The 85834-nt window shown below is 41.1% G+C and carries 81 protein-coding genes, 1 tRNA gene and 2 pseudogenes; 61 read left to right on the forward strand and 23 right to left on the reverse strand.

Going from position 1 to position 85834, the window contains the following annotated elements; genetic code table 11:
* A pseudogene (locus tag FTV30_RS06530) lies at positions 1 to 159 on the forward strand (IS4 family transposase); the annotation flags it as partial.
* A 69-nt stretch (positions 160 to 228) separates the two neighbouring features.
* Here the strand turns inward: FTV30_RS06530 and ychF are convergent.
* A complete protein-coding gene (ychF, locus tag FTV30_RS06535) occupies positions 229 to 1320 on the reverse strand; it encodes a redox-regulated ATPase YchF (RefSeq protein WP_180001270.1) in 1092 nt (363 codons plus the stop codon).
* Between the two features lie 293 nt (positions 1321 to 1613).
* Between ychF and FTV30_RS06540 the strand changes: the two genes are divergently transcribed.
* A complete protein-coding gene (locus FTV30_RS06540) occupies positions 1614 to 2378 on the forward strand; it encodes a glutathione S-transferase family protein (RefSeq protein ID WP_074383279.1) in 765 nt (254 codons plus the stop codon).
* 61 nt (positions 2379 to 2439) lie between these two features.
* Here FTV30_RS06540 and FTV30_RS06545 read toward each other — a convergent pair whose 3' ends face one another.
* Positions 2440 to 3588: a hypothetical protein gene (locus FTV30_RS06545; protein WP_180001271.1), complete on the reverse strand. Its 1149-nt coding sequence runs from the start codon at positions 3586 to 3588 to the stop codon at positions 2440 to 2442.
* A gap of 380 nt (positions 3589 to 3968) precedes the next feature.
* Here FTV30_RS06545 and FTV30_RS06550 point away from each other — a divergent pair, with 380 nt between their 5' ends.
* A complete protein-coding gene (locus tag FTV30_RS06550; protein WP_100329904.1) occupies positions 3969 to 4439 on the forward strand; it encodes an Lrp/AsnC family transcriptional regulator in 471 nt (156 codons plus the stop codon).
* 68 nt (positions 4440 to 4507) lie between these two features.
* Here the strand turns inward: FTV30_RS06550 and FTV30_RS06555 are convergent, their stop codons facing one another.
* Together FTV30_RS06555 and FTV30_RS06560 are read right to left on the reverse strand one after the other, a co-directional pair.
* On the reverse strand, positions 4508 to 5257 hold the full coding sequence (locus tag FTV30_RS06555; RefSeq protein ID WP_005097391.1) for a YebC/PmpR family DNA-binding transcriptional regulator: 750 nt from the start codon (positions 5255 to 5257) through the stop codon (positions 4508 to 4510).
* A gap of 245 nt (positions 5258 to 5502) precedes the next feature.
* Positions 5503 to 6057 (reverse strand): 1-acyl-sn-glycerol-3-phosphate acyltransferase, encoded by a 555-nt coding sequence (locus tag FTV30_RS06560; RefSeq protein WP_005097390.1) that lies wholly within the window; start codon positions 6055 to 6057, stop codon positions 5503 to 5505.
* Between the two features lie 798 nt (positions 6058 to 6855).
* On the opposite strand from FTV30_RS06560, the gene FTV30_RS06565 reads away from it, so the two are divergent.
* Positions 6856 to 6932, forward strand: a tRNA-Ile gene (locus FTV30_RS06565).
* A gap of 209 nt (positions 6933 to 7141) precedes the next feature.
* Here FTV30_RS06565 and FTV30_RS06570 read toward each other — a convergent pair.
* Entirely contained in the window at positions 7142 to 7978 is an 837-nt protein-coding gene (locus FTV30_RS06570; protein ID WP_180001272.1) for a hypothetical protein, read from the reverse strand.
* Positions 7979 to 8110: 132 nt separating this feature from the next.
* On the opposite strand from FTV30_RS06570, the gene FTV30_RS06575 reads away from it, so the two are divergent.
* Positions 8111 to 8290, forward strand: coding sequence for a helix-turn-helix domain-containing protein (locus tag FTV30_RS06575; protein ID WP_180001298.1), 180 nt, complete (start codon positions 8111 to 8113; stop codon positions 8288 to 8290).
* A 123-nt stretch (positions 8291 to 8413) separates the two neighbouring features.
* Positions 8414 to 10474 carry a DUF3987 domain-containing protein gene (locus FTV30_RS06580; RefSeq protein WP_180001273.1) on the forward strand — a complete coding sequence of 687 codons (2061 nt, stop codon included), beginning with the start codon at positions 8414 to 8416 and terminating at the stop codon, positions 10472 to 10474.
* A 172-nt stretch (positions 10475 to 10646) separates the two neighbouring features.
* Here FTV30_RS06580 and FTV30_RS06585 read toward each other — a convergent pair whose 3' ends face one another.
* On the reverse strand, positions 10647 to 10952 hold the full coding sequence (locus FTV30_RS06585; protein ID WP_180001274.1) for a hypothetical protein: 306 nt from the start codon (positions 10950 to 10952) through the stop codon (positions 10647 to 10649).
* Positions 10953 to 11240: 288 nt separating this feature from the next.
* Here FTV30_RS06585 and FTV30_RS06590 point away from each other — a divergent pair, with 288 nt between their 5' ends.
* The 9 genes from FTV30_RS06590 (at position 11241) to FTV30_RS06630 (ending at position 25352) form a co-directional block, all read left to right on the forward strand.
* Positions 11241 to 11564 carry a helix-turn-helix domain-containing protein gene (locus FTV30_RS06590; protein WP_180001275.1) on the forward strand — a complete coding sequence of 108 codons (324 nt, stop codon included), beginning with the start codon at positions 11241 to 11243 and terminating at the stop codon, positions 11562 to 11564.
* 37 nt (positions 11565 to 11601) lie between these two features.
* Entirely contained in the window at positions 11602 to 13188 is a 1587-nt protein-coding gene (locus FTV30_RS06595; protein ID WP_180001276.1) for a class I SAM-dependent DNA methyltransferase, read from the forward strand.
* A 5-nt stretch (positions 13189 to 13193) separates the two neighbouring features.
* On the forward strand, positions 13194 to 14681 hold the full coding sequence (locus FTV30_RS06600) for a class I SAM-dependent DNA methyltransferase (RefSeq protein WP_180001277.1): 1488 nt from the start codon (positions 13194 to 13196) through the stop codon (positions 14679 to 14681).
* Positions 14678 to 15844: a restriction endonuclease subunit S gene (locus FTV30_RS06605; RefSeq protein WP_180001278.1), complete on the forward strand. Its 1167-nt coding sequence runs from the start codon at positions 14678 to 14680 to the stop codon at positions 15842 to 15844. The genes FTV30_RS06600 and FTV30_RS06605 overlap by 4 nt, the downstream gene beginning before the upstream one ends.
* Positions 15845 to 15872: 28 nt before the next feature.
* On the forward strand, positions 15873 to 18938 hold the full coding sequence (locus FTV30_RS06610; protein WP_180001279.1) for a type I restriction endonuclease subunit R: 3066 nt from the start codon (positions 15873 to 15875) through the stop codon (positions 18936 to 18938).
* Between the two features lies 1 nt (position 18939).
* Positions 18940 to 20541, forward strand: a complete 1602-nt coding sequence (locus FTV30_RS06615; protein ID WP_180001280.1) for an AAA family ATPase — start codon at positions 18940 to 18942, stop codon at positions 20539 to 20541.
* 2 nt (positions 20542 to 20543) lie between these two features.
* A complete protein-coding gene (locus tag FTV30_RS06620; RefSeq protein WP_180001281.1) occupies positions 20544 to 21461 on the forward strand; it encodes an HNH endonuclease in 918 nt (305 codons plus the stop codon).
* A gap of 220 nt (positions 21462 to 21681) precedes the next feature.
* The gene (locus FTV30_RS06625; RefSeq protein WP_180001282.1) at positions 21682 to 23409 is read left to right on the forward strand and encodes a DUF262 domain-containing protein; all 1728 of its coding nucleotides are present in this window, start codon (positions 21682 to 21684) and stop codon (positions 23407 to 23409) included.
* 20 nt (positions 23410 to 23429) lie between these two features.
* Positions 23430 to 25352: a DUF262 domain-containing protein gene (locus tag FTV30_RS06630; protein WP_180001283.1), complete on the forward strand. Its 1923-nt coding sequence runs from the start codon at positions 23430 to 23432 to the stop codon at positions 25350 to 25352.
* A 54-nt stretch (positions 25353 to 25406) separates the two neighbouring features.
* Here FTV30_RS06630 and FTV30_RS06635 read toward each other — a convergent pair whose 3' ends face one another.
* The gene (locus FTV30_RS06635) at positions 25407 to 27674 is read right to left on the reverse strand and encodes an ankyrin repeat domain-containing protein (protein WP_180001284.1); all 2268 of its coding nucleotides are present in this window, start codon (positions 27672 to 27674) and stop codon (positions 25407 to 25409) included.
* Between the two features lie 437 nt (positions 27675 to 28111).
* Complete coding sequence (locus tag FTV30_RS06640; protein ID WP_153371732.1) at positions 28112 to 29356, reverse strand: integrase arm-type DNA-binding domain-containing protein; 1245 nt, start codon at positions 29354 to 29356, stop codon at positions 28112 to 28114.
* 390 nt (positions 29357 to 29746) lie between these two features.
* Here FTV30_RS06640 and FTV30_RS06645 point away from each other — a divergent pair, with 390 nt between their 5' ends.
* Together FTV30_RS06645 and FTV30_RS06650 are read left to right on the forward strand one after the other, a co-directional pair.
* On the forward strand, positions 29747 to 29929 hold the full coding sequence (locus tag FTV30_RS06645; RefSeq protein WP_074383277.1) for an Arm DNA-binding domain-containing protein: 183 nt from the start codon (positions 29747 to 29749) through the stop codon (positions 29927 to 29929).
* A gap of 906 nt (positions 29930 to 30835) precedes the next feature.
* On the forward strand, positions 30836 to 31063 hold the full coding sequence (locus FTV30_RS06650; RefSeq protein WP_074383544.1) for a hypothetical protein: 228 nt from the start codon (positions 30836 to 30838) through the stop codon (positions 31061 to 31063).
* Positions 31064 to 31079: 16 nt separating this feature from the next.
* Here FTV30_RS06650 and bioB read toward each other — a convergent pair whose 3' ends face one another.
* The 3 genes from bioB to queG form a co-directional block, all read right to left on the reverse strand.
* Positions 31080 to 32081 carry a biotin synthase BioB gene (gene bioB, locus FTV30_RS06655; protein ID WP_074383276.1) on the reverse strand — a complete coding sequence of 334 codons (1002 nt, stop codon included), beginning with the start codon at positions 32079 to 32081 and terminating at the stop codon, positions 31080 to 31082.
* Between the two features lie 144 nt (positions 32082 to 32225).
* Complete coding sequence (locus FTV30_RS06660) at positions 32226 to 32426, reverse strand: hypothetical protein (RefSeq protein WP_100355385.1); 201 nt, start codon at positions 32424 to 32426, stop codon at positions 32226 to 32228.
* Positions 32427 to 32535: 109 nt separating this feature from the next.
* Positions 32536 to 33630 (reverse strand): tRNA epoxyqueuosine(34) reductase QueG, encoded by a 1095-nt coding sequence (gene queG, locus FTV30_RS06665; RefSeq protein WP_074383274.1) that lies wholly within the window; start codon positions 33628 to 33630, stop codon positions 32536 to 32538.
* Between the two features lie 23 nt (positions 33631 to 33653).
* On the opposite strand from queG, the gene FTV30_RS06670 reads away from it, so the two are divergent.
* The gene (locus FTV30_RS06670) at positions 33654 to 35135 is read left to right on the forward strand and encodes an NAD(P)H-hydrate dehydratase (protein ID WP_180001285.1); all 1482 of its coding nucleotides are present in this window, start codon (positions 33654 to 33656) and stop codon (positions 35133 to 35135) included.
* A 279-nt stretch (positions 35136 to 35414) separates the two neighbouring features.
* Here the strand turns inward: FTV30_RS06670 and ruvC are convergent, their stop codons facing one another.
* Positions 35415 to 35960, reverse strand: a complete 546-nt coding sequence (gene ruvC / locus FTV30_RS06675; RefSeq protein WP_004278925.1) for a crossover junction endodeoxyribonuclease RuvC — start codon at positions 35958 to 35960, stop codon at positions 35415 to 35417.
* Positions 35961 to 36085: 125 nt separating this feature from the next.
* On the opposite strand from ruvC, the gene FTV30_RS06680 reads away from it, so the two are divergent.
* Both FTV30_RS06680 and FTV30_RS06685 read left to right on the forward strand, forming a co-directional pair.
* On the forward strand, positions 36086 to 36652 hold the full coding sequence (locus FTV30_RS06680) for an FxsA family protein (protein WP_074383272.1): 567 nt from the start codon (positions 36086 to 36088) through the stop codon (positions 36650 to 36652).
* A gap of 126 nt (positions 36653 to 36778) precedes the next feature.
* Positions 36779 to 37417 (forward strand): LysE family transporter, encoded by a 639-nt coding sequence (locus FTV30_RS06685; RefSeq protein ID WP_074383271.1) that lies wholly within the window; start codon positions 36779 to 36781, stop codon positions 37415 to 37417.
* Here the strand turns inward: FTV30_RS06685 and FTV30_RS06690 are convergent.
* The 3 genes from FTV30_RS06690 to ahpF all read right to left on the reverse strand — a co-directional run bounded on the left by FTV30_RS06690 (position 37401) and on the right by ahpF (position 39833).
* Positions 37401 to 37601 carry a hypothetical protein gene (locus FTV30_RS06690; RefSeq protein WP_005097377.1) on the reverse strand — a complete coding sequence of 67 codons (201 nt, stop codon included), beginning with the start codon at positions 37599 to 37601 and terminating at the stop codon, positions 37401 to 37403. The genes FTV30_RS06685 and FTV30_RS06690 overlap by 17 nt on opposite strands.
* Positions 37602 to 37747: 146 nt before the next feature.
* On the reverse strand, positions 37748 to 37996 hold the full coding sequence (locus FTV30_RS06695) for a hypothetical protein (RefSeq protein WP_074383270.1): 249 nt from the start codon (positions 37994 to 37996) through the stop codon (positions 37748 to 37750).
* Between the two features lie 271 nt (positions 37997 to 38267).
* Positions 38268 to 39833, reverse strand: a complete 1566-nt coding sequence (gene ahpF, locus FTV30_RS06700) for an alkyl hydroperoxide reductase subunit F (RefSeq protein ID WP_180001286.1) — start codon at positions 39831 to 39833, stop codon at positions 38268 to 38270.
* A 232-nt stretch (positions 39834 to 40065) separates the two neighbouring features.
* Between ahpF and FTV30_RS06705 the strand changes: the two genes are divergently transcribed.
* On the forward strand, positions 40066 to 40284 hold the full coding sequence (locus tag FTV30_RS06705) for a DUF1653 domain-containing protein (RefSeq protein ID WP_074383268.1): 219 nt from the start codon (positions 40066 to 40068) through the stop codon (positions 40282 to 40284).
* A 28-nt stretch (positions 40285 to 40312) separates the two neighbouring features.
* Here the strand turns inward: FTV30_RS06705 and FTV30_RS06710 are convergent, their stop codons facing one another.
* Together FTV30_RS06710 and ahpC are read right to left on the reverse strand one after the other, a co-directional pair.
* The gene (locus tag FTV30_RS06710; protein ID WP_074383267.1) at positions 40313 to 40519 is read right to left on the reverse strand and encodes a KTSC domain-containing protein; all 207 of its coding nucleotides are present in this window, start codon (positions 40517 to 40519) and stop codon (positions 40313 to 40315) included.
* A 265-nt stretch (positions 40520 to 40784) separates the two neighbouring features.
* Positions 40785 to 41348, reverse strand: coding sequence for an alkyl hydroperoxide reductase subunit C (ahpC, locus tag FTV30_RS06715; protein WP_005097370.1), 564 nt, complete (start codon positions 41346 to 41348; stop codon positions 40785 to 40787).
* 489 nt (positions 41349 to 41837) lie between these two features.
* Here ahpC and hrpA point away from each other — a divergent pair, with 489 nt between their 5' ends.
* The 6 genes from hrpA (at position 41838) to FTV30_RS06745 (ending at position 52061) form a co-directional block, all read left to right on the forward strand.
* The gene (gene hrpA / locus FTV30_RS06720) at positions 41838 to 45788 is read left to right on the forward strand and encodes an ATP-dependent RNA helicase HrpA (RefSeq protein WP_171255739.1); all 3951 of its coding nucleotides are present in this window, start codon (positions 41838 to 41840) and stop codon (positions 45786 to 45788) included.
* A 30-nt stretch (positions 45789 to 45818) separates the two neighbouring features.
* Entirely contained in the window at positions 45819 to 46928 is a 1110-nt protein-coding gene (locus FTV30_RS06725; RefSeq protein ID WP_180001287.1) for a beta-ketoacyl-ACP synthase III, read from the forward strand.
* 26 nt (positions 46929 to 46954) lie between these two features.
* Complete coding sequence (locus FTV30_RS06730) at positions 46955 to 47731, forward strand: 1-acyl-sn-glycerol-3-phosphate acyltransferase (protein WP_180001288.1); 777 nt, start codon at positions 46955 to 46957, stop codon at positions 47729 to 47731.
* 161 nt (positions 47732 to 47892) lie between these two features.
* Positions 47893 to 49899 carry a hypothetical protein gene (locus FTV30_RS06735; protein ID WP_180001289.1) on the forward strand — a complete coding sequence of 669 codons (2007 nt, stop codon included), beginning with the start codon at positions 47893 to 47895 and terminating at the stop codon, positions 49897 to 49899.
* Between the two features lie 89 nt (positions 49900 to 49988).
* Positions 49989 to 51704, forward strand: coding sequence for an AAA family ATPase (locus tag FTV30_RS06740; RefSeq protein ID WP_005097360.1), 1716 nt, complete (start codon positions 49989 to 49991; stop codon positions 51702 to 51704).
* Positions 51705 to 51734: 30 nt separating this feature from the next.
* Positions 51735 to 52061 (forward strand): gamma-glutamylcyclotransferase family protein, encoded by a 327-nt coding sequence (locus FTV30_RS06745; protein ID WP_005097359.1) that lies wholly within the window; start codon positions 51735 to 51737, stop codon positions 52059 to 52061.
* A 272-nt stretch (positions 52062 to 52333) separates the two neighbouring features.
* Here FTV30_RS06745 and FTV30_RS06750 read toward each other — a convergent pair whose 3' ends face one another.
* Positions 52334 to 52786 (reverse strand): DUF441 domain-containing protein, encoded by a 453-nt coding sequence (locus tag FTV30_RS06750; RefSeq protein WP_005097358.1) that lies wholly within the window; start codon positions 52784 to 52786, stop codon positions 52334 to 52336.
* Positions 52787 to 52925: 139 nt separating this feature from the next.
* Between FTV30_RS06750 and FTV30_RS06755 the strand changes: the two genes are divergently transcribed.
* The gene (locus FTV30_RS06755) at positions 52926 to 53636 is read left to right on the forward strand and encodes a pseudouridine synthase (protein ID WP_005097357.1); all 711 of its coding nucleotides are present in this window, start codon (positions 52926 to 52928) and stop codon (positions 53634 to 53636) included.
* 39 nt (positions 53637 to 53675) lie between these two features.
* Here FTV30_RS06755 and FTV30_RS06760 read toward each other — a convergent pair whose 3' ends face one another.
* From FTV30_RS06760 to FTV30_RS06770, 3 genes are all read right to left on the reverse strand, one after another.
* Positions 53676 to 54119, reverse strand: coding sequence for an N-acetyltransferase (locus FTV30_RS06760; RefSeq protein ID WP_159516028.1), 444 nt, complete (start codon positions 54117 to 54119; stop codon positions 53676 to 53678).
* Between the two features lie 97 nt (positions 54120 to 54216).
* The gene (locus FTV30_RS06765) at positions 54217 to 54564 is read right to left on the reverse strand and encodes a type II toxin-antitoxin system RelB/DinJ family antitoxin (protein WP_005097354.1); all 348 of its coding nucleotides are present in this window, start codon (positions 54562 to 54564) and stop codon (positions 54217 to 54219) included.
* A 114-nt stretch (positions 54565 to 54678) separates the two neighbouring features.
* Positions 54679 to 55587 carry a pseudouridine synthase gene (locus FTV30_RS06770; RefSeq protein ID WP_005097353.1) on the reverse strand — a complete coding sequence of 303 codons (909 nt, stop codon included), beginning with the start codon at positions 55585 to 55587 and terminating at the stop codon, positions 54679 to 54681.
* Between the two features lie 125 nt (positions 55588 to 55712).
* Between FTV30_RS06770 and tsaE the strand changes: the two genes are divergently transcribed.
* The 4 genes from tsaE to hfq all read left to right on the forward strand — a co-directional run bounded on the left by tsaE (position 55713) and on the right by hfq (position 59736).
* Positions 55713 to 56192, forward strand: a complete 480-nt coding sequence (gene tsaE, locus FTV30_RS06775; RefSeq protein WP_005097351.1) for a tRNA (adenosine(37)-N6)-threonylcarbamoyltransferase complex ATPase subunit type 1 TsaE — start codon at positions 55713 to 55715, stop codon at positions 56190 to 56192.
* Positions 56182 to 58158, forward strand: coding sequence for a DNA mismatch repair endonuclease MutL (gene mutL, locus FTV30_RS06780; protein WP_180001290.1), 1977 nt, complete (start codon positions 56182 to 56184; stop codon positions 58156 to 58158). The genes tsaE and mutL overlap by 11 nt, the downstream gene beginning before the upstream one ends.
* Before the next feature lie 6 nt (positions 58159 to 58164).
* On the forward strand, positions 58165 to 59109 hold the full coding sequence (gene miaA / locus FTV30_RS06785; protein WP_180001291.1) for a tRNA (adenosine(37)-N6)-dimethylallyltransferase MiaA: 945 nt from the start codon (positions 58165 to 58167) through the stop codon (positions 59107 to 59109).
* 93 nt (positions 59110 to 59202) lie between these two features.
* Positions 59203 to 59736, forward strand: coding sequence for an RNA chaperone Hfq (hfq, locus tag FTV30_RS06790; RefSeq protein WP_005097347.1), 534 nt, complete (start codon positions 59203 to 59205; stop codon positions 59734 to 59736).
* Positions 59737 to 59855: 119 nt separating this feature from the next.
* Here hfq and FTV30_RS06795 read toward each other — a convergent pair whose 3' ends face one another.
* Positions 59856 to 61163 (reverse strand): peptidylprolyl isomerase, encoded by a 1308-nt coding sequence (locus FTV30_RS06795; RefSeq protein ID WP_180001292.1) that lies wholly within the window; start codon positions 61161 to 61163, stop codon positions 59856 to 59858.
* Entirely contained in the window at positions 61163 to 63616 is a 2454-nt protein-coding gene (locus tag FTV30_RS06800; protein ID WP_180001293.1) for an LPS-assembly protein LptD, read from the reverse strand. Before FTV30_RS06800 ends, FTV30_RS06795 begins: the two co-directional genes overlap by 1 nt.
* A 121-nt stretch (positions 63617 to 63737) precedes the next feature.
* On the opposite strand from FTV30_RS06800, the gene FTV30_RS06805 reads away from it, so the two are divergent.
* From FTV30_RS06805 to FTV30_RS06945, 29 genes and pseudogenes are all read left to right on the forward strand, one after another.
* A complete protein-coding gene (locus FTV30_RS06805; RefSeq protein ID WP_180001294.1) occupies positions 63738 to 64751 on the forward strand; it encodes an aminoglycoside phosphotransferase family protein in 1014 nt (337 codons plus the stop codon).
* Entirely contained in the window at positions 64752 to 65441 is a 690-nt protein-coding gene (murU, locus tag FTV30_RS06810; RefSeq protein WP_180001295.1) for an N-acetylmuramate alpha-1-phosphate uridylyltransferase MurU, read from the forward strand.
* A gap of 85 nt (positions 65442 to 65526) precedes the next feature.
* The gene (gene rsmG / locus FTV30_RS06815) at positions 65527 to 66159 is read left to right on the forward strand and encodes a 16S rRNA (guanine(527)-N(7))-methyltransferase RsmG (RefSeq protein ID WP_005097338.1); all 633 of its coding nucleotides are present in this window, start codon (positions 65527 to 65529) and stop codon (positions 66157 to 66159) included.
* Between the two features lie 25 nt (positions 66160 to 66184).
* Positions 66185 to 66967, forward strand: coding sequence for a ParA family protein (locus FTV30_RS06820; RefSeq protein ID WP_005170377.1), 783 nt, complete (start codon positions 66185 to 66187; stop codon positions 66965 to 66967).
* On the forward strand, positions 66964 to 67851 hold the full coding sequence (locus tag FTV30_RS06825; RefSeq protein WP_005097335.1) for a ParB/RepB/Spo0J family partition protein: 888 nt from the start codon (positions 66964 to 66966) through the stop codon (positions 67849 to 67851). The genes FTV30_RS06820 and FTV30_RS06825 overlap by 4 nt, the downstream gene beginning before the upstream one ends.
* Positions 67852 to 67884: 33 nt before the next feature.
* Positions 67885 to 68523: a MotA/TolQ/ExbB proton channel family protein gene (locus tag FTV30_RS06830; RefSeq protein ID WP_005097334.1), complete on the forward strand. Its 639-nt coding sequence runs from the start codon at positions 67885 to 67887 to the stop codon at positions 68521 to 68523.
* 10 nt (positions 68524 to 68533) lie between these two features.
* Positions 68534 to 68956, forward strand: a complete 423-nt coding sequence (locus FTV30_RS06835; protein WP_004278885.1) for a biopolymer transporter ExbD — start codon at positions 68534 to 68536, stop codon at positions 68954 to 68956.
* Entirely contained in the window at positions 68956 to 70683 is a 1728-nt protein-coding gene (gene msbA / locus FTV30_RS06840) for a lipid A export permease/ATP-binding protein MsbA (RefSeq protein WP_159138335.1), read from the forward strand. The genes FTV30_RS06835 and msbA overlap by 1 nt, the downstream gene beginning before the upstream one ends.
* Before the next feature lie 3 nt (positions 70684 to 70686).
* Positions 70687 to 71691, forward strand: a complete 1005-nt coding sequence (lpxK, locus tag FTV30_RS06845; protein ID WP_100329623.1) for a tetraacyldisaccharide 4'-kinase — start codon at positions 70687 to 70689, stop codon at positions 71689 to 71691.
* A 12-nt stretch (positions 71692 to 71703) separates the two neighbouring features.
* On the forward strand, positions 71704 to 72465 hold the full coding sequence (gene kdsB, locus FTV30_RS06850; RefSeq protein ID WP_100329622.1) for a 3-deoxy-manno-octulosonate cytidylyltransferase: 762 nt from the start codon (positions 71704 to 71706) through the stop codon (positions 72463 to 72465).
* Positions 72466 to 72479: 14 nt separating this feature from the next.
* Entirely contained in the window at positions 72480 to 73460 is a 981-nt protein-coding gene (locus tag FTV30_RS06855) for a DNA polymerase III subunit delta' C-terminal domain-containing protein (RefSeq protein ID WP_179999363.1), read from the forward strand.
* Positions 73461 to 73475: 15 nt separating this feature from the next.
* Positions 73476 to 73817 (forward strand): PilZ domain-containing protein, encoded by a 342-nt coding sequence (locus FTV30_RS06860; RefSeq protein WP_005170399.1) that lies wholly within the window; start codon positions 73476 to 73478, stop codon positions 73815 to 73817.
* A 27-nt stretch (positions 73818 to 73844) separates the two neighbouring features.
* Entirely contained in the window at positions 73845 to 74618 is a 774-nt protein-coding gene (locus FTV30_RS06865) for a TatD family hydrolase (protein ID WP_074383252.1), read from the forward strand.
* 40 nt (positions 74619 to 74658) lie between these two features.
* Complete coding sequence (locus FTV30_RS06870) at positions 74659 to 75273, forward strand: TetR/AcrR family transcriptional regulator (RefSeq protein ID WP_004645466.1); 615 nt, start codon at positions 74659 to 74661, stop codon at positions 75271 to 75273.
* 14 nt (positions 75274 to 75287) lie between these two features.
* Entirely contained in the window at positions 75288 to 75839 is a 552-nt protein-coding gene (locus tag FTV30_RS06875) for a type II secretion system protein (RefSeq protein WP_074383251.1), read from the forward strand.
* A gap of 106 nt (positions 75840 to 75945) precedes the next feature.
* Positions 75946 to 76347: a type II secretion system minor pseudopilin GspI gene (gene gspI, locus FTV30_RS06880; protein WP_370981693.1), complete on the forward strand. Its 402-nt coding sequence runs from the start codon at positions 75946 to 75948 to the stop codon at positions 76345 to 76347.
* Complete coding sequence (gene gspJ / locus FTV30_RS06885) at positions 76344 to 76979, forward strand: type II secretion system minor pseudopilin GspJ (RefSeq protein WP_180001296.1); 636 nt, start codon at positions 76344 to 76346, stop codon at positions 76977 to 76979. Before gspI ends, gspJ begins: the two co-directional genes overlap by 4 nt.
* A 12-nt stretch (positions 76980 to 76991) precedes the next feature.
* Positions 76992 to 77960, forward strand: a complete 969-nt coding sequence (gspK, locus tag FTV30_RS06890; protein WP_180001297.1) for a type II secretion system minor pseudopilin GspK — start codon at positions 76992 to 76994, stop codon at positions 77958 to 77960.
* 153 nt (positions 77961 to 78113) lie between these two features.
* Positions 78114 to 78710 carry a 6-carboxytetrahydropterin synthase gene (locus FTV30_RS06895; RefSeq protein WP_005097321.1) on the forward strand — a complete coding sequence of 199 codons (597 nt, stop codon included), beginning with the start codon at positions 78114 to 78116 and terminating at the stop codon, positions 78708 to 78710.
* A 46-nt stretch (positions 78711 to 78756) separates the two neighbouring features.
* Complete coding sequence (gene ung / locus FTV30_RS06900; protein WP_074383250.1) at positions 78757 to 79470, forward strand: uracil-DNA glycosylase; 714 nt, start codon at positions 78757 to 78759, stop codon at positions 79468 to 79470.
* Entirely contained in the window at positions 79467 to 80588 is a 1122-nt protein-coding gene (locus FTV30_RS06905) for an enoyl-CoA hydratase/isomerase family protein (protein WP_100355370.1), read from the forward strand. Before ung ends, FTV30_RS06905 begins: the two co-directional genes overlap by 4 nt.
* A gap of 7 nt (positions 80589 to 80595) precedes the next feature.
* Positions 80596 to 81111: a tRNA adenosine(34) deaminase TadA gene (tadA, locus tag FTV30_RS06910; RefSeq protein ID WP_100358124.1), complete on the forward strand. Its 516-nt coding sequence runs from the start codon at positions 80596 to 80598 to the stop codon at positions 81109 to 81111.
* A gap of 55 nt (positions 81112 to 81166) precedes the next feature.
* Positions 81167 to 81598, forward strand: a complete 432-nt coding sequence (locus FTV30_RS06915) for an SRPBCC family protein (protein ID WP_100355369.1) — start codon at positions 81167 to 81169, stop codon at positions 81596 to 81598.
* Between the two features lie 17 nt (positions 81599 to 81615).
* Entirely contained in the window at positions 81616 to 82299 is a 684-nt protein-coding gene (gene cmk, locus FTV30_RS06920) for a (d)CMP kinase (protein ID WP_005170422.1), read from the forward strand.
* A gap of 110 nt (positions 82300 to 82409) precedes the next feature.
* Entirely contained in the window at positions 82410 to 84089 is a 1680-nt protein-coding gene (gene rpsA, locus FTV30_RS06925; protein WP_005097313.1) for a 30S ribosomal protein S1, read from the forward strand.
* Between the two features lie 163 nt (positions 84090 to 84252).
* A complete protein-coding gene (locus tag FTV30_RS06930; RefSeq protein WP_005097312.1) occupies positions 84253 to 84558 on the forward strand; it encodes an integration host factor subunit beta in 306 nt (101 codons plus the stop codon).
* Positions 84559 to 84581: 23 nt separating this feature from the next.
* Entirely contained in the window at positions 84582 to 84941 is a 360-nt protein-coding gene (locus FTV30_RS06935) for a lipopolysaccharide assembly protein LapA domain-containing protein (protein ID WP_074383247.1), read from the forward strand.
* 36 nt (positions 84942 to 84977) lie between these two features.
* A complete protein-coding gene (pyrF, locus tag FTV30_RS06940; protein ID WP_005097309.1) occupies positions 84978 to 85658 on the forward strand; it encodes an orotidine-5'-phosphate decarboxylase in 681 nt (226 codons plus the stop codon).
* Between the two features lie 92 nt (positions 85659 to 85750).
* A pseudogene (locus tag FTV30_RS06945) lies at positions 85751 to 85834 on the forward strand (IS5/IS1182 family transposase); the annotation flags it as partial.

The following is an 85834-nucleotide window of genomic DNA, read 5'->3' on the forward strand; positions in this document are numbered from 1 at the left end:
AAGAAGCATGGACGACTCTCAATGAGTTTATTTCGCTATGGTTTAGACTATGTTCAAATGGCGATTCAGCGTTTAATTGGTTTTGGGAAAAAAGAAGAGTTTAAGGAAATTTTGGCAATTTTAAGAAAGCAGAATCCTGATAGGATAAGGGTTCTGTGAAATTTGTCGTGTACAGAGTTCCTAGGTAATAAAAAAGCCCCAGAAGGGGCTTTTTCACACAGCAAATACTTAGACGTTAAAACGGAAATGTAAAACGTCGCCATCCTGAACGATATAGGTTTTACCTTCTAGACGCCATTTACCGGCTTCTTTTGCACCCGCTTCGCCGTTGTACTGCACGAAATCATCATAAGCAATACATTCTGCGCGGATAAAGCCTTTTTCAAAGTCGGTATGAATTACACCAGCGGCTTGCGGTGCAGTTGCACCAACTTTCACAGTCCAGGCACGAACTTCCTGTACACCTGCGGTGAAGTAAGTTTGTAAGCCAAGTAGTGAATAACCTGCACGAATCACCACGTTTAAACCAGGTTCTTCCATGCCCATCGCTTCCAGGAATTCAGCACGGTCTTCATCTTCAAGCAATGAAATTTCCGCTTCAATCTGGTTGCAAAGAGGTACGACAATTGCATTTTCTTCAGCAGCCAATTTTCTCACTGCATCCAAATGCGGGTTATTTTCAAAACCGTCTTCAGCAACGTTGGCAATATACATGGTTGGTTTAAGCGTCATTAAGCCAAAGCTACGTACCAGTTTACGTTCGTCATCATCCAGATCCGCTGCGCGAGCCGGTTTGCCTTCATCGAGTAAAGGCTGGATTTTTTCTAATACTGCTTTAGTAGCAATTGCTTCTTTGTCACCACCTTTGGCAGATTTAGTCAAACGGGTAATCGCTTTCGCCACCGCGTCGAGATCTGCAAGCGCGAGTTCTGTATTAATCGTGGCGATATCATCCAGTGGATCAATACGACCATTCACATGAATGACGTTTTCATCTTCAAAACAACGTACCACGTGAGCGATTGCATCAGTTTCGCGGATGTTGGCCAGGAACTGGTTACCTAAGCCTTCACCTTTAGAAGCACCAGCGACCAGACCTGCGATGTCCACAAATTCCATAGACGTTGGAATCACGCGCTGCGGTTTAACAATTGCTGTCAATTTGTCTAAACGTGGGTCAGGAACAGGCACGATGCCGGTATTTGGTTCAATGGTACAGAACGGGAAGTTTTCTGCAGCAATAGCAGCTTTGGTTAAAGCATTGAAAAGTGTAGATTTGCCAACGTTCGGCAAGCCGACAATACCGCAATTAAAACCCATGAAATAACTCACAAAAGCGTTATATAAAAATTGCCCCCGATTTTACATGAAAGCACGGCTAAAGTCAGGTCATGCACTTGTGGTTTATTGCAATCAAATGCTTCTTATAACTTAAAAGCTCCGCTGAGCTTTCCCGGATTTGTTGTGAGTCCGCCGAATATAGAGGAATAATCAGCCAGTATTGTACTTTTGGATAAAAATCACATTGTTTTTCTAAAAGTGAGTGACTAAAGTATCTGAATAAAACAGCGGCCTATACGCCCTGATCCAATAACGATAAACATGGAGCATGCATGCGAACTTTATACCAGTTTCCTTTATCTCACTTTTGCGAAAAAGCACGTTGGATGCTGGACCATAAAGAGCTGTACTATGTTGCTCACAACCTGATTCCCGGCGTACATCGGGCTTTTGCCCGACTGAAAACAGGACAGAATCGTCTGCCTATTTTGCGCGATCAGGACAAATGGATTGCAGATTCAACCCAGATTGCGCTTTATCTGGATGATACTTATCCAGAACATCGTTTATTGTATGCTGAAGGACATTTTCGAAATAAAGCCTTAGAAATTAATGAAATTACTCTGGAGCTGGGTCGTCATGTCCGCCGCTGGATGTTATCTCAAGCGCTGACTTACGATCATGAATCTCTCGATATTTTAATTGGTGAGCAGGGCTATTTGCGCCAGTTTGAAAAATTTTCTAAACCTTTATTAAAAGCGATGGTCGCCAAAGGTTATGCATTGAATGAGGAAACTGTGGCGGAATCCAAACAGCATATTGATGTCACTGTACAGCAACTCAATCAGATGCTGGTTAGTCAAGGTGGATATTATTTTGTCGGAAATCGTTTAGGTCTGGCGGATATTGCTGTCTGCTCTATGCTTGCTCCATTATTGGCGATTCCGGGGACGCCGTGGGAAAAAGAAAATTTTGAAACCTTGTCCGAAGAATATCGTGATTATCAGCAACATTTAAATGCGTTGCCTTTGGGTGAATATATTTGTCGTATTTACCGAACCGAGCGTAATGCACGGGTAGACTGGCGTGGTGTATAAGCTTCAAGGCAAATCCTAAAATTAAAAACGCGCATTAAGCGCGTTTTTAATGAGATGATGACTAACCCCAAGGATTAGTCTGGTCGATATCAATATTTTTAGTAAAATTATTGAGAAGTGAACCAAAATCAAAGCTGGATGAACCACCACCACTGCCAATATTCTGAATCGTATCTTGAGTGTCAGGCAGAATAGCAGACAAGTCAATATTGGAATCTGTGGCACCCACATCTTGGACCAGATCACCTAGATCAGGTAATTCAATCGAAGAGCTATTATCAATCAATTGCCCAATGCCTCCGGCACTGCTACCTAGATCAAACCCGTTTGAAGCAGAGGAAATTCCTTCGATCAGAGTACCCAGATCCAGATCACTATCTAGATTGAGATTACCCAATAATCCTCCTAAATCTATGCCATTTGAGCCATTCGCGATCAGGCCGCTGAGTAAATCGGTAAAGCCATCGAGATCAAAATCCCCCGCTGCATTCTCACCGACAAAACCGCTAATTAAATCTGTGATAGCACCGATATCAAAATCATTGCCTGTATTGCCGCCGATTAAACCGCCGATCAGATCTGCAATTGCAGCAATGTCGATGTTGCTTGAACCACCGATGAGACCACTCACCAGTTGGGCAATTTGTGCAATATCAATCTCGCCATTACCGCCGATGAGGTTACTGACCAGATCTGCAATCGCAGCAATGTCAATATTACCTAAACCACCAGAACCGCCGATCAGGCCGCTGACCAGCTGAGCGATTTGTGCAATATCAATCTCGCCATTACCGCCGATGAGACCGCCGACGAGTTTGGAAAGAGCACCAATATCCAGATTGCTGCTATTGTTCGCCATTAGGCCATTCAACAAGTTGGTGATCTGGCCAATATTAAAACTGCCTCCATTGGATTGGGTTAAGCTGCTGATCAGACTCTGAATATCTAACTTCGAAGCATTTGAACCAGACAACTGAATTAATAAATTGCTCATATTTGCGCTGTTCAGACTATGTCCAGAGAGAAGGCTGTTTAATAATGAGCTCACGGAAGGTTGTGAATTAGAGCCGTTTAGACTGCCAATGAGATTGCTAAGCGTACCTGAGGCTGTTCCAGCGAATAAGCCACCTAACAGGCTTTTAGTTTGTGTTTCAGCCGTTAAGACAGGACTCACCTTGGTTTTAATCAAACTTAAAATTTTAGAAGCCATGAGCATTCCTTATTTAATATTTTTGAAAAATGCTATTTTTATTTTTAGTGCGGCTTTGTTTTAATCTATTTCTATACACTTGTAAAAGATAAGTGGCTGAACTGTGCGGGTACTTGAAGATCTGGCTTATATTTTACTGGACTAATTAAACTTAAACTATTAAAAAATAAATAATTAATAGAAATTAACATTGGTCATTTTTTAGAATTATATGATTAACGGTTATCTGGTTCAGGATTGAAAGTTACTTTATAAAATGGCAGAAGATTTGGAAAATATTTTCAGAATATGAAAACTTTGTGAAAAATAAATAAATATTGTATAACAGGGAGAGTGCAATATTTTGCTATTTTTATTGATTATTAAGAAAGAGTATAAAAATGGAACTGGATCGTTTCGATAAACATATTCTAGAAATATTGACCCATGAGGATGTCAATCTGAATGAACTGTCAGAGCGGGTAAATTTATCTGTGAGTTCAGTCCATCGCCGGATCAAACACTTGATCGATCAAAATATTATCAGTGGCTTAAAGCGTGAAATTAATTATCAGAAATTAGGTTTCACGCTGCATGTACTGTTACAGGTGTCGCTAAGTAAACATGATAGTGATACTTTTGCTAAATTTCTGGAAGAACTGGAAAGTATTCCCGAAGTGATTAATGCCTTTTTGGTCACCGGCCAGTCTGCGGATTTTATTGTCGAAGTAGTGGCGCGAGATATGGAAAATTATAGTGAAATTTTACTCAAGCGTATCGGGAAAATTGAGCATGTGGTTGCACTGCATTCGAGCTTTGTCATTAAAGAATATAATGTCTTTAACTGTAGCGGATTACTCAATAAAGTTTGATCCTAGGCGAGAGTAGTAGACAACTATAAAAAACGCACCCAAGGGTGCGTTTTTAGTTTTGATCAAGCTTAAGCGTCTAATTGCGCCATCACTTCATCGGTAAACTCTACGTTGGTATATACGTTTTGAACATCATCTAAATCTTCAAACATATCGATCATTTTCAGAATCATTTTGGCTTGATCAACATCTGTAATTTCAGCTTTGGTTGAAGGGCTCATCACCACTTCAGCATTGTCAGACTTAAGACCTGCTGCAGTGAGCGCATCCTGTACATCACCAAAGCTTTCAGGCGTGGTAATTACCAGAATTTCATCTTCAGCAATTTCAATATCTTCCGCGCCTGCTTCCAAAGCTACTTCCATGATTTGATCTTCTAAAGAAACATCTTCAAAAGTGATCTCGCCACGTTTGGTAAACAGATAAGCCACTGAACCGGCAGTACCTAAGTTACCATTGGTTTTTGAGAAGCAATGGCGAACATCAGGAACAGTACGATTCAGGTTGTCTGTCATGGTCTCTACCAGAACAGCAACACCCCCTACACCATAACCTTCATAGGTCACTTCTTTCAGGTCGTCGTTATCTTCGCCACCCGCACCACGTTGAATGGCACGGTTGATCACATCACGTGTCATATTTACAGATAATGCTTTTTCAACCACCGCACGCAGACGAGGGTTGCTACCTGCATCTGGACCACCGAGTTTTGCCGCAGTGGTTAATTCACGAATATATTTGGTAAAAAGCTTACCACGACTCGCATCTTGTTTTGCTTTACGATGCTTAATATTGGCCCACTTGGAATGACCCGCCATGCGAACTTTGCTCCTTGTAGATTGGCTGTATGCCTATCAGAATGCCGAAATTCTACCATAAGCTTTTTTTTAAAAAAAAGTGTCTGGATTTGAGATTTCAGGATAAAACAAAAAAATTGTATTAAATTGATAGAAAAGGGGAATGCTATAGTGCAGTTTTTGATTTTATTTTTCAAATTTATACAAATGCTTTAGGAGGACATGAACAGCAAAGGATCTGTTCATGTCGAGCACTGTTACTGAGCTTATTCCGGAATGACAATATCCAGATCCACTTTATCTTTATAGAGCTGTTTGATTAAGGCCAGATCTTGAGCCAGATCTGTTGGATAGATTTTGCCTAAAATGCCACCTTGTTTGGTTCTGGAATTGGCATATAGCAACACAATCGGCACATTGGCAGCTTTGGCAATATGCCAGAAGCCGGTACGGATCGGTTTACGTGCTTCACCTTGCTTGGCACGTGTCGCTTCTGGTGCAATCACCAGATTAAACTTTTCATTATTCTGAAAATGCTCCACCATCTGGGTCACGATATCTTTATTGGCCTTGCGGTCAACCGGAATACCGCCGACAGCTTTTAATAGCGGTTTGAAAGGTCCTTTAAATAGTTCTTTTTTGATCAAGGTATGAACTTTAAGATCATAAATCTGGAAGAGGGCAATCGACAGCACCGCATCCATCATTGAAGTATGTTCAAAGCCAATAATGACCTGTTTGTCTTCGAGTACATCTGGTTCGACATGATATTGCCAACCCGCAAGTTTAAATGCAGATTCGCCAATGAATTTATTTAGCATAAGCACAGATTAAGTAAAAGCCATATGTGGAGAATTGCATAATTTCTTCTTGTTCGGCCATTCAGTCAATAGGCTGGCAAATAAAACGTGTAAATAATGTAGAAATCTATAATTTCTTGATCTTTTTAAACTGAAATATTAAGAGCTAAAATGTATAAATAAAAAATTTTGATATTAAAAAAGTATTATTAGATATAAAAAAAGTCTTAAAATGGTGAAAAAATGACTATCCAGAGCAAGATTTAGTTATTAGACTTTTGTCGAAGAAGAGAAGGGGTATTAATCCTTTCTATTTTGTTGTTCTTTCTACTCTGAGATTGAAAACTATGACATACATTACAGCCTTTGTAGTCTCTTTATTGATTTTAGTGCTTATAATTGTATGGTCTTTCATCGAAATTAAGCAGGATTTGCGTAAAGAAAAGGAAATGAAGTCTCAATTCTAGTTTTTCTTTATTGTGCAGCTCATATCCTTTTCCATCATTTTTAATGTTTTATCAAATATTTTTTGATACTTTATAAATATACTGAGACGTCAAATCTATCAAATGTATGTCTTATTCTATGAGGTTGACGTCAATATTTCAGGCTAGGCTGCCTTAAATTGATCTGTATATACCCCATTTTTCTGCATGTCTTTAGACTGAAGTCTTAAAGAACTAGAATTTCTTTCGAATCAAGTCATGATGATTGCTGCCTAAGTGTTCAAGTGGTTATAAAAGTACTTGTCTTTCAAAAAAATCTTAGCTAGTATTCATGACGCTTGAACTTATTGATAAATAAAGTTTTCAGCATGTAGGGCCTATAGCTCAGTTGGTTAGAGCAGCGGACTCATAATCCGTTGGTCGACAGTTCAAGTCTGTCTGGGCCCACCATATAAAACAACCACTTACGTGTACTAATCGTAAGTGGTTTTTTTGTTTTTGGATTTTAGTAAGCACATGGTAAGCAAAATAAATCAACTTAAACCTGTCTTCTAATCTAGCATCTATCAATCAGCATGGGTAATTAATGACAATGTTTTGCAGTTGAGTAAGCTTAGTGTAACTTTAACTTTACTAATTTTGATTGGTAACGTGTGAATTCAAAGTTCCTCACTATTCTTTGTATAGAGGTTTTCAATAGATGTTAACTTTAATTGATATTTATGGAAATCATTTTTGAAATCATCAAAGTGGTTTTTTAGTACAGTATATCGTTGAGGATTGTTGTCATGGGCAATTTTAAGTATATGATATTGATTAATTTGTTTTAGATGAAAGTCTATATCAGCTCCCATTTCGATCAAACGTGAATTGGGTTCTAACTGAAAATGCAATTGTAATAGCTTGATTAAGTAGTATCCCGAGCAACCAATTAAATTTATAATTAATAAGCTGTATTCCATTAAAGCTAGGTAACTATATTCAAGATTCTGAATATGAAGCTTGAATTTACTTTGATAAGTCTTAAATAGCAAAAAACTATACAGATCTAAAACACAGTCAAATTCCTTCGCAAAATTAGCATCAAAGTTGATTACAACATCTTTAATATTTTTTGTTTGTATAGTTTTTTGAGTGAAACTATTTAGATTTTTATAAAAATTATATAAATCTTCTTCAGTAACGTAAGTTTTACTCAATATTTCCCAAATGGGATGGATAAAATAAATTATAGTGTTAGGAAGTTTATTTTCTACAATTTTTAATTTTGTTACTGGAGATACTTGTCCAGTGGAAAATTTTGTCCAAATTTTACTACCATTTTCATTAAAAAATTTATCTAGTTTATTTTTACTTGCTGAGCGTGAGTCTAACTCCGTTTGATGTGGACGAACATTATTTTGAATATTTTCTTTAAGAACACGTTCTGCAACCTGTTCATACCAAATAATAGTTTTCAATTTTGTAACAAATCCAGTTTTTGGACGCCCTGACATAAAATGTTCCACTGATAATCAAAAAGTATAATTTTTTGGGGGGTAAGAAAATATAGTAATTATAAGAACCTACTCAAACAAGTACTAATCAACTAAAAATTACTTAATTCAATTGCTATAGGACGCTTCATGATGAAGCAAGAAAGTTTATTAATTACAACAGCAGAGGCTGCAAAACTGCTAGGCATGCAACCACAAACACTTCGTCGTTGGGCTGTATATGAAAATGGTCCCATTACGCCCAAAAGGCATGGTCGTTTACTTCGTTGGAATCGTAATGAGATTCTAAAGTTTGCTGGTGAAATTAAGTAATTCTTTTATGAACCCAGTATTTTTTCTGGGTTCAACTCAAAATTAAATCAGTTATTTAACTTAAATTTTTCTAGTGCAGTACATCAGCATCTACTTGAATCCATCAAGTAGATAGGAAGAGATTTGCTTGAATTTTTGAATATGGTAAGAATTAAGATGTTGAAAATAAAATTAGATGAAGAACACCCTATATTAAGTACACATCCTTTAACTGGGCAAGTCACTTCTTCATCTACATTTGAAGAGTTTTCTTTAAACTTTATAAGAGACGATCAAATTTCAATCGAGAGTTACATACATCCACACTATCCTGATTTGGATTGCGGTGGCTGCAATGTTTTTAAACTTGTGAATAATTCTAATCTGAATTTTGTGACTGGTTATTTGATTGTTGGGATGGGGTATGAATATGATATATCTTGTGAACCCCATAAAGTCATAGAACGGCGGAAAGTAGCACTTCAAATTGGTGATGGTTTATTAGTCAATCGGTTGCTGAATAAAACGAAATTATCACGAGTGGTTTTGACGAATGAATTGGATGTTTTTTTTAAAATTTGTTTTACAAAATCCTATGTAATCTACTTGCCAGATCTTATATTTGGGTTGCAAGAAGTAGAAAGCCTGCTACCTGAATCTGTTTTAATCATGACAGCTAATTATGACGAAGACCCTCAACCTCACATAAAGTTCAGCCGAGAAAATTTATCTAGGCTATCGTATGCAGATGTACAAGAACGGATTGATTCTATTCATGCTTCATATATTGATTCACTTAAACATGAAGATGGTGAAAGTGAGTCAAAAGTCCAGTCATCAAACTCTTGGCCTGCCTTAGCATCTTTAAGTTCAGTTAATCACAATTCACCGCAAAATTATCCGCTTTGGGCTTTTCCGGCATTAATCGCAAATGCAATTAAAAAAACAGCATATATTCATAAAGTCCCAATCTCAGTTGCAGGACAAACTTACTTAGGAGAAATGGCTTTTTTGTCGCAAAGACATATCAATGCTCCTAGTGATAAAATGGTTAAGGGTCAACCTTGTAGCCTTTTTACCATTACGATCTTTCCAAGTGGTGCAGGCAAAGATAATTGTATTAATGACGCCTGTTATGTTTCTAAAACCATAGAAAAAAGCAGTATGTCATTATATGAGAAAGAGTACGATGAATGGGTTAGATCAAAAGGTGAATTAATTGAGCCAAAAATTCCTTTGGCTAGATTTAAAAAACTTACAATACAAGGATTGATTTCACTAGTAAAAAAAAGCGATCAAAAAAGTTTTACATGGACAACTGGCGAAGGGGCATATCTATTTTCTGGATATACCATGAAAAGTGATACGGTAGGTGAAGCACTTAGTGTGATTAATAATTTGCTTGATGGTGAATCTATTAGTAATGTTTTAAAAGGCAGTAATATTGAATATGTAGATGGTATTCGTTTTTCAATCAATATTGGTGTGCAAGATGTGATTGCATACCCAGCTTTGCAAAATGAGCTATTACGAGAGCAAGGTTTTTTAGCACGCGCATTAATTGTTTTTGCCGAACCTTTGGAGAATGTCCAAATCACAAAACAGGATCGATTGATAAGGCCAGATCAAGATCCAGATTTGAAAGCATATTGGAATTTATGTGAGCAAATCTTATCGGATGTTCCAAAAGCTTTAGACTGTGAAAATGCTCATGCGGTTATTTTGAAAACTGAAGAGGCAGATGATCTGCACATTGAATATGAAAACTTTGTATTGCGTGAAGTCGAGAATAATGGACGATATGCTTTCATACACTCGTATGCACGGCGCACTGTTCAGTATGTTTTAAGAGTCGCTGCAATTTTCGCATTTTTTAAGCAAGAGAGTGTGATTACATCTGAAACGATGAAAGGTGCTATAGCTATCTGTAGGTATTCTTTAGAACAGTGGATTGATTATTATGGTAAAGATAGTAAATCTGACAGTGAAATTTTGCTAGAGTGGCTAAAAGCTCAGTATCGGAAAGGTAATAAAAAGGTTTTAAAATCGAGTATCAATCAAAAGCATGCAAAATTTAAGTCAGCTAAGCTACGAGATGCTGCTTTGCAATATTTAATTGAAACCTATCATATTCGAATCGAAACACTAAATAATAGGGACTATGTAGTTTTACATCCTGAACTTGTAGAAAATTTATCTAATTAATCTAAATCCAGGTAACTTATTGAAATATAGTTAAAGTGATTTAGATAAGTTGTTTTTCTAATTATCTAAATCATCTAATTTAGATGATTTAGATATCTTAAATAAAGTTCATCTATCTTAAAAACATTATAATTCAATGTGATAGTCTGGATTTAGATAATTAGATAACTTTTTAATACCGAAAAATGTTTTGAAAATCATTCAACAACTCATCGTAAATGCTACTTACATTAATTAGCTCAAATTGACTAAAACCATGCTTTTCAAAATACCGATTATCAACGTAATAAGCTAAAGCTTCATATGTGTTCAGGTCTGTAGCAACATTGAGCTGTCTGCAAAATGATGAGTTATAATGCAAATTTAATTCGGTTTTTTCAATAATTTTAGATGCAATAATTTTCGAAATTTTACGGACGTTGAGGTTTCTAACTGAAGGATGGATAGAAACAGGAAGGTGGCTTGGAGAGTTGCTCATAATAGACTCCTAAAGTGAATTTACTTCAATGGTCTGTTATGAAAGAATGCAAATGTAAAACGTCGAAATTTTACATTCTTTCATTTCAGTGTTTTGAGATGAAAAAGCATGAGTACAGGATTGTCGAGATCTTGTACTCATGCACATACAATATTATTCATATAAATTTCCTCCTTAAATTTCTTTTTAAAGATGTCTTTTTGTCGAAATAGACAATAAAATACTGACAATATATATATGAAAACTTGTCGATATAGTCAAGTTATTATTGTCGATTTATGGTGTTTTATGTTGATTGAGATGGATTCTGAGCTGTTTTGTACACGGCTCAAAGAAATAAGAACCCAAAGAAAAATGACACAGCAGGATATTTCTGAAAAAACTGGGATTCCATCGACCTCAATTTCACATATTGAAGCAGGCTCTCGAAAGCCGTCTTTAGAAAACTTTTATAAATTGGTGGTAGTACTGAATGTCTCAAGTGATTACTTGCTTGGGCGTACCGATCAATATTCAGATCTAGGCACTGACCCAATTGCTAAATCCATTCAAGCGTTACCAGAGTCCGAAAGAGAGATGATTCAGAAATTCATCTTGTCTTTACAAAAGTAACCTAGCCATATTCATATAAATTAACTGTAGTAAACCTATGACTCTTCTTGATTTAAAAGACTTAGAAACCCATTTGTGGGAAGCAGCACATATTATTACTGGTCCGATTGATGCGTCAGACTATAAGACCTATATTTTTCCAATTCTGTTCTTCAAGCGTATTTGTGATGTTTACGATGAAGAATTAGAAGATGCGATTAAAGAAATAGGCGATGAAGAGCTTGCTCGTGGCCCCATGTTTCACCGTATTGATATTCCTGAAGGCTGTCATTGGGATGATGTCATCGCTCATACACAAGATGTAGGTCAGCATTTAAAAGAGGCTTTTAATAAAATTGAACAGGCCAATGAAAACTTATATGGCATTTTCGGTGATGCGAGTTGGACGAATAAAGATCGTCTATCTGACGAGCTATTAATTACTTTGTTAGGTCATTTCAATAAATATCATCTTGGTGTGAGTAAGGTACGTAATGATGATATGGGTCGTGCGTACGAATACCTGATTAAACGCTTTGCCGATAAAGCCAATAAAAAAGCAGGGGAATTCTATACGCCACGCTCTATTGTGCGCTTGTTGGTAAATATTCTCGATCCAAAACCGGGTGAGAGTATATACGACCCAGCTTGCGGTACTGGCGGTATGTTATTGGAAACCATCCATCACGTTGCAGAGAATGGTGGTGATCCACGTTCTTTGACATTAAAAGGCCAAGAGAAGAACCTGACAACTGAAGCTATCGCACGTATGAACTTGTTCTTACATGGACAAGAAGACTTCCAAATTGTACGTGGTGATACGCTACTTGAGCCTAAATTCTTGCAAAACGATCAGCTTGAGCAATTTGACTGTGTGATTGCCAATCCTCCATTTAGTTTAAAAGAATGGGGTTATAACAAATGGTCTTCAGACCCATATGCACGCAATGTCTATATGGTAGAAGAGCCTGATGTAAGCAGTGAAGACCCTGAAAAAACCAAATTGGTACGTAAGACGTTCTTAGCACCAAAAACCAACGGCGATTTTGCTTGGATTCAACATATGTTGGCTTCAGTCAAAGAGGATGGTCGCATGGCGGTGGTATTGCCCCACGGCGTATTATTCCGAGGTGGTTCAGAGCTTGAAATTCGTAAACAGCTTTTATTGTCAAATCAACTTGAAGCAGTGATTGGTGTTGCGCAAAACCTATTCTATGGAACAGGGATTGCAGCTTGTATTTTGGTATTACGAAAAGATAGAAAACCAGTTCAGCAAAAAGATGGAACATTAGTAAATAAACCTGTGTTGTTCATCAATGCTGAAGAGATTTTTACCAAAGGCCGTGCGCAAAACACATTGAGCAATGATCAATCTGATGAGATTTATGATCTTTACATCAAAGCAAAAAACGAAGGGCAGGAGATCATTGGTCAGTCACGTTGGGTGCCATTTGCTGAAATTGAAGAGAATGAATTTAACTTAAATATTGCACGTTATGTTCAAAAGCCTTTAGAGCAAGAGACCATGACACTAGAGCAGGCTTTAAGTGACTTCACTACTAAAATGGCAGATTTAGAAAAAGCTGAGCTAGAGTTAGAAACGTTGTTAAAAGCCCAAGGTTTTAAGATTAAGGATGTAGGTTAAGTCAAATGGCGAATGAAAATGCAAAATTAGAAGACCTACTTTGGGGTGCTGCTGAGTTCCTGCGTGGGCAAATTGATGCTTCTGACTATAAACAGTATGTCTTTCCACTTTTGTTCTTTAAGCGTTTGTCTGATGTGTATGATGATGAACTTGCTGATGCACGTGTAGAAATGGGTACAGATGACCTCTTTGATGCTGAGTATTTCCATCGCTTTCAAATTCCTGATGAAGCAAGTTGGAAAACCATCAAGGAGACATCACAAGATATTGGTAAAGCCATTCAAACGGCGCTACGCACGATTGAAGCTAAAAATGAGCGTTTAGCGGGTGTGTTTGGTGATGCACAGTGGACCAATAAAGAACGTCTGCCAGACCATTTACTCAAAGACCTGATTGGGCACTTCAGTAAGATTGATTTGGGTTTACACAAGGTTAAGCAAGACGATCTTGGTCAGGCTTATGAATACTTGATTAAGAAATTTGCAGATGACTCAGGTCATACGGCGGCGGAATTCTATACCAACCGTACTGTAGTGCATTTCATGACACGTATCATGGAATTAAAGCCAGGTGAAACCGCTTACGATCCGACCTGTGGTACAGGTGGGATGTTGCTCAATGCTGTGATGGACCTTCGTGAGAAAGGTGAAGAATGGCGTAGCGTAAAGCTCTATGGTCAAGAGGTGAATTTACTTACCTCTGCGATTGCTCGTATGAATATGTTCTTACATGACATTGAAGAGTTTGATATACGCCGTGGTGATACTTTAGGTGATCCTAAATTTATTGAAAACGATCAGCTCAAACAGTTTGATGTGATTTTAGCGAATCCGCCGTACTCGATTAAGAAATGGGATCGTAAAAAGTTCTCAGCAGATCCTTTTCATCGCAATATGTATGGTGTACCGCCACAAGGTTGTGCTGATTATGGCTTCTATACGCACATCATTAAGAGTTTAAAGCCAGATACAGGTCGTGGTGCGATGTTATGGCCACACGGCGTATTGTTCCGTGATTCAGAGTTTGAAATTCGTAAGCAAGTGATTGAATCAGACATTATTGATGCCGTCATCGGTTTAGGCCCGAACCTGTTCTATAACTCGCCAATGGAGTCTTGTATTGTGGTTCTGGGAACCAATAAGCCGAAAGAGCGCAAAAATAAGATTCTGTTTATTAACGGTGTAGAGCATGTAACACGAGAGCGTGCGCATAGCCGTCTTTCTGAAAAAGATTTAGAAGTGTTGGTAAATGCTTACTTTAAGCCTGAAGAAAGTGAAATTGCACGTTTGGTGGATTTAGATGAAGTCCGTCAAAACAACCATAACCTTTCTATTCCCTTATATGTGTCTTTAAAGAAAGAACAAGAAACGGTATCTATGGATCAGCTTTTGGATGATTGGGTAGATAACCGTAAACAGTTAAAAAATTTAGTTGCAGATTTGATGAAAGATTTAAAAAGCTTAGATGTTCAATCGGTGGAGCAAGATGTATGAGTACTGGTTTGAATATGGAATATCAAGAAGTAAAGTTTGACGATATTTGTCGTGAAGTGAAATTGACGACCAAAGACCCGATTGCTGATGGCTATGATAAATACATTGGATTAGAACATTTAGATTCAGGCTCGTTAAAGATTAAACGCTGGGGCTTAATTGCTGAAGATAACCCATCATTTACCCGTGTGTTTAAAAAAGGTCATATTCTTTTTGGAAAAAGACGCTGCTATTTAAAAAAAGCGGCAATAGCAGAATTTGATGGTATATGTTCAGGAGATATTCTAGTTTTTGAAGCTAAGAAAACATTAAATGAACCGAAATTATTACCTTTTATAATTCATAGTCAAAAATTTTGGCAATGGGCTATTGATAATTCTTCAGGTTCATTATCCCCACGGACAAAATTTTCAGCTTTAAAGGATTTTTCTGTAAAACTACCTACGGGAAGTACTCTGAAAGAACTTAGTCTATTACTAGAGAATTTAGAACGACTAGAAACTAAATCAGAGGTTGCATTGCATTCTACAAAGCAATATTTACAACGAATGGTTGATTATTACACAATAAATGATCGTTTAGATTTTATTGATAGAGATTGCAAAAAATCCTTACGATTAAAAGAAATAGTTACTGTAAATTCAAATCAGTTATCTCAATCTACTGATCCAAATTTTAAATTTAACTATATAGAAATTTCTGATGTAAGTTTTCCGGGTAAAGTTACTATTAAAGAAAAAATCCAATTTTCAGAGGCTTCTAGCCGAGCTCGACGCATACTAAAGAAAAATAATATTGTTATTAGTACTGTAAGGCCAAATCATAGAGCAACATTTTATGTTGATGCTCACTTGGAGAATAGTATTTGTTCTACTGGATTTTGTGTGTTGTCTGCTAAAGAGGAATATTTAGCTAAATATATATTTTACTTTACTTTATCTAAGCAATTTAGTTATTCATTGTCTAATCTAGCTACAGGCACAAGTTTCCCTGCAGTAAATGAGAGTGATGTTCTTTCTCAGAAAATTGTTCTATATCCTGAGTCTAAAACAAAAAAAATTATTAAAATTTTGGATAAACAATATGAAATTATGAGAATGAACGAAAGTAATTTAAAAAAAATACTAGATATTAAGAAATCTATTATTGAAAGATTCTTATAGAGATTAATGACATATTCTTGAGGGTAGAATGATTTTTAACGAAGCAAATGGACCAGAAGAAGCAATTGTCCAAAAACTGCAAAATTTAGACGGGGTGAAGTGGGAGTTTGTATCGGGGGATGCAATTCCTAAATCTCCGCAAGATGTGTTGGTGGGGACTTGGCTTAAGCAGGCGTTGATTAAACTCAACCCTGCGATCCAAGCCAATCCAGACTATGCGGATGAAGTCATCTATAAACTGCGTGCGGTATTCCTAGATGCCAAACATACAGGTTTGGTCAAAGCAAATGAAAACTTCTACGAATGGCTAAAAGCAGAAAAGTCATTACCTTTTGGAGAGAATGGTGAGCATGTCACTATTCACATGATTGACTACAACAATCTTGCAAATAACCATTATGTGGTATCTAAACAAGTCCATTTTATTGCAACCACGGAAGCGTATTTCGATATTGTCTTATACGTAAATGGTATACCGCTAGTCGTAGGTGAAATGAAGACGGCAACCCGTCCTGCAATAAGCTGGGAAGACGGCGCTGCTGATTTCTGTGGTGGAACAAAAAATTATTGGAGTAATGTTGCTCCTTTTTTTGTGCCTAACTTATTGTGTTTTGCTTCAGAAGGAAAAACTTTTGCCTACGGCGCAATCAATGCACGCCTAAAAGATTGGGGACCATGGCATAAAACCGAACAGAGAGATGAAATTTTACCGGGAATGGCATCTGTACTTGGAAGTGCAGCAGGCTTACTCAATCCAAATACACTGTTAAAGCTACTGCAATCATTCACGCTATATTCATCGGTGAAAATCGGTAAGAACTTAGCACCGACAAAAATTAAGATTTTGCCACGTTATCCACAGTTTGAAGCAGCATCACAAATTGTAGACCGTGTAAAAGCAGGCTATCCAAAGAAAGGTTTAATTTGGCACTTTCAAGGTTCAGGTAAATCTTTACTCATGCTGTATGCAGCGCAAATGCTACGTGCTGATGCAAAGCTGAAGAATCCGACTGTATTGGTAGTGGTAGACCGTAAAGACTTAGATGGTCAGATCAATGACACCTTTGGTGGTGCCGATATTAAGAACTTAGTACCTGTACAAAGCTGTAAAAAGCTTGGTCAGCATATTGAACAGGACAGTCGTGGCATTCTCATCACCACCATCTTTAAATTCCAAGATGTAGAGATTGAGCAAGACAATGCCAAAGGCTTAAATGACCGAAGTAATATCATTGTGCTTGTAGATGAAGCACACCGTACTCAAGAAGGCTCACTGGGTGAGAAAATGCGTTGGGCTTTACCAAATGCGTTTTTCTTTGGTTTAACGGGCACACCAATTTCAGGACTAGAAAAGAATACCTTTAAGCTCTTCGGTGCTGAAGAAGATGAAGGTCGCTATATGAATAAATATAGCTATAAACAGTCTATCCGTGACGCTGCAACCAATCCTGTGAAGTTTGAACCTCGTTTGGCTGAACTACGTGTAGACCGTGAAACGATTGATGCTGAGTTTGAAAAACTCGCACAAGAGAATGAGCTGACTGATGAACAAAAAGCACAGCTTTCACGCCGTGCAGGTAAGTTGGCGCTTATGCTGAAAGCACCTAAGCGTATGCAACGAATCAGCGATGACATTGTTGAGCACTTTAATTCGCATGTTAAGCCTAAAAAGCTTAAAGCGATGGTGGTGGTTTATGATCGCGAGGCTTGTGTGCAAATGTATTACTTACTGAAAGAAAAACTCGGTAAGGACAGTGTTGAAGTCATTATGAATGTGGACCGTGCGCCAATTGAAGTGACGGACGGTGATAAGCAAGGAAAGCTCAATAAAGACTGGCGCCGTTGGAAAGAAGAGCTTAAGTTGCCGGTAGAAAAGGATGATTTTGAGCGTTGGCAAAAAATTGATGCTGATAGCCAAACACAGAAAGATATTTTAGAAGGTTATAAAGATTCAGAGAATCCATTACAGATCATTATCGTGACAGCGAAGTTGCTCACAGGCTTTGATGCACCGATTTGCTATTGCATGTATTTGGATAAACCACTACGAGATCACACCCTACTTCAAGCGATGTGTCGAACCAACCGCCTCTATGAAAAAGATGGCATTAAAAAAGAAATGGGCTTAATTGTCGATTATCTTGGTGTGTTTGAAAACTTACGCACGGCGCTCGCTTATGACCCTGAGGATATTGATAAGGTGGTTGAGGCAATCGAGAGCTTTAAAGAGCTATTCCAACCAGCCTTACAGAAGTGTTTAGATTTCTTCCCGGGTGTAGATCGCACCGTTGAGGGTTTTGAAGGCATTATGGCGGCCCAAGAATGTCTACCAAACAATGAAAAACGAGATAACTTCGCTCGTGCGTTTGGTGTGGTGAATAAACTGTGGACAGCGATTTATCCTGATAACTTCTTGAATCCGTATCGACAAGATTTTAAATGGCTTGCGCAGATTTATGAAAGCATTCGTCCTGCAACAGGTACAGGTTCGTTAATCTGGGCAGCACTTGGTCCTCAAGTGATTCAGATGATTCATGAAAATACGGATGTGAACCGTATTCGTGATGATATTAGCTCACTGACCATGGATGAACATGCAATCTTTACCCTTACGGAAAAAGAGCAAGAGCGTAAAGCAAGACAGCTTGAAATCAATTTGCTTGGTCGCTTACGTGGTCATGATGATCCACGCTTTGTAAAACTCGGTGAGCGTTTAGAAAAACTTCGTCAAGACTATGAAGCAGGGGTGATTAAAGCGATTGATTGGTTGAAAGGCTTGCTTGAAACTGCAAAAGAAACTGTTCAAGCTGAGCGTGAAACAGGGGAGGCACCTGTGACACAGCTTGATAACAAAGAAGCATTAACGAAGCTATTTATTGAAACTCGACCTGAAAAAACACCAGATATTATTCGTCAAATTGTTGAACAGATTGATGAGATTGTAAAAGTAACACGTTTTGACGGCTGGCAGACTTCGGTAAGTGGTCCACGAGAAGTACAGAAAGCCTTGATTATTACGTTGAATAAGTTTGGTTTAGGTAAAGATAAAGAGCTTTTTGAAAAGGCTTATGGGTATATCAAGGAGCATTATTAAGATGGATTTTCAGGTTTTAAATCGGACTACTTGGTTGCCTAATGAAGGTAGAAATACTGCATATCTACGGATTGATAACTGGAATGATTATCTATATTACACATTATTCCAAGTAAAAGTATTTGATGGAAATGGAAAAGGATATGAACTTGGAGATGTTAAAATTGCCTATAAAGGACAAGAGGAAGGTGGTGCTAATGCAACATCTGAAAAAATAGAAACACATTTTTCTAAGCTTTCAGAAGACTTTTTTTCTCTAGGGAATAGTACTGAATACTATAAAAAGTTAAGTACCATGCCTAAAGAGACTAGAACAAATTATTTAAATGGATTAAATGATTTAGTTGCTCATCCAGAATTAATACCAATAATTGAAGGTGAGAAAGTTTTTGGCACTTCATTGTTAAGAGATGTATACATTGCTTCAATTCGAGGTAAATTTAGAAGTGTTTTAGATGGAAATAATGAATCAACACCGTTTCAGTTTTATTTTATTCGGGACGAAGCCGAAGAGATTGGCGGGATTAAACTGTATTTTGATGTAGGGGTTGATACTAAACCCCCAACTAATATTCACGCAATTATTGGTCGTAATGGAGTTGGTAAAACGACTTTATTAAATGGAATCATCTCAGCGATAACAAATACTGAAAATTCTCAACACAATAGAATTCAGCCACAAGACTATCGTTATACATCCAATGATAGAGACTATTTTAGCTCATTGATTTCTGTTTCTTTTAGTGCGTTTGATCCTTTTAAACCACCAATAGAACAATCGGATCCTGCAAAAGGAACGTGTTATTTTTATTTAGGATTAAAAAAATCGGGCGATAATGAATCCTTATTAGGTTTTAGAGAATTAAGAAAAGAGTGTATTCAATCTTTAATGAATTGCTTTACACAAGACGATAAGGCAATAAGATGGCAAAAATCAATTCAAAAATTATCATCTGATATTAATTTTGCTGAAATGTCTCTAGAAAACTTGCAAGTAACTTATCAGGAATTAGTTCAAAAATATCGTTTAGGTGATAGGACTAATGAAGAAGAATATGAAAAAAGAAAGCAAGAAATGTGCTTTGAATATGAGAAGCATGTTTTAAGTATTTTAGAAAAAATGAGCTCTGGTCATGCAATTGTTTTTATGACCATAACTAGACTTGTTGAAAAAGTAGATGAGCGCTCATTAGTATTATTAGATGAACCAGAAAGTCATCTACATCCACCGTTACTATCTGCTTTGATACGTGCTTTATCTGATCTTTTAGTCAGTCGAAATGCTATAGCTATTATCGCCACACATTCTCCTGTTGTACTTCAAGAAGTTCCTCAACGCTGTGTTTGGAAGCTGTATAGACGTGGGAAAATTATTGACGCATCTAGGCCAAAAATAGAAACTTTTGGTGAGAGTGTAAGTGATTTGACTACCGAAATTTTTGGGTTGGAAGTGGTAAGTTCAGGATTCCATAATCTATTACAGGAATCAGTTAATGAGGGAAAAACATATAAGGAAATATTAACAGAATTTGATAATCAAATTGGGATCGAAGGAAAATCCCTACTTAAAGTCATGATTGCAGATCGAAACAGAGGTAATTGAAGTTGCAAAAAATAGAACTGCCTTTAATTAATTACAGCGATCTGATAGATACATGTGCAGAAGGAATTGTAAGAAATGAAAGTCTTAAAAATTCTTTAAATGTAAATAAAAGTCAATTAATTGAGGATGCTGCTACATATCAAGAATATGGGAATACTGGAAAGATTTATCAGTTTGAGCCTTATTCTGTGATTTTGGATATGGGGCCATTCCCCCTGCACACCGTTTGCTTTAAAGATCAGTTTACTAAAATTTATGATTCTTATTTCGTGCCAGAAACAAAAGCAACGAGAGAAACATACAATGCTATTTTGAATGCAGCCAAAGATGAGTGTCCTTTTTGTGGTGGTGTAGGAACACCAACTAACTTGGACCATTTTTTGCCTAAAGCAGAGTTTCCTCAATTTAGTATATTGCCATTAAATTTAGTTCCAGCATGTCGCGACTGTAATATGGGATCTAAGAAAGTTTCATATGCTAAAACTGAAGAAACTCAAACCATTCATCCATATTTAGATCATTCATTTTTTTTTAATGAGCAATGGATAACAGCTAAATATATTATAGATGATCCTGATGAGCTAGGTTATCTTGAATATTATGTTTCATGCCCATCTCATTGGACTGATGTAAATAAAGATAGAGCTCTAAATCATTTTAAGGACTTTGGTATAGCAAATAGATATGCGAAACATGCTAATTCATCAATTAAAAGTGAAGTGCGGCGTATTAGGCGTCAAATTGATGCTAACGTAAATATCTTTGAAATATTAAAAGACCATCTTCTCGTGGCAAAAAGAGATAGTCCATTTAAAAACCATTATTTTTCGGGTTTCTATGATGCTTTTTTTGTTTCTTTGGTAGAAAATTATACTCGAAAAGATGGCTTATCAAATTGGCATAAAGACTTAGATATTTAAGAAATTAATGATTTTATAATAGACCTCTTGCGAAAGTATCGTTTTGCCTAATTTTTGAATTGGCTAAAACCTTATTAAATGTAGCTTTAGGCTGTTTAAATTTTGACTAACGCAAGAGGTCTAATATTAAAAAGTAAGATTAATTGTATGTGTGAAATTAGATTTCACTGTTAAATGAAATTTTTAATCCTTTTTTAATTAGTAAAATTTTAGGGGTAATATGAATAGATCACTTTTTATTGAACCAATGAATATTCAACAATTGTTGGATAAGAACTTTTTTATTCCGGCCTATCAGCGAGGATATAGATGGGCTCCTCAGCAAGTTAAAGATTTTCTAAATGACATAAACCAATTTGAACCTAAAATTAATGACAAAGGTGAAAAATCCTGGTACTGCCTTCAACCACTAGTACTAAAGCCAATGGATACTGAATCTGTAGCTATTAATGGATTGGATACGGAAAAAATTTGGTATGAGGTGATTGATGGACAACAGCGATTAACAACTATTTTTCTAGTAGTCCATTACATCAATGAAATGTGGAAAGGAAAATCTAAACATAAAGAGTTCACTTTAAAATATCAAACTCGTCAGTCTAGTTCTAATTTTTTAAATTTTTTAGAAGTTGATGCTACTAATAATGATGTAATTATCAATGATCAAAATATTGATTTCTTCTTTATTAGTAAAGCTTATCAAGCTATTCATAAATGGGCTGAAAATTTAAAAAACTGTGAAGAATTAAATGAAGATGAATTTGGTTCAAAAATAATTCATTACACAAAAGTAATTTGGTATGAGACAGAAAGTGATTCTGTAGAAGTCTTTACTCGTTTAAATGTAGGAAAAATTCCATTAACTAATGCAGAGTTGATTAAGGCATTATTTTTAAATAAAACTAACTTTATTGAACTTGACGATAAAGATAAGGCTAAAATAAGATTGCAACAGATTGAAATTTCAACGGAATGGGATCGCATGGAATATGCCTTGCAGAATGATTCGTTCTGGTATTTTTTAACTGATAAAAAAGTTTTGACTACTCGAATAGACTTAATTTTTAACTTAATATCTAAAAAGACGATTCATCATGATGAATTCTTCACTTTTAGATTCTTTTCAGAAAAATTAAAAAAAGATAAAATCAAAGACATTTGGGGTGAAGTTAAGCAATGTTTTCAAACACTTGAGGAATGGTATCAAGATCGAAAACTATATCATAAAATTGGTTACTTGATTGCTATCGGTTATAGTATTAATGAAATTTATGAATTAAAAAATTCAAAAAGCAAAATGGAATTTCTTAAGTTAGTAAATAATAAAATACTCGAGTATTTCCCAGATGATGATTTAAGTGAGTTGCAATATGGATTTGAGAAAATACGTCATATTTTATTATTTCATAATGTACAAACTCTATTAAATAATCAAAATGAAACTACAAGATTTCCATTTGATCGTTACAAAAAAGAAAAATGGGATGTTGAACATATTACTGCACTTGCTGACCAGCCACCAAGATCTGATCAGCATAAGAAAGATTGGATAAAAGAAATTTTGGATAATAGTTCAAATTTAAACTTAGATTCTCAACTTCAAAATAAACTACTTGAGGTTCAAAGTGATTTATCACAGTTTGATGAGTTTTTTATTCAATTTATGGAGTCATTCCAAGATCAATGTTTAGATGTTAACTCTATTGATAATCTGGTTTTGTTAGACTCTTCAACCAATAGAAGTTACAAAAATTCAGTATTTCCTATTAAAAGAAGGAAAATTATTGAAAGAGAGAAAAATGGTACATTTGTGCCTATCTGCACAAAAAATGTATTTATGAAATTTTATAGCACTGATGTAGAGCAAATGAGTTTTTGGGGAGAGAAGGATCGGGAGCAATATTTAACTGATATTGAAGAAACAATAAATTCTCTCAAACAATCATAATTTGCATAAGGAATTATACAGTGTTAAATAAAAAAACCGCAGAAAAAATATCTTTTTGGAATCTTATTCAGTCTAGCAAAATTGAAATTCCAATTATTCAACGTGATTATGCCCAAGGGCGTTTAGAGCAGGAAAAAGTCAGAACTCGTTTTCTAAATGCACTTCATACTTCATTAAATGAAGAAAAATTTATTGAGCTAGATTTTGTTTATGGCAGTCAAATTGATGATGCTTTGCAACTTTTAGATGGACAGCAACGTTTAACAACCTTGTTCTTATTGCACTTTTATTTTGCAAATAAAGATCAAGTTGATATAAATTTGAAAAACAGACTGTTAAATTTTAGTTACGAAACTCGTATTAGCTCACGAGAGTTTTGTGAATCCTTAATTAAGGATACTTTTGATTTTTGTAACTTAGAGAGTAGTGAAAAAATATCTGAATTGATCACTGATAAGCCTTGGTTCTTTTTATCATGGAAGCAAGATCCTACGATTTCTGCTATGTTGAACATGCTAGATGCTATTCATGCTAAGTTTTATAATATTCGCAATGGATGGAGTAAACTCACAGAACAAAATGTGATTCAATTTTATCATCTAGATTTGGATAATTTTGGTTTATCGGATGATCTTTACATTACCATGAATGCTCGTGGAAAGGCTCTTACCTCATTCGAAAACTTTAAGGCATTATTAGAAAAACAAATTAGTGATGAGGGTTGGGAAAATAAAGACACTGAATTTAATCAAAAATTTTCCTTCAAAATAGATAATCAATGGACAGATTTATTATGGAATTATCGTAGTAAAGATAATTCCATTGATGAATATTTTTTACAATTGATTTCTAATCTATACTTAATAAATAAAAAAGATTTACTTAATATACAGAAATTAGCAGCCTATCCATCTGCTTTAATTTCTATTCTTTTTGATAAAAGTACATTTGAATATTTAGTAAATAGTTTAGACAAATACGCTGATATTGATTTTAGTGCAATTAATACTGCATTGAGTAATTTGAAGTTTTTAAACCTTAAAGATTTAAAAAGTGACTCTGTTTTTAATAATTTTTTTGAGCTCATTGCAACTTCGACACATGTTACCTATCCACAACGAGTGATGTTCTATGCACAAACTTCTTATTTAATTTCCGAATTCGAATTCTCAATAGAATCCTTTTCAGATTGGATGCGTGTTATTCGAAATATTGTTAATAATTCAACAATTGATAACGATGATTCTTTTTTAAGTGCTTTAAACTTGGTGACAGAGTTAGCACCAGGACAAGATAAGATTTATCAATATTTGCAGGATAAATCTATTTCTTCAAAATTCGCAACTAAGCAAGTTGAAGAAGAGAAATTAAAGGCTGCATTGATTATTCAGTCTGAAAATAATCGAAAGGCAATTCATGATTTGGAGGACACTTTATTCTGTCGTGGAAGTATTAAAATTTTCTTAGAGTGTTTTAAAGATTTTGATTATGAGAATTTAAATATATTGCGAAAAAATGTCGTAGAAAAATACCTATCTGAAAAGGATATTTCTAACGACTTTAGGCGTGCTTTATTAACTATTGGTGATAATAAATTCTACCAATATTGGTGGTCTTTTTTACATGCAGTATCTGCACCTAAGCGATGTTTAATAGCGAATACTGAAGATTTAAAATTTCTATTTAGTCGTGATTCAAGTTATTTAAAAGAGCTTTTTAATTTATTGATGAAAAAAGATCTGGGAGAAATTATTACTGACTATAAAATCCCTCTAGATATGCCGAATTGGAAGAAGCGTTTAATTACTGAGCCAAATTTGTTGGACTATGCAAAACATCATTATATTGCGATTAAAGATGACGAGTCTTGTTGCTGGCTGATTCCACAAAGTCGAGTTGCTAATAGTGATGTCGGACGTTTGAAATGTAGATTAATTACATAAATAACAGGATAGGCGTCTATCATCAGTGAATTTTCTGATAGACGCTTTTCATTATTATGATACAGAAATTAATTCTTTTACTTGATTAGCATTAGAAAAATCAGCGATTTCATTTAAAAAGATACGACGTCCTTCATCTGCTTTTACATAGCTTTGTTCCAATTGTGCGCCGTGCTTTAGCATCAGATCGACAGCATAAGCATTATCTTTCTCAACAGCTAACATGAAGGGTGTATAGCCTTTAATTGGATGCTGAGCTGTATTCTGATTGGGATCGGCACCATATTGTAAAAGCAATTCAAAAATCTCGTAGGCATCGCAAACTTTTTTGTCTCCAAGAGAGAATTTTTTCACCTCTTCAAATAATACCTTTCTCGGATCATGGTTTGGTAGGCTCTGAATTTCTTTGTAGCTATCTATATCACTACCTCCGTTAGAATGGCGTCTAATTGAATCAGCAAGATATTTATCATTGGCTTGTTCAACTTTATGACCATTCAATATGCCAATCACACTTAAATTCTGGTAAAGCATTGAAATACCGTAAAGGCTAGTAATATTAGGATTAGCCCCATTCTCCAATAACAATTTTGCAAGTTTTGGTAGGTTTTCTTCAATAGCTAAATTTAAAGGACAGGTTTGTTTTTTCGCTGTACGTTCATTTAAAAGTGCTTTATCAAAACCACATTCGAATACATATTGGATAAAGGCATATGTCTCATCGGGGCTAGAATTAATGTGGTTTAATGCCAATAGCACGATACTTTCTTTGTTTGAAGTTAAGGCATTTATGTTGGCACCAGCTTCAATGAGTTTTCTAGCCGTAGAAAAATCTCCGATAGCGACAAAGTAGTGAAGCTGAGGCCATTTGCGTCTTTGTTCAATATCAATGTAAATGTTTGCATTTACTTTTTTAAAGTTAGGTCTAATATCTATAGAAACTGCAAGGTTCCCGATTTTTGGAATTAATCTCTTAATCTCCGTACCTTTGTCGCTAAAAGTCTCGGCAGTAAAGTATTTAAAGAACCCAACCAGCGTTGCTTCTTTTTCCCATTCTTCAAAAACAAAGTCAGTTTTAAAGCGGTCAGGGCGTTCAATTGGATCAAATATTCCAACCTTAAGCTCGAATTGGATCGCTAAATTTGAAATCTTTCCAATGAGTTTGTTTTGGCTCTCCACGAGTGAAGCAGTGCAAAGCATCTCATTTAGTAGTACTTCTAAATAACGCATATCACGATATAATAAACCATCCAAGCATAGTTCATATTCAGCGAGTGCTTCCTTAAATTGATATTCATATACCAAATTAATCGCTTTAGCCCAATGAATATATGGTAGTAGGTGAGCTAGTTCTTGGTGCTCGGTAAGGTACTTTTCGATTTGGTTTATCATCAATATATTTAGTTGAAACGTTGTTTCACCTGTTGAGCTATATACCATTGATGCTAAACGAGTATCAGTTTGATCAATACGTTTGATGTGTGTTCTATCAAAAAACACTTGAGTTAACTTCTGATATGAAAGAGGAATCTCCATTAAAAAAGGAAAATGTGTTTGTGCATTGGCAATCGCCATAGCGCTAAATATTAGTGCTTGGGTGTCATGTTGCGACATATGATGAGACTTTAATTTTTGGTTGTGTTGTTCGGCCAAAAACTGGATAAAGTTGCCATGTTGCAATGAGAACCCATATTTAATTTTTAAGGCTTGTAGCAAGCGTGCAAAACACAACAATTCATAATGCGTCTGCGATGATTCCGTATTGGTCAAAAATAGGCGTTTTAAGGTCGACGGCGTAGGTAAGGCATCTGGACGACCAAATTTGCTGATGTAATTTTTCTCATCAGGATTTAAATCATCACTTTTCCAAAAATTAGCAAAGTTTTCATCATTATTTTTTAGATAGCTTAAGCTTTCTTGAATAAAGTTTTCGCCTTTCCAGTGCTTAGTGATCCCCATTTGTGTAATACAAAAGCTTATGAGTTGATGAAGAGATGGAACTAAGTAATTCGACCATAGTGAATTTCGGATAGAATCAACATTCATCAAGGCAGTTAAGCGAGCATGTAATAGCATTGCATTATAGCGGTCTAACACATTACGTTTAAGCAATGTCGTGAACTGCAAATTTGTACGATCTGAAAACTCTTTTGGGCATAACTGCTCCAAAAATAAGTCTACATCATAGTGTGAAGTGAATAGTTTGTTTGATGAACCATCTAAGTGTTTAGAGTCTGTCTCCGAGAGTTGGCTCTTGGTATCCATGTGACTAAATAAATCACGAACAATCTCTATAGTTGTTGGAAATGTATTCTTTGGCATTGTAAAGCTCTGCGTATATCTGTCTTAAAGTTTAAATAGGCTTTTCGGTCACTAGGTGTACCTGGTATCGTAATCTTCTGTATTTGGTTTACAAGCAAAAAATCATGTTTTTTACCGGGTTTAAAAGATGCGATACCATCCTTGATGAGTTGCCGAATAAATTTGTTCAGTTCTTTGTCATTACTGTACTTTTTCATCGGAAATCCTAGATTAAGGGGATTGCTCCCCTTAATAATTACTTGGCATTACCACGGCCACCACCTGATGGGCGACCTGTTGTGCTTGGCCAGTTACCACCAGGGCCAGGGTGAGATGACGGTGGGCGATTATATTGAATTTTCATGAAATGAATCCTTTGAAATCATAGCGAATTTGCTATGACTCAAAAGATAGCTAAGTATGATTTTTTCTTCTTCTGAGAGAATGGAGTTTAATTTTTAAAAACTAATTTTGGCTTGTTCTAATACCCAGTTTTCATACTTCTGTAGATGCCCTCGCAACATATCCATGGGGCGAACGGTATAGTGCTTTTCAGCTAAAGCACTTGGTTTATGTCCAGATATTTGTGCAGTGACACCTACAGGAATATCTACCCATTCTGCCAATGATTTAAATGAACGTCTAAGACCATGTATTGTTAGCTGAATATCTATTTCATTACAGATTTTCTTAAACTCTTTGTAAGGATTAACGATGTATCCCGTCGCAGAGGTATTACTGCTAAATATATAAGATGAATCGCTGGTTTTTTTTAAGTCACGTAGTAATTTTTCTACGTATTTGGTCATAGGTATAATACGCCCATTATCTTCAACTTTATCCTTCAGATGGATCGTTTTCCACCTAAAATCTAAGTCTTCCCATGTAAGTGATAGAAACTCATCTTTTCTGGCCCCAGTTAATAGACAACAAATATAAAATGTAGCCAAGGCCTTATTTTGAGAATTGAGAACGGTAGAGAACCATATGTCTAACTGTTCTCTTAGGAGGCAATCTTTTCTTGCTTGAACTGGCTTTACTTTGGATCTTACTTTTTTAGATTTAATTGCATTTGTAGGTGCTATTCCTTGGAATCTATCATCTTCTTCACACCAATTTAAAAAGGCTCTAACGAGACGGAAAGCTTTACTAGCTGTAGTTTCTCGGTAATTATTATTCTGAAGCCATTCAGAAAAAAAGTTGTTATCAAGATCTGATAACCTTTTTTCTAATAATTCAAAAATAGGCTGAGGTTTATAGTGAAATTTTTTGATTTCATCAAATCCACCTTTTGATAGTAATAAATGATCGAGATAGGTGCGTTCTCTCCATCTTTCTTTATTTTCTTCAAGATAAATATTCCAAGCTTCTTTGAATAAAGTTTCTTTTCGTTTTTCAGTCTTAAGATATTCTTGGTCTGATTGAATGCGCTTATTTTTTTCAACTTTGGGGTCGATCCCTTGCGTACACATTACAGCAAGCTCTTTAGCTTTTTCACGAGCTTCAGTTAGTCGCCAATCTTTAATATTCCCAATAGTTATACGTCGTGTTGTAGACCCTACACGTCCCTGAAAGATATATGTCTTTTTATTGTTTGGGGTTACTTTTACCCCAAAACCACTGGTAGAGCTATCCCAATAGAAAGAAGGCTTTGAGTCAGATCGGCATTCTAGTTTTTCAATTGCTGGTTTTGTAAAATTCATATAGATACCAAAAAAATAAGCAATTAGTAAGCATATTTAAGATACTATAATCAACTTTAAAGGCCAATGGTTTAAAGAAACAGTTTCGTATCTTATTGTATGTAAAAATATATTTGATTTTTTTCTTGTGTGTCATTGTGTAGGCTGTAGAACTCATAATCCGTTGGTCGACAGTTCAAGTCTGTCTGGGCCCACCAAATTTTATATTTATATAGCTTTATATAAGATCTAAACCCTTAACTCTAAAAGAGTTAAGGGTTTTTTTATGTCTTAAGAATACTCAGGTAGACTCGTAGAAAAACACCCTATTCGTATCCTTGTTTGTATCATAAATTTAAAATATAACTCAGGATACAGGAGCCTAGTTTAATCTAGGAAAATCATAATTTTATGGCTAAATCTAAATTGCTCACAGATACCCAATTTGCAGTGTTAAAACCTAAAGAATTAGAGTATAGGGTTTCGGATATTATGGGTTTGTATTTAAAAGTCGTTGTAACAGGTAAAAATCATGGCAGTTGCGGTTTAAGAATACACTTGGTAAATGGACATAGCTTGGGACTTATCCAGTAATCTCAGTCAGAGAAGCATGTTCAATGGCCATTAAGTATTAAAATGGTGAACTCATTTTAAAAACTAAAAATGAGAAGTTATTGAAAGCTCAACAAAAAGAGAACCTATTTTTTGGTAATTTACTGATTAAATGGATGAAGACAAAGCAAGCTGTATGAACTGATAAAACTTATAAGAAAGAGTATCAGTCGATAGAAAAGCATATATTGCCAGTATTTTGTTATCGTCTATTCAAAGACATACCTGCTTCGGAGTGGAAAGGATTTTTCCAATAAAAACAATTAAATGAACAGATATTCAATCGATTTGAAAAACTAATTTCGTATTGTCGTAATGCTTATGATTTTACCATTGACGATAATTTAACTATTACACTTAAATAAAAATTAGGCAATATTTGAATCAACTTATAAAAAAGAGGTCTGGCTTCAATAGATGAGTTTTATGAGCCATTCTTGAGGATTTTTTATCTAGAAGAATTTTACCTCAGGAAAAAAGTTTATATTTATGAATGGACTGTGATGCACTTCAAAAAATATCAGGAAATAAGATTAAAAGTAGATGAAATGCATTTTACAACTGAGAAAATTATGCTAATAAATAAGAGATGATTTTTTAGTCAGAAATCATGATGTTTCAGGAAGGAATATCTTAAGAAGCGTATTAAAAAAATGATTAAACAGGAGTTTCAAGATGCTTCAGCTATTAAGAAAATTATTTTGCTTGCATATCTATGAGTACGAGCAAATGCAGGAAATCGGGGAACACAGGGAGTGTCGTAAGTGTGGGATCAATAAGGACTGATGTTTTACAAAAAAAAGTGAGCGAGGGCTCACTTTTTTTATGCTTATACTTGGCTAATTTCCGTTAAAATTAGAGTGAAATTCCAAGCTGATGATCGGGCATATGAGCAAAAATTTTCATGCAGATACCTATATCGTAGACAGCAATCTGGCAGATACGCTGCATTGGCTTAGTCTGCATCAAGACAGTTATGAGTCTTTTAGCTATGATGCAATCACTCAGGAGTTGGTGGTGCATCATGCCAATGGAATGGATCAAATCAGAGTTGGAGATTATCTGAATGCCCGCTATGGCATACTGATTACTGCACATAACTTTTCAGCGACTTAATTCACTCCTATATTGCTTAGCCTGCCATCGCATCGGTCGCCAATGCACGTACACTTGGTTTAGGCTGCTCTGCAACCAGACCTAATTTCTCAAATAGCTTTTGGTCACGACCTTGGGCAGTATTTGGGGTGGTCAAAAGTTTTTCACCCGAGAAAATGGAATTGGCACCGGCCATAAATGCCAGAGCCTGATCTGAATCGGTTAACGATTCACGGCCCGCAGAGAGGCGGATGTAGCTTTTTGGCATCAAGAGGCGCGCCACTGCAATGGTACGAATCCATTCAATAACATCCAGTTTTTCTACATCTGCCATTGGTGTGCCTTCAATTGGAACCAGCATATTGATCGGGACAGATTCAGGGTGAATGACCAGCGTGGCAAGTTCATATAATAAACCAATCCGGTCATTACGGCTTTCGCCCAGTCCGACAATACCGCCACTACATACTTTTAAACCGGCTTGACGCACATAATCCAAAGTATCGAGACGGTCATCAAAGCTTCGGGTACTGATAATATGTGAATAATATTCACGAGAAGTATCCAGATTGTGGTTGTAGTAATCCAGACCGGCATCTTTCAAACGTTCTGCTTGGGATGCATTCAACATGCCCAGTGTCATACAGGTTTCCAGACCGAGTGCTTTAACTTCCTGCACCATTTCCAGAACATAAGGCATATCGCGCTCATGCGGGTTACGCCATGCAGCGCCCATACAGAAACGAGAGCTTCCAGAAGCCAGTGCCTGTTTAGCCTCCTGAATGACTTTATCGACCGCGATACGTTTTTCAGCTTCTAGCTTGGAATCATAATGCGCAGATTGTGAACAGTATTTGCAGTCTTCAGGGCATTTGCCTGTTTTGATCGAGAGGAGGGTGCTGACCTGAACTGTATTGGCATTGAAGTGCTCACGATGAACCTGTTGCGCCTGAAACAATAAATCCATTAAAGGCTGCTGATACAGTGCCTGTATTTCTTCACGTGACCAATCATTGCGTACTGCATTACTCGTGTTCATATATCTGTCCTTGTTTGTGCTTATTTATCATTCACCTCATCTTAATAAAAATGTGTGTCTGCCTCACTAGCAAAATATGACCTTCTATAACGAACAAAGCCCACACGGGGTGGACTTTGTCATTATATTTAATCCTGAAATTTTTTATTCACGATGACCCCCATGAATATTCTGATTTTGCAGATCGTCACGATGCTGCTTGTTCAGCACTCGTTCATCCTGCTCATACTGATTGTTCTTAGGAGAATCGATTGGCCCATGTTGGGGCTGCTGCTGTTGTTGCTTCTGCTGTTTAAGCTGATCTAGCTGTTCGTGCTGTTGCTGTTTTTTATCTTGCTCTTGCATCTTCAGTCCCTCTCGTCATTTTTTCATCTCTTTCTTTATGACATAAAGTGATCAAATATTGTGTAAGCCTTATAAGAGATCGAGTGAGCCGAAGTAATAAATTGAAAATTTATGCTGTTTTGGTCAACTGTTCCTGAATCGCCCAATCAATATGCACCTGCACAATCTCGTCATGTAACGCCCGTTGATGTTGTAAAGCGTGAACAATCTTTTCATCAAAAGGTGCATTGCCCAGACCAATGGCGATATTGCGCATGAAGCTTTGATAACCTGTACGGCGCATTGGACTGCCTTCGGTCGCACTTAAGAAGGTGGTTTCATCCCATTGCCATAAATCTAGCAAGCTGACCTGATCCAGACCATGTCGTGGATGAAAATCTTCTACCGGGGTGACTTGGGCAAAACTGTTCCAAGGACAAATTAGCTGGCAATCATCACAACCAAAAACCCGGTTACCAATTCCGCGGCGCAAATCTTCTGGAATAATACCTTTATATTCAATGGTTAAGTAAGCTATACATCGCCGTGCATCCAGCATATAGGGCTCGACAATGGCCTGAGTTGGACAGATGTCGATACAGGCCGTACAGGAACCACAATGTTTACTGGCAGGCGCATCAAAAGGGAGGTCCAGAGAAGTAAATAGCTCTCCGAGCACAAAGAAAGAACCAGACTTTTTATGAATCAGCAGGGTATGTTTACCTGTCCAGCCCATGCCAGCACTTTCAGCCAGTGATTTTTCAAAAATGGGTGCAGAATCGGCAAAAGGGCGTGATTCAAAATCGCCAACTTTTTCCCGGATTTTTGTCGCTAAGTTTTTGAGCCGACCGCGCATGATCTTGTGGTAATCCCGACCACGGGCATAACGCGCAATAATCGCGGAATTGGGTGCATACGGAACGTAACGTGGCTTTGGAGTCTCGACCAGATAATCCATACGCACGCAGATAATGCTGCGCGTGCCGGGGACAAGTAAGGCAGGATTGGCACGTTTTTCCAGATTATCTTCCAGAAATTTCATGTCGCCATGATAGCCACGATCCAGATATTCCTGTAAGCGCGCTAATTCTGCTTGAGCATCTGGTTTGGCAATGACACAATCAGAAAACCCCAATTCTAGCGCCTGCGCTTTAATCCAGGCTTTTAGCTCGGCTGGATCTTGTTGATAGACTTGAATTTGTGCGTAAGAATCGGGAATTGTCATAAACCAAAGACAGGGAATAAAAAATGCAGCAACAAGTTTACCATAGCCCTGTTTATCATAGCCAAAGTATTCAAGCATGGGAGCAGCGTTGGTTTCAGCAGCAAAATAGTTCCTATGGTTTGATGCAGCAGGTGGCTTGGTCAGTCACACAGCGTCTGAGTGTGCTATTTAAAGAAAAAAATATACAGAAAATAGCGGTGTGTTGTGGTCAGGGCAATAATGCTGGCGATGGTTATCTGATTGCAAAATATTTAAAACAGGCCGGTTTCGATGTAGATATTTATGCGGCTGAAAAAGGTCAATCAGTGGACTTGGCCAAAGCTTGGCAAGAAGCGCTGGATGCTGGATTGAAAGTAGGGCCGCATTTTCAGTTTAAGCATGAATATGACGCTTATATCGATGCCTTATTTGGCATTGGTTTAAATCGTGAGCTGGATGCGAACTGGCAATCCATCATCCAATTGATCAATGACCAGAAAGGTCTCAAAATCGCGGTTGATATACCGAGTGGACTGCATGCCAATACCGGTCAGCCTTTGCCTATTGCGGTTAAAGCGGATTTTACCTATACGGTTTTGGGCTTAAAGGCAGGACTGTTTACCGGACAAGCTAAGGAATATGCCGCTAAGGTTGAACTGATTTCTGCCATTCCAGTTGATGCCGAACTGCAACCAGTTGCCAAACTTTCCTCACAGCAGATTAAATTACCGAAACGTGAAGCCTTTGGTCATAAAGGCAGTTATGGTCATGTGCTGGTGGTGGGGGGGCATGCTGAAATGGGCGGAGCAGTGATTATGGCAGCAGAAGCGGCATTTGCTGCCGGAGCAGGTAAGGTCACCATTGTCTGTGATGCGAAACACCATACCGCCATTTTGTCTCGTGCGCCGAATATTATGCTGCGTGATATTAATGCTCTCAACATAGAGCAGCGCACAGCCTTAATTCAGCAGGTCGATGCAGTCTGTTTTGGTATGGGCATGGGACGTGATCAATGGGCAAAAGAGCAATATCAGGCATGGTTTGATTTAATTCGAAATTCAGACTTAGACATTGTTTTAGATGCAGATGCATTGTGGTTTTTAGCCAAACAGCCGCAACAATTAAATTCTAAAACTTACAGTACACCGCATCCGGGTGAAGCGGCAACTTTACTTGATTGTAAAACCTTGGACATTGAAACAGATCGGATTCAAGCGATTCATGCCTTAAGGCAGAAGTATGGTGGGCAATGGGTGCTAAAAGGTTCAGGTAGCCTGATTCTGGAACAACAGCTGTATATTTGCACTGCCGGGAATGCGGGCATGGGAACAGGTGGTATGGGCGATGTGCTGGCCGGGATGATTGCCAGTCTAAAGGCACAATTTGCTCAATCCATTCATTTGCATGAAATTGTGACGCTGCATGCACTGGCAGGGGATGAACTGGCCAAAAACGGCGAACGTGGTTTGCAGGCGCAGGACATGAAACATGCAATTTATCAGGTGGTTAATCGTCAAGGCGGCTAATCTGTCTGCAATCAAGCTGAAAATTTCAGGCCAAGTGCGAGGTGTGGGGTAGCGCTACTGGTTTGCTGAGTAGGCTGTGGCACTCGATTTAAAAGGCTAGGTGAAAAATTTAAGTAGTGGTGAAGTGGAGGCTTGTTATTGTTGGCGCAGATTCACCGCTTCAGGAAATGATTGCACGAAGTTGACAAAGAGCCTGCTTGTGCAATCGGACAAGCAATTATTCCAGAGCATCTGCAACCCGACTTAGGTATTCAAGGCTTTAAAATACGGCGCTAAACATTAACGACGACGGCTGCTGACCCGACTGCGGCCACGTGCCATGCCGCCCAAAGCATTGAGTACCGCCATTTTACTCATACTACCTGAGGCATGTGCATGACAAATGGCAGCCGCCAGTGCATCGGCGGCATCCTGTTGCGGTTTGATGCTGAGTTTTAAAATATTCATCACCATCATCTGTACCTGCTCTTTATCAGCAGCGCCATAACCCACTACAGACTGCTTGATCTGGCGCGCCGTATATTCAGCAACTTTTAAATCCAGATTGACCAGCGCGGCAACAGCAGCACCACGGGCCTGACCCAGTTTCAAGGCAGAATCCGGATTTTGTGCCATAAAGACCTGTTCTACTGCGGCTTCTGTTGGGCCATAAAATTTTACAATCCGCTCTACACCGGCAAAAATTCGTTTTAAACGTTCAGGCATTTCCGTGGTTTCGGTGCGGATCGTACCGGCATCGACAAAAGTCAGTTTGGAGCCGTCTTTTTCGATAATTCCGTAACCGGTTAAACGAGAACCGGGGTCAATCCCAATAATTAATGACATGCCTGCACTTTAAAAATAGAATAATGCCCATATTGTTACATAAGCGTATCAAAAAAGCTTGATCCTGATGAAGCAGTTGATTACATCATCCTATTATTTATTTTACTGAGATTAGATTAATTTTCATGAAATTATTTCTTATTATCCTTGCAGGCTTAATCCTAGAAGTATTTGTCTGGATTGGCGTGGGTGACCTCGTCGGGAGCATGTGGTACGTATTTTTCTGGTTTGTGGCTGCATTTTTTATTGGTATGAACCTGATCCGTAAATATTCGGCCGGTGTGATGCCACAGATGCAGCAAATGCAAATGGGGCAGATGAATGCAGATCCTGCATTAACAGGAAATTTACCTAAAATTTTAGCAGGCTTCTTCCTGCTTCTTCCTGGCTTAATTAGCGATGTACTGGCGGTATTAATGCTGATTCCAGCCGTGCAGCAGGTATTTAAAGCTGCCATGATGAAGGCGATGATGAAACGTCAGCAGGCCATGATGGAAAAAATGATGGGTGGCATGATGGGCGATATGGGGCGCGCGCAAGGCCAGAACCCCTTTGCCGAGATGATGCGTCAAATGCAGGATATGCAAAACCAGCAAGCAGGTCGTGGTGATTCAACCATCATTGATGGTGAAGCGCGTGAAGTGAAGCCTGAAGCGAAAAAAATTGAAATGAAAGATATCAATCCAAAATAAGATATCCATCTGCAAAGTTCAAAAGGTTGTATTTAAACCGAATCTGATGATTCGGTTTTTTATTGGAATATTCTCATTAGTTTGAACAAACGTTATAATCATTTTTTATAATTTAACGCTATTTTAATGTCTCTGCTTTTTACCATCTGCCTTCTGCATTTTGTTGCTCAACTAAGTCCTGGCCCTGATGTTCTACTGATCGCCAAAAGTGCTGCATCTACCACACGCCAAAATGCCCTGAAAATTATTGCAGGTATTTCGGCCGGTATTGTCGTGTGGGTGGTACTGACACTGGCCGGATTTACCGTTTTAATCGAGCAGTTTCCATGGGTCCAGCAGGTCTTGATGCTGCTCGGTGGAGTATTCCTGGCAAAAATGGGCTGGGCAATGCTCAAAGGTGGTGTGCGCAGTTTTAGGAATAAACATCAGCCCGAAGATGATTCCAATGAACTGGCACAACCCAAAAATTACTTTATGTTGGGTCTATGGACCAACCTCTCTAATCCTAAAACGCTGATCTATTTTAGCAGCGTATTTTCACTGGCACTGAGTTCGTCAGCCTCGGAATATCTGAAAGCACAACTCGCGGTGATTATTCCCTTGCAGACTTTTATCACTTTCGCTTTACTCATGTTGCTGATTTCACAGCCGAAAATTAAAGCTCTGTATCAGCGTTCAGGGAGTTATATTGATATCGTTTCAGGCGGGCTATTTTTACTCTTTGCGTTATGGTTATGGTATGACGCGCTTATTTTGATGAATTAACTGGATGATCATCCAAAGTGGATTCGGTGGATATAAGTGAAGAAGACACTAAATTTTCTTGTGTTTTAACCGCTGTTTGATAGCGATTGGGTCTTAAGCTGGTTTCGGTATTTTCAGAACCCTGATAGCTGCGGCTACGGTTGGCACGCTCGCGTAATCCACCTTTTTTAATTAACTGAACCATTGCATATCTCCCATTCCAAGATCTGCTATTGTAAATCAAATCTGGCAGCTATGAATCGGTTTTTCTGTATAGCGATACTGGTATTAAAGCACCATAAAAAAAGACCTGTTTTTCGGAACAGGTCTCTCAATCAGAGCTAAATAAAATTAACGAAGGCCTTTATTTTCTTCTTGTAAAACATCGAGCATAGAGTGTTGTACGGGAACTTCTTGTTGTTGTGATTGCACATAGACGTGTACCACTTTAAATACGATCGCTGTAGCAAGACAGGCCACCAGACACAAAATCCAGAAGCCAAAAGGACTGCGAATATGATGCGAACCGCAATTTGGACATGATTTTTCTGTAGATTCCACTACTTTTTCGCAGCAGGCACATTGATATTGGTAGTGCATTGTTCTTCTCCCAGGATGTTATCCTTTTTTATTCTTCGATCATGAAAGATGATTTATCACCCTATCATAGGAGAGCTTTCGCAGGCTTGCAATACGAGATTATCGACAGTTACAGACCATCTATACAGAATCAAAATTAATGACATGCTTATGACAAGATTAGCAAGAAGATGAATGGACGCAGTGCTTATAAAATATACTTAATCTAAACAGGTAGTTATTGAAAAATAAAGCCCGCTTCAAGCGGGCTTTATTAGGGTTTTGTTAAGGATTACTGACCTGAACGGATGATGTAATCAAATGCAGACAGTGATGCTTTCGCGCCTTCACCTGTGGCAATGATGATCTGCTTATACGGAACAGTAGTACAGTCACCTGCTGCAAATACACCTTTCACATTGGTTTCGTTGCGTTCGTTAATCAGGATCTCACCACGATTTGACAATTCAACCGCTGTTGCTTTTAAGAAATCGGTATTCGGCAACAAACCAATCTGTACGAAGATACCCGCCAATTCAACAGTGTGCTCTTGGTCAGTCGTACGGTCTTTGTATTTCAGTGCAGTCACTTGTGAACCGTCACCCACCACTTCAGTCGACAAGGCATTTTTAATCACCGTGGTGTTTGGCAGGCTTGTTAATTTGTCTTGCAACACCTGATCCGCACGCAGTTTAGTATCAAATTCGACCAAAGTCACATGCTCTACAATCCCTGCAAGATCAATCGCAGCTTCAACACCTGAGTTACCCCCACCGATTACCGCAACACGTTTGCCTTTAAACAATGGACCATCACAGTGTGGGCAGTAGGCCACACCACGGGTTTTGTATTCCTGCTCACCCGGAACATTCATTTCTCTCCAGCGTGCACCGGTCGACAGAATCACGGTTTTCGATTCCAGTTTGGCACCATTCTCTAAAGTGACTTCTACCAGACCATTGGCCGTTTCATCTGCACCTTTGATGTTAGAGACACGTTGCAGGTTCATGATGTCGACACCGTATTCTCGTACGTGTGCTTCCATTTCAGCAGCAAACTTGGGACCTTGGGTTTTCTGAATCGAGGTATAGTTTTCGATGTCCATGGTGTCCATGACCTGACCGCCCATGCGCTCAGCTACGATACCGGTTTTAATGCCTTTACGCGCTGCGTAGATGGCAGAGGTATTCCCTGCAGGACCACCACCAATCACCAGTACATCAAAAGCATCTTTGGCATTGAGCTTTTCAGCCTCTTTTGCTGCAGAGTTGGTGTCCAGTTTTGCCACGATTTCTTCCAAAGTCATACGACCCTGACCGATATGCTGGTTGTCCTGGAACACCATCGGCACCGCCATGATTTTGCGTTCTTCCACTTCATCCTGAAAGAAGGCCCCATCAATCATGGTGGCTGTTGTACCCGGGTTGTAAATTGCAATCAGGTTTAAGGCTTGAACCACATCCGGACAGTTATGGCAGCTGAGTGATACAAATACATCAAAATCAGATTGGATGTTTAAAGATTTAATCGAAGCCAGAACTTCGTCCGATACTTTCGGTGCATAACCAGAGCTTTGCAGTAAAGCCAGAATCAGTGAGGTGAATTCATGCCCCATTGGCAGACCTGCGAAGAATACACGTGGCTGTTCACCGGCTTTGGCAATCCCGAAGCTTGGGGCACGTTTGTTGGTACCATCAAAGCGAGCGGTTACTAAATCAGATAATGCTGCGATTTCTTCAACCAGTTCTTTAATTTTGGCTGATTTGTCTGACGCATCAAGAGTCGCCACTAATTCAATCGGGCCCTCTAAGCGTTCTAAAAGTGTTTTTAATTGAGCTGAAGTATTTTGGTCTAACATTGCTAACGTCTCCAAAGGAGTAAATGTTGATTTGATAAAGCTATATTAAGTGAATTCAATAAATAGGTAAAACAGTTTGTTTTTATTTATTTGATCGGATTTACAGATTTATTAGGCATTCATCATTAATTTCAAAGTTCTATATGCGGTCAAAACTTGAATTTTCAAGGAGTTTGCACTGATCTGAGTGATTTTCAGTTAAAATTTGAAAGGATTACAGGAGAATCAAAGCATGGAATTACAACGCGGCATTTATCAGCATTATAAAGGGCAGCATTATCAGGTCTTATATGTAGCAACGCACAGTGAGACAGAGGAAAAACTGGTGGTATATCAATGCCTGTATGGGGATTATTCGATTTGGGTTCGGCCATTAAGCATGTTTACTGAAACGATCACCACCAGTGATGATCGTGAAGTGGAACGCTTTCAGTTGATTCAGGCACTTTAAGTTGTCTGAATCAGGCGTAAAAGATGGATTAATCCATATAAATTTTGGTGAAATTTAAATCGTATTCAAGATATTTTTGTACAAAAGCCGCTTTGTCTTGGCGCCTGAGCAGGTTGTCATAAATAAACGTAGGTACCGGGTGAAAGAGTGCAGCATGGCCATTATTATAGACGATTTTTAGGTGCCGGCTTGAAGCATTATAAGTCCAGGAAATTACAGTAAGCAGTTTTTGCATAGGCTTTCCTCCACTGAGTCATTATTATCATCTTCATATTTCGAACTTAGGCGATCTAGCTATGAAGATGTAGAGCTGAATTGTAATACTGTGGCGCTGATGTTAAGAAAAGCGTTGCAATATGTATGCCGAGATGCTGGAGATGACAGTGTGGAATTACACTTGTATTGATGGATTAAAAATGTGAATTGTAAAAATATCTACGTGCATAAAAAAACCACGCTATATAGCGTGGTTTTTTTGAATCAGTTTAATCTAATAAAAATTAGATTTTACCAACTAGGTCGATTGAAGGAGCAAGAGTTGCGTCGCCTTCTTTCCATTTAGCTGGGCAAACTTCACCTGGGTGAGCGTGTACGTATTGAGCTGCTTTAACTTTACGAAGAAGTTCTTGAGCATCACGGCCGATACCGCCAGCATTGATTTCAACGATTTGGATTTTACCTTCTGGATCGATAACGAAAGTACCGCGGTCAGCAAGGCCATCAGCTTCGATTAATACGTCAAAGTTTTTAGCAAGCGTCCAGTTCGCATCACCAACCATTACGTATTGGATTTTTTTGATTTCTTCTGAAGAATCGTGCCAAGCTTTGTGAGTGAAATGAGTGTCAGTAGAAACTGAGTAGATTTCAACACCTAGTTTTTGGAATTCAGCGTAGTTGTCAGCAAGGTCACCAAGTTCAGTTGGGCAAACGAAAGTGAAGTCAGCTGGGTAGAAGAATACAACTGACCATTTACCTTTAAGATCAGCTTCAGTCACTTCGATAAATTGACCATTTTGGAATGCAGTTGCTTTAAATGGTTTAACTTCAGTATTAATTAAGCTCATCATTGTCTCCATGATTGAGGTTTGTTTTGAATTTCAATTAGCTTATAGAAATTTACTTTATTGGTGAAATGGTATTTTTACATTACAAAAATCGGAAAAACCGAATCATGTAAAAATTCTCCATTTTCACAAAATAGCTTTGTTCATTGAGTAGCATCAAGATGATGGCTTCATGACAAAATTATCTCTTTTTCCTCGTGCTAACAAACATGATGCTGAAACTGAAAAATTCAAGGGCAAATCAGGAAAAAAATCCTGTTTTCCTCAAAATACTCTCGATATCAATTTAAAAATTAGGTTTATGCTTAAACTTAATCATGTGGACAGGTGAGAGTAGCGGGGTAATTTGCTCGATTTACTACGCCGAATTAAGGGAAATGAGACGAGTAAAGCCAATTTGTCCGGCACTTAACAGAACTACGACTATCTGAAAGCTAATGAACCAAGTAAAATAAACTTTTCCGGTTTTTTGATGTGGGTGTTTTCTCTGTGCAGAGTCATTTAAATGTAGATCAATGGATAATGGCGCGTGACCGTCACCGTTTAAATCGACTGAAGAAGGGGAAAGATGCCAATGCCAAGCAGTATCAGGAACTATTTGAAAAATCCAATCTGAAAGTGCGGCAGCGGCTGGAACGTCTTCCAGACATCAAGCTGAATCAGGACCTGCCCGTTACCCAATACGCTGACAAGCTGATAGCCGCGATTCAAAAGCATCAGGTCATTATTGTGGCTGGCGAAACCGGTTCTGGTAAAACCACACAATTACCGCAAATTGCCATGCTGGCTGGACGCGGCCTGACTGGTCTGATTGGACATACCCAGCCACGCCGACTGGCGGCTCGAAGCGTATCACAGCGTATTGCTGAAGAAGTTGGCGAAAAACTCGGGGAATCAATTTCCTTTAAAGTGCGTTTTACTGAACAGGGTTCCCAAGATTCAATTGTACGCTTGATGACTGACGGTATTCTGCTTGCCGAACTGACGCATGACCGCTACCTAAGCAAATATGACACCATTATTATTGATGAAGCACATGAACGTTCGCTGAATATCGACTTCATTATGGGCTATCTGAAGCAGTTACTGCCGCGTCGTCCAGACCTGAAAGTCATCATTACGTCTGCCACACTGGATGTAAACCGTTTTAGTAATTACTTTAATGGTGCACCCATTTTTGAAGTAGAAGGCCGTAGTTTCCCGGTTGAACTGCGTTATCGCCCGATCTCGGAAATGAGCATTGGCGGCAGCGATGATGATGAATTTGATGACTTCGAAGAAAACTTGCCGCGTGCTGTGGTTAAAGCGGTAGAAGAATGTTTTCAGGATGCACAAGAAAAAGGCCATCCCGAACATGCCGATATCCTGATTTTTGCCAGTACAGAACAGGAAATTCGCGAGCTACAGGAAACCCTGATCAAGCATGGACCACGGCATACTGAAGTCTTAACCTTATTTGCCCGTTTAGCCTTGGCAGAGCAGCAAAAAATCTTTAATCCTTCCGGTGGTGGGCGACGTATTATTATTGCCACCAACGTCGCGGAAACAGCGTTGACTGTACCGAATATTCGTTATGTAATTGATAGTGGTTTTGCGCGTATTTCACGTTATAACTATCGTTCACGGGTGCAGCGCCTGCCGATTGAAGCCGTTTCTCAGGCTGCAGCCAATCAGCGTAAAGGTCGTTGTGGTCGTATTGCGCCCGGTGTTTGTATCCGCCTGTATTCAGAAGACGACTTTCTGAGCCGTCCGGAATTTACTGAACCTGAAATCAAGCGTACCAATCTGGCATCGGTGATTTTGCAGATGCAGAGTCTGGGTTTAGGCTCGCTGGAGGACTTTGATTTTATCGAACCACCGGATCACCGTCTGGTGAATGATGGCCGTAAGTTGCTGATTGAGTTGGGGGCAATGAATGAGAAAAAATCAAATCCCCCTAAATCCCCCTTTGATAACGGGGGACTTGAGAAAGCAGCTCTTGCGACAGAAAAAACCTCCTTTAACAACGGAGGACTTCAAAGCAGTGGATTAACCAAAATCGGTCAGCAAATGGCAAAAATGCCGATTGACCCACGTCTGGCCCGTATGATTTTGGGTGGCGCACATTTTGGTGTTTTAAACGAAGTCTTGATTATTGTTGCGGCGCTCGCGGTGCAAGATCCGCGTGAACGTCCTGCAGACAAACAAATGCAGGCCGACCAGAAACATGCCTTGTTCCGTGAAGCTGATTCTGACTTTTTGTTCTATATAAAACTCTGGGAAACATTGCACGGCAATCGCGAAAGTATGAGTGAGAATAAACGCCGTACATTTGCGCGGAATCATTTCTTGAGCTGGCTGCGTTTACGTGAATGGAAAAAAACCCATGAACAACTGGTGGACTTGGCTCAAGGTCTAAAACTGTCATTTAATGACAAAGCTGCCAGTTATGAAAATCTGCATCGTGCATTACTCACCGGCTTATTGTCGTTTATTGCCAACAAGACCGATGAACGTAATGTGTTTATGGCGGTACGTCAGCAGAAAGCCCGGATTTTCCCGGCATCGACTTTGCATAAGAGCAATACGCCGTGGGTCATGGCTTTTGAGATGGTGGAAACCTCGCAAGTGTATTTACGCACTCTGGCCAAGATTGAACCGGAATGGATACTGCTAGCCGCCCGCGATCTGCTCAAGCATCATTATTTTGAACCGCACTGGTCGAAAAAAGCCGGTGTGGTGAACGCTTATGACCAGATTTCATTATTTGGTCTGATCATTGAGCCAAAACGAGCAATCAATTATGAAAAAGTCGATCAGGCTGCGGCGCATGAAATTTTCTTACGCGATGCTTTAACTACGGGTCATCTCGGTATTAGTCCGCCATTTTTAAAGCATAACTTGCTTAAACTGGAAGAAGTCGAACGGGTTGAGGATAAATTGCGTCGTCGTGATCTGGTGGTAGACGAAGAAACCATTTACCAGTTCTATGCATCTAAAGTGCCAGCTGAAGTGGCCAGCCGCCGTACTTTTGAAGACTGGCGTGCCACAGTAGAGCCGCAAAATCCGCGTTATTTATTTGTTGATGATGATGCATTATGGCTGAATGATCGTCCAACCACACAGCAATTTCCTGACTATTTACGTAATGGTGAACTTCGTCTGGCAGCGACCTATCGCTTTGACCCGAGTCATGATGAAGATGGCGCGACAGTTAAAATTCCACTGCAAGCCTTGGCTCAGGTAGATGAATCAATCTGGTCCTGGGGAATTCCAGGCTGGCGTCTGGACCTGATTGAAGCATTGCTAAAAGGCTTGCCGAAGGACAAGCGCCGTAATCTGGTGCCAATTCCAGATACTGCACGAAAACTCATGGCAAAAGTCGATGTACAGGATCTGCAGAAACATATCTTTGGTTTCCTGGCGTTCCAGTTACGTGGCGATCAAATCACTGAGAAAGATTTCAGCTTTGACCGGGTCGAACAGTATCTGTTACCGTTTATTAAAGTCACTGATGAAAAAGGTCGTGTCATTGAACAGGGTCGTGATTTGTCAGAGCTGAAAGCACGTTGCCGGGCTGAAACCCATAGTCCGGTCAAGCAGCTGAAAGGTGAATTTAAAACCTTCCCGGAAAGTTTTGTGTTTGAAGCCTCACAAAAAGTCACGGGTGTCGTGGTCAAGCAGTATCAGGCGCTGGTGCCGACCAAAGCCTTTGCTGCACTGGAGCAAAAAGATGAGTCGGGCGTGGTGATTCAGACCTTTAACGATCAGGCGGAAGCGATCAAAAAACATCGTGAAGGGGTGATCCGACTGGTGCATATGCAACTGGGAGACCTGATTCGCCAGTTAAAAAAACAGATCTCCAAACCTTTGGCACTGGCTTATTCGCCACTCGGTGACAAGGCCCAACTAGAACAAATGTTAGTTTATGCCACACTGCAAGTGTCCATGAATGAGCTACCTGTCAATGCGCAAGAGTTCCAAAAACTGGTTGAAGATGTAAAAAAATCTTTCTTAAGTCATGGGCAAGTTACCCTGAAAGAGATTACAGATATTTATATCCAGTGGCAGGAAATCCGCCGGAAATTATTGGTTTTAGACCATTCTGTGTTTGAGAAAAATATCAATGATATTGAAGATCAACTTGATTTAATGAGTCTTTCTGACTTTGTATATCGTAAACCATCCGATGTATGGATCGAATTTCCACGTTATTTAAAAGCTTTGATCTTGCGTTTAGACCGCTTGCCCAATAATCTACAAAGGGACAATTCCGCCATTGACCAAATTGATCAATGGATGGAAAAATTGTTCAAGTTTAAAGATGACCCTCGTCTGAAAGAATTGTACTTCATGGTCGAGGAGTTAAGAATCTCATTGTTTTCACAACCGATGAAAACAAAAGCACCCGTGTCTCCAACTCGCTTGCAAAAAGTATGGGATCGTCTTGGAATCAGTTAAGATATAGGTAATTCAGAGAAGGAGTTTTACATGGGCATCCGCATTACGGGTACGGGCTTATTCCATCCGGAACACGTCATCACCAATGAAGAATTAGTTGAAAGTTTAAATGCTTATGTGGAACTGTTTAATCACGAAAATGCTGACAAAATCGCTGCAGGCGAAATTGAAGCGCGTCGTGGTTCTAGTGCAGAATTTATTGAAAAGGCATCTGGTGTCCAACGCCGTTATGTTGCGGAAAAAAGCGGTATTCTAGATCCAAAACGTTTACGTCCGAATTTACCTGAACGTGCAGATGATGAAATTTCACTGCAAGCAGAATGGGGTGTAATCGCAGCCAAGCAGGCGATGGAAAATGCAGGCGTAACTGCTGAAGATATTGATATCGTGATTTTGTCATGCTCGAATTTGCAACGTGCTTATCCTGCCGTTGCCATCGAGATTCAAACCGCTTTAGGAATTAAAGGCTATGCCTATGACATGAATGTAGCCTGCTCGGCAGCAACATTTGGTCTGAAACAGGCCTATGATGCGATTAAGGCTGGTGCGCGTCGTGTGTTATTGGTTAATGTGGAAATTACCTCTGCACATACCGATTTTCGTTCACGTGACTGTCACTTTATTTTTGGTGATGTGGCAACCGCTTCAATTATTGAAAACACTGAAAGCAAAACCGGTTTTGAAATTCTGGATTCCGAGTTGTTCACCCAGTTCTCGAATAACATCCGCAATAACTTTGGTTTCTTGAATACCTCTGAAAATGCCGATATTGATGACAAGCGTTTCCGTCAGGATGGCCGTAAGGTCTTTAAAGAAGTCTGCCCACTGGTTGCGAAAATGATTACAGCGCAACTGGAGAAGAATCAGATTGCACCGACTGGCGTGAAACGCTTCTGGCTCCATCAAGCCAATGCCAGTATGAATGAACTGATCCTGAAACTGGTGGTTGGCAAAGAAAATGCCAAACCTGGTCTGGTGCCGATGATTCTGAACGAGTTTGCCAATACTTCTTCTGCAGGCGTGATCATTGCATTACACCGCACTGCCCATGAAGTGGAAGATGGTGAATACGGCGTACTTTGTTCATTCGGTGCTGGTTATTCGGTGGGTTCGATTCTGGTTCAAAAACGTGTGGCATGATCCGCAATAAATAGAGAGTAGACAGATTGCAGGCCAAGCATGACGGGCAGTGGATCAGGCGTTTAAGTGCCTTCTCCAAGTTATATTTTACCCCGACATTTTTAGGGGCTGAGTATATGGATGCCAGTCGACCTGCAATGTATGTCGGTAATCATTCCATGTATGGCATCTTTGATGCGCCGATGCTGATTGATTACCTCTACAACGAACATAAGGTGGCTGTGGTCAGTATTGCAGATCATAGCCATTTTTATGTGCCGCTGTGGCGTGAAGCCGTGAAAAAGTTTGGTGCCATTGATGGAATACAAGCCTATGTGCGTGCTGCAATGCAGCAAGGCTATTCCATTCTGGTCTTTCCGGGTGGCGGTCGTGAAGTGCTCAAACGTCAGGGTGAGCAGTATCAGCTGATCTGGAAGCAGCGTTACGGCTTTTTAAAGCTGGCGCAAGAATTCAATTATGATCTTGTCCCTTTTGCCGCTCTCGGTGCGGATGAGGTCTATGAGATTGGCTTTAATGCCAATAAGATTATCCAGCATAAGTATTTTCAAACACTACTTAAAATACCACAACTCAATAAATTACTACGTCAGGGCGATGTGATTCCTTCTCTGCCCAAACACCTGTTGCCAAAACGCTTGCCCTTTTATTTTCAGTTTATGCCACGACTATCGATTGCTCAGGTGCAGACGCAAGAGCAGCTGGTTGAGTTTCGGCATAGCTTGCAACAGCATATTTATACGGGTTTGGCAGCGCTCACTGTGCAGCGTCAGCAAGACCAGCAGGCAACCGAATCCTCGTTGTAAATCCAAGTTGTGACATATTGAGATGCGCTATATTTAGAAGTCATCCTGCAGTGCTGTTTTATTGTGCGAGTACTGCCATAATGTATGGTCAAATAGTCACTGATCGATGATCGAGGGCTCAACATGATTCAATATAAAAATAAAATAATATAGGTGCGTATATGGAACAGGGTGGTTGGGTAGCGCCGTTAAAATTGCTGGCACAACAATGTTTGCGGATTTCTCCGGAGTTGAACCAGCTTTATCTGGATCAGATGGCGATGATTGGTCATCTGACTGCACAAAATCTATTAAAAATTCAGCAGGGTCAGTACCGGATTGAATTGCTGGATGGGTTGTTCTATATCCAGTTTTATACTGCATATGCACTGGACTCCGGAACTGTACCCGTTTTGGTCGAGAGTCATTTTTATTTTCAGCAATACAAAGCAGAAGCGCTAGAGGAATTTTTTTTACAGGATATTTATTTCCTGACTGGGGACTTGAAACCGCAGCATTCGCTGTATTTACGTGACAAAGCCAAGCAATTACGCAAACTGATTCTGAACCAGGTCTATGAGGCGGTAAATGGCCCAGCACGGGTATTGGCATTCCTGCAACAGATGTCGGTGGTTCAGGCTGAGATTATTGATCATCATTTAATAGAGGCCGGGTTGTATACAACACCAGTCATGCAAAACGTTGTTCTGGACGAACAGGATATTCCCCCGAAAATTCTTGAAAGCTTGCAACAGGCTTTTTCTTTGGCATTTCTACAACAGGATGAGTTCCTGTCCATCCAGTCCTTAATGGACACTCTGGATGAATTCTGTTTTAGTGCCGCACAGTTTTTGCATCCGGCGACGTTTCGGATTATGTCCTTGTCTTTTGAAGAGCGTTTTAATTTACATGAACTGAATGATCACAGCGATGATATTCGGCTGTTGTATCGACATGCCGAGGAGCAAAGCCACCTGCTCGGTTTTGTCCGTTTGATGAATCGTGAGGTCTGGCATCGCGATGACTTATTAGCCAAACGAAATTTTCTGGAAAATCATCCCTATTTATGGCAAAAAAAGGTGGCCCGATTACCACTATTTGACTGTCATCGTGCAGTGAACTGGATTTTCAGGCAACCAGTCGAAGTAGTGGACTGGATCAGTGGCAATATTCAGCACAGCAGCGTGCGGGTGGCAGTGACGGCCTTAAGTTTTGTAGACAGCCATCATATTCATCCGCAGATTATTCTGGCGACCTTGCAATATTTTCAATATGTTTCGGCGCGACTGTTTATTCATAGCATGCATGAATATGCAATCCAGCATGACTGGTTTCAACATCAGCATAATCAGGCGGTGGTCTTAAAAGGCACACGTCAATCGATGGATGATCAGCGGATTGCCATCACTCCCTCGATTCTGTATCTGGATGAATGGATAGAATTGCTGCGTAACGTGGTCAAAATGGATGATCAGATCACCAAGAAAGTCTATTTGCAACTAAGCCGGGTGATGCAGGCATATATGCAGCATCTATATAAAATTACCGCGCATCTTCCAGAAGAAGTCTTGGCTTATATTCAGCCTCAAAGCCAGCAGAATCGGGATTTCTATCATGTGTTGCAGCGCTATCGGATTCCTTTTGTCGAATTTAGACAGCTGTTTTATTTACACAGTGGACATGTGCGTGAGTCTGTATTTGACAGTTATGTGCGTGACTATCTGGTGGAATATTTTTCCAGTCATAACGAGATTCCGAAAAACCTCAGCTGGAGTGGATTATTCGCTCAGGCCGTGATCTGGCATGATCAGATTCAGAAGCAGGAAATGATGGCCAAGCTGAAAAAAGAGTTTGCGCTCGTAACTTGGTCACCTTTGACGCAGGCCTCATTTTTATTATATTTCAACTGGCGTTTTGAGGAGCTTAAAAATCTGGATCGTATTCTGGAAGAATCCAAGGTTTTCAGGAACTGTCTGGCGGCCAGTTATGCCCAGCAGATTATTGAAGGGCAATATGTGGCCTTTCGCATGTCGCATCCGGATGTGCGTTTACCTTTAATTCTGGGCTGTCGGATCGTCAATGGGCAAGTGATCTTCGATCAGCTGGAATATCCGAACAATCAAAAGGCAGAAGCTGAATATAGCAATATCGCGATGCATTTTATCAACTGGCTCAACTTGCAGGCTTAAGTGCAAGATTAAGTGGTTTTCCGCCATGACGCTTAACTTTTCTGCCAAAAATCGTTAGGCTATAGCCGTTCTTTCACGGTATTGCTCTTATGAAACAGGAAACTGCCCTTAAGTTACTCAAAGCAGGAGAAAATGTCTTTTTAACCGGTTCTGCGGGTGCAGGAAAAACCTATACGCTGAATCAATATATTAATTATTTAAAAGCGCGTAAAGTCGCCGTCGCGATTACGGCATCGACCGGTATTGCAGCCACGCATATGAATGGTATGACCATTCACACCTGGGCCGGCATCGGCATTAAAGACTTTTTGTCCGAAGATGACTTAAAGCGCATGAAAGAGCGTAAATACTTAAAAGAACATCTGGAAAATGCCCAAGTTCTGATTATTGATGAAATTTCCATGCTGCATGCCAAGCAGCTGAATCTGGTCAATCAGGTGCTGAAATATTTTAAGGACAGTGATGAAGCCTTTGGCGGTATTCAGGTGATTGTGGCCGGGGATTTTTTCCAGTTGCCGCCAGTCGGTAAGAATGACGAGCGTAACCGCGATAAATTCTGCTTTATGTCGGAAGCCTGGGTAGAAGCCAAGTTTCGGGTCTGTTATCTGACCGAGCAGCATCGTCAGGGCAATGATTATCTGAATGACATCCTGAATGCGATCCGTGCGCAGGCGATTAGCCATGAACATCGCACGGCTTTACAGGCAACCCGACATCAAGAAATCGGCGATACCTATACGCGTCTGTATACCCATAATATGGATGTGGATAGTCTTAACTTTAAACATCTGAATGAAATTGACAATGATCCGCGCCAGTTTGATGCCCAGTGTGATGGCAATGAAAAGCTGATTGAAACTTTAAAATCTTCAGTACGTGCACCAGAAGCCTTAACCTTGAAAAAGCATGCCAAAGTCATGTTTGTAAAAAATAACTTTGATATGGGCTATATCAACGGCAGTCTGGGTGAAGTGATCAGTTTTGAAGAAGACGATGAATATGGTGTGCTGCCCAAAGTAAAACTGACCGATGGCACGACCTTGGTGGTGGAGCCGGAAACCTGGTCGGTAGACAATGAAGCTGGTAAGACTATTGCCAGTTTCCAGCAAATTCCTTTACGCTTGGCCTGGGCGATTACCATTCATAAATCTCAAGGGATGACCTTGGAAGCAGCAGAAATTGATCTGAGTCATACTTTCGAGAAAGGTCAAGGTTATGTGGCGCTGTCACGGTTGAAAAGCTTAAATGGCTTACGTTTAAAAGGCTTTAATGAGCAGGCTTTGGAACTTGACAGTTTAGCGATTAAAGCTGATCGTCGTTTTCAGGAACTTTCTGATGAAGCCGAAGCGAATTTTGAAAATGTCGATTTGACTGCGCAGCATAAAGCCTTTATTCGTCACTGCGGTGGCACATTGAATGAAGCAGAAATCCAGCGCAATGAAAAGAAAATTTCCAAGAGTGGCACGAAGCAGAGTTATGCCACTGCCACACTGGATGAAACCCGAGCACTGTTTGAAGAAGGCTATGAAGTTGCGGATATCGCGACTGAACGTGGTCTGACGCCAGCGACAATCATTAATCATCTAGGCCGTTTACACAAAGAGCAGGGACTGGATATTTCGGTGGCTCATCCGGGTGAGGAAGTGGTGGAGCAGGTGCGTAAAATTTATAAACGCTTAACCAAACGTCAAAGTGCTGAGCATTTTAATGATGATGGCTCGATTAAGTTGCGCCCGATTGTAGAACTCACCACGCCTAAAATGGCCTATGACCAAGTCCGTCTGGCACTGTTATTTGTAGAGTAATCCCCGAAATGATCCTTCAGAACTTTTAAGATGCATAGTTTATTCGTATACGGCACGCTTCGTCCGCAGCAACCCAATGCCCATGTCATGGAGCGGATTGGGGGAAGCTGGAAAGCCGCTTATATCCGTGGGCATTTGCAACAGCGTGGCTGGGGGGCTGAATTTGGTAGCCCGGGCATTCAGCTCAGTGATTCGGGCGAGACTGTTCAGGGTTATGTATTTATATCTGAGCATCTTCCCCAATATTGGGAAGAGCTGGATGCGTTTGAAGGTGATGAATATCAACGGATTCCGGTTAAAGTATATTTGGAAAATGGCGAGATGATAGAAAGTTTGGTTTATGCCTTAAAAGATTAGGCTCGGATTTGTCATGCAGTAAATTTCAAATTTTTATCAGGTCACAGCTTGTTAAAGATCATTCTATTTTTTTGTATCGCTTTTATTTTAGCTTGGAAAGCTTACAACCAAGATGAATCTTCCGTTGATCTGATGACATATCCTGAGCAAGCTTGAAACACTGCTTTAAAGCTTGGTGCAAGGTAATCAATAGATGACCTGCATATTATAGGTCATGTGATGTATTTTTGAGAAATCTTTGCATACTGGTGATGCGTGCTGATGATTTGAATCTATTGTGTACCAATCAATAAAGATAAAATCCCGGCTGCAATCAGCGGCCCAACAGGTACGCCGCGTAACACCGCCACACCTGCTACAGTACCAATCAATAAGCCCGCGACAATATCCGGTTGATTCGACATCAGTTTCACACCGCGGCCACCGAGCCAAGCCACAAAAACACCAATGGCAATGGCCAGTAAAGATTTCCAGCTGAGAAATGACTTGAGAATACTTTCTCCGGCAATTTTGCCACTCGCAATCGGTGCCAATACCCCGATGGTTAAAATAATAATTCCAATATTCAAACCATGTTGTTGTACATAAGGCAACAGGTCGTGTAGTGGGGTAATTTTAAGAACAATCAGTACCGCTGCAGCGATGGTGACAGCACTATTGTGACTGAATATACCACAGGCCAGTAATACCAAAAGAACCATCAAATTTAAATCGAGTTGTGACATGGGCGGGAGAGGAAACATGGAAAATGCCACCATTGTAGAGCGTTTCAGCTGGTGATACGAAGAAAATAAGCGAAGCAATCAATTTAGGTGTGTTTCAGGATAGAATGCACAACTCTTCACGCGATACAGGTTTAAGCAGATGCTATTGGAAAAAATGTTGCAGTCACAAGGTTTCGGTTCCCGCAAGCATTGTCAGCAATTGATTAAAAATGGTGCTGTTTCTATCCAGAATGAAGTGATTGATCATCCTAAACATAAACTGGATTTGAATGATTTAGACTTCGAGGTCTATGGCAAGGCCCATCGCTATCGAGAGAAAGTCTATATCGCTTTAAACAAACCGCAGGACTATGAGTGTTCGCATCAGGCCACGCATCATTTTAGTGTGTTTGATCTGTTTGATGAGATGCTGCTGAATCGTGGCATTCAATGCGTGGGTCGTCTGGATCAGGACACCACCGGACTGTTATTGTTGACTGATGATGGCCAGTTTCTGCAAGCGTTAACACATCCGAAAAAACATGTGGCCAAAGTTTATCAAATGCAAACGGCAGATCCAGTCACTGATGCTCAGCTACAGCAACTGGAACAAGGCGTTGAGCTACGCAATGAAAAAGGTATTTTTGCAGCCACTGAAGTGATACGTCTGTCTGAAAGCCGTCTGCAAATGAGCATTCATCAAGGGGTATATCATCAGGTGAAACGCATGCTGGCAGCCGTCGGAAATAAAGTCGAGCAATTGCATCGTGCTCAAATTGGTGCTTTGGCTCTGCCTGAGCTGGCTGAAGGAGAATGGATCTATTTAAATGCAGAACAGGTGGCTTTGGCAAAATTCCGTTCAGAAGAATAATTGAGTTATTCTTCTCAAGTTTATTTGAACGATCAGATTTTATCTCAGGAAACAATGATAGGTCTGAAACTCATTATCCTTAATAAATCCCATAGATTCATACAATTCATGCGATTGGTAATTGTTCTTTTGGGTTTCCAGGCTAATTCTTAAGGCCTGTTCATGTTTGGCAAATAAAATTGCGGTATCAATCAGTTGTCTGGCTGCACCCTGACGCCGAAATATCGGGGTGATATAGACATCATCCAGAATATAATAGGTCGAGCAGGCCACCGAAGAAAAACCCAGATACAGGATAATAAAGCCGGTAAAAGTATCATCTTTGGTATTAATGAAAATGACGGTCTGTCCATCTTCAAAACGTTGTTTTAAAAATTGGTAGGAGAGTTCGGGGTTAGAGGAGGTGCCATAAAATTGTCGATATTCATCGAATAATATCGCAAGCTGATTCAGGTCTGCTGATTGAGCGCGTCGTACGAGCATTGCATCCTCCATGCTAATTTTTTATTCATTATCAGCATCAAGCATAGCGAAGTTTGTCAGTGGCCGGCTTTAGAAATTGTTCGGAAATGCAACAATGTTAAATTTTGTCGCTTTCACCTAAAATGGCATTCAGTTCTTCAAATAAATCCAGATGATCATCATCGAGCTGGATTTCCTGATCATCCAGAGAATTGAGTGTTGAATTTGGCAAGCTGCTTTGCCCATTCTGGATCTCATTTTGCTTCAGTTTGCGCAGTCGGATCAGTTGTTCCAGATTAATATTCTGGTTTTCAATCGAGAAGGGGATCGATTTGGTAATCACCACTTGTTTGAAAAAAAGACGCACGGCCTGAGCTGGCGTAATCCCCAATTGCTTAAATACCGCAAAGGCTTGTTTCTTCTCTTGCGAGTCCAAGCGAATTTGATAAACTTCAGTTTTTCTCATAATATTTTTAAAGCTTTAAATTACTTAACTTTTCGCCTTTATTCTAATCAATTACGTTTGAAATTCAATCTTAAAGCGACCGATTTTAGAAAATAATCTGTAATGACAAGCGATTTACAGTGTCAATTCAAGTCTGGAGCTGAAATTCATGCTTTTCTGCGTGATCGGATCGATGAATTGAATATGTTGGGCCAATAAGCTTAAAGGGGCAGAAAAATCATCTTCGGCTTTGTGCGCTATCCGTGGATAAAACGGATCATTCTGAATTGGAATACCGAGATGATTCAAGTGCACGCGTAATTGGTGCTGTTTGCCAGTGTGTGGTTTCAGTTCATATTTGGCCCATTCTTTATTATGTTCTAACAGCTGGATTGCCGTTTCGCTATTGGCTTCGCCGTTGACCACCTGCATGGTATAGAAGGGCTGACCTTTTTCCATTCTTAATCGTGTGATCAATGGAAATTCTAAATCAGCCTTGTATGCTGCAATCGCATGGTAGGTCTTCTGCACTTGCCGTGTGGCAAACATCTGTTGATACAGGCCACGAGATTCTACATATTTTGAAATGAGAACCACGCCGGCCGTTTCACGGTCTAGCCGGTGAATCGGTGTTAAATGTTCATTGCCTGTTTGTTTTTTGAGACGAACCAGCAAGGTTTCCTGTACATACTGACCGGTCGGACTCATGGTCAAAAAGTGCGGTTTATCGATCACCATGAAATGCTCATTTTCAAATAAAATCTGATGTTGAAAAGGAACATGCACTTCATGTGCCAAAAATCGATAATAAAAACAATGACTATTGGCCTGAAATGGACTTTCTGTGCTTAATTGATGGCCCTGCGCATCATAGACCAGACCTTTGGCGAAACGGGCTTGCCATTCATCTGCTGCGATATGCGCAAATTGCGTGCATAAATAAGCAAAAACTGTCGGGGGTGCATCTAGACTATCCTGCAAGAACACTTTACTGGCACTGACCCCATTTAACATGGGCGGATTAAACTCAACAGTCGGATGCATGGCAGGCAGATCAACCTCTCAGAAACAGAAATGGTGAAAAAATACAGTTTCTCACACAGGTGAATAGGCTTTTAAAGCGTGGCGATGCTATCATATTTATTCTTTTGCATCATGTCGTGAGTAATATGCCTTATTCATTTAATGTCACTTTAAATCATGAAGACGATACCCAGAAACTGGCCAAGGTTCTGGCCGAAAATTTCCCTGCGGGAGTCGTATATCTGATCGGTGATTTGGGGGCAGGAAAAACGACCTTAACGCGCTATTATTTGCAACAGCTGGGTCATCAAGGTTCGGTGAAAAGTCCGACTTATACGCTGGTCGAACCGTATCAGATCAATGGGCAGGATATTTTTCACTTTGACCTGTACCGTCTGAATGACCCCTATGAACTCGAATTGATGGGAATCCGGGATTATCTGGAAACTCCGAATGCGCTATTTTTATTTGAATGGCCCTCCAAAGGTGGCGATGAAATTCCGCAAGCTGACCTGATTATTGAAATTTTAAAATCTGAAGATGAACTGACCCGTACTGCAAGCCTGATTTCCTCTAATCTTGCTTTGCGAGAGGCTTTGGAGCGTCAATTTTCACATGTCGAATGATTTAAGTCTACGCCGTATCCGTGCCCTTGATCCTGCGCTGGCCAACCAGATTGCTGCAGGTGAGGTGATTGAACGTCCGGCATCCGTGGTCAAGGAATTACTGGAAAACTCGATTGATGCGGGTGCGACCGAGCTGATCATCCGGGTGGAACAGGGTGGCAGTACCTTAATTGAAATTATGGATAACGGCCGTGGTATTCATGCTGAAGATCTGGCATTGGCCGTCATGCGTCATGCCACCAGCAAAATCCAGAGTGCCGATGAGCTGTATGCGATCAGCAGTTTAGGCTTTCGTGGAGAAGCGCTGGCATCGATTGCAGCAGTCTCACGCCTGACCATGATCAGCAGTCAAAATGAGGATGGCATTGGTTATCAGGTAGAAGTAAACGGTACGGCTTTTGATCATCAGCAGATTCAAGCGGTCGCGGCTTCGAAAGGGACGCATATCCGGGTTCAGGATTTATTTTTTAATGTGCCTGCGCGGCGTAAATTCTTAAAGAAACCGGGCACTGAATTTGGCCACATTGAAGAAATTGTACGCCGTATGGCACTGACGCATTTTGATATCCGGTTTGTGCTGGAACATAATGAAAGCATCAAGCTGAATTTACCCGTGGCGGACAGCGGTGCTTTACGTTTCCAGCGGGTACAGCAGTTATTGGGTCGTCAGTTCACTGAAAATGCTTATTGGATCGATGCTGACAGTATAAACATGCGTTTATCAGGCTGGCTTGGTCATCCCTCAGATGCGCGTGCACAGGCCGACTTGCAATATGTCTATGTCAATGGCCGGATTGTCAAAGACAAAACCATTTCTCATGCCTTGAGGATGGCTTATGATGGCATTTTGCATGGCCATCAACATGCGGCTTATTTGCTGTTTTTAGAAGTTGATCCTGAAAATGTTGATGTCAATGTCCATCCCACTAAGCATGAAATTCGCTTTCTGAATCAGCGTGAAGTACATGAGTTTGTACGGCATTATGCCAAAGAAACTCTGGCACAATTCCAGACGGCAACTGCTGATTTAGCAACTGCGATGAAAGTTGATGATGAACCTGTTGCACTTGTACCGCAACCGCGTTATCAGGAACAGTTTAGCCTGCACCAGACTGCGCATGCGCAGCAGCAATTATCCTCTAACCTACCTGTAGCTGCTAAAGATGAAAATGAGGCATCGGATGTCCTGACCGACTTTGAATCTTCGCGGCCGCAAACGGTACATTATGCGCGAGACTATAATGCGTCTTATGCAGGCTCGCAGCAGCTGAATAATGCCCTGCAAAGCTATCTGGCACCGCTGCGTGATCAAGCGTCTGCCTATGAGCCACAAGTTGCAGAGCAAGCCTTGCAAAGTCATATACAGGCCAAAGTCGATGAACATCCACTCGGGATTGCGATTGCCCAGTTACATGGGATTTATATTCTGGCACAAAATACCGAAGGGCTGATCATTGTGGATATGCATGCAGCACATGAGCGGATTGTCTTGCAGCAAATGAAATCGGCTTGGGATAAACCTGAATTCTGGACGTCACAGCAACTACTGATTCCAAAGGTCGTAAACATTAGCCGGATGCAGGCGATGCGGGTAGAAGAGCTGAAAGAGCAACTCGCACGTTTGGGTCTGGAAATTGATCAGTATGGTGATGAGCAAGTCATTGTACGTGGTGTGCCGGCTATTCTACACAAGGCGGATTTTGATGCCCTGATTCCTGAATTATTGAATGATTTAGATCCGGGGGATCAAGCACAAAGCCTATTGCAGAAGCGTGACCAAATTTTGGCGGGAATGGCCTGTCATGGTGCAGTGCGAGCGCATCGTATCCTAAGTTTGTCTGAAATGAATGCTTTATTACGGCAGATGGAACAAACCGAATTTGCCAGTCAATGTAATCATGGCCGTCCGACTTGGCGCGCTTTTCCATTGAATAAACTAGACAAACTTTTTGCTCGAGGAGAGTAGTTTTACATGTCCAATCAATTGCCGGTCATCAATTTAATGGGGCCAACTGCAAGTGGTAAAACCGCTTTGGCATGTGAACTGTATGAGCAAGGGGGATTTGAGCTGATTTCGGTCGATTCTGCACTGGTTTATCGGGAAATGGACATTGGTACAGCCAAACCTTCTAAAGAGGAACTGGCGCGCTATCCGCATCATCTGATTGATATTATTAGTCCACTTGAAGTGTATTCTGCAGCCAACTTTGTCGAAGATGCTTGCCGCCTGATTGATGATATTCATGTGCGTGGTAAAACCCCGATTCTGGTTGGCGGAACCATGCTGTATTTTAAGGCCTTGCTTGAAGGTTTGTCAGATAACCTACCAAGTGCAGACTATGCTATCCGGGCAGAGATTGAAGCCAAGGGTGAGCAGGAGGGCTGGGAAGCGGTTTATGCAGAATTATGTGCAGTCGATCCGATTGCCGGTGAAAAATTCAAGGTTAGCGACAAGCAGCGCATTATTCGAGCCTTGGAAGTTTTTAAATTGACTGGTGAGCCGATTACAAAACTACAGGCAGAACAACCTAAAAACTTACCATATCGTTACAGTTTTTATAACTATGCACTTATGCCAGATCGGTTAGAATTACACGGGCGTATTGAACAACGTCTGCAAATGATGTGGAAAAACGGTTTTTTAAATGAAGTTGTTAGTTTAATTGAAAAATACGATTTTAATGAAAATCTACCTTCTATGCGTTCGGTAGGTTACCGTCAAGCTATAGAATTCTTAAAAAATGCTGACAAAACCAAGGAAAAGCAACAGGAAATGGAGGATAAAGCTTTATTTGCGACACGACAACTTGCAAAACGTCAATATACGTGGCTGAGGTCTTTGCAAGAAAAGCATAAATTTACAACATATTTTACGCTACAGCAGGCTCAACAAGACTTGCGAAACTGTCACGGATAAAGCAAAATTTAGGGACTATCTTTTTTATAATTTTTAATTGAAAAATAGAGATAGTTTTTGCGCTGATTTTTAATTTTTTTTTGGAGTTATAACATGTCTAAAGGTCAAACTTTACAAGATCCATTCTTGAATTCTCTCCGTAAGGAACGTATCCCAGTATCTATCTTCCTGGTAAACGGTATTAAATTACAAGGTCATATCGAGTCTTTCGACCAATACGTGGTTTTATTAAAAAATACAGTAAGCCAAATGGTTTATAAGCATGCAATTTCAACTGTAGTGCCTGCACGTAATCCTCGTCCTGCTGGTGCGCCTGCTGGTCCACAAGGTGCTGGCTTTGGCGGTCAAGGTGCTGCTGGTGGTTTCGGTGGCGGTCAAGGCACTGGCTTCGGTGGTCAAGGTGGCTTCGGTGGCGGTCAAGGCGCTGGCTTTGGTGGTCAAGGTGGCTTCGGTGGCGGTCAAGGCGCTGGCTTTGGTGGTCAAGGTGGTGGCTTTGGTGGTCAAGGCGGCTTCGGTGGCGGTCAAGGCGCTGGCTTCGGTGGTCAAGGTGGCTTTGGTGGTCAAGGCGCTGGCTTTGACAACGATACTAAATTTGAAGATACTCAAGACGACGAAAATAATCGTTAATCGAGTCTGAAAATTAAAAAAACCTCTCATCGAGAGGTTTTTTTATGCCTGTAAGTTTTGCATGGATAAAAATTAAAAAGCCAGCAATCTAGCGCTGGCTTTTTAAAATGGATCTGGGCTTAACGATTACGTTTAGGATCCAGTTGTGGATCTTTGATTTCTACATAGGCATTGCTACGTGTTTCACGTAACCAGCTGTCCAGCTCGGCATCAAACTGACGTTCACCAAGTAATTGACGGGCCATACGTTCTTGATATTCCTCTGTCATATCCTGTTGACGTGTTTCGCTGACTTGCAGGATATGCCAGCCAAACTGGGATTGAAACGGTTTACTGAACTGCCCCACTGGGGTGCTTTTCATTTGCTGTTCAAACTCAGGCACCATTACCCCAGGGCTTACCCAGCCAAGACTGCCACCATCACGTGCTGAACCGGTATCATTGGAGAAGGTTGAAGCTAAAACAGTAAAATCTTCGCCTTGTTGCAGGCGGCTATATAAACTGTCAATCATCTGTTTGGCATTTTCCGGACTGACTACTTCAGAGGGTTGAATCAGGATGTGACGGGTCAAGTATTGAGGAACCAGGGCTTTTTGTTCGCCACCTTTACGTTCTAGTAGCTTGAGTACATGTACCCCATCAGCAACCGGAATGAGTTCAGAGGTTTGACCTGGCTGTAGGGTCGTGACACGTGCAGCCAGTTCTGCCGGAATTTCTGACAGGCTTCTCACGCCCATGTCAGCAGCTTCGACTTTAATGCCGCCAGTGCTGTATTTTTTGCTGATCGCCTGAATATCATTGCTGGTATTCAGCTCTTGCTTTACCTGTGTAGCAATCTGTTCCGCATTTTCGCCGCTTACACGTAAATGCAGCACATGTACCTGGCTGCCGAGTAAAGCCTGACCTTGCGGGGTATTTAGGAAGTTTTTAACATCCTGGTCTGTGATTTGAATCCGTGAAGTCACGACTTGTTGACGTAAACGATTCAGCGCTAAATCTTCCGCAATACGGTTGCGTAAAGAAGCATAGGTATTGGGCGCCATGGCATCCAGTTTTTGCTGGAAAGCTTCCAGACTGGTTGAGCCCGAATCACGGGCAACTTTCAGTACTGCGTCATTCAGGGATTTTTCATCGGGACGAATATTGTAGCGTTTAACTTGTTCAAGTTGTGCCTGACGAATAATGAGCTGCTCTAAGGCTTGTTGCTCAAGAAATTGTTGGGGTGGAACTGTCTGATTTTGCTTTTGCAGCTGATGAGAAATCTCGGCCACACCTTGAGCCAGATCACTACGCAGAATGATACTATTGTCGACCACAGCTACAACTTCATCTTTAGGTTGGGCAACAGCAAACGTCGTCATCGCTGAAGAAAGGCATAGCGCAAGTGCAGTCGCTTTAAAAATTTGTTTTAACTGTTTTGTCTTCATTAACGTTCTGTCCAAGTTTGATTGATATTGTTAAAACCTAGAATGCGATTTTCTAGTAATGAGGTGAGTTTGCTGCTTAACCCACCTAAGCCTTTCAGGCTGACCTCGGCCATAATAGCGCGTTTGGCTTTGACGTTTGAATCATTAACGTTGTCTAAGTCATTGTAATATGAACGACCATATACAGAAACTCCCCAACAGCATGACTCATAGTTCACGCCAAGTAAATATTCTCGTGCGACACTATTGTCGAGGTCAAACTGCGCATGTCCTACCAGACGCCAGTTGTTGGCAATCGGCTGGATAAATGAACCCACTACATGATCATAGCTCTTCTGACGGTTCGGAATGTCTTTACGATAGAAATAGCCGACGTTGTATAGATTGCCTTGCTCACCGGTATAATAAACCTGCAGATCGCGCTCAGCATTTTGGCCATTCGACATCCAGCTTGAGTTCAGATTAATGTGAACATTATTTGACAGCTGGCTGGTCAGTTGAATTACAGGGCCAGTATGACTTTCACGGTCGAATTCATCTGCATCATTTTCCAGTGTGACACGGCGATCTTCAAAGAAGAAACTTTGACCGACACTCGCACGTAGGCGTTCCAGACCTTCTTCATTAAACAGGCTATAACTCAGACCTAAAGAGGCAAAGTTGTTGTCTTCCAGGCGGTCGTTGCCATAGAAGCGACGCGCACTGAAAAGCTGATCATAATTAATCGAAGCGACGACTGAGTCAAAGTTAGGTTGATTCTGCTGGTTTTCATAAGGTGAATAGGCATAGAACAGACGAGGCGTTAAGGTCTGTAAATAGGTACCTTCTTTTTCGAAAATTAAGCCGGTGTCCAGCGTGAATTGTGGCACCACAATGGACTGGCTTTCACTAGAACCACCACGGTCTCGGGTTTTCTCATCATAGAAGGTATTGATGTTGCGTACAGATGCTTCCGGAATAAAAAACGACCACGGGTTATAGTGATTATAACGCACCGAAAAGTCGTTATAGATGCGGGTGCCACTTGGTTGATAAATCTTGTCATCATTTTGAAGGATATCAGCAAAATTTCTCAGGTCTTTCTGGAAATAAGCAGTATCGTTATTAAACTCAAGCTGTAATCCGAGTGGATTGCCAGTTTTATAATTGACTAAAAGCTGCGGCAAACGTGCATAAGGACGATCTTCATCCAGTACAGTGGGATCGAGTGTCTGGAAATTTTCGACTTTGAATTGTGCCTTTAAGCCGGGAATACCATTTTTATAATTGACTTCCCAAGCGCGGCGCAGGTTCAAGTCAGTTTTTGAGTTCGGGTTATTGTCCAGGTCGGCAAAGTAATCTTTGTCTGAGGCGTAGTTATATTCCAGATTGGTCGAGAACTGATCGTTGATCTGCCAATTATGCAAGTAATGTAAGCTTTTACGATCCTCATTATCATAACTTTCATCCGAAGGTAGATAGCCACCCCAGATACTACCTTCACCATAATTTTCTGTCAGATAACGGAACTCGCCATCTAGCATGGCACCACGATCACCAATATAGCGCGGCGTGAGGGTAGCATCATACTGTGGGGCCAAATTCAGATAAACAGGAACACCGAGTTCAAGTCCGCCATCATTGGTAAAACCAAAAGTTGGCGTTAGAATGCCGGTAGTACGGCGGTCATCAATCGGGAAGTTGAAATAAGGGATTGCCAATACCGGAACGTCTTTGACATACAGTTTGGTATTGCGGGTTTCACCACGTCCGGTTTCCTGATTCAGCTTGATCTTTTCTGCCTGTATTTTCCAGGTCGGCTTTTGCTCAGGCGGGCAGGTAGAGTAAGTGGCATTTTCCAGTTCTATCGTATCAGTCGATGTTTTGGCAATCTTTTCTGCACGACCGTGGGCATGTTGCTGCTCTGCAATATAGAAACTGTTGTTTAAATCGCCCTGTTGGGTTTTTAAATTATAGTTAATATCATCACTTTGTGAGATCAGACCGCCTTGTGCTAACTGTACCTGACCTGCTGCTTTGGCATAGGTCTGGGTCTGATCAATGGTCACTCGTTCGGCACGGATTTGACGACCTTGCTGATCAATAACCACATTGCCTTCCAGATAGGAGTCGCCTGCCGGATCGTAATGTCCATAATCGGCGGTAATGGTCGAGGTGGCTTGGTCTGGCGCAATAGTCGCTGCATCTGGAGCGATCGGGGTGACCCAGGCACCTTCACAATAAGCCGAACTTAAATACTGTCCCTGACGTTGCTGCGCTTCAGCCGAGGATTTATCGACATAGTATTGTGAAAAGAAGGCTTCACCTGGATAGGTCTCATTAATGCGCTGTTTGAGTTGTTCTGCATTTACATCGGATGAGACAGTTGATGCAGCATAGCTTGAGGCTGAGCTGCCACATAAAAGGGTTAAGATCGCAGTCGCTAGAGGGTTGATTTTAAAGTGATGCTTCATTTGTCTCATTAACCAATCATGCTTTTATCGCAATTAATTATTGTCGCATCATAGAGAAAAAGTTGATAAGTAGCTACACTTAGCACTTTAAAAACTCAGCCTGTATTAGAATTAATTGCAAATGAATACACAACGCGAACAATTGATACAATCTTGGATTGCCTCTGTACTCGGTTCAGATCAATTTGAAACTCATTTTTTAGCAGGTGATGCCAGCTTTCGTCGTTATGCACGAATCAAGCTGAATAATAAAACATTTATGTTGATGGATGCACCACCAGAAAAAGAAGATTGTGTGCCTTTTGTGACGATTGATGAATTTTTTGATGCTCATGGCGTGCGTGTTCCGCATATCGTCGCAAAAGATTTGAAGAATGGTTTTTTACTTCTGGAAGACTTTGGTGATGTCCTGCTGTCTAATCTGCTGAATGATGAGACTGTAGATGCCTATTATGAGCAAAGCTTTAAACAGCTGATTCAGCTGCAATCCATTCCGGGAGAAGGGCAATTCCCCGCCTATTCTTATGAAAAGCTGATCTCGGAAATGGAGTTGCTGACCGACTGGATGCTGCCGGCTTTAAAGGTACAGCCCACAGAGGCAGAATCAGCCTTGATCAAGCGTACCTTTGCAATTCTGGCCAATGCTGCTTTGGCACAACCTCAGGTCATTGTGCATCGTGATTTTCATAGCCGGAATTTGATGAAAATCGAAAATGAAACCGAACTCGGTGTGATTGATTTTCAGGATGCCGTGATTGGTGCGGATACTTATGACCTGATTTCGATTACCCGTGATGCCTATGTGCAGTGGAATGCCGACCGTGTGTATCGCTGGTTCAAAAACTTTTATGACTTGTTGCCAGCATCTGCTAAAGAAGAGCGTGACTTTGAACAGTTTAAAAAAGATGCCGACATGATGGCGATTCAGCGTCATATCAAGATTTTAGGTATTTTTGTACGTCTGTTTGAACGTGATGGCAAGTCAGGTTATCTCAAGGACTTACCACGTGTGATGTGGTATCTGCTCGAGGAATCAAAAGCTTATACTGAACTTCAGCCATTCATGCAGTTTATGCGTGACCGAGTGATGCCGGCTTTTGAAGCCAAATATGGCTCTTATGAGGTGGCTGCCTAAATGAAAGCGATGATTTTGGCCGCAGGTCTTGGTAATCGTATGCGCCCCTTAACTTTGCATACCCCGAAACCCTTGCTTGAAGTCGGTGGCAAACCACTTATCGTCTGGCATCTAGAAAAACTGGCGGCAATCGGTGTCACTGAAATTGTGATCAATACGGCCTGGCTGGGTGGGAAACTTGCAGAAGCCCTGGGTGATGGCTCACAGTTTGGCGTAAAAATTCTGTGGTCACATGAAGGTGAAGGTCTGGAAACGGCAGGCGGGATCATTCATGCCTTGCCGCTTTTGGGTAATCAGCCTTTTATCCTATTAAATGGTGATGTCTGGACCACAATGGATTTTGCACCTTTATTAGATGTTGATCTGAACGATAATTTGGCACATCTGGTGTTGGTCGAAAATCCGCAGCAACATCCAGAGGGTGATTTCACCCTTGCAGAAGGGAAGGCTTATACCTTCGATCAACAGGTCGAGGGTGAAAACCTGACTTTTAGCGGTATATCCGTCATCAGTCCAAAAATGTTTGAAGGCTTAGAGGCTGGAAAGCGTCCTTTGGCACCTTTATTGAAGGCAGCGATGCTGAATCATCAAGTGGTTGCCTCTAAACTGGCAGGTATTTGGGTAGATGTCGGTACGCCTGAACGTTTAACGGCACTAGATTTGGCAATCCGTGAAGCTAAGTCTGTTTAAGTGAATATTCACTAAGCACTGCCTACTATGACAAGATATAGAAAACGGTATACTTCCACCTAACTTTTTCGAGCGTAGATTGTTTATGCACATGTTTTTTCAAGAACTAAAGCAGGGTAGCCAAGCTTTGGGTTTAGAGCTATCTGAAGAAGCTTTGAATTTATTACTCAAGTATCAGGACGCTTTGGTGCTGTGGAACAAAGCATATAATTTAACTGCGATCCGTGATCCGAAAGAAATGCTGGTCAAGCATCTGCTGGACAGTCTCAGCATTCTAAAAGATCTGCCAGCGGGCCGTCTGCTCGATATCGGTACGGGTGGCGGTATGCCAGGTATGATCATTGCTTTATGTCAGCCTGAGCGTGAATGTGTATTACTCGATTCAAACGGTAAAAAAATTCGTTTCCTGAAGCAGTTTATTGCCGATCTGAAACTTAAAAATGTCATTGCGGTGCAAACGCGTGTAGAAAATGAAGACAGCATTAACGAGCTGGGTCAATTTGATGTGATTACCAGTCGTGCGTTTGCATCTCTGACTGACTTTGTGGATGCCTCTAAACCGTATATGCATGAACAGACCATTATTGCCTCAATGAAAGGCTTAATTCCTGAAGATGAAGTCACTGCTTTAAAAAATGAATTTAGTTGTGAGATTATTGAACTTAAAGTTCCGCGCTTAGACGAACAGCGTCATTTACTGCTATTAAAACGTATTTAAGAATTTTAAAGGGATTGGGGGCAACATGGCACAAATTATTGCGATTGCAAACCAAAAAGGTGGTGTTGGTAAAACCACAACCGCAGTAAATTTGGCGGCATCTTTAGCTGTGTTAAAAAAGCGCGTTTTGCTGGTCGATATGGATTCGCAAGGCAATGCAACCATGGGGTCGGGCATTCAAAAGAATGACTTGCTCTATTCGGTCACCGATGTATTGCTGGGTGAAGTGCCGATTGAAACGGCGATCGCCAAGGCAGAGGTCGGTTATAAGGTTCTGGGTGCCAACCGTGATCTGGCTGGGGTTGAGCTGGCAATTGCAGATCAAGAAGGACGTGAATTCATCCTGCGTGATGCATTGCAAGAAGTCGAAAAGTCATTTGATTATATTATTGTTGATTGTGCGCCAAGTCTGAGCCTGATTACAGTGAATGCTTTGGCAGCGGTTGATGGTGTGCTGATTCCGATGCAGTGTGAATATTATGCACTGGAAGGTCTGGCTGATTTGACCCAGACCATCGATCGGATTCAGCAAGCATTGAATCCAGACCTGCAAATAGTCGGTGTATTACGTACCATGTATGATGCGCGTAATGCCTTGACCCGTGATGTCTCTGAAGAATTAGAACAATATTTCGGTAAAAAACTGTATGACACCGTGATTCCACGCAATATTCGTCTGGCTGAAGCACCAGCACACGGTTTGCCGGTGATTTATTTTGAAAAAAGCTCAAAGGGTGCAGTTGCTTACTTAAATCTGGCAGCTGAAGTATTAAAGAAAAGCAAAGTGAAAAAAGGAAGTAAAGCATGACCGTCAAGAAACGTGGACTCGCTAAAGGTCGTGGCTTGGATGCCTTGCTAGGCTCAATTCAAAAAGAAAAATTACAGATGGAAGCCCAAGGTCTTGATCATGGTCAGCTCAAACAGATTGATGTGAACCTGCTCAAGCGTGGTGAATACCAGCCGCGCCGTTATATCAACGAGCAAGACTTGCAAGAGCTGGCGGCATCGATTGAAAAACACGGCATTATGCAGCCGATTGTGATTCGTCCGGTCGATGATGAACGCTATCCTTATGAAATTATTGCCGGTGAACGTCGTTGGCGTGCAGCGCAGTTGGCAGGTTTAACTGAAATTCCTGCGATTGTGCGCGAACTTCAGGATCAGGTCGCGATTGCATTGGCTCTGATTGAAAACATCCAACGTCAGGATCTGAATCCGATTGATCAGGCCATGGCTCTGCAACGTTTCCATGAAGAATTTGGTTTAAGCCATCAGGAAATTGCAGACACAGTCGGCAAGGCACGTACTACGGTCAGTAACTTACTTCGCCTGCTCAGTCTGGCTGAAGAAGTGAAAGACTTTATGCAGCAAGGCCTGCTGGATATGGGGCATGCGCGTGCGATTCTAACACTGAAGGCAAAAGACCAGCTCAAAGTCGCTGATATCGTGATTGAAAAAAGTCTATCTGTTCGTCAAACCGAGCAGTTAGTCCGTGATTTTAATGCACCTAAACAAGAAAAAGTAAAACAAGCGCTTGCACCGGATATTCAGCAATTGACCCAGCGCCTTTCAGAGCGTTTCAGTGCTGATGTGAAAATTGACTATAACAAACAAGGTAAAGGAAAATTAGTCATTAGTTATCATTCTTTAGAAGAGCTGGATGGCATTCTTTCTATTTTAGAAGATGAATAATTTATATATTTTTTTTATTGGGGAATAAATTAGATGTGGGAATTGGTTAAAGCGGGTGGCTGGCTCATGCTGCCACTGGTCTTGTGTTCTATCTTTATGCTGGCGATTTCGATCGAGCGCCTGATTCGCCTGAAGAGGAAAGCGGTACTTCCGTCTACACTTCTGATGAGTCCAGTGCAAAATGCATCACAAGTCATGCAAAAAATTCAACAAAGTACAGAATTGAAGCACAGTACTTTAGGCCGGGTATTTGCAGCAGGCTATGCCAGCAAGCCGCAGGGCGAACAGTATGCCCGTGCACAAATGGAAGTGATGGCATCGCAGGAAATTGGTTATCTGGAAAAGAATATTAACTTTCTGGGAACCTTAAGTGCTGTGGCGCCATTGCTGGGTTTGTTGGGGACTGTGCTTGGGATTATCGAATCTTTTCTGATGATCGATGTGGGGACTGGGAGTGATCCGGTATTGATGATGCCAGGTATTTCCAAAGCCTTGATTACCACAGCAGCCGGGATGCTGATTGCGATTCCGGCACTTTTTGCCCATCGTTACTTCCAGCGACTGGTTCAGGAATATGTGGCGGAGCTTGAACAGCAGGCGACCTTGTTTCATGCGGATCTTTTTTATCGCAATATTGCAGATATAGACCAAGATATGCAAAAAGCCAGCTAGGAGGCGGATGATGAAATTCAAACGCAACCAAGTAGAAGATGTGCATATTAATCTGACCCCTATGATTGATTGTTTGCTGTTTATTCTGGTCTTTTTACTGTTATCGACAACATTTAGCCAAATGAGCCGTATGAACTTGACCTTACCAGATGCGCAGGGTGTTCCGCCTAAAAGTTATGATCAGAAAGTTGAAGTGATTGTAGATGCCAATGGTCATTATGCAGTCAATGGTCAATCCTTGGCCAGTAAAGAAGTCGCAGATTTAAATACTGCAATTAAACAGATTTCTAATGAACGCCGTGATTTAATGTTCGTCATTGCCGCTGACGCGAAAGCCAGCCATCAGGACGTGATTCGCGTTATGGATGTGGCCGGGCAGCTCGGCTTTGTCAATATTAATATCAGTACCAAAGTACCCACCCGAGGTTATTAGTGAAGCACGATTTTAAGGTCTATCTTCGCCTTTTAAGTTATTTAAAACCCTTTTGGGGCATCGGATTGCTTGTCCTGCTCGGTTTTTCTATTAATGCGGCTACAGAAGTTTCTGTGGCTAAATTACTGGAATATATTATTGAGGCCATTCAAGACAAAGACCAGAGTTTCACTTCGCTTTTCCCGTTTTTAGTGGTTGTCCTGATGTTCTTTCGTGGGCTGGGATTATTCATGGGGGGGTATTTTACTGCGGTGATTTCCCGTAATCTGGTGTTCAATATCCGTCAGGAAGTTTTTGCAAAACTGCTGCGTTTACCGTCTCAGTATTATCTGGACAATACCAGCGGGCATATTACTGCCAAGATCATGTATAACGTGGAACAACTGACCGCTGCCTCAACAGAAGCGTTAAGAACCCTGTTGCAACAAGGTTTGATTACGATTGCGCTATTAGGCTATCTGCTATATAGCAACTGGCGTCTGACCATGTGTATCCTGATTTTTGCACCCGTTATTGGCTTTGTGATCAGTAAGGCGGCTAGACGGATGCGTAAACTGTCACAGCAAGTGCAAGACACCATGGGGGATGTCAACCATGTGGTTCAGGAAACGGTCAATGCCAACCTGATCGTCAAGGGTTTTGGCGGCCAAAGTTATGAGCAGGAACGCTTTAAACAGAACTCGCTGGAAAACTTGCGTCGTGGCTTGAAAATGGTCGCTGTGCAGCAGTTGAACAGTCCTGTGGTTCAGCTGATCATGTCTATTTCACTCAGTATTGTCATGTTTATTGCCTTGCGTCCACAGATCCTTGGCGATACCTCTGCCGGTGAATTTGTGGCTTATATTACGGCTGCGGGCATGTTGGCAAGACCGATCAAAGCTTTAACAGATATCAATGAAAAAATTCAACGGGGTATGGCCGCAGCGCATTCGGTATTTGAATTGCTGGACATGCCCGAAGAAAAAAATACCGGGACTTTAAGCGATAGCTTAAAAGGTAATATTCAGTTTAAAGATGTCAACCTGTTTTATGATGATGGTCATCATGCCATTCGTGATTTTAATTTAGAGGTAAAAGCTGGTGAAACGGTTGCTCTGGTTGGGCGTTCCGGTGCCGGTAAAAGCTCACTGGTGAACCTGCTGGTACGTTATCAGGATACAAGTTCAGGTCAGCTTCTACTGGATCAGAAACCGATTGAGGACTTTGAGCTGACTGCTTTGCGTACCCAGATTGCGATGGTGAATCAGCAAGTGGTGCTGTTTAATCGGACTGTGCGAGAAAATATTGCCTATGGTCAGCTCGAAGGTGCGACTGATGAAGACATTATTGCAGCAGCAAAAGCCGCTTATGCACATGATTTTATTATGGCTCTGCCAAAAGGTTATGATACCCAACTGGGTGCTCAAGGTTTAAATCTGTCTGGTGGTCAGCGTCAGCGCATCGCGATTGCACGTGCGATTTTGAAAAATGCCTCTATTCTGATTCTGGATGAAGCAACCAGTGCCCTGGATAATGAATCCGAATACTTTATTCAGCGTGCCTTTGATCAGGCCATGCAAGATCGTACAACCATTGTGATTGCACACCGTTTATCGACGATTGAAAATGCGGATCGTATTGTGGTCATGGATCAGGGGTGTATTGTCGAGCAAGGGACTCATGCAGAACTGATTGCATTGCATGGGGCTTATTATCAGCTGCATCAACGTAATTTTGAGGAACAATAAGTTATGGCATTGGCGCAAATCATTCAGGATGCTTGGAATGCACAGGCAAAGTGGCTGGTGGTGCTGCGTCCTTTGTCATGCTTGTATCGTTTAGGTTTTGTCAGCAATCGCTGGCTGTACCAGAAAGGGATCAAGACAAGCTATAGTGCTCCGGTTCCGGTCATGGTGATTGGCAATATCACTGTCGGTGGTAGTGGTAAAACCCCTTTGCTGATTCATCTGGTTGATTATTTAACTCAACAAGGTGTAAAAGTTGGGGTGATTAGCCGTGGTTATGGCGGCAAAGGTCCATTTCCGGCTTATGTGGATTTTAATACCTTGCCTGAGGTCGTCGGTGATGAGCCTGCCTTGATTGTACAGGCGACGGGCGTGCCGATGGCCGTAGGGCCAAACCGGCAAAAAAGTATTGAACTGTTACTGCAAAGACATCAGTTGGATCTGATTATTTGTGATGATGGTTTGCAGCACTGGGCTTTAAATCGTCAGATTGAATGGATTGTACTGGACAATAATCGCGGTCTGGGCAACCAAAAACTGCTTCCGGAAGGCTATCTGCGTGAACCGGTGACACGCTTGGAAACAGGAACGGTAATTGAACATTCGGCAAGCCCAAGTTCTGAGCTGCATATGCATCTGGCTGCATCACAGCCTTATCTACTCAATCAAGACAACAATAAAATCTTCGATTCTCAGTCGGCTTTTTATGCCGTGGTGGGAATCGGTTTTCCGCAACGCTTTTATCAGACCCTGAAAAATCTGGGCATAGAACAATTCCAATGTCATGAATTTCCCGATCATCATGATTATGACATTGAGGATCTACAGTTTGATGATGCCAATCCGATCATTACCACGGAAAAAGACGCAGTCAAGATTATGGCATTACTGAAACAATATCCCGATTTTAAGCAGGATATCTGGGTGGTGCCAGTCGATGCAGTATTATCGCCAGCCTGCTATACGGTCTTGCAGCAACAGTTACAACAATACGGTATTCAAATTTCTTAAGGCTTATTCAGTATGAAACACATTGTTATTCCTGCACGTTTTGCCAGTTCACGTTTGCCGGGTAAACCCTTGCTGGACATTCATGGTCGTCCCATGATTCTGCGTGTGGTGGATCAAGCCAAAAAAGTACAAGGTTTTGATGATTTGTGTGTGGCGACCGATGATCAGCGTATTGCTGAGGTTTGTCGTGCCGAAGGTGTTGATGTGGTGATTACTTCGGTGGATCATCCTTCTGGGACAGACCGCCTCAGTGAAGTAGCGCGGATCAAAGGCTGGGACAGTCACGATATTATTGTCAATGTGCAGGGTGATGAGCCTTTATTGCCGGCACAACTGGTGAAACAGGTGGCACAACTTCTAGAAGATCAACCGGATTCTTCGATGTCGACGCTATGTGAGCCGATTCATCAACTAGACGAATTTAAGCGTGACAGCATTGTTAAAGTGGTGATGTCCAAACATAATCAAGCTTTGTATTTTAGCCGTGCCACCATTCCTTATGACCGTGATGGCGCGAAACTGGCTGAAGCAAAACTGCATAATCAGGCCTATCGTCATTTAGGTTTATATGCTTACCGTGTAAAACTGCTTCAAGAATATGTCACTTGGGAGATGGGGGGGCTGGAAAAACTGGAATCCCTAGAGCAATTGCGGGTACTGGAAAATGGTCACCGTATTGCGATTGCCGTGGCTGAAGCCAATTTGCCACCGGGTGTGGATACTCAAGAAGATCTGGATCGATTGAATCAAATGGATCTTTCTCATTTTGCTTAAGAAGAGTTGAATACATGCCTTTTGATGTCAATGCACAGATTTATCCATGGCAGCAACAGGTTTGGGAAACGCTGACCGGACGTTTTCCCAAGCTTGGGCATGGTTTATTGTTTTATGGCAAAAAAGGCTGTGGCAAGGAGGCATTTAGCCAGCAGTTTCTGGCTTGGGTCTTGTGTCTGAATCGGCAGTCTTCTGGTGCATGTGGCGAATGTGGCAGTTGCCAATGGCTCAAGGCTGATACGCATCCCAATTATGTGCATATCAGCACCGACGAAGACAATAAAAAACAGAATGCCAAAATCAAGATTGAAAAGATTCGTGATCTGTTGCCTTTTGTGCAGCAGACCGTCGATGGCTGGCGAGTGATTGTAATTGAACCTGCGGAAGCCTTAAATATCTCCTCTGCCAATGCTTTATTGAAAACGCTAGAAGAACCCGGTGACAATACGGTCATTATTTTGCTGGCAGATCATTATTTAAAATTGCCTGCAACGATACGGAGTCGCTTGCAGCATTTTGCCTTAGACCGGATTTCCGCAGAACAATTTAGTGATTATGTTCAGGCACAGTTGCCGGATGCAGGTTCTAGCCAGCAACAGTTATTGATGAACCTGTCCAATCAGATGCCCTTACAAGCACTCGAGGTTGCACAAAGTTCATGGCTGCCACTGCGTCAGGAATTCCTGCAAGACTGGCAAAAACTGGTGATGCAAAAAAATATGCCGCTTGCAATTGCGACCAAATGGAACAAAAGCCTGAGCTTTGGTGAATTTGCTCCCATGTTTGAATACTTGTTGTCCGATTTAATTTGTGTCAAGCTCAATCAAACGGTGAAAAACATTGATCTTGAGTTTAATGTGCTTGCCGAACAATATTCATTAGCAGCACTTTTTAAAATTTATGAAGATTTTCAGCGTTCCAAGCAATATCTCGAGCAGAATGTTCAAAGCAATCTGGTGATCGATGAGCTGTTTATCAAGCTGATGAATCTTTAATTAAGGGGAAATCACATGCAACCACGTATGGGCGGTATTATTCAGGCCAATATTCCTGATATTGAAACACTGTTTGCCAGCTATATGCCTTATGTATGGGGTGGTGGACTGTTTATTCCGTCCAAGCAGCCGGTCAAGCTGGGTGAAGAAGTTTTTGTATTGACCACTTTGCCTGAACAGACCCAGAAAATTCCTTTAACCGGTAAAGTCATCTGGGTCTCGCAAAAGCAGAATGGCATCAAGCCACAAGGCTTTGGCATCCAGTTAAGCGGTGAAAAGGGTGTTTATTTCAAAAATGAAGCAGATCGTCTGGTTGCAGGTCTTAAATCTGAAGGGCGTAAAAGTTACACTATGTAGTTCATTTAGCTGTGGTAGGAACGCATTGTGTTTGTAGATACCCATTGTCATTTAACGATGCTGGATTTAACGCCGTATAACGGTGATCTGGATCAGGCACTCGCACAGGCCCGTGAAGCGGGTGTATCCAGGTTCATGAGTATCTCGGTCGATCTGGATGATCATATCGCGCTGGCGAAAATTGCCGCGCGTCACCCGGATGTCGGTTATACCGTTGGGGTACATCCTTGCGAAGATGCTGCGACCATGGCGCGTGCCACGACCGAATATCTGGTCGAGCTGGCACAGCCTGAAAAAGTCTGGGCACTCGGTGAAACCGGTCTGGATTATTATCACAGTACAGATTTTGTCGAAGAACAAAAAGCCTGCTTTGCCCGTCATATCCATGCTTCGCAAATGACCAAGAAACCGGTGGTGGTACATACCCGTGCTGCCAAGCATGATACCGTGGATATTATCCGTGCGGAAAAATCCACGCATGGCATCTTGCATTGCTTTACTGAAGATTGGGAAACTGCCAAAGCGGTTTTAGACTGCGGTTATTATGTCTCATTTTCCGGGATTATCTCGTTTAAAAATGCCCAGGATCTGCGTGATGTGGCCAAACAGGTTCCGCTGGATCGTGTACTGATTGAAACCGATAGTCCTTATCTTGCGCCGATGCCATATCGTGGTAAATCTAACGAACCTAAATACGTTCCTTATGTAGCCAAAGCGCTTTGTGATGTATATGATAAGTCGCTAGAAGAAATGGCTTCTATCACAAAGCAGAACTTTGAAAATCTTCTAAATTTAAAGTAAATAAAGTTATATAAAGTACAAGAGAGTTTATAGGGTGAAGATGGATCGTCAGGCTCAGTTTCGAGCAAGAGAAACCTTGATTTTTCAAGTCGCAGAGCAGCTCCTGCTGGAAAATGGTGAAGCAGGAATGACGCTAGATGCGCTTGCTGCTGAACTTGATCTGGCCAAAGGGACACTCTATAAACATTTTCAGAGTAAAGATGAACTGTATATGTTGCTGATTATCCGTAATGAGCGCATGTTGCTGGAAATGATTCAGGATAGTGATAAAGCTTTTCCTGAACATCTGGCCTTCTTTATGTTGCACCATTTACATCATCCGGAACGTACGGTGCTGTTCCATCAGATTGAAGAACGTCTGTCGACGACTGGCGTGGGAATTCAGCATCTATTCAGTGAACTGTATCAGGTACGCAAACAGCGTTTACGCCTGATCATCCGCATGACAGAAAGTTATCTGGTTTCAATTCATAGCCGCATGTCGGTGCGTGACTATCTGGCGTCGATCTGGTCACTGACCCATGGCGCCGCTGCAATTCTCAATTCCAGTTTTTATCAGCGTTATCTGGGTTCACGCGATACCTTGCGCGTGGCCTATATCGATCAAGCACTGGCTTTGCCAAAGCAGGTGCATTCTGCCGAGCAGTTTGCCTAAGGTTAGAGCTTAGTATGATCAGATCATCTCACAGCGCAGTTCGTGGCTTTACCCTCATCGAATTGATGGTGGTGATTGTGATTATGGGAATCATGGCCTCACTGGTATTGCTGAATACCAGTGGTGTCGATCAGCGTAAGGCCATGCAGGCACGCGAGATTTTGTTATTAGACTTGCAGCGGGTCATGCGTGAGGCGAATGACCAGTCCAGAATACTGGCGCTTGATCTGCAACCCGCGACCGATGTCTCGCCATTTCGCTATGGGATTGTAGAATATCGTTCAGCAGCGCAGACTGAACAGAACCTGCAAAATGAAAAATGGCAGAGTTATACAGAATTTAAATTACGTAAGCTGCCGGATCATGTGTCTTTTCGGATTCAGGGGCTAGAACAACAGCGTTATGCCCGTGCGCAAAATCGTGATCTGACGCAGGTGAATTCTCCGCAATTGATCTGGCTGGGGAATGGTGAGGTCAAGCCGGTACGGATTCAGTTCTTTTTAGAAGATCGTGAAGTCGGCTCTGCGATTGAGGTGGATCATCTGGGTAAAATCAATGAAATCTAGATCTTTCAAGCAAAGTGTGTGCTCCAGGCTGATCAAACCATTTAAATCGAGTGTTGATCGATTGCATTGTGGGCACTTCGAGCAGAGCTCTTGGTCTTGCGCAGCGGTGAAACAGCATTTCACTCATCGCAGCTCAGGCTTTACCTTGCTGGAAGTTATGGTTGCACTGGCAATTTTCGCCACCGCAGCCATGACGCTGACCAAAGTCGCGATGCAATATACCCAGTCAACCTCGAATGCCATTCTGCGCACCAAAGCACAGTTTGTTGCCTTAAATGAAGTGGCTCAAATGGAAATCAATCAGCAATGGATGGATGGCACGGCCTCCAGACAGCTGACCCAGCAAGGCGAAACCTGGCAAATTGACAAGCGCAGTGAACCGACCATCAGTCCCAATGTGCAACGTATTGAACTACAGGTCAGTCTGGTCAATCAGGAGACTGGTCAAGGTGCATCCGGGATCAGCAGCTTAATGTTCTTTAATCATCGCATGAACAATACGCCATGAAGCCTAAAGGATTTACCCTGGTCGAATTATTGGTTGCGATTGCGATCTTTGCAGTGCTGTCTGCTTTGGGCTGGAAAGTTTTTGATTATATTGTCAAAACCAAAGATCAAAATGCAGTACATGAACAGCGTCTAGGTCAGCTACAGGAAACCTATCAGCAAATTTTACGGGATACGGTACAGGCAGTCCCTTTAACGGCCAATATCAATAGTGATATTCAACCGGCTCTGGTTTTGCAAAATGGCCGTTTTAATTTTAGTAAAACTGGCGTGACTGATCCTCTGGAGGAGGGTATTTCGCCAGATGAACGCATTGAATATCAGTATCGGGCCGATGAACAAAAACTGTATCGACTGAAATATCGCAACCTGAATCAGACCGGTCGTGATCAACCTGAATCCAGTATTTTATTATCGGACGTTGAGCAATTTCAGGTTGTGGTGCTGAATCCAAATGAACTCACACAGTGGCCTGATTCTTCTATGGATTTAAATCAGCGAGAGCAGAAACAGCGCTTGCCCAAAGGCATTAAAATCAATTTAACCGTGAATGGCGTCAGCTATGAGTGGCTGTTTAGTTTATTAAATACGGACTTTTTGCTTGATAATCAGAATACAGGTCAACCCGGCTAAGAATCATAAAAAATGAAAATGAATAAACAGAGGCTGAAGCAGCAGCAGGGCATTGCACTGATTACCATTCTGGTGATGGTGGCATTGGCGACTATTCTGGCAGCCACGATTGCCCAGCGTCAGGCTGCAACTGCTGAAAGTACCGCCTATCTGATGCGGCAAAACCAGTCGCTGATGTATGCCAAAAGTGCCGAAGCCTTTTTTTCTGAATTGCTAGTAGATGATGCTGAAAATGCCGCAGAGGTTGATCATCTACAGGAAACCTGGGCGCAGCCGATGCCGGCTTTTCCGGTCGATGCCGGCTATGTTTCCGGAATCATTCAGGATGAATCGGGCAAGTTTAATTTAAATAGCCTGATCACTGCTGAAGATAGCGTCAATGAAAATGCCAAAGCATGGTTCGAGCTGATTTTAAAACGTGCAGGTTTGCCAGCGCAGCTCAGTGAAGCCGTAATTGACTGGCAGGATGAAAACGAGCTGGTGAGTGGAGGTATGGGTGCCGAATCTAATTATTATCAAGGCTTACCGAATGCCGCTTTACCACCGAATGCAAAATTTCATAGCGTAGAGGAATTAAAGCTGGTACGTGGTTTTGAAGAAAATAAGTACAAACGGATAGCACCTTATCTGAGTGCTGCACCGATGCAGGAAAGTCCGGTTAATATTAATACAGCATCTGCTTTTCTGTTGGCCAGTATGGATGAAAAACTGGATGTGAATGCAATACAACAATTGCTGGATCAGCGACAGGCCAATTTGGAACACTTTTCTAATGTGTCTGAGTTATGGTCACTCGAACCGTTTGCGCAAGTCGATGCTGCCAAGCGTAATCTGTTTAATAGCTTGCTCGGAGTGCAATCCAATTATTTTAAAGCTCAGATCGAAGTGGTCTTGAGTGAACGCAAGCGCCAGTTCAGTAGTGATCTGGTTCGTCAGGACAAACAGGTATATGTGGCTTATCGCAGTATGGCACCCTTTTAGTCAGGGCTTATTCAGTTATACTGTTAGTCTAAATCTGAACAGCAGCTTGATCCCTTTTCCCTATCAGGCTGAACAGCAAAATTAATCCTCAAAGCTGTAGTTTTGCTTTATAATCAAAATCAATTCACCTATTTTTTGACGACATTACGGCATATGTTAATTCGTAAGTTATTTAAGTTTGAGAATGCTCATATTGTGCGTAACTGCACGTCAGATCGCTGTAAGCGTTCGATCCATGGCCATAGTTATAAAGTCGAGCTACTGTTAAAAGCCTCGAAATTAGATCATGGGCAAATGGTCTATGACTTTGGTCTGCTTAAAGGTGTGATTAAGGATTTCTTTGATTCTTTCGATCATGCGATCTGTTTCTGGCAAAATGACGACCCGGAATATATTCAGGCTTGCAAAACTTTCAGTGCGCGATGGGTGTCGTTACCGGTATCACCATCGGCAGAGCAGTTTTCACGTATCTTTTTCTTTCTGGCGCAACAAGTGCTGGCATCGACCGTGACTCAAAATGGCGAAGGTGATGTCGAAGTCTATTCTGTGATTATGCATGAAACCGATACCGGTTATGCACAAAGCTTTTTAGAAGATATTCAAAATGAACAGATGGGCATTCTGAGTCTGGATCAAATTGAGTTCTCTGAACAGGTGCAAGCTGAATGGACCGATCCGGACATGTTGAACAAGCTGAAACAGGGCACAGCATTTCATAACCCGACTGTAGATTTACAGGTACAGATTTAAAGTCTGCGTGACTTTAAATCCATTGACATAGATTTAGGATTGAAGAATGTCTTTAAATGAACAGCAACTGGCCAAACTGAATAAGGTTCAGTTGGATGAAAGCTGGAAATATGGATTGAGTGAGTTTTTACTCAGTCCGAAAATGGACGAATTAAAAGCTTTTCTGATTGAAGAAAAAAAAGCAGATAAAACAATTTATCCTCCCAATCATCTGATTTTTAATGCCTTGAATACCACGCCGCTCGATCGGGTTAAAGTGGTCATTTTAGGGCAAGATCCTTATCATGGCCCGAATCAGGCGCATGGATTAAGCTTTTCGGTGCAAAAAGGGGTTGCATTGCCGCCATCTTTGCGTAATATTTTTCACGAGTTACATGCGGATGTCGGGGTTGAACGACCAAAGCATGGTGACTTGACGCATTGGGCAGAGCAGGGTGTGCTTCTGTTAAATGCAGTACTGACTGTAGAGGCAGGTCAGCCGACTTCGCATCAAAAGCGCGGTTGGGAAGAATTCACCGATCACGTCATTGATGTTTTAAATGAGCAGCGTGAACATATTGTCTTTATTCTTTGGGGCGCATACGCACAGCGTAAAGGACAGCGCATCAATCAGGACAAGCATCTCGTGTTAAAGGCCGCACATCCATCGCCTTTGGCCGCAAACCGTGGTGGTTTTTTTGGTTGTAAAGTATTTTCAAAATCGAATAACTATCTCAAACAACATGGCATTGAGCCTATAGATTGGCAGCTGGACGCATGACATATTCTCCCCTTACTAAAACTTATCATCCGGATTTGATCGTTGAAGAAGCGCATAATGGCTGGCGTATCGTTCGTTTAAATCGTCCAAAGTCTTTGCATGCTCTGGATGAATCGATTGCTTCTGCACTTTTGGAAGTATTTCAGGATTTTCATACGGATGACAGCGTAAAAGCGATCTGGTTAGATTCAACCACACCGAAAGCATTCTGTGCCGGCGGCGATGTGCGTAAATTACGTCAACTGGTCATTAACGATGAAGTGGCGGCTGCCAATAAGTTTTTTGAACAGGAATATGCGCTGGATCTGTTATTGCATAATTATGCCAAACCGGTTTTGGTCTGGGGTGAAGGTTATGTGATGGGTGGGGGCCTTGGTCTGTTTATGGCGGCACCTTTCCGTTTAGTGACGCCGTATTCGCGTTTGGCGATGCCTGAAATCAATATCGGTTTATATCCCGATGTGGGTGCAACTCGCTTCCTGGCCGATCGGGGCGCGATTGGTTTATTTACCGGCTTGACCGGTTCAATCATGACCGCTGCAGGTGCTTATGGGATTGGCTGGGCAACACATATTTGTGATGCACAGCGTGATTCAGTTTTAGATAAAGTGATTAATATTGACTGGGATCATTATCCTGCCGGTGACTTCCGTGCCATTGATGACACTTTAAATAGTATGCATCGTCCGGTAGGGCCAGGACCACTGCAAAACTCTCTGGATGTGATTCATAGTGTTTGTCGTGGTGTCAACTTCGAGCATGATTATGAATCGATTATCGGTCTGAGTGATGCGCGCAGTGACTGGTTGCGTCAAGCCAGTGAAAATCTGCAAAAAGGTTCACCAACTACAGCTGCATTGACCTGGTTGCTCTGGCAATGGGGTAAGCAGGTACATTCCTGGAATGAAATTTTTGAACTGGAAACCCAGATTTCTGACTGGAAAATCCGTCATCATGATTTCGTTGAGGGGGTACGCGCGCGTCTGGTGGATAAAGACCTTTCTCCTGCATGGAAAAAGGGTGCAGATATGAGCTTAAAAGGTATTTTGTCTGCAAACCCTCCGGTGACCAATATTGAAAGCTGGAATGCCTTGTTAAAACAGTATGGTGTGATTTAAGTTTTACATGTCCGAAACACAATTGAGTCATGAATACTGGATGCAGCTTGCCTATGCGCAGGCTGCACTTGCTGCCGCACAGGGCGAAATTCCGGTGGGTGCGATTATTGTTAGTCAGAATCAGATCATTGGTCAGGGCTTTAATGCGCCGATTTCCTTAAATGATCCGACCGCGCATGCCGAGATTGTGGCGCTGCGTGATGCCTGTCAAAATATCCAGAATTATCGACTACCTGACGATGCAGTGCTGTATGTAACCCTTGAGCCGTGCACCATGTGTGTTGGTGCTTTGGTACATTCACGGGTTTCACGGGTAGTATTTGGCGCATTTGAAGCGAAAGCGGGTTCACTGGTCAGTGCACGTCAATTATTTGAAACTGGCTATTATAATCATGTATTTTCCTTTGAAGCAGGCTGCATGCAGCAGCAATGCTCCGAACAGCTTAGTGCATTTTTCAAGTTGCGTCGTGAGCAGAAGCGGCAACTCAGGTTACAAGAAAAATTATTAAATACGCAGAAATAAATCTACTTTATCGCTAAAATTCCTTAGTTTCGAATCTATAATTTCAGGAAAAATAATGCATAGCATTCAAGTAAAAAAAGAATTTCCGGCATCGATTGATAAAGTCTTTGATTTAATGTCTAAGCATGCCACCTATAATATTGCCTTTGCGCCGATGCAGGTTGAACGAATCAAGGATTCTGCAGATGCTGAACATCCGGATGGACTAGGTTCGGTGCGTGCTATGGGGGTGGGGTCGCTCAAGCCGCTGAAAGAACAGATTACATTGTTTGAGCCGAATGCTCGTATTGAATATCAGATTATTAAAAATCCATTGATCAAGCATCATCTGGGGATTATCGAATTTGAAGCGCTGGCCGATGATAAAACCCTGGTCACCTATACGATTGAATTACAGGCGCGTGCGCCTTTTGTGAGTAAATTAATTCTTGCACAGTTACAGGCAGCGATTAAACTAGGCCTGACGAAACTCGCAAAATCTGTTTAAACAACAACGGGAAAGCAATGACAGTTCAAATTATTACCATTGATGGTCCAAGTGGGTCTGGCAAAGGCACGTTGGCAGCAAAACTGGCTGCACATTATCAGTTTCACTTATTGGATTCTGGCGCGCTCTACCGGCTTTTGGGTTTGTCATTGCATCACCATGATTTACTGGATTTAATGGATATTAAGTTGCCAGAATGCGTACAAATCGCAACAAATCTGGATATCCAGTTTGTCAGTAGCGAAACCGGGGTGCAGGTGTACTTGGATGGCGAAGATGTTTCCCAGACCATTCGAACTGAACGCGTCGGAGAATTTGCTTCAAAAGTTGCTGCAATTCCTGAGCTTAGAATGGCAATGGTTTCACGTCAACATGCTTTTGCACAGGCACCTGGTCTGGTGGCAGATGGCCGCGATATGGCCACAAGTATCTTCCCGCAAGCTCAGGCTAAAATATATTTGACTGCATCGGCTGAATCGCGCGCGCAAAGACGTGTAAAGCAGTTGCAGGGTATGGGGCTGGATGTTAAAATAAACGATATTTTAGCTAATATCATCGCGCGTGATAAACGAGATATGGAACGCACTGTCGCTCCACTCAAGCCTGCCGACGATGCTTACATTATCGATAGTTCAAATTTGAACATTGATGAGGTATTCCAGTTGATGACCACTTATGTGGACCAGCAGTTAGCCAATTAACCTGATTTTATCAGCAAACGCATAGCTTGATCAGTTTTATATGGACTATGTAGATGCTTAATTAAACCGGCCTTGTCTGATCCAAGACCGCTGACTTTATCGGAAATATCATGACCGAATCTTTTGCAGCCCTCTTTGAAGCAAGTGAATTAAACCTCAACGTTGAAAAGGGTGCAGTTATCCAGGGCGTTGTAGTAAGCATTGACTCTGATTGGGTAACTGTTGACACTGGCCTTAAATCTGAAGGCGTTGTTGACCGTGCTGAGTTCTTAAATGAACAGCGCGAACTTGAAGTTCAAGTTGGCGACACTGTAGACGTAGTTGTTGAAGCGCTTGACAACGGTATGGGTCAAACTGTTCTTTCTCGCGAAAAAGCTAAACGCGCTGAGACTTGGACTAAACTTGAAAAAATCTTTGAAGACGGCGAAATCGTTACTGGTGTTATCTCTGGTAAAGTTAAAGGCGGTTTCACTGTTGACATCGGTCCAGTACGTGCGTTCCTTCCAGGTTCTTTAGTTGATACTCGTCCTATTCGTGATACGACTCACCTAGAAGGCAAAGAGTTAGAATTTAAAGTAATCAAACTTGACGCTAAACGTAACAACGTTGTTGTTTCACGTCGTGCTGTTATGGAAGCTGAATCTTCAGCTGACCGTGAAGCTCTTCTTGCTCAGCTTGAAGAAGGTCAAACTGTTACTGGTACAATCAAAAACCTTACTGACTACGGCGCATTCGTTGACCTTGGTGGTATTGACGGTCTTCTTCACATCACTGATATGGCTTGGAAGCGCATCAAGCATCCTTCAGAAGTTGTTGAAGTGGGTCAAGAAGTTACTGTTAAAGTACTTAAGTTCGACCGCGAGCGTAACCGTGTTTCTCTAGGTCTTAAACAACTTGGCGAAGATCCATGGTTAGCGATCATGAACCGTTACCCTAAAGGTTCAATCGTTAAAGCGCGCGTAACTAACCTTACTGACTACGGTTGTTTCGCTGAAATCGCTGAAGGCGTTGAAGGTTTAGTACACGTTTCAGAAATGGATCACACGAACAAAAACATCCACCCATCTAAAGTTGTTCAGATCGGTGATGAAGTTGATGTTATGGTTCTTGAAGTTGATGAAGAGCGTCGTCGTATTTCTCTTGGTATCAAACAAACTCGTGCTAACCCATGGGAAGAGTTTGCTAAAGACCACGACAAAGGCGAAAAAGTTTCTGGTACGATCAAATCTATCACTGACTTTGGTATCTTCATCGGTTTACCAGGCGGTATCGACGGTCTAGTTCACTTGTCTGATATTTCTTGGAACGAACAAGGCGAAGAAGCGATTCGTCGTTACAAGAAAGGCGACACTGTTGAAGCGGTTATCCTTTCTGTAGACGCTGAAGGTAACCGTATCAGCCTTGGCATCAAGCAAATGAACAACGATCCGTTCAATGACTTCCTTGCTGCTAACGAACGCGGTGCGTTGGTTAAAGGTACTGTAACTGCAGTTGATGCGAAAGGCGCGACTGTTAAGTTAGCTGATGAAGTTGAAGCGACTCTGAAAGCATCTGAAATCAACCGCGATCGCGTTGAAGATGCAACTAAGTTCCTTGAAGTTGGTCAAGAAGTAGAAGCGAAGATTATCAACGTTGATCGTAAATCTCGCGCAATCAACTTGTCTATCAAAGCGAAAGACGAAGCTGAAGAGAAAGAAGCAGTTGCTAACTTGAAAACAGCGCCAGCTGCTGGTCAAGACAATGGTCCTAAGACGATTGGTGACCTGATCAAAGCTCAAATGGGCAACTAAGTAGACGTTTGAATTGTATTGTTAATGTAAGTTAACTAATACTTTTTATACAAATACTGTAAACGGTAGCGTAGTATTTAATTATTGCGCTACCGTTTTGTATTTAAACAGGTTATTATCGGGAAATAGATCCCAAGTAGCTTGATAATTAAAGAGGTCGCAGATGACTACTGAAGCACTTAATAAGTCTGACTTAATAGAGCGCATTGCATTAAAAAATCCGCATTTGGCCGAGCCTTTAGTGGAAGAAGCGGTTAAAATTATGATTGATCAAATGATAGAAGCTTTATCATCTGACAATCGTATCGAGATTCGCGGATTTGGTAGTTTTGCATTGCATCATCGTGAGCCACGCGTGGGTCGTAACCCTAAAACTGGTAAATCTGTAGAAGTGGCTGCAAAAGCAGTTCCGCACTTTAAGCCAGGTAAGGCCCTTCGTGATGCTGTAAACGAATCTGCAAATAAATAATTGTAAATATTTACGGGGTGTTCATGCGTTACGTTCTGGTCGTTCTTTTATTGGTGCTGTTTGGCTATTCATTGGCTTTGGTTTTGCAAAATGGTACCGAATTGTCCGTGGACTTGTTATTTACTCAAGTTCCTGCAATGCGTCTAGGATTATTGCTGCTCCTTACCCTATCTCTAGGCGTCGTGTTAGGCCTGTTATTGGGCGTTCAAATCTTCCGGGTTTTCCAGACCAATTGGGAAATCAAGCGATTACGTAAAGACATTGAACATCTGCGTAAGGAACAGTTGAATACAGCCAAGTTAATGGCCGCTGAAGCAGCAGCCCATACCCGGCATGAAAAAACTGTATTAGATATTACCAATGAAAATCAAAGCCCATTATAATGGGCTTATTTTTTGCCTATTTGAAGGGATAATCTCTTGAGTATCATTGTTGCACTAGATGCCAAAAGCCAATTTGATGCCTTAGCCATTGCAGAACAGCTAGATCCTGCCTTGTGTCGACTAAAAGTGGGCAAAGAGTTATTTACCCATGAAGGTCCAATCATTGTCAGAGCACTTCAAGACAAAGGTTTTGATGTATTTCTGGATCTGAAATTTCATGATATTCCAAATACGACTGCACAGGCAGTCTGCGCGGCAGCTGATTTGGGTGTATGGATGGTGAATGTACATGCATCTGGTGGCCGAAAAATGATGGAAACCTGTGTAGAGCGTTTACAAGCAGGCAACTATAAAACTCAACTCATTGCTGTGACAGTGCTGACTTCAATGGGTCGTGAAGACCTCAAAGATATTGGTCTGGATATTGAGCCAAATGAGCATGTCAAGCGTCTGGCTCAACTGACCAAAAACAGTGGTCTGGACGGGGTGGTGTGTTCAGCTCAAGAAGCAAAAATGTTACGTGAAACATTAGGCCAAGACTTTGCTTTGGTAACACCCGGTATTCGTCCTGAAGGCTCAAATGCCGATGATCAGAAGCGTATTGTGACACCGAAACAGGCGATGCTGGATGGCTCGACTCATCTGGTGATTGGCCGTCCTATTACCCAGTCTAAGAATATGCGTCAGACTTTAAAAGATATTTTGGCAACGCTTTAATATGATTTGAATGACAAAAAGCCTTTCAGTCGAAAGGCTTTTTTTATATATTAGACCTCTTGCGAAAGTAAAAAATTGTTTATACTAGTCCCATGAAATATGAAAATTTAACTAGATTTAATGATGGGGAATTTAAACGACTTGTTGGCGTTCCTCGTCCATTATTCTTAAAAATG

It is taken from the genome of Acinetobacter sp. YH12255 (assembly GCF_013417355.1).
Classification (GTDB): Bacteria; Pseudomonadota; Gammaproteobacteria; order Pseudomonadales; family Moraxellaceae; genus Acinetobacter; species Acinetobacter pseudolwoffii.

Coding starts and splice junctions, on each gene's coding strand:
- bioB (WP_074383276.1), bottom strand. CDS start 32,081: ATGAACACGAGTAATGCAGTACGCAATGATTGGTCACGTGAAGAAATA.
- FTV30_RS06750 (WP_005097358.1), bottom strand. CDS start 52,786: ATGTCACAACTCGATTTAAATTTGATGGTTCTTTTGGTATTACTGGCC.
- lpxK (WP_100329623.1), top strand. CDS start 70,687: ATGGCATTGGCGCAAATCATTCAGGATGCTTGGAATGCACAGGCAAAG.
- FTV30_RS06540 (WP_074383279.1), top strand. CDS start 1,614: ATGCGAACTTTATACCAGTTTCCTTTATCTCACTTTTGCGAAAAAGCA.
- gspJ (WP_180001296.1), top strand. CDS start 76,344: ATGAAGCCTAAAGGATTTACCCTGGTCGAATTATTGGTTGCGATTGCG.
- FTV30_RS06800 (WP_180001293.1), bottom strand. CDS start 63,616: ATGAAGCATCACTTTAAAATCAACCCTCTAGCGACTGCGATCTTAACC.
- FTV30_RS06795 (WP_180001292.1), bottom strand. CDS start 61,163: ATGAAGACAAAACAGTTAAAACAAATTTTTAAAGCGACTGCACTTGCG.
- FTV30_RS06680 (WP_074383272.1), top strand. CDS start 36,086: ATGAAATTATTTCTTATTATCCTTGCAGGCTTAATCCTAGAAGTATTT.
- FTV30_RS06725 (WP_180001287.1), top strand. CDS start 45,819: ATGGGCATCCGCATTACGGGTACGGGCTTATTCCATCCGGAACACGTC.
- FTV30_RS06895 (WP_005097321.1), top strand. CDS start 78,114: ATGTTAATTCGTAAGTTATTTAAGTTTGAGAATGCTCATATTGTGCGT.
- tadA (WP_100358124.1), top strand. CDS start 80,596: ATGTCCGAAACACAATTGAGTCATGAATACTGGATGCAGCTTGCCTAT.
- ung (WP_074383250.1), top strand. CDS start 78,757: ATGTCTTTAAATGAACAGCAACTGGCCAAACTGAATAAGGTTCAGTTG.
- FTV30_RS06625 (WP_180001282.1), top strand. CDS start 21,682: ATGAATAGATCACTTTTTATTGAACCAATGAATATTCAACAATTGTTG.
- FTV30_RS06640 (WP_153371732.1), bottom strand. CDS start 29,356: ATGAATTTTACAAAACCAGCAATTGAAAAACTAGAATGCCGATCTGAC.
- FTV30_RS06740 (WP_005097360.1), top strand. CDS start 49,989: ATGAAACAGGAAACTGCCCTTAAGTTACTCAAAGCAGGAGAAAATGTC.
- FTV30_RS06660 (WP_100355385.1), bottom strand. CDS start 32,426: ATGCAAGAGCAAGATAAAAAACAGCAACAGCACGAACAGCTAGATCAG.
- FTV30_RS06825 (WP_005097335.1), top strand. CDS start 66,964: ATGACCGTCAAGAAACGTGGACTCGCTAAAGGTCGTGGCTTGGATGCC.
- FTV30_RS06710 (WP_074383267.1), bottom strand. CDS start 40,519: ATGCAAAAACTGCTTACTGTAATTTCCTGGACTTATAATGCTTCAAGC.
- FTV30_RS06915 (WP_100355369.1), top strand. CDS start 81,167: ATGCATAGCATTCAAGTAAAAAAAGAATTTCCGGCATCGATTGATAAA.
- FTV30_RS06635 (WP_180001284.1), bottom strand. CDS start 27,674: ATGCCAAAGAATACATTTCCAACAACTATAGAGATTGTTCGTGATTTA.
- cmk (WP_005170422.1), top strand. CDS start 81,616: ATGACAGTTCAAATTATTACCATTGATGGTCCAAGTGGGTCTGGCAAA.
- FTV30_RS06670 (WP_180001285.1), top strand. CDS start 33,654: ATGCAGCAACAAGTTTACCATAGCCCTGTTTATCATAGCCAAAGTATT.
- FTV30_RS06935 (WP_074383247.1), top strand. CDS start 84,582: ATGCGTTACGTTCTGGTCGTTCTTTTATTGGTGCTGTTTGGCTATTCA.
- FTV30_RS06745 (WP_005097359.1), top strand. CDS start 51,735: ATGCATAGTTTATTCGTATACGGCACGCTTCGTCCGCAGCAACCCAAT.
- FTV30_RS06830 (WP_005097334.1), top strand. CDS start 67,885: ATGTGGGAATTGGTTAAAGCGGGTGGCTGGCTCATGCTGCCACTGGTC.
- FTV30_RS06585 (WP_180001274.1), bottom strand. CDS start 10,952: ATGAGCAACTCTCCAAGCCACCTTCCTGTTTCTATCCATCCTTCAGTT.
- FTV30_RS06595 (WP_180001276.1), top strand. CDS start 11,602: ATGACTCTTCTTGATTTAAAAGACTTAGAAACCCATTTGTGGGAAGCA.
- FTV30_RS06610 (WP_180001279.1), top strand. CDS start 15,873: ATGATTTTTAACGAAGCAAATGGACCAGAAGAAGCAATTGTCCAAAAA.
- FTV30_RS06870 (WP_004645466.1), top strand. CDS start 74,659: ATGGATCGTCAGGCTCAGTTTCGAGCAAGAGAAACCTTGATTTTTCAA.
- FTV30_RS06760 (WP_159516028.1), bottom strand. CDS start 54,119: ATGCTCGTACGACGCGCTCAATCAGCAGACCTGAATCAGCTTGCGATA.
- FTV30_RS06755 (WP_005097357.1), top strand. CDS start 52,926: ATGCTATTGGAAAAAATGTTGCAGTCACAAGGTTTCGGTTCCCGCAAG.
- mutL (WP_180001290.1), top strand. CDS start 56,182: ATGTCGAATGATTTAAGTCTACGCCGTATCCGTGCCCTTGATCCTGCG.
- FTV30_RS06600 (WP_180001277.1), top strand. CDS start 13,194: ATGGCGAATGAAAATGCAAAATTAGAAGACCTACTTTGGGGTGCTGCT.
- ychF (WP_180001270.1), bottom strand. CDS start 1,320: ATGGGTTTTAATTGCGGTATTGTCGGCTTGCCGAACGTTGGCAAATCT.
- FTV30_RS06685 (WP_074383271.1), top strand. CDS start 36,779: ATGTCTCTGCTTTTTACCATCTGCCTTCTGCATTTTGTTGCTCAACTA.
- FTV30_RS06550 (WP_100329904.1), top strand. CDS start 3,969: ATGGAACTGGATCGTTTCGATAAACATATTCTAGAAATATTGACCCAT.
- queG (WP_074383274.1), bottom strand. CDS start 33,630: ATGACAATTCCCGATTCTTACGCACAAATTCAAGTCTATCAACAAGAT.
- rpsA (WP_005097313.1), top strand. CDS start 82,410: ATGACCGAATCTTTTGCAGCCCTCTTTGAAGCAAGTGAATTAAACCTC.
- FTV30_RS06860 (WP_005170399.1), top strand. CDS start 73,476: ATGCAACCACGTATGGGCGGTATTATTCAGGCCAATATTCCTGATATT.
- kdsB (WP_100329622.1), top strand. CDS start 71,704: ATGAAACACATTGTTATTCCTGCACGTTTTGCCAGTTCACGTTTGCCG.
- FTV30_RS06555 (WP_005097391.1), bottom strand. CDS start 5,257: ATGGCGGGTCATTCCAAGTGGGCCAATATTAAGCATCGTAAAGCAAAA.
- FTV30_RS06820 (WP_005170377.1), top strand. CDS start 66,185: ATGGCACAAATTATTGCGATTGCAAACCAAAAAGGTGGTGTTGGTAAA.
- hfq (WP_005097347.1), top strand. CDS start 59,203: ATGTCTAAAGGTCAAACTTTACAAGATCCATTCTTGAATTCTCTCCGT.
- ahpC (WP_005097370.1), bottom strand. CDS start 41,348: ATGAGCTTAATTAATACTGAAGTTAAACCATTTAAAGCAACTGCATTC.
- miaA (WP_180001291.1), top strand. CDS start 58,165: ATGTCCAATCAATTGCCGGTCATCAATTTAATGGGGCCAACTGCAAGT.
- FTV30_RS06575 (WP_180001298.1), top strand. CDS start 8,111: ATGAAGCAAGAAAGTTTATTAATTACAACAGCAGAGGCTGCAAAACTG.
- FTV30_RS06735 (WP_180001289.1), top strand. CDS start 47,893: ATGGAACAGGGTGGTTGGGTAGCGCCGTTAAAATTGCTGGCACAACAA.
- FTV30_RS06570 (WP_180001272.1), bottom strand. CDS start 7,978: ATGTCAGGGCGTCCAAAAACTGGATTTGTTACAAAATTGAAAACTATT.
- FTV30_RS06605 (WP_180001278.1), top strand. CDS start 14,678: ATGAGTACTGGTTTGAATATGGAATATCAAGAAGTAAAGTTTGACGAT.
- FTV30_RS06770 (WP_005097353.1), bottom strand. CDS start 55,587: ATGCATCCGACTGTTGAGTTTAATCCGCCCATGTTAAATGGGGTCAGT.
- ahpF (WP_180001286.1), bottom strand. CDS start 39,833: ATGTTAGACCAAAATACTTCAGCTCAATTAAAAACACTTTTAGAACGC.
- FTV30_RS06875 (WP_074383251.1), top strand. CDS start 75,288: ATGATCAGATCATCTCACAGCGCAGTTCGTGGCTTTACCCTCATCGAA.
- gspK (WP_180001297.1), top strand. CDS start 76,992: ATGAAAATGAATAAACAGAGGCTGAAGCAGCAGCAGGGCATTGCACTG.
- FTV30_RS06545 (WP_180001271.1), bottom strand. CDS start 3,588: ATGGCTTCTAAAATTTTAAGTTTGATTAAAACCAAGGTGAGTCCTGTC.
- FTV30_RS06690 (WP_005097377.1), bottom strand. CDS start 37,601: ATGGTTCAGTTAATTAAAAAAGGTGGATTACGCGAGCGTGCCAACCGT.
- FTV30_RS06705 (WP_074383268.1), top strand. CDS start 40,066: ATGGAATTACAACGCGGCATTTATCAGCATTATAAAGGGCAGCATTAT.
- FTV30_RS06765 (WP_005097354.1), bottom strand. CDS start 54,564: ATGAGAAAAACTGAAGTTTATCAAATTCGCTTGGACTCGCAAGAGAAG.
- tsaE (WP_005097351.1), top strand. CDS start 55,713: ATGCCTTATTCATTTAATGTCACTTTAAATCATGAAGACGATACCCAG.
- FTV30_RS06650 (WP_074383544.1), top strand. CDS start 30,836: ATGAGCAAAAATTTTCATGCAGATACCTATATCGTAGACAGCAATCTG.
- FTV30_RS06590 (WP_180001275.1), top strand. CDS start 11,241: ATGTTGATTGAGATGGATTCTGAGCTGTTTTGTACACGGCTCAAAGAA.
- FTV30_RS06560 (WP_005097390.1), bottom strand. CDS start 6,057: ATGCTAAATAAATTCATTGGCGAATCTGCATTTAAACTTGCGGGTTGG.
- murU (WP_180001295.1), top strand. CDS start 64,752: ATGAAAGCGATGATTTTGGCCGCAGGTCTTGGTAATCGTATGCGCCCC.
- FTV30_RS06695 (WP_074383270.1), bottom strand. CDS start 37,996: ATGCACTACCAATATCAATGTGCCTGCTGCGAAAAAGTAGTGGAATCT.
- FTV30_RS06645 (WP_074383277.1), top strand. CDS start 29,747: ATGGCTAAATCTAAATTGCTCACAGATACCCAATTTGCAGTGTTAAAA.
- FTV30_RS06905 (WP_100355370.1), top strand. CDS start 79,467: ATGACATATTCTCCCCTTACTAAAACTTATCATCCGGATTTGATCGTT.
- FTV30_RS06855 (WP_179999363.1), top strand. CDS start 72,480: ATGCCTTTTGATGTCAATGCACAGATTTATCCATGGCAGCAACAGGTT.
- FTV30_RS06930 (WP_005097312.1), top strand. CDS start 84,253: ATGACTACTGAAGCACTTAATAAGTCTGACTTAATAGAGCGCATTGCA.
- ruvC (WP_004278925.1), bottom strand. CDS start 35,960: ATGTCATTAATTATTGGGATTGACCCCGGTTCTCGTTTAACCGGTTAC.
- FTV30_RS06835 (WP_004278885.1), top strand. CDS start 68,534: ATGAAATTCAAACGCAACCAAGTAGAAGATGTGCATATTAATCTGACC.
- FTV30_RS06615 (WP_180001280.1), top strand. CDS start 18,940: ATGGATTTTCAGGTTTTAAATCGGACTACTTGGTTGCCTAATGAAGGT.
- FTV30_RS06805 (WP_180001294.1), top strand. CDS start 63,738: ATGAATACACAACGCGAACAATTGATACAATCTTGGATTGCCTCTGTA.
- rsmG (WP_005097338.1), top strand. CDS start 65,527: ATGCACATGTTTTTTCAAGAACTAAAGCAGGGTAGCCAAGCTTTGGGT.